Origin of the sequence: Pseudomonas sp. GM55 (assembly GCF_000282395.1) — a bacterium.
In the GTDB taxonomy this organism is placed as follows: domain Bacteria; phylum Pseudomonadota; class Gammaproteobacteria; order Pseudomonadales; family Pseudomonadaceae; genus Aquipseudomonas; species Aquipseudomonas fluorescens_CC.
In genome coordinates this window covers 1-112,075 of sequence record NZ_AKJJ01000047.1, presented here as the reverse complement: position 1 = coordinate 112,075, position 112,075 = coordinate 1, and the positions used below count along the sequence as shown (strand labels likewise).

Here is a 112,075-nt window from a genome sequence, read left to right as displayed (position 1 = left end):
AAGTACGGCAACGGTCGCTGGCTGCCGGCTGATCCGGTGGGTGCCGCGAAGGTCCAGCGCTGGTTGTCGGTGGCTGCCGGTCCGATTGCCTTCGGTCCTGCCCGGGCAAGATTGATCACCGTGTTTGGCGCGCCTTACAACGCTGAAGAAGTGATTACCTACGCCCATACCGTGCTCAAAGTGATCGATCACGAACTGGCCAATACGCCGTATCTGGCTGGCAGCGAGCCGACGGTGGCCGACGTCGCGGCCTACAGCTACATCGCCCATGCGCCTGAGGGCAATGTGTCGCTGGACGAGTACGCCAACATTCGCGCCTGGCTGGCCCGCATCGAAGCCTTGCCAGGTTTTGTCGGCATGCCGCGCACCGTCGCCGGTTTGCAAAAAACTGCCTGACGCTCGCGGCCCGGAGTTACCGGGCCGCCCCGTTCTGCGCCATGGGCGCAGGGGAGAAGCCGTATGGACCGTTCACCCTGGCATGCCGGCGAGAAACAATTGCAGGCGCATGTGGGCGTTGCCGAACGAATGGAGGTGTTCGGTCGTAAGGTGATTCGCAGCGAGATGCCGGACCAGCACCGCACGTTCTATCAGCAATTGCCGTTCATGCTGTACGGAGCGGTGGATGCCAATGGACATCCCTGGGCCAGTATCCTTGAAGGCCAGCCCGGTTTCGCACACTCGCCAGAACCGGGCCTGCTGCAATTTCGCAGCCTGCCTGCCCTTGAGGATCCTGCGCAGTTGAGCGACGGCTCGGCCATCGGCCTGTTGGGCATCGAGCTGCATACCCGCCGTCGCAACCGCATCAATGGGCATGTTCGTGCCATGACAACCGGTGGTTTCGCGGTGACGGTGGATCAGTCCTTTGGCAATTGCCCGCAGTACATTCAGTTGCGCCAGTTTCACTCGGTGCCATTGGCCGACCCTTCGACGCGTGTCGTCGAGCGTTTCAGCGAGCTGGATGACGCGGCCAAGGCCATGATCGCCGAAGCGGACACATTCTTCGTTGCCAGTTATGTGGATGTCGATGGCGAGCGCTCGGTGGATGTGTCGCACCGTGGCGGCCAGACCGGTTTCGTACAGGTGGAAGGCAATCGCCTGACCATTCCGGATTTCGCCGGCAACCTGCATTTCAACACCTTGGGCAACCTGCTGCTCAATCCTCGGGCCGGGTTATTGTTCATCGATTTCAATACCGGTGATTTGCTGCAGCTCAGCGGGCGCACCGAAATCATCCTGGAGGGCCCGCAGGTCGAGGCGTTCCAGGGTGCCGAGCGTCTGTGGACAATCGATGTCGAGCAGGTCGTACGGCGCCCGGCCGCCTTGGCGTTACGCTGGCGCTTCGACGGCGTGTCACCCACCAGTTTGCTCACCGGTACATGGGAGCAGGCCACCGCGCGTTTGCAGGCCAAGGCCCTGGGCGATCAATGGCGGCCGTTGCGGGTGGTGCGGATTGAAGCGCAAAGCCACAACATTCGCTCGATCTACCTGGAGCCCGCCGATGGGGCCGGGTTGCCACTGTTTCAGGCCGGGCAGCATTTGCCCCTGCGCTTCAACATTGACGGTGATGTGCACATTCGCACGTACAGCTTATCGAGTGCGCCATCCGATGATTTTTTCCGCATCAGCGTGAAGCGTGACGGGCGGGTGTCTACGCATTTGCATGAGCAGATTCGGGTCGGCGACCTGCTGGAGGCGCGGGCGCCGCAAGGGCATTTCACCGTGGCGCCCCATGAGCGTCGGCCATTGGTGTTGCTGGCGGCCGGGGTGGGCATCACTCCGCTGTTGTCGATGCTGCGGGAGGTGGTTTACCAGGGATTGCGCACCCGCTGTATCCGCCCGACATGGTTTATCCAGAGTTCGCGCACGTTGGCCGACCAGCCGTTTCGCCATGAACTGGATCGCTTGCTCGAAGACGCCGGTGACGCGGTGCGGGTAGTGCGTTTGCTCAGCCAACCGGAAGCCGAGGCGAAGCAAGGAGAGGACTTCGACCTCTGTGGACGCATCGACGTCGCGCTGCTCAAGGATCTGCTGACAGTTGAGGACTATGATCAGCCGGATTTTGTCGTCTGTGGCCCGGGAAGTTTTACCCAGGCGCTGTACGACGGCCTGCGCGAGTTGGACATTCGCGATTCGCGGATTCACGCCGAAACCTTCGGCCCGTCTACCTTGCGTCGGCGGCCGGACCCCGATGCGGTGATCATCGAGCAACCACCAGCCGCTACCACGTCCGTGCCGGTGGTGTTCCAGCGTTCAGCCAAGGAAGCGTGCTGGCAGCCGGAGGGCGGCAGCCTGCTGGAGTTGGCGGAAAGCCGTGGCCTGCGCCCGGAGTTCAGTTGTCGCGGCGGCTCCTGCGGCACCTGCAAGACCCGTTTACTCAGCGGTCAGGTGCATTATCCGCTGCCGCCAGCGGAGGTACCGGATGACGGACACGTGCTGATTTGCTGTGCGATTCCGGCGCAGGGAGCGCAGCCGTTGGTGCTCGATATCTGAAGGAAGATTGCAGGCGAACATTGCCCGTCGGTCGATGGCTGAGTAGGGTAGGGCAGAACGAACAAGGGCCGCACAGGCCCTTTCTGCCTTTCAGGAACAGGCGTTTCAATGGTTTTTTTCACTCGCTCGATCGCCTTGCTGATGGCGCTGGCGCTGACCACCGGTTGCGAAAGACAGGACGCACCGCCGCTGGATCAGCAACTCTACGTCTGGCAGCGGCAGTGGACGCCGGCCCACGACGCCGCCCTCAGGGACAGTCGTGCAGACTTTTCGACGTTGCGGGTGCTGGCCTTGCAGGCCTTCCCCAAGGCGGGCTGGAGCCGAGCCCGAGTGGATTGGCAGTTGCTCAAGCGCGACGGCCGGCCGGTGATTGCGGTGGTTCGCCTGGATGGGCAGCTCAAGGCGCTGGATCAGGAAGAGATCACAGCGCAAATCCACCAGGTGATCAGCGATTGGCAGGGACAAGGGTTGAACCTCGCCGGCGTGGAAATCGACCACGATGCGGGTAATGCCCGGCTACCGGCGTACCGCGAATTTCTCGCGCATTTGCGTGAAGCGTTGCCGACTTCACTGCCGCTGAGCATCACTGCATTGCCGTCCTGGCTCGACAGTCGCGAACTGCCGGCGTTGTTGTCCACAGTCGACAGCAGCGTGTTGCAGGTGCACGCGGTGAGCGATCCGCGTCGCGGCTTGTTTGATGCCGATCAGGCCCGGCAATGGACGAAGGCCTGGAGCCGCGTCACGACAAAACCTTTCTATCTGGCGCTGCCGGCCTATGGCGTGGCGTTGCTGCCGTCGGCGGGTGGCGCGCCTGTTGTGGAAAGCGAAGTGACCGTGGAGCGTGAAGGCCTGCGCCGGGAGTTACTGGCCGATCCGCAGTCATTGCGCACCCTCGGCAGCGAACTGCGCACCGATCCACCGAAGCATCTGGCGGGCCTGATCTGGTTTCGCCTGCCACTGGCCAACGACCGTCGGGCCTGGAGTTTGACCACCTTGCGCGCCGTGGCTCGCGGCGATGTCCTCGACAGTCGATTGACGCTGAAACTCTCGGCCGACAATGGCCTCTATGACATCGTCATCAGCAATCAGGGCAATCTCGACAGCACCTGGCCCGAACGCCTGACACTGGCGGCCAGTGGATGTGAGGGGGCCGATGCCCTGGCCGGTTACACATTGCAACAGCGTCCGGATCTGCTTACCTTCACCCGCCTGCGCGACGGTCGAATACCGGCCGGCGGACAGCGTGCCATCGGTTGGGCTCGCTGCGCACACATTGATCAAGGAGGTTCGAATGTTCACCCGTAACTGGCCGCGTCATTTGCTTTGCCTGAGCCTCAGCCTGCCGCTGGGTTCGGCGCTGGCCTGCGGCCCGGACTTTCCCATGCGCCTGCTGGATAACCGTGGCCAGTCGCTGGCGGAACTGCCGGAAGGCAACTTCAGCTTCGAAATCAACCGCCTCGGCCACGCCATCAAAGGATTGAAGAACGTCACCGCTGGTGCCCGCTACAGCGATGAGCCTGACCTTGTAGCGCAGCGGGATCAGGCCGAGCAGGCGGGACTTTCCGCTGAGCAACAAGTGTTGGTGAAACACTTGCGCAGCCTGACCGATGCGCGTCAGGTTGAAACCGAAGGGGCGCAACTGCCGCCCGAGCTCAGGTTGTACCTGGCAGGCGCCGTGGCATTTGGCGCGGGCGATACGGCCCTGGCCGCCGGGTATTTCAAAAAAGTGCTGGCCTTGCCCGCAGAACAACGGGCTTCGCGCAGCACCTGGGCGGCTTATTCGCTGGGGCGCGCGTTATTCGCCATGAGCGTCGAAGCCGATGCGAGTCCCGATTTGCTCGAACAATCGCGCAAGGCCTTTGAGCTAACCCGACAACTGAGCATCGACGGCTTCAGCGATCCACTGGAGCTGGGTGTCGCCAGCCTCGGCGAAGAAGCCCGGGTGGTGCGCACCGCCGGGGACTGGAACCGTGCCATCGAGTTGTACGCCACGCAAAATCTACATGGCTCCACGGTGGGTTATGACTCGCTGAAGCTATTGATGGCGGACTTGATGACGTTGCCGGATGATCAAGTGGCCGAGTTGCTCAAGGGCCAGCCCGTGCAGCAATTGGTGACCGCATCGCTGATCAGCCGGTTGGGCTGGTCGTTTGGCGATCAACCGGCCAACGAACAAAAAATGATCAAGCTGCTGCAAAACAGTACCCGAGGCAGTCTCGAAAACGCCGACCGCCTGGCGGCGATGAATTATCAACAGGGCGATTACGCCAGCGCCAAGGCTTTCCTCGAACATGCCGGCGATGGCGGTTTGGCCTGGTGGTTGCGGGCAAAACTGGCGGTGCGCGAGGGCGATAAAACCGCGGCCGCCGCAGCCTATGCCAAAGCGGCCCAGGCCTTCCCGCAGAATGAATCCTGGGGCGAGCGACGGACCCCGGACTTCGATTACGAAACGCTGCAGCCCAAATGCCGTGTCGAGGGTGAGAGTGCGATCCTGGCCCTGCAACGCGGGGATTACCTGCAAGCCTTCGATCAGTTGTATCGCAGCCAAAGCATTTACTGGTTCGACGCCGCCACCGTGGCCGAGCGCGTGTTGACCCTCGAAGAGCTCAAGCACTACGTCGACACACAAGTGCCGGCCCCACCGCCGCTTAGCCAGCAGGACCGCGACAACTACGTGCCCTTGCCAGTGGCGGCGAGCCTGCGCAATCTGCTGGGGCGGCGTTTGTTGCGCGAGGGGCATTACGAGCAAGCGCTGGCTTACTTCGACAATGACGGCTTGCGGCACAAGGCCAAGCTGTATGGCGAGCAACGTCTGGCGGCAGATTCGGCCTGGTGGCCGACCCGTCGCGCCGCTGCACTGTTCAATGCGGCCTGGACGGCACGCGAGTGGGGCATGGACATTCTGGGCTATGAAATGGCGCCGGATTACGCCACGTTCGGCGGTAACTACATGCTCGAAAACGCTGAACTCAAGGTCGGTCCTTTGGTGGCCGAGGACGAAGTGAAGCGTCAGCAGGCCAGCGCTGCCCAGCCTGATCAGCGTTATCACTATCGCTTCGTGGCCACGGCGCTGGCGAGCAGGGCGGCGGATAACTTGCCTCACACCAGCCAGGCGTTTGCGGCGGTGCTGTGCGAGGCGTCGGGGTGGAACAGCAGCCTCGAGGAGCAAAGAGCGATTTATCAGCGCTATGTCAAAGAAGGACCTTACGTGGAATGGGCCGCCGATTTCGGTCACCAGTGCCCGTACCCCGACTTCGAGAACGCTGACAAGCGCTACGTGACCCAAGTCACCGACGCTGCGCGTTCGGCCTTGCGCCCGTACAAGACGCCATTGCAGGTCGGTGGCGTACTGGCGGTCGCGGCAGCCGCGCTGTTGTTGTTCAATCGCCGCCGCAAGGCGCAGTGAGGTTCAAGCCTGTTGCACAAAGGTCAGCCGCACGGCGAAACCGATCAACAGGCTGCCGAATAACCATTGTTGCAGGCGCTGGGCTGAGGGGCTGCGTTGCAGCCAACGGCCCAGCGCTGCGCCGACCAGAGCGTAGGTGCTGTCGAACAGCAGACCGACACTGACCAGCACTACGCCCAACGTCGCGAATTGTCCGAGCACCGGCCCAGACTGTGGGTCGATGAATTGCGGCAGCAGCACCGAGCAGAACAGCAGTGCCTTGGGGTTGAGCAGGTTGGTCAGCATTCCGCGTCGGATGGCTGCGCCCCAGCGCGGTTTTTCGCCGGTTGTGTCGGCGCTGGTGAGGCTCGGCAGCATCGTGGTTCGCAGGCACTGAATGCCGATCCACAGCAAGTACGCGGCGCCTGCCAGGCGCACCACATCGAAGGTCCAGGGCGCAGCCTTGAACAGTGCCGCCAACCCCAGCGCCGCCAATGCCACATGGCAACCCCGGGCGATGCCCAACCCCACGGCCGTGGCCAGCGCGGCGCCTTTGCCCTGGTGGGCACCAGTCTGCAACAGCAGGATCATGTCTGGCCCCGGCAACAGATAGACCACCGCCAGCGCCATGAAAAACAGCCAGAACCCCTGCATGTGCACCCCCATTCGTTGTCGATTCGGTCGTGCCAGTCTATGGCTGGAGGGCGGGGCAGGTGCTTGCGTTGTCAGCTTCTATCGGGTTACGTATTGGCATAACCTGCCACTTATTCACACTTGAACCATCAGGATCTGCCAAGCCATGAAACTCGATGCCTACGACCGCAAGATTCTCGCCGCGCTGCAACGGGATGGCCGCCTGAGCAATGTGCAACTGGCAGACGAGATCGGCCTGTCTGCATCGCCTTGCTTGCGCCGGGTGCGGATGCTTGAAGAAGCGGGGGTCATTCGCGGCTACCAGGCCAATCTGGATCGCGATGAAGTGGGGTTGGGGCTGACGGTGTTTGTCGGGGTCAAGGTCGAGCGTCATAACGACGAACAAGCCGAAGCCTTTCGCCTGGCGGTGACGGCATTGCCCGAGGTCATTTCGGCGTTTCTGGTGTCAGGGGAGTCGGATTTTCTGCTGCAGGTGGTGGTACCGGACTTGCGTGCCTATGACCGGTTTCTCACCGGGCGTTTGTTGAAGCTGCCGGGTGTGAGCGACATCCGCAGCAACTTTGCGATTCACACGGTGAAGGCGCCGGGGGCGTTGCCGTTGGAACATTTGCCGCTTTAGACCGAGTTGCCTTCCTTCGCGAGCAAGCCCGCTCCCTGTAGGAGCGAGCTTGCTCGCGATGGCGATAGATCTGTCACCCAGGTCCTCCGGGTCTTACATCTGCGTCGCCATCCCCTCCACATTCATCGCCGCCTGACGCAAGGCCTCGGAGCGGGTCGGGTGGGGGTGGCAGGTCAGGGCGATGTCCTCGGCCGAGGCGCTGAATTCCATGGCCACGCAGTACTCGCCAATCATTTCGCTGACGCTGGGGCCAACCAGATGTACGCCGAGGACTTCGTCGGTGCGCTCATCGGCCAGCACTTTGGCGAAGCCTTCGGTTTCGTGGTTGATCTTCGCCCGACTGTTGGCGGTAAAGGGAAACTTGCCGACCTTGTACGCCCGGCCTTCAGCCTTGAGCTGCTCTTCGGTCTTGCCGACGCTGGCCAGCTCCGGTTTGGTGTAGACCACACTGGGGATCAGGTTGTAATTGACCTCGCCAGCCTTGCCGACCATCTGCTCGACGCAGGCCATGGCTTCGTCCTCGGCCTTGTGGGCGAGCATGGGGCCGGAGGTCACGTCACCAATCACCCAGACCCCGGCGGCTTCGGTGCGATGCCCCTTGTTGGCGAGCATGCCGCGCTTGTCCGTGGCGAGGCCGACGTTCTCCAGGCCCAGGCCCTGTGTATAAGGTCGGCGCCCGATGGCCACCAGTACGTAATCGGCTTCAAGCAATTCGGCGGCACCGCCTGCGGCAGGCTCGATGCTGAGCTGCACCCCGGTGGCGGAGGTGGTGGCGCTGGTCACTTTTGAACTCAACTTGAAACTCAAGCCTTGTTTGCTCAGGGAGCGCTGCAGGGTTTTGCCGGCTTCGATGTCCACACCGGGGCAGATCCGGTCGAGAAACTCGACCACCGTTACCTGCGCCCCAAGGCGCCGCCATACCGAACCCAGCTCCAGGCCGATCACGCCGGCGCCGATCACCACCAGATGTTTGGGCACCTCGGTCAGCGCCAGGGCGCCGGTGGAGTCGAGGATGCGTTTGTTATCGATGTCCACGCCGGGCAGGGGGGTGGGCTCGGAACCGGTGGCGATGATGATGTCCCTGGCGTTCAGTTCGGTCTTGCCGCCGGCACTATCGGTCACGGTGACTTTGCCCGGTCCGTCGATGTGGCCCCAGCCTTTGATCCAGTCGACTTTGTTTTTGCGGAAAAGAAACTCGATGCCCTTGGTCAACCCGGTAACGCTTTCATCCTTTTGCTTCATCATCTGGTTGAGGTTGAGCCCGGGTTTGACTTCGATCCCCAGATTGGCGAATTCCGCGCCCATGGCCGCGTCGTACAGTTCGGAGGCATGCAGCAACGCCTTGGATGGCATGCAGCCGACGTTCAGGCAGGTGCCGCCAAGTGTGGCGCGTCCTTCCACGCAGGCAGCTTTCAGACCCAGTTGTCCGGCGCGGATCGCCGCGTTGTAACCGCCGGGGCCACCGCCGAGTATCACGACGTCATAAGTGCTCATGAATGTACTCCTGGATCGAAAGGGAAAGAGATCGGTAAAAGTAGTTCCTGGATAAAATTACGAACGTAATATGTGCGTTCTGCAGCATTTCGGTCAAGGCTTCAGGTAAGCGACAGGTTGGGCATTTTTAGATGGCGCGCTTGAATACGGAAATTTCACCATTTTCGTTATATCGTAACGAATTGCCATGTAAACGAAGACACTCTGGGGTGGTATGCAAGTCGATCTCGATGTTGATGAAACGCCGTTAGCCGGGTTGCCGCGCTTTCAGCAGGCGTTCATTCAAGGGCGGCGTTTGCGCCAGTTCGCCATCGGTGCGGGCGTACTCGCGACGGTGGGTGTGCTGCTGGCGCTTTTTGCCGGGCTCTTTACTTCGCAAACATTGTGGCCAGCGTTGCTGCTGAACCTGAGCATGGCGTTTGTCGTGTTGATGGCGGGTGTGCAATCGGCCTGGTGGGTGGCCCAGTGGCGTGCCCGCGCCATGAATCCCGTGGTGCCGGTGGTCGTTGTCGACGAACCTGCCGTCCCTGCCGGGTGGTATGAACGCTTGCTGGACCGGATCGGCCAGCAATCTCGGCACTTGCTCGGGCAAATCGGCGCGCCGACGCTGTGGCTTGGTGGCTGGGCATTGTTGGCGGTATTGGGCGTCGAACAGGCCTGGAACCTTGCGTTACCCCCGGCAGCACTGGGCCTGGCGGCCACCGTCGGTGCCGCGTGCTCCTTGCTGTTGGCCTTCGGCCTGTTGGTGATGGAGCGTCATCTGGCGCAGGAAAACACCGCGCAATGGCCTGAAGCCGCCACGTTGGCACAATTGACTCGTGTGACGATCATCAGCCTGGTTCTCGGTGCTTTTTGTCTGTTGTTTGCCGATGAAACGTCGGTATGGCCCTTACGCCTGGCGGTGTTGATTGGCCTGCTGCCGGGGCTGGTGGCGGCAGAACTGTTGCTGCGCGCGGTGTTGTCGTTGTTCAGCCCGCGCCGCGAACGCCTTGAGCCGGAGTTGCTGGCGCGCAGTTTTGTCGCTGACATGCTGCGCTGGCCACCGCAGCCATTGCTGGCGTTGCAGCATGAATTGCATAACCGCTTCGGCATCGATCTGCGGCAGATCTGGGCTTTCACTTATATGCGTCGGGCGTTCCTGCCGGTGCTGGCGGTGGTTGCGCTGGTTGGCTGGTCGCTGACCGGTATTCACGAAATTGCACTGCAAGGACGTGGTATCTACGAGCGATTCGGCAAGCCAGTTGAGGTGTTTGGCCCAGGTTTGCATATGGGCTTGCCATGGCCATTGGGCCGGGTATTGAGCGTCGAGAATGGCGTGGTTCACGAATTGGCCACCAGTGTTGGCGAGACCTCGGCCCCTGCTCAGGCCGACCCCGCCGAAGGCCCGGCTCCAGCGATTGCCAACCGCTTGTGGGACGCCAGCCACGTGAACGACAAATCCCAGGTGATCGCCAGCAGCCGAGCCGACAAGCAGAGCTTTCAGATCGTCAACATGGACGTGCGCTTCATCTATCGCATTGGCCTCAGCGATGAGGCGGCGTTGGCCGCGACCTATAACAGTGCCGATGTGCCGATGTTGATCCGCAGCACCGCTAGCCGAATCCTGGTTCACGACTTCGCCTCGCGCACCCTCGACGGTTTGCTGGGCGAGGACAGGGTAGGGCTGGCCGAAGAAATCGGCCGCGCCGTCCAGGCTGACCTGCAAAAACTCGACAGCGGCGTGGAAATTCTCGCCACGGTGGTCGAGGCAATTCACCCGCCGGCCGGTGCAGCCAACGCCTATCACGGCGTGCAAGCAGCGCAGATTGGTGCACAAGCGTTGATCGCCCGGGAGCGCGGTGCTGCTGCCGAGGCCACCAATCAGGCGCAGTTGCAGGCCAGCATCGCCGGCGATCAGGCGACGGCCAGCGCCCGCGAAATCAATGCTGGTGCCGAGGCTGCGGACCTGAAATTCAACGCCGAGCAAAAAGCCTATGCCAGCGCCGGTCAGGCATTTGTGCTCGAACAGTATTTCAGTCAGTTGTCCCAAGGTTTGGCCAATGCCAAGTTGTTGGTTCTTGATCATCGTCTGGGCGGCAGTAGCAATGCGCCGACCATCGACCTCCGTACGTTCACGCTGCCGGTTGACCCTGCGCCGTCACGTAAAACCGCTCAGCCAGGAGCTGCCAATTGAGCCAGTCCCATACTCACGATCACGATGATCACGCCGGCCACGATCACGGCCATGGCGGGCATCACCACCACGGCCATCACCATCATCACCACGGCGATCCGCAGGAGGCTGGTCCATTCCCGTGGCGTCGCATGGGATGGGCTGCATTGCTGGTGGCGTTTGCGGTCGCTGCTGCAAGCCTGGTGCAGGTGCGATCGGGTGAGGCCACGGTGATCACACGCTTCGGCAACCCTTCACGAGTCTTGCTGGAACCGGGGCTGGGCTGGCGCTGGCCAGCACCGTTCGAGGCGGCGATCCCGGTGGATCTACGGCTGCGCACCACGTCCAGCGGTTTGCAGGATGTCGGTACCCGGGACGGTTTGCGCATCATCGTCCAGGCTTACGTGGCGTGGCAGGTACAGGGCGATCCAGACAACGTGCAACGTTTCATGCGCGCGGTGCAGAACCAGCCCGATGAAGCCGCGCGGCAGATTCGTACCTTTGTCGGCTCCGCACTGGAAACCACCGCCAGCAGTTTTGATCTCGCGAGTTTGGTGAACACCGATGCCAGCCAGGTGCGCATCGCCGATTTCGAAGCACAACTGCGCAAGCAGATCGATCAGCAACTGCTCACCACTTATGGCGTGCGCGTGTTGCAGGTCGGTATCGAACGATTGACGCTGCCTTCGGTGACGCTCACCGCGACCGTTGACCGGATGCGCGCCGAGCGTGAAACCATCGCCACTGAACGCACGGCCATCGGCAAGCGTGAAGCCGCGCAAATTCGTTCCGCCGCCGAGCGTGATGCGCGAATTGTGCAGGCCGATGCCACCGTGAAAGCGGCGGATATCGAAGCTCAATCGCGTGTCGAAGCGGCGCAGATTTATGGTCGTGCCTATGCCGGATCGCCGCAGCTCTACAACTTGCTGCGCTCACTCGATACCTTGGGCACGGTGGTGACGCCGGGAACCAAGCTGATTCTGCGCACCGACGCCGCACCGTTCCGGGTGTTGGTTGACGGTCCGCCGAGCCTCGACAACAAGTCCGGATCGCAGCCATGAGTTTGGTTCCACGTGGAACAAATGAGTTGAGCAGCCCCTGGATTCAGGCCGGGCGATTGGCGTTTATTGCCCTGTACGTGGTGACGGTGTTGGCGGCGTTGGCGTGGGCGTTTTCCAATGTGCGGCAGATCGACCCACAAAATCGCGCCGTGGTTTTGCATTTCGGCGCGCTGGATCGCATTCAGAATGCCGGGCTGTTATTGGCCTGGCCGCAACCCTTCGAACAGGTGATTTTGTTGCCTGCGGCGGATCGGGTGATCGAGCGGCGAGTGGACAGTCTGTTGCGCAGTGGTGCCGCGATGCAGGCAGATCGCGTGGCCAGTTTTGCCACGCCCATCAGCGATGCCCTCGCAGGTTCCGGCTATCTGTTAACCGGTGATGCCGGAGTGGTGCAACTCGATGTGCGGGTTTTTTACAAAGTCACCGAGCCTTATGCGTTCGTGCTTCAGGGCGAACACGTGTTGCCTGCTCTGGATCGTTTGGTGACCCGCAGCGCGGTAACGCTCACGGCCGCGCGGGATTTGGACACCATTCTGGTCGCTCGTCCGGAATTGATCGGCGCCGATAGCCAGGCGGCGGAACGACGCGAGCGCTTGCGTGGTGATCTGGTGCAGGGCATCAATCAACGGCTGGCCGAACTCACGACAACAGGACAAGGCTTGGGGATCGAAGTGGCGCGAGTGGATGTGCAATCGAGTTTGCCCAGCCCTGCGGTGAACGCTTTCAACGCGGTACTGACGGCCAGTCAGCAAGCCGATAAGGCCGTCGCCAATGCGCGCACCGAAGCCGAGAAGTTGACGCAGACCGCCAACGAGCAGGCCGACCGTACGCTGCAAGTGGCCCATGCCCAGGCGAGCGAGCGACTGGCCAAAGCCTCGGCAGATACCGCCACGGTGTTGGGCCTGGCCAAGGCGCAGCAGCAGGGGACTGATCCGCAAATGCTGCTACGCATTTATCGCGAGCGGATGCCGAAAATTCTTGGCCAGGCCGGCTCGGTCACGACCGTCGATCCCAAAGACGATTCCCGCCTGATCATTCAGGGAGCAACACAATGACTGCGCAAACCGCCACCGCGCCGAGCATGTTGTCTTCGGCAGAACAACGTAGCGCCGCGCGCCAACTGACCCTGGCCATGCTCGCCTTGGGCCTGCTTGCGCTGGGCCTGATCTGGCGATGGCTGGCGCCGGAGCAGACCGGTGTCAGTCAGTTGCTGCTGGGGTTCGCCTCGCTGCTGGTCGCCGTACCGGTCATGCGTTCGGCCTGGTACAGCCTGCGTTATCCAAGCCTGCACGGCATCACCGATCAATTGATTGCCCTGGCCATGCTGGGTGCCTGGGCCACCGGTGATCTGCTGACGGCGGCGCTGTTGCCGATCATCATGATTTTCGGCCACGTGCTGGAAGAGCGCAGCGTGATCGGCTCCCAGGAAGCGATTCACGCACTGGGCAAACTGACCCGCAGCCACGCACGCAAGATTCAAGCGGACGGCACCATCATCGAAGTCGACAATGGCACGCTCAAGGCCGGCGATCGGGTCGAGGTGCGCGCCGGGGACCGGGTGCCGGCAGATGGCCGGGTGTTATCCGGTCAGGCCAGTCTGGACACCGCCTCCATTACCGGCGAGTCGGTACCGATTGAGGCGGGCGTCGGCATGTCGGTGTTCGGTGGCGCGATCAACCTCGACGGTCTGCTGCGAATCGAAGTGACCCGCACCGGCCAGGAATCGACCCTCGGCAAAGTCATCGCCCTGATGCAAAACGCCGAGCGTTCGAAGCCGCCGATCACTCGTCTGCTGGAGCGTTATGCCGGCAGCTATATGGTGCTGGTGTTGCTGCTGGCCGCCGTGACCTGGTTCATCACCAACAACGCTCAAGCGATGCTCGCGGTGTTGGTGGCGGCCTGTCCTTGTGCGCTGGTGTTGTCGGCACCGGCTACGGCGATTGCCGGGGTAGCCGTAGCGGCACGCCACGGGATATTGATCCGCAGTTCCGCGTTCCTTGAAGAGTTGGCGGACCTCACCTCTCTGGTGGTCGATAAAACCGGGACGCTGACCTTCGGCACCTTGCGCCTGCAATCGATCGACAGTCCGCTGGAGGATCGCAGCCATGTCCTGAAGCTGGCTGCCAGCCTCGGATCGGCCAGCAGTCACCCGGTCAGCCGTGCGCTGGCGGGGTTGGTGACCCAGGAGCATTTCCTGCTGCTTTCTGACATTCACGAACGCCAGGGCCTGGGCGTGGTGGCGATGACCGGGCAGGGCGAAGCGGCACTCGGTCGGCCGGAGTTGTTCGCGCAACTGGGCATCAGCACAACGACGGTTCCCGATCACGACGGTCCGATTGCAGGGTTGGCGCTCAACGGTGAGTTCCTCGCTTGGCTGTTGCTGGCTGACAGCGTCAAACCCGAGGCGCAGTTTGCCTTGAGCGAGTTGCGTGAGCTTGGACTGGGGCGCCAGTTGTTGCTCACCGGTGACCGGCACAGCGTGGCGCAAACGCTTGCCCGGGATGTCGGGATCAGTGACGTCGAAGCGCAAGCGCTGCCCGAAGACAAACTCAACCGTGTGCTCAAGGAGATTGATAGCGGCTTCCGGCCAATGGTGGTCGGCGATGGCATCAACGACTCACTGGCCCTCAAGGCCGGTGTGGTCGGTGTGGCCATGGGCGCCGGCGGCGCAGACATCGCCCTGGCATCGGCGGACATCGTGCTGATCGGCAGTGACTTGCGCCGCCTCGGCACCTGCGTGCGCCTGAGTCGTCAGTGCCGCCAGACGTTGCAGGTGAATGTGATCATCGGGCTGGGCTGGACCCTGGCGATCGTGGCCTTCGCCGCGTTCGGCTGGCTTGGCGCTGCGGGGGCGATGATTGCGGCGTTGCTGCATAACCTCAGCACTTTGCTGGTGTTGGGCAATGCCGGTCGTTTGCTGCGGTTCCAGGAGCCACTGCTCAAACTCAAGGACGATGCCTGAACGCAAATGCTCTAGACCGGGCAATAAAGGGGTATGAATTTTTTAGAACTGTGCGCGCAGTTCGTAGTCATTGAAGATGAGGGCACATCATTTTGTGCGTTCGCGGCGGTCGGCTCTGGCGCCGCGAATCATTGAAAACGGCTATTAATTCGATAGCCAGCTATTTTTCAAAGATGGTCTACCCTCTGTTTAGACGTCTGAAACAAGGGGGATTCTCCATGCTCGCGCATCTTCCACCGGCCTTACAGAATCTGCAATTACCGCTTCGCCTGAGACTCTGGGATGGCCATGAATTCAATCTGGGGCCGACGCCCAGCGTCACGATTGTGGTCAAGGACCCACAAATGGTCACCCAGTTTACCCATCCAAGCCTGGACGCCCTTGGCGCTGCATTTGTCGAAGGCAAACTTGAGCTTGAGGGCTCGATCAGCGATGTGATCCGCGTCTGCGATGAATGGAGCCAGGCGTTGCTGGACGAAGGCGATGACAATCAGCCTGTCCGTACGGCCCACGACAAAGAGACAGATGCCAAGGCGATTTCCTACCACTACGACCTTTCCAACGCGTTCTATCAGCTGTGGCTCGACAGCGACATGGCATATTCCTGCGCCTATTTCGAGACCGGCAGCGAATCCCTGGAACAAGCCCAGCAAGCCAAGTTCCGTCATTTGTGCCGCAAGCTGCGCCTGCAGCCCGGCGAATATCTGCTGGATGTGGGTTGCGGTTGGGGTGGATTGGCGCGTTACGCGGCGCGAGAATTTGGCGCGAAAGTTTTCGGTATCACCCTCAGCAAGGAGCAGTTGGGCCTGGCCCGGGAACGCGTAAAAGCGGAGGGCCTGGAGGGCCTGGTCGAACTGCAACTGCTCGACTATCGCGATCTGCCACAGGATGGCCGTTTCGATAAAGTGGTCAGCGTCGGCATGTTCGAACACGTCGGCCACGCCAATCTTGCCGAGTACTGCAAGACCCTGTTCGGCGCGGTGAAAGACGGCGGCCTGGTGATGAACCACGGGATCACCGCCAAATACACCGATGGCCGTCCGGTGGGGCGCGGTGCCGGCGACTTCATTGGAAAATATGTGTTCCCCAATGGCGAGCTGCCGCACCTGTCGATGATCTCTGCCGAGATCAGTGAGGCCGGGCTGGAAATCGTCGACGTCGAGAGCTTGCGCCTGCACTACGCACGTACGCTCGATCACTGGAGCGAACGCCTGGAAGACAACCTCGAAGCGGCCTCCAGACTCGTACCGGAACAAGTCCTGCGCATCTGGCGGTTGTACCTGGCTGGCTGCGCTTACGCGTTCGCCCGCGGCTGGATCAACCTGCACCAAATTCTTGCCGTGAAGGCCCACGCCGATGGCAGTCATGAACTGCCATGGACCCGTGACGATATCTACCTCTAGAGAATCGGTGAAATCAGCCGTGCGACCCGCATGCCGAGCTGTTGGACACGGTGGGTCTCCCGGCCTTCTTCTTTGGCGATTTCGTGGGCGTTGGCAAAGTCATCGTTGAGCATCTGTTCCACCTCGGCGGCGAACGCGCTGTCGACGGTCAGCAACATCACTTCGAAATTCAGCCGGAACGAACGGTTGTCCAGGTTGGCGCTGCCGATGGCGCTGATTTCGCTGTCGATCAGCACCACTTTCTGGTGCAGGAACCCGGGTTCGTAACGGAATACCCGTACTCCGGCGCGCACTGCTTCGAAGGCGTAGAGGCTGGAGGCGGCGTAGACGATTCGGTGGTCTGGCCGGGACGGCAACAGCACGCGCACATCCACTCCGCGCAATACCGCCAGGCGCAACGCCGCGAATACGGCTTCGTCGGGGATGAAGTACGGGCTGGTGATCCAGACCCGCTCGGTCGCCGCGTGGATGGCCTCGACAAAGAACAATGAGCAGGTTTCGCAGGCATCGGCCGGGCCGCTGGCGAGTAACTGGCACAGCACGCCGCCTTCCGGATAAACCTCGGGCAGGATCAGCGGCGGCAGGGCACGAGCGGCCCAGAACCAGTCTTCGGCGAAAGACTCCTGCATGCACGCCACCACTGGCCCGCGCACTTGCACATGGGTATCGCGCCAAGGGGCCAGGGGCGGTTTTTCGCCCATGTATTCGTCTCCGACGTTGTGCCCGCCGACGAAGCCGAGAATGCCGTCCACCACCACGATCTTGCGGTGGTTGCGAAAGTTCACCTGAAAGCGATTGAGCCAGCCACTTCGGGTGGCGAAGGCTTTGACCTCGACCCCGCCATCACGCAAGGCCTGCACGTAGCCGTGGGGCAGGGAGTGGCTGCCGATTCGGTCATACAGCAGGTAAATCGCCACGCCTTCGGCGGCTTTCTTCAACAGCAGGGATTGCAGGCGTTGGCCGAGGCGGTCGTCGTGAACGATGAAAAACTGGATCAGCACGGCTTCCTTCGCCTGGCTGATGGCCTCGAAAATGGCTTCGAATGTCGACTGACCGTTGATCAACAGCCGCATCTCGTTATTGGCCAGGCAAGGCATGGTTCCGAGCCTGGGCATTGCTCTGAGTGAGGCGTATGCGGCAGAAGCGCGGGCGGTGAGTGCTTCTTCCACCCAGGGTCGCCAGTTGAGTTCGGAGACGGCCTTGCGCATTTCCTCGTTGGCCTGCCGCCGGGCCTTGATATAGCCATCAAAGGTGCTGCGGCCGAACACCAGGTACGGGATCAGCGTGAGGTAAGGGATGAAAAGCAGCGACAGGGCCCAGGCGATCGAGCCTTGGGCGGTACGGACGGTCAACACCGCGTGTATGGCCGCGATCATGCCCAGCGAGTGCAGCAGGGCGATGGTATAACCGAAAATATGCGGTCCGAAATAATCCATGGGGGCTGCCTTGCTCCTGAAGATTCAATGCTTAACAGACCATGTTCCGTGCAGAATGTCGCTAATTAATTGGTCCATGAACCGAAGCGCGCGGCTGACGTCTAACGGCCACTACTGATCAGGAGTTACTCGATGAACGTTCGTCTGCTGGGTTTGGCCATGGCATTTGGGTTGGCACTTCCTGTGGCGGCTCACGCGCAAATGCTGCAACCAGGATTGTGGGAGCTGACCACGAGCAACATGAAGGTCGATGAGCAGAATATGCCGGACCTGCAATTGATCCTCGGTCAGCTTCAGAGCCAGATGACCCCTGAGCAGCGCGCAATGCTGGAAAAACAGGGAATCACCATGGGGGGCAAAGGGATCCGGGCGTGCCTGACCCCGGAACAGGTCAAGACCGATAATATTCCGCTGACCGATCCGCAATCGGGCTGCAAGCAGGAAATCACCGACCGCTCCGGCAATCAGTGGAAATTCCGCTTCAGTTGCCCGAGAGCCCAGGGTGCGGGCGTGGCGACATTCGTCAGTGATCGCGAATTCACCACCAAGGTAAACGGGACGTTCAACGCCACCGGCATTCAGCAGAAAGGCAGCCTCGAATCCCGCGCCGTCTGGTTGGGGCAGGATTGCGGCACGGTGAAGCCAAGAGCCTAAAAAGCTTCGTCGGAACGCCGCCCGGAGCCGGCTCGCTCCCACGGGGGATTGGTGATCGACACACAATCAATGTGGGAGCGAGCCTGCTCGCGAAAGCGTCCCCCCAGCCTGCCTAAATCCCGGGCCGACTCAACCATTCACACGCCGCCTCGACGGCCATCCGGCCAAAATCCTCCCCCGTGCGACTGCGCACACTGACAAAGCCCCCAGCCTGTTCTTTTTCGCCAACCACCACCAGGTACGGCACGGTCTGGCTGTGCTGGCGAATCTTGTAGCCGACCTTTTCGTTACGCAGGTCGGCTTTGGCACGCACGCCCCGTTGGCGCAAGGATTCGGTCACCGCTTGTGCATAAGTCGCCTGGCGGTCATCCATGCTCACGACGACCACGGAGGGTGGAACGCGCCAGTGTTGCAGTTCCTGGTGGCTGGACCAGCATGTGCCGTAGATCCGTTGTTGCAACGTGCCGCTGATGTGATCGAGGGCAAACGCCTGCAAGACTTTGGTGGTGGGGACGTGCGGTCCATGGCTCTGGTATTCGGTGTCTCCCAGGCGGTACAGCGATATTTCTTCTTGCGGTAGCCGACGACGGATCGAGTGATTGGTCGCGGCCAGCGATTGCATGCGCGCTTCGATAAGGGGCAGGTCTGCCGGGGTCAGCGGTCGCTCGACTGTAAACTCGTAAAAGAAACCGTCACCCAATTCCTTTCCCGCGCGCATTTGCGCATGTGGGTGCAGTTGCTTGACCGCCATGGCCAGCATCAATGCACAGGAGCGGCGCAGGATCTCCAGGCCGTCCGGTTCCCGAGGGGTGACAATGCTGACCCGGGCATCTGCCTCGATCATGTATTCGCAGTCCACCAGTACACCATCGACTCGGCCCGCTACCGCCGCGCTGGCCAGTTCGGGGCCGATGCTGGCAGCCACCTCGTGCACGGACAGCGGCTGGTCGTACTCACGCAATGAACCATCGGGCAGGGTGATCTGGATCATGGTCGGCGTACTCTGGTGCTTCTAACGAGCTTTATCGCATAAACCGTAGGGGGGCTGTCATTAAGACGTTTGTCGTGCCAGGCAATTTGTTCTGACACGATGGCTGGTTTTGGCCACCCGTGCGGTGATCGGCAAAATCTGTTCCGCGACCAGTTCCAGCAACGCGGGCATTGCGAATCAGCACGCTGCTCATGGTCAGAACTCGTTTTGCAGGGCTTTGTAGCCGCGAACCAGATCGACGTTGGTGCGCGCCACGTCTTCGGAAAACTCCGAAGCACTGACGCTCACCGGCGGATATTGCGAGAGGTCGGTGTTGGGACCTATCCGTGTGGTGGAAGGCACGTAGAAGGCTGCAGGCAGGTCACGCCCATCAACCACCGAGTTGTGCCGTACCACGCAACCGTCACCGACCACGCAGTTGAACAGCACGCTGTTGAAGCCTATGAACACTCGATTGCCGACGGTGCAGGGGCCATGCACGATCGAGCGGTGGGCGATGGAACTGAATTCGCCGATGGTCACTGCCGCACCGGATTTGGAGTGGATCACCACGCCGTCCTGGATGTTCGAGTTGGCGCCGATGGTGATCGGCTGCATGTCGCCTGAGTCATCGACTTCGTCAGCGCGTATCACCGCGTAGGGGCCGACGAACACGTTCTCGCCGATCACCACTTTGCCGCAGATGATTGCCGTCTTGTCGACGTAGGCCGACTCGGCAATCAGCGGTAAATCGCCGGAAGGATTCTTGCGGATCATGGTTTGCTCAACGCGTTGTACAGGGTGTTGAGGTTGTACTCGAACAACCCGGTGAAGGTGCTGGCCGGGCCGCTCGCGGCAAGGGCATCTGAATACAGCGTGCCGCCGATCTGCGCGCCGCTTTCATCGGCGATCTGCTTGAGCAGGCGCGCGTCCTTAATGTTTTCCATGAACACCGCTTTGACCTTGGCCTGACGAATCTGGGTGATCAGTGCGGCCACCTCGGCGGCTGAAGGCTCCCGCTCGGTCGACAGTCCTTGAGGCGCCATGAACTCGATGCCGTAGGCTTGGCCGAGATAACCGAAGGCGTCATGGGACGTCACGATCTTGCGGTTGCCTGCTGGCAGTGAACCGAGTTTGGCCTTGGCTTCGGCGAGCAGGGCGTAGACCTGTTTCAGGTACGCCTGGCTGTTGCGCTCATAGTCGGCGGCATTCGCCGGGTCAGCGGCGATCAGCGCCTTGGTGATGTTGGCGATGTACAGCTCGGTGTTCGCCAGGTTATGCCAGGCATGCGGGTCGGGAACGGTTTCGCCGTCTTCATCCAGGCTACGCGGTATGACTCCGTGGCTCGCGCTGATGACTGGCGCCCGGGTCTCGGTGCTGGTCACAAGGCGATCCAGCCAGGGTTCGAAACCCAGGCCGTTCTTGATGATAAGCCTGGCTTTGAGCAGCGCTTTGGCGTCGTCCGGTGTCGGCTCGTACGTGTGGGCATCCGCGTCCGGGCCGACCATGTTGGTGATCTGGATGTGATCCTTGCCGACCTGGCGGGTCATGTCGGCAAGGATGCTGAAGCTGGTGACCACCTGAAGTTTTTCAGCAGCAGACAGCGACATCGACACCATCAAACTGAACAGCACGAGTAAAGCGCGCATCGGATAACACCTCATTGGGATGTGAGCAAAGGCGGGCGGCGCAGCAAGCCGTGCACCGGTCCGAACACCACGGACAACAGATACCCAGCGCCTGCGACCAACACGATTGCCGGGCCACTGGGTAGCGAGTAGTAGAACGAGACCAACAGACCGAGCCATACCGAGAGACTGCCGAGCAAAGCGGCGACGACGATCAGTACCGGCAAACGGCGACTCCAGAAACGCGCCGCAGCGGCAGGCAACATCATCAAGCCGACCACCATCAACGCGCCGATCGCCTGGAAACCAATGACCAGATTCAACACCACCAGTGTCAGAAACACGCCGTGGGCCAGTGGGCCGAGTCGGCTGACGGTTTGCAGAAAAAGCGGGTCGAGGGTGTCGAGCAGCAGCGGTCTGTAGATCAATGCCATGGCCATCAGACTCAGGCCCGAGACCCAAAGCATGCCGGTCAAGGTGGGGCCGTCGACCGCCAGCGCCGAGCCAAACAGCAGGTGCAACAGGTCCAGGCGTTTGCCGGCAATGCCGAGAATCAGCACGCCACTGGCCAGGGAAATCGGATAGATCGCCGCGAGGCTGGCGTCCTCTCGCAGGCCGGTGCGTCGGGTAATCCAGGCAGCGAGGCCCGCCATACTCAGACCGGCACCGAGGCCGCCGATGGTCAACGCCGGGAGGCTCAACCCGGCAAACCAGAAACCCAGAGCTGCACCGGGAAGGATGCCGTGGGCGACGGCATCGCCGATCAGGCTCATACGCCTGAGGATCAGGAACACGCCCAAGGGGGCCGTGCTGCACGCCAGGAGCAAACCACCGAGCAGCGCCCGACGCATGAAGACGAACTCGTGGAACGGTTGCCAGAGATGCGCTGCAGCGATCATCAGGCCACCTGCGATTGAGGTTGTTGGCGGATCAGTTCGTCGCTCGGGCCGAATAAACAACCGCTGCCTTTGATCAGCAATGTATGTGGGATGTGCTCGCGGACGGCGGTGAGGTCATGGCACACGACCACCAGCGTCCGGCCTTCGAGGTGCCACTGATGAATGTGTTTCCAGAGCAATGCCTGGCCGAGCTCATCGAGGGCCGCGTGGGGTTCATCGAGCAACAGCAAGGGCGCTTCGGTCAGGCTCAATCGGGCGAGCAGGGCGCGTTGCAATTCACCGCCAGAGAGGGCCATCAAGGGGCGTTCTTCCAGGCCGTTCAGGCACCAGTCTTCGAGGACGGCTTTCAGTCGTTGGCTACGGATTTCCGCTGATTGTCTGTTGCCCCAGAAACCGGCGGCGACCAATGCCTGGAGGCTGATCGGAAATTGCCTGTCCAGGTGTTGTTGCTGAGGCAGGAACGACACACCGCCCCTGCGTGGAACATCCAGCCTTACCTTTCCGGCCAAGGGTTTCTGCAGGCCAGCGATGACCTTCAACAGGCTGCTTTTCCCGGAACCGTTCGCACCGATAATGGCGGTCAGGCTGCCCTTTGGTAGTTCGAAGTCCAGCGCCGGCGTGAGTGGCTGACCCGGTGCGCCCCAACGCAAGGCGTGGCAACCAATCATGCTGCCTCCCAATTGAATCGGCTTTCGGCTACGGCGTCGTGGGCGTGCAGGCTTTCGGCGTGGATCACACGAATGTGGAAGGCGTTAATGCCCGTGGAACGTTTCAGGGCCAGATTCAAGCGGCGTGCGGCGTCTTCGCAGAACATCAGGTTCTGACCGTTGGCCAGGGCGAAGGCTTGTTCGTCGGCGCGTTTTACCGCGGTTTGAACGGCTGTGCCGAGTGCGGCTTCGGCGTCGTTGATGACGGCGATCAGCGGCAACTCATCCAGAAAATCAGCCAGCCGTACGCGTAACTTTGCGCTGCTGCGTTGGCTGTGAGGTGTGGCGACGATGCCGTTGGTGGAGCCGAGCCACGCTAAAACGTCGGCGTGTTGCAGTGACTTGTTGGCGAAATCATCGACGAATTGCTGCTGAATCAACTGTCGAGAAAGGGCCGCAGAACACGGACAGGTTGAGGAATAAGGCAGGTCGATTTTTAGTTCCACGTGGAACATCGCGTTTTTCAAACGCGCTTTGATGCTCACCGGATAACTTTTCCAGCCCGCCAATGGGCTGATCAGCGCCGGTCTTTTCAGCAGCACATCAGCGTGAATGGTTAAGTGAGCGCTGCTGGACAGCCCTTCATGGCTCTCAAGAAAGCGCTGCAAAACCCGCCGCAATAAGGCCGGCGAAAGGCTTTCCTGCTCCAATAATTCAAGTGCCAGATAGAGCCGTGACATGTGAATGCCGCGCGCATTGCCGTCGTCGAGACTCACGCCGGCATCGGCCTTTGCACTCAATCGTTGGCCATCAAACAAAACAGGAAGAGCAATGCCGCACATGCCCACCCACTCCAGTGGCAGGGCTTGGCGTGAGGCCTGCGCGGCGATATCCGGCAGAGTCAGCGCATTCATGAGCAGGTCCATCGTGGGAGTTGATTTGAGATGTTATAGTATAACAATCAAATCGACGATGCCTTTTTCATGAACACGTCTTCATCATGCATAGACGTCATTTGCCTGGCAGCAGGAGCAGAAAAACAGCTGGGCCTAACAGCCAGCGATCCGGCTGCAGGTGAACTTGGCGCTGCTGCCGCCAGAGCTGGAAAACCGGTTGATCGTGGTCCAGCCGACGCGCTGGTTGTAGCCAACCCAGGCCTCGCCATCGGAAGCGATACCGGTGAAGAACGTAAGCTGGCCGTAGCGGCTGTTGGTCTGCACCCAATAGCGTTTGCCGGCTGTTTCGAACCCCCGCAGATAGATCGTGCTCCCGGCAGTGTTGACGCTGTAGGCGTTGCCATCCGCATCCACGCAGGCCAGCAGGTTGGCGCTGCGAGTGCACCTGGCCAGGTTCGGGACCTGGGCCAGCGCGTCGGCAGCAACCAGCAGGGACAGCGTTATCAATGCAGGTTTCAGGGCGTAGCGCATGGGGTTTCTCACGAGGGGAACGCGTTCAGCATCCTGTCCTTTGCCCCGCTGAGCAATAGGGGATGGTTTATTTGCATTGTTACAGTATAACATTATATAAGCCCGACGCAGCGACCGGGCATCCCTGTGAGGAATATTCAGATGGCCAATCGACTCCCCGTGACCGTTCTCTCCGGCTTTCTTGGTGCCGGAAAAAGTACACTTCTTAATTACATACTACGTAATCGCGATGGTTTGCGGGTTGCAGTCATCGTCAACGATATGAGCGAAATCAACGTCGATGGCACCGAAGTCCAGCGCGATGTCAGCCTTAATCGGGCTGAAGAACGGTTGGTGGAAATGAGTAACGGGTGTATTTGCTGTACGTTACGTGAAGATTTGCTGGAGGAAGTGAGCCAGCTCGCCAGGGAAGGTCGCTTTGACTATCTGCTGATCGAGTCCACCGGTATTTCCGAACCGCTGCCGGTGGCGGAAACCTTCACCTTCCGCGATGAAAACGGCCAGAGCCTCAACGACATCGCACGTCTGGACACCATGGTCACGGTGGTCGATGGCATGAACTTCCTGCTCGATTACCAGGCTGCCGAAAGCCTGGCCTCCCGAGGCGAAACGCTTGGGGAAGAAGACGAGCGTTCGATTACCGACCTGCTGATTGAGCAGGTCGAGTTCGCCGATGTGATTTTGCTTAGCAAGGTCGACTTGATCAGCAGCCACGAACGTGAGGAACTGATCGCCATACTTCAACGGCTCAACGCCCAGGCGGAAATCATTCCGATGGCGATGGGCGAAATCCCTTTGAACAAGATTCTAAACACCGGTCGTTTTGACTTCGAAAAGGCGGCCGAGGCACCGGGATGGTTGCAGGAACTGCGCGGCGAGCACGTGCCGGAAACCGAAGAGTACGGCATTGCGTCCAGCGCTTACCGGGCTCGCCGGCCGTTCCATCCGCAGCGTTTCTTCAACTTCATCAACGGCTCTTGGGACAACGGCAAGCTGCTGCGCTCCAAGGGCTTTTTCTGGCTGGCGAGCAAACACATGGACGCCGGCAGCTGGTCGCAGGCCGGTGGTTTGATGCGCTATGGCATTGCCGGGCGCTGGTGGCGTTTCGTACCGAAAAGCCAATGGCCGCAGGACGCGGAAAGTAACGCCGGGATCATGAAAAACTGGTCTGCCGACAGCGGTGACTGTCGCCAGGAACTGGTATTCATCGGCCAGAACATCGATTTCACGCAGCTTACGGCCGAACTGGACGCCTGCCTGCTGACCGATGAGGAAATGGCGCTGGGCGTTGAGGGCTGGGGTTTGCTGCCAGATCCATTCGGCCCTTGGTACGAAGAGGCAGCCTGATCCTCTATGGGGGCTTCAAGGCTTGAGCCAGGTGCCATGGTTCTGGGCCTCGCAGTACGGCTGCAAATACGCCGCGTCGTTGGCAACGCCGTAATAGTGAATATCCTGGCGGTAGGGCATATTGGCGACTTGGGCGTTGCTGCAGATACCAAATGCGCCGCCGGGGCATTGATCGACATACTGCACATCGACTTTCTGCCCCGCCAGGTTCGGTTGGCAGAAACCATCGGCGAAGAGTTTTGGCGGGATGTTGCGGTTCTGCTGGCAAACCTGGACATCAAGCCGCTCGGCCTGGCTGTGAACCACACAAGCCTGGGCCAGTGCCTCGCCTGAAACGAGCGCCAGGAGCAACGACAAGCCAATCAACCGCATCCATTATCTCCTCAGAAATCATCGACCATGCTGCAGAACATCCCCACTCATGTCATTGCCGGCCCGTTGGGCGCCGGCAAGACCAGCCTGATCAAACACCTGCTGGCCCAGCGCCCGGCTGGCGAGCGCTGGGCGGTGTTGATCAACGAGTTCGGCCAGATCGGTCTCGACGCTGCGCTCCTGACCCGGGACGCCGATGGTATCGCACTGGGTGAAGTGGCCGGGGGCTGCTTGTGTTGCGTCAACGGCGCACCGTTCCAGATTGGTCTTGGGCGTTTGTTGCGCAAGGCACAGCCGGATCGGCTGTTCATCGAGCCCTCAGGGCTGGGGCATCCGGCACAGTTGCTCAGGCAGTTGAGCGAAGCGCCGTGGCAAGGCGTGTTGGCTGTTCAGCCTTGTGTGCTGGTGTTGGACGCCCAGGCGCTTGCCGCTGGTAAACCGCTGCCGCAGGCGCAACAGCAAGCGCTGAGCCATGCGGGATTGTTACTGCTGAACAAATCTGAAGGCCTCGAAGAAGAAAGTCGCCAGCGAATCGTCGCACAATTGCCGCCAGTCCCTCTGTGCTGGACGCAACAGGCGATTTTACCCTTGAGCGAGTTGCCGGGGTTGAAAGCCAAGGCAATGGAAGGTGTGGATAACTTCGTGGTGCCCAAGGGATTGGCGCAGTTGCCGGCCGTCTGGACCGATCACGCGTTGCCCATCTGCTTGAGTCAGGAGCAGGACGGAGGCTGGAGCATCGGGTGGCGCTGGCATTCGAGCCAGGTGTTTGATGCCGCCCTGGTCTGCCGCTGGCTTGAAAGCCTTGGCTGGAAGCGGGCGAAGCTGGTTATCCACAGTGTCGAAGGGTGGGTCTCGGTGAATGCGGTGGATAACTCGGTGCTGGACTGGCGGCCCAGTGAATGGCAGCAGGATTCGCGTATCGAGCTGATTTTCAGTGAGCCGCAGAATTCAGAAAAACTGCAGAGTGAGCTGGCAGCGTGTCGATCCGAACCTGGTTAATGGCTCAAGGTCGCCACTTGGTATGTTCCTGACGCCACTGGCTCAGCTCGATCACTTCAGCGCGAGGTTTCACCACCTCGACCACCGGTTCGGTTTCGTCGAATGGAACCGGGTAGGGCGCCAGCTCAATCTGTGCGCTGTGAGCGCCGAACTGGGTGATGGTGCCGTTGTGGCGGGTTTCACCGGTGACGGTGAATTCGAAGTTGTACACACGGGCCAGGCGTCGCCGACCACTGGCATCCCTGATGAACGCGATTCTTTTCAAGGCCACGTTGCCGTCCAGCAATTCGATCCCGAGTTTGCTGCAATGCTGTTTGACCCGCTCCAGCGCGCGCTCGCGCAAGCCGTGGTTGTGCCAAAGCCATGCGCCGGCAGTGGCGAAAAGCATCAGCACGAATATATTTCCAAGGGTCAGCATCAACAGGGTGCTCCAACAAGATAGTGTCAGCTTAACTGCGTCGCTGGTCTGTCGTACAGGCTGCGTTTAGTCGCATACTGCGCGGCTAGAATTTCAATCGTTTTACGGAAATCCACCGCATGAAACGTACACCGCATTTGCTCGCTATCCAGTCCCACGTGGTATTTGGTCACGCCGGCAACAGTGCCGCGGTTTTCCCGATGCAACGGGTCGGGGTGAATGTCTGGCCACTCAACACCGTGCAATTCTCCAATCACACCCAGTACGGTCAGTGGGCCGGTGAAGTGCTGGCGCCGCACCAGATTCCGGACCTGGTCGAAGGCATCGCGGCGATTGGCGAGTTGGGTAACTGCGATGCGGTGCTCTCCGGTTACCTCGGCAGTGCGGCCCAGGGCCGGGCGATCCTGACGGGGGTGGAGCGGATCAAGTCGATGAATCCCAAGGCGCTGTACCTGTGTGACCCGGTCATGGGGCATCCGGAGAAGGGTTGCAGTGTTCCGGCGGAAGTCAGTGATTTTCTGCTGGAAGAGGCCGCCGCCGTGGCGGACTTCATGTGCCCGAACCAGCTGGAGCTGGACAGCTTCTCGGGGCGCAAGCCGCAATCGCTGTTCGATTGCCTGGCCATGGCGCGTACATTGTTGGCGCGCGGCCCGAAAGCGGTGCTGGTCAAGCATCTGGACTACCCCGGTAAACCGGCAGAGGTCTTCGAAATGCTGCTGGTGACGGCCGAAGGCAGCTGGCATTTGCAGCGCCCGTTGCTGGCGTTTCCGCGTCAACCGGTTGGGGTGGGCGATCTGACGTCCGGGTTGTTCCTGGCGCGTGTGCTGTTGGGAGACAGCCTGGTCGCAGCGTTCGAGTTCGCGGCGTCGGCAGTGCATGAAGTGCTGCTGGAAACCCAGGCCTGTGCCAGCTACGAGTTGGAACTGGTTCGGGCCCAGGACCGGATTGCCCATCCGCGGGTGCGGTTCGAGGCGACCTCGATCAGCCTCTGATTCAGCGCTGCCCCCATCGCGAGCCTGCTCCGGGCGGCGATCCGACGATGGGGGCTGGCGTCACGACAGGATTCAGGCGTCGCCCTTGATTTCCTGATAGCGCTTTTCCAGTTCCTGGCGAATCTGCCGGCGCTGTTGGGCCTGCATATAGCGGCGCTTGTCTTCGCTGTTCTGCGGTTGCAGCGGTGGTACCGATACAGGTTTACGCTGGTCGTCCACCGCAACCATGGTGAAGAAGCAACTGTTGGTGTGACGCACCGAGCGCTCGCGGATGTTCTCGGTCACCACTTTGATGCCCACCTCCATGGAGGTGTTGCCGGTGTAGTTGACCGAGGCCAGAAAGGTCACCAGTTCGCCGACATGGATCGGCTCACGGAAAATGACCTGGTCCACCGACAGGGTCACCACATAGCGGCCGGCATAACGGCTGGCGCAGGCGTAGGCCACTTCGTCGAGGTATTTGAGCAGGGTACCGCCGTGAACATTGCCAGAGAAGTTGGCCATGTCAGGGGTCATCAATACCGTCATCGACAGCTGGGCGTTTCCGGGTTCCATAGCATTCTCACGGGTCAAGGCCAGGTTTGAGGGATGCACCTCTGCGGGTGCCTCAGCGGTTTTTTCAAACCAACAGTTATCGGGACGCCGGGTGCGGAGTCGCCGTCACGCCGGATCGATCTGTTTCCATATATTGCACCGCCTTTCTGCCAGAAGTCGCGGTGTTACCCTGCAAAAAAGCTCTGTCTCAAGGGCATCTCCTACGCGCAATCCAGATTTTTGTTCTGCTCGATCAGACTTTTCCTGCATCCGGGGGTCGAGCAATAGCAATGCCATCCAGGGAGTCTCACGCCATGCATGCCATCAGTTTCATTCAGGATCTGGCAGTGATCATGTTGATCGCAGGTGTGGTAACCGTGGTTTTCCATCGCCTGAAACAACCGGTGGTGTTGGGATACATCGTCGCCGGCTTCATCATTGGCCCGCACACCCCGCCATTCGGCCTGATCCATGACGAACAAACCATCAAGACCCTGGCCGAACTCGGCGTGATATTCCTGATGTTCTGCCTGGGCCTGGAGTTCAGCCTGCGCAAGTTGTTCAAGGTCGGTGCCACGGCATTCATCGCGGCGTTCCTGGAAATCGTATTGATGATCTGGATCGGCTACGAGATTGGTCGCTGGTTCGACTGGAACACCATGGATTCACTGTTCCTCGGCGCGATCCTGGCGATTTCCTCGACCACCATCATCGTCAAGGCACTCAACGACTTGAAGTTGAAGAACGAGCGATTTGCGCAGTTGATTTTCGGTGTGCTGATCGTCGAAGACATTCTGGGCATCGGCATCATCGCGCTGCTGTCCAGCATCGCCGTCAGCGGTACGGTCAGCTCAGGCGAAGTGTTTTCTACAGTCGGCAAACTGTCGCTGTTCATGATCGTTGCGTTGGTCATCGGCATTCTGATGGTGCCGCGGTTGCTGGCCTACGTGGCCAGATTCGAGAGCAACGAAATGCTGCTGATTACCGTGCTGGGCCTGTGTTTTGGTTTTTGCCTGCTGGTGGTCAAGCTTGAATACAGCATGGTTCTCGGGGCGTTCCTGATCGGCGCGATCATGGCTGAATCCCGGCAACTGCTGAAAATCGAGCGCTTGATTGAACCCGTTCGCGATCTTTTCAGTGCGATTTTCTTTGTGGCCATCGGGCTGATGCTCGATCCGGCGATCCTGCTTCAATACGCTTGGCCAATCGCCGTAATCACCGTAGCCGTGGTGCTCGGCAAGATGTTGTCCTGTGGCCTTGGTGCGTTTATCGCCGGCAATGACGGACGCACCTCGCTGCGAGTCGGGATGGGGCTTTCACAGATTGGCGAATTCTCTTTCATCATTGCGGCACTCGGCATGACGTTGCAGGTCACCAGTAACTTTTTATACCCCGTGGCTGTGGCGGTTTCGGTGATCACGACCTTGCTGACGCCTTATCTGATCCGCGCGGCGGATCCATTGTCTATCAAGCTCGCCGGCGCCATGCCGGAACGCCTGGGGCGGGTGTTGGGGATGTACGGCGAATGGCTGCGCAGCATCCAGCCTCAGGGTGAGGGCGCGTTACTGGCATCCATGATTCGGCGGATTTTGCTGCAGGTGGGAGTCAATCTGGCGCTCGTGATCGCGATCTTCTTGTCGGGTGCGTTCTTCGCCGAGCGCATGTCGGCTTACCTGCAAGGCTGGATCAGCGAGCCGAGCTGGCAGAAGGCGTTGATCTGGGGCGGGGCGCTGTTGTTGTCGCTGCCTTTTTTGATTGCGGCGTACCGCAAGCTCAAAGCACTGTCGATGTTGCTGGCGGAAATGGGCGTTAAGCCAGAGATGGCCGGGCGCCACACGCAGCGAGTGCGCCGGGTGATCGCCGAGGTGATCCCGATCCTGTCGCTGTTGGTGATCTTTTTGCTGCTGGCAGCCTTGTCGGCCAGTATTCTGCCGACCAACAAGTTGCTGGTACTGATCGCCGTGGTTGCGGCCGCCGTGGCGGCGCTGCTGTGGCGCTGGTTCATTCGTGTGCACACGCGGATGCAGGTGGCGTTGCTGGAAACCCTCGACAATCACAAAGAGTCGTCCGGGCATTGACCACCTTGCGGCATTGACTGGATCAGCTTTCCAGCCAGACGTCCCGCGCCCAGTGCCATACGGATTCCCAGGACTCTTCGGTGATCAGCTCTTCTTCGCCCGACCACAGCACTACGGTGCCGTCCTCTTCGACGCAGTAGTAGTTGTCGCCGTCCTGGCAGATAGGGATCAGATCGCGTGGTACGCCAGCGTCCCAGGCATTTGCGGCCACATCAGGCAGATAGGTATGCGATTGCGGGTCAGTGACGGTCACCGGTTCAAGGCTGCCGTAAACCACATCGCTGACAGTCAGCAGGAATTCCTTGAAAACGAATGGAATATTGATGAAGAGTTCTTCTTCGACCTCTACCAGTTGATCTTCGTCGGGTAACTCCAAGGGGACCGGTACCGGTTCGTTGGCTTCACGCAGTTGTTCGATGATTTCTTCCACGTCCGGGATCCTCTTGCTTGTATGGCGCGGTTTATATGGGGCGGTTTATACAGTAGCTCGCTATAGATGCAACCGCGAAATAGAAAACCCCAGCCGGGGCTGGGGTTTGTTTACAACAAGTGAAACGCGGAGGGTGGTCAGCCGTTCTGGCGGATACCGGCCACCAGCCAAGGCTGGTTTTCGCCCTGGGCGCGTTCCATGTTCCAGCTTTCACTGAAGACTTCGCCCTGGTCGAAACGCGAGGTTTTCGACACGCCAGTGAAAGTCAGGGTGGCAATGGTCTTGTCGGCGCGATCGTCCACACCGTCCAGTTGTACGTTGAGGTTATCAATGTAGGTGGACTGGAAACCGTCGCCCAGGTCAGCACGCTCACGCTTGAGGAAGTCCAGCATTTGCGGAGTGACGAACTCGGCGATCTTGTCCATTTCGTTGGCGTCCCAGTGTTGTTGCAGGGACTGGAAGTGATTGCGTGCCGCTTCGACGAAGTTCCTTTCGTTGAACCAGGCTGGCGCATTGATCACCGGACGAGCGGCAACGGGTGCAGCCGAACCACCGAAGATCGAACCGCCGGCCGGCTTTTGTTCGAACGCTTCACGCTGCATCGGCGCGTGGCCGGCCGGAGCGTAATGCTCCTGCTGCTTGCGACGACGGGCGGCGATAAAGCGAAAGACCAGGAACGCGATGACGGCCATGATCAGGATGTCGAAGATCTGCATGCCCTGGAAGCCGTCACCCATGAACATGGATGCCAGCAGGCCACCAGCCGCGATACCGGCCAGAGGGCCGAGCCAGCGCGAAGCGCCACCGGCCTTGGCAGCGGCGCCAGCGGCACCGGCAGCACCAGCGGTCGCCGCGGCGCCGCCCATGCCTGGAGAAGAAGGAGCCATCTGGCTGGTCTGGTGCGTCGGCGCAGCGCCTGCGCTTTTGCCACCACCGAAGCGCTTGGCGGCATTGACGTCGAGACTCATCGTCAGGCCGATGCACAACGCCATGGCGATGCTAAGAAAACGTTTCATAAAGGGAATTCCCATTTGTGGAAGGCACGCGCGCCATGTTGCACAGCTGAAGTGTTACTGGCTAGCGGCAGAGTGTTTCGGGCTTTTGCCTGACAGGTCGTGTTCAGCTTCAGTCAGCGCAATAGGGCCTTTGGACTTTGATATGTCAGATGAGTGGATAAGTTTTGTAGGGCGTTCGCCTAGCGTCGTAGCGCCAGCATGACGACCCCGGCCGTGATCAGACCGATTCCGCCCCATTGACGCAGATCGAGTTTTTCTCCCAATAGAACCACGCCCAGTATGGCGACCAGCACCACGCTGAGTTTGTCCACCGGAGCGACCAGTGAGGCCGGACCGACCTTGAGTGCACGGAAATAGCAGATCCACGATGCACCGGTGGCCAGGCCCGACAACAGCAGGAACAGGTAGCTCTTGGCTGTGATCGATCCCAATGACTGATATTGGCCCGTGGCGTACAAAATCAAGGCCAGGCTGACCAATACCACTATTGTACGTAGCAGGGTGGCGAAGTCGGAATTGACGTTTTCGATGCCGACTTTCGCGAAAATGGCAGTCATCGCCGCGAACGCCGCCGATAACAGGGCCCAGAATGTCCAGGAAGAAAAAAAGCCTGAGCCCATGTTTTAGCGCCTTTAGTCAGATCAACCCACAGAAAAGCATCCAGCGTTTCCTTAAACGGCTTCCAGCTTGGCATAACCCAGCATCAGCCACTTGCTGCCTTCGCTGAAGTTCACCTGCACCCGGGCCTGGGCCCCGGCGCCTTCGAAGTTGAGGATCACGCCGTCACCAAAGATCGAGTGGCGCACAGTCTGACCCAGGCTGAAGCCGGTCTGCGGAATCTCGCTGCCGCTGAACAGGTTGCTGCCACTCATTGACTGGTTGCCACCGAACGGACGGCTGACGCTGTTGGACAAGCGCACTTCCTGAATCAGGCCTTTCGGCACCTCGCGTACGAAGCGCGACACCTTGTTGTAGGTCTCGCTGCCGTACAGACGGCGGGTTTCGGCGTAGGTCATCACCAGATTCTGCATGGCCCGGGTGATGCCGACATAGGCCAGACGACGCTCTTCTTCAAGGCGGCCGGGTTCTTCCAGGCTCATCTTGTGCGGGAACAGACCTTCCTCCATGCCCACCAGGAACACGTAAGGGAACTCCAGGCCCTTGGCGCTGTGCAGGGTCATCAATTGAATGCTGTCTTCGTGCTCGTCGGCCTGGGTATCGCCGGCTTCCAGCGACGCATGACCGAGGAAGGCCGCGAGCGGCGTCAGGTCTTCGTCTTCTTCGCTGTTTTCGAAGTTGCGGGCGGCGCTGACCAGTTCTTCAAGGTTTTCTACCCGGGCCTGGCCTTTCTCGCCTTTTTCCGCTTCGTGATAGGCGATCAACCCCGACTGCTCGATGACGGTCTGGGTCATCAGGTGCAGCGGCATTTCCATGCACTTGGCGGCGAGGTTCTCGATCAACTCGATAAACGCGCCAAGGGCACTGGCCGCACGACCGGTCAGGCCTTTGTTGGCTACCAGTTGGCGCATCGCTTCCCACATCGACACATCGCTGTGGCGCGCATGATCGCGGATCGCTTCGACAGTTTTCTCGCCGATGCCACGGGCCGGCACGTTGATGACCCGTTCCAGTGCGGCGTCGTTGCCCCGTCCTTCGAGTAACCGCAGGTAAGCCATGGCGTTTTTGATTTCGGCGCGTTCGAAGAAGCGCTGACCGCCATAGATACGGTAGGGAATGCGCTCGCGCAGCAAGGCCTCTTCCAGAACCCGCGATTGGGCGTTGGAGCGGTACAGAATCGCAATATCGCTTCGAGACAAGCCGGTTTTCAGCGCACTTTCGATGGTTTCGACAACGTAGCGTGCCTCATCGTGTTCGTTGAAGGCGGCGTACAGGTTGATCGCTTCGCCGTCGCCGCCGTCTGTCCACAGCTCTTTGCCCAGGCGCCCGGTGTTGTTGGCGATCAAGGCGTTGGCAGCCTTCAGGATGCCGGCGGTGGAGCGATAGTTTTGCTCCAGGCGAATAGTCTCGGCGTCCGGGAAGTCTTCGGAATACTGGTAGATGTTCTCGATTTTCGCGCCGCGCCAGCCGTAGATCGACTGGTCATCGTCACCCACCACCATCAGGCTGTCGCCACCCTTGGCCAGCAGGCGCAACCAGGCGTACTGCACGGCGTTGGTGTCCTGGAATTCGTCCACCAGGATGTGCCGGAAGCGCTTTTGATAGTGAGCGAGCAGGCCTGGGTGATCGCGCCACAGATCGAGGGCGCGCAGCAGCAATTCGGAGAAGTCGATGACCCCCGCGCGCAGGCAGGCGGCCTCGTAGGCCTCATAGATGCCGCGCATGGTCGCCAGGAACAGGTCGCCGCTGGCTTGAATGTGTTGCGGACGCAGACCTTCGTCTTTCTGTCCGTTGATGAACCACTGGGCCTGACGGGCCGGCCAGCGCTGTTCGTCCAGACCGAGCTCGCGGATCACCCGCTTGACCAGCCGTTGCTGGTCGTCGCTGTCGAGAATCTGGAAAGTCTGGCTCAGCCCGGCTTCCTGCCAGTGCGCCCGCAACAAGCGGTGCGCCAGGCCGTGGAATGTGCCGACCCACATGCCGGCCGGGTTGATGCCCATCAACTGCTCGATGCGCTGGCGCATCTCGGCAGCAGCCTTGTTGGTGAAGGTCACCGACAGGATGGAGTGGGGCGAGGCGTTTTCGACCTGGATCAGCCAGGCGATACGGTGCACCAGCACTCGGGTTTTACCGGAACCAGCACCGGCCAGGACCAACTGACGACCCACGGGGGCCGCTACGGCCTGGCGTTGGGCATCGTTGAGGGAGTTCAGCAGAAGGGAGAGATCATCGCGCATCAGGGCATTCTAGGGGGCCGCGACACACCGGGCAAACTCCGCTTCGCTTTAGCCGATGAAAGTTAAGCGAAGGACGACCGGTCGGTCATCGGCTGCAGGCGTTGGCGGGGCGTGTCTTCAGCGTTTTTCGGGGCTTCGGCGGCTGAAAAATTTGGCGATTTATTGATCAGCAGCAGTTTGGTCCGGGCAATTGCTTGTGTATGCTCCGAGCAGTTTCGGGCTCATGCTCATCATTATAAGAACAAGAACATCGCCTATGACCCTCAGCATCGACCTGTCGGGCCCCACTGTGGAACCCCGGGAGATTCGTAAACAGTACGCCATGGAAATGGCGGTCGAACGCACGCGCCTGTTGTATCAGGGCTCGCTGCTGCCCACGTTGTTCATGCTGATCAACGGCTTGGTCTGCGCCGGTTTGCTCTGGAGTCCGCAACGCTATTTTCTGGTCAGTATCTGGCTGGTGTGGTTGTTGTCTCTGGTGGCATTGCGGGTGATTCAGGTCGCAGCCTTCGATTCGGCCATTCCCAATCGTCAGGCCCATCCCATTTGGCGACGGATGTTTTGGCTGGGCTCGGGCCTCACCGGCCTGACCCTGGCCGGTGCCGGCATCGCCCTGGCTCCCGCCGACAACTTCATTCAGCAAGCCTGGGTCTTCGGCCTCATCGGTGCCGCAGCGCTCTCGGCCAGCGTGGCTTATGCGGTCAGTTTGCCGGCCTTTCTGTCTTTTACCTTGCCCTGCCTGTTGCCGGCCATCGCCTATATGTTTTTTGGGGGGGACGAACAGCAGCAAGGTTGGGGCTGGTTCGGGCTGATTCTGCTCGGTGCATTGAGCGTGGTTGCCTGGCAGGTCAATCGATTGATCGATCGCGGCTTGATGCGACGCTTTCAGAACCAGGCCCTGATCGAGCATTTGCAGCAGGCGCAAAGCTGCAGTGATCAGCTTAATCAGAAGCTGGCCAAGGAAATAGAACAGCGCCGACGCGCCGAGGACGAGTTGCGGGAGATTCAGATCGACCTGGAAAACCGTGTCGCTCAGCGCAGCCTGGAACTGGACGCCGCCAACCAGGCGCTGAGCAAGAGTGAAGCACGTCTGGCGTTGGCATTGAAGGCCAGCGAGTTGGGATTGTGGGACTGGAATCTGCATACCGACGAAGTCCATCACACGCAGATTCAGGAATTGTTCGGCCTGGAGCCGGACCAGGTCACGGCACTACTGCGGCACCTCAAGCCGCGCCTTCATCCCGAGGACCTTCCTGCGCTGAAAAGGGCGCTGGTCGAGCATTTGAAGGGCCGCACCGAGGACTATCAAATCGAGTATCGCGTACGGCATGGCGACGGCCACTGGGTCTGGATCGAGGACCGTGGGCGGGCGGTCGAGCGTGCCGAGAACGGCCGGGTGATTCGCATGGTCGGCACTCGCCGCGACATCAGTGTCAGCAAAGGCCTGGAAGAGCAGCGGCAACTGGCGGCGACCGTTTTCGAAGCGGCCAGTGAAGGGATCGTGATTTTCGATCCGAACTACGCCCTGATCGCGGTCAATCAAGCCTTCAGTCGAGTGACCGGCTATGACATCGAAGACATGATCGGCCGCAATGTCGTTGAGTTGCCATGCAGTCGCGATGCGCGTCGGCATTACGCTGCAATACATCAGGCGCTTGAACAGCAAGGCAGCTGGCAGGGCGAATTGGTGGAAACCCGCAAGAACGGCGAGATGTATCCGCAATGGCTGCAACTGAATGCTGTGCGCGATACCCGAGGTAATGTCAGCCATATTGTCGGCTTCTTCGCTGATCTCTCCGCCCGCCGGGAATCCGAAGAGCGAATGCGCTATCTGACCCATTACGACGAGCTTACCGGTCTGGCCAACCGCTCGATGTTCCGCGAACGCCTCAGCGAGGCTCATCAACGAGTGCGACAGGGCGGTTATCGCAGCCTGGCATTGCTGCACATCAATCTCGATCGGTTCAAGCAACTCAACGACAGCCTTGGGCATGAAGTCGCCGACCAGTTATTACAGAAAATGGCCCGGCGGCTGGTGAATGCATTGCCTGAGGCGGACACCATCGCGCGCCTGTCCGGTGATGAGTTTGCCGTGCTGTTCAACTCCTACGGCAACCTTTCGAGTCTGGCCCGGGTGGCGACTCGTCTGGCGAGCAAGTTGCGTTTACCCGTCACCATCGAAGGCCATGAACTGGTGGTCAGCGCATCGATGGGCATCAGCTTGTTGCCGGACAGCGCCCGGGAAATATCGGCATTGGTCAGTCAGTCGAACATGGCCATGCAGCACGCCAAACACTTGGGCGGTAATAATTTCCAGTTTTACACCGATAGCCTGCAAGCCAGCACGCTGGAGCGTTTGCAGCTGGAAAACCATTTGCGCAGGGCCGTCGAAGAGCAACAGCTGAAGGTGTTTTACCAACCCAAGCTGTGCCTTGCCACGGGCAAGTTGAATGCCGCCGAAGCCTTGGTGCGCTGGGATCATCCAACCATGGGGCGCGTGCCGCCGGGGGACTTCATCGGCCTGGCTGAGGAGACTGGATTAATCGGCCCGATCGGCGAATTCGTGTTGCGTCAGGCCTGCTGGCAAGCTTGTGAGTGGCAGCGACAGGGGCTCGAAGCGATTCGGGTGTCGGTCAATCTGTCGGTGCATCAATTGCGACAGGGAAAATTGGTCAGCCTGGTGCGCCAAGTGCTGGAGGAAACCGGGCTGGAGCCACGCTACCTGGAGTTGGAGCTCACCGAAAGCCAGTTGCTGGACAGCGTCGAACACATCATCGCAACCTTTCAGCAGTTGCGTGATCTCGGGGTGAAACTGGCCATCGATGATTTTGGTACAGGTTATTCATCCCTAAGCTATCTCAAGCGCATCCCCGTGGATTACGTGAAGATTGATCAGGCGTTTATCCGTGGCCTGGGTGAGGCCAGCGAAGACGCGGCGATTACCCGGGCCATCATTGCCATGGCTCACGGCCTGAAGCTGAAGGTCGTGGCAGAAGGGGTGGAGCGCGCAGAGCAGCTTGAATTCCTGAAAGCCGAGCGCTGCGATGAAGTACAGGGCTATTTGATCAGCCGCCCGGTCGAGGCCGAGACGTTGGCGGGTTTGCTGCACGCGCAAGCTGCAAGCTGACCAGGAAGCTATTTATGTTCCTGGTCGTTCCATTTAATGCCTCAAGGTGCTTTTGACCTTTAAAACGCGCAGCCGGCGCATATGGACATGCACCAGAAGTGCTACATGAAGCGCGGGCACGTGAAATCGAGGGATCCGGTTACGCATTGAGCAGGCAAAAAGCCAATTCATGTAGTATAACTACAAGCGTGCTACATCCCCGGCACCTGCCAATAACAAAGAGTCCAGCCCTTTGAATCTGCTGCAACACATCGCCCAGTCTCGCCACCTGTTACGCAAGTCGGAGCTCAAGGTCGCCGACCACGTGCTGCTTGATCCTGCGGCCGTGATGCACAGCTCCATGGCTGACCTGGCCCACAGCGTGGGCATCAGTGAGCCGACCATCGTGCGTTTTTGCCGTGCCATCGGTTGTTCCGGCTTTCAGGACCTGAAGCTGAAGCTGGCCCAGAGCCTGGCGGCAGGTGCGAGCTTCGGTCAGTTTGCGATCCATGAAGATGATTCGGTCGCCGACTACAGCCTGAAAATCTTCGACACCACCCTGCATACGCTGATGGAGGTTCGCGAGAAACTCGATCCGCTGGAATTGCAGAGGGCCGTGACCCTCATGTCCCAGGCCCAGCGTGTCGAGTTCTATGGCTTCGGCGCCTCGGGTGCGGTCGCGGCGGACGCCCAGCACAAGTTCTTCCGCTTGCTGCTGACGGCAGCGGCGTATTCCGACCCGCACATGCAGGCGATGTCGGCCGTGACGCTCAAGCCAACCGACGTGGCGATCTGCATTTCCCAGTCCGGGCGCTCCAAGGACCTGCTGATCACCGCCAACCTGGTGCGCGAAAGCGGTGCTTCGCTGATCACCTTGTGCCCAAGCCAGACACCATTGGCCGAGCTGTCTACGGTCAATCTGGCGATCGATGTGCATGAAGACACTGAAATCTATACACCGCTGACATCGCGTATCGCCCACCTGGTGGTGATCGACGTGCTGGCGATGGGCGTGGCCATGGCCCGTGGCCCGAGCCTGGTCAACCACCTCAAGAGCGTCAAGCGCAGCCTGCGCAGCTTGCGATTGTCGCCCAAGTCGGTGAAAGCGCTGGACGACTGATGTCGTCGCAAGGTCGTTCCGACCTTATTCGCGAGCAGGCTCGCTCCCACATTTGCAATGCATTCCAATGTGGGAGCGAGCCTGCTCGCGAAGATGTCTTTGAATACGCCACATGTTTCATCAGTCTGTAATGCCCAAGCCGCCAAACCGTCATCCCCGGCGCCTATCTTGAAACTCCCGTACTCGCCTTGGGAGACTCGAAATGGCCATGCCTTACGAAGAACGCAACAGCGCTGTCAAAACCCGTCGCCAGCAAGAAGATCAGCGCCGCATGGAATTCCGCCGCGCCATTGAAGATCGCTGCGAACGCCGTCAGCTTCTGGCCGAAATTGGCGATTTTCCGGAGTTGGAGCTCAACTTCTGGCAGGCAACTCCCTCGACTTCCCGTCGAAACGCTCAACCAGCGCGCTGATTTGAATCCGTTCGCTACGGATAAACGCCAGGAAGGCGTGAGCCACCGGTGACAGGCGTTTCGCCTTGGCCTGCACCAGGCACCAACTGCGAAACAGTGGCAGCTCTTCGACGGGTAGCTCGATCAGCCCACCGGTTGCCAGCTCAAGGTTCAGGGCGTGGCGCGTCAACAGCGCAACGCCCAAGCCTGCCAGTACACATTCACGCTGGGCTTCGGCAGACGAGACTTCCTGAGTCTGGTTGAAGTGCACGCGTTTCTCTTTGAAGTATTCTTCGCACGCAAGTCGCGTCCCGGAGCCTGGCTCACGCAGCAGCAGTGTGTAGGGCTCGAGATCCTGCAAGCGCAGCGGCCCCATATGGCACAGCGGGTGGTCCGGTGGCGCCACGGCGACGATCGGGTTGTTCAGGAACGGCAGGAATTCCAGGCCCATGTCCTGAGGCACCATGGACATGATCACCAGATCGTCGCGGTTGTCCGACAAGCGCCGAATGACCTGGCCGCGATTGACCACCGTTAATTGCAGGTTCACCTCCGGGTGCTGGCGTTTGAAGGCGGCAAACAGGTGCGGCACGAAATACTTGGCGCTGGATTCCACCGCCAGTTTCAGTTGCCCCTGCAGCGAGCCCTGCATGTCCGACAGCTGCATGTCGAGGTTTTCCAGGCGTCCGAAAATATCCCGGCTGGCCCGCTGTAACGCTTCAGCCGCTTCGGTCATGTAGAGTTTTTTGCCGACGTAATCGAACAAAGGCTGGCCAATCAGCTCTTCAAGTTGACGAATCTGCAGGCTGACGGCAGGTTGTGTGAGCGACATTTCCTCAGCCGCGCGGCTGTAGGATCGCAAATCACAGACCTCGTTGAAGATCTGCAATTGCCGTAAAGTCATACGCATCAATGACTTACGCATTATCTGGTCACTCTCGTCGCTGGCTGGTGAATCAACTATAAGTCTTTACTTATGCGCGACCCAATAATTATTCATTTTTGTTAATCCCTTGTGGGCGCTAGTGTGGACCTGCGACCAAATTGAAACATTTGGTCACGCGTCGACCTGGTCTAGCAGGTCGTGGGTACCACCGGCTCAAGGGAATTTCCAAGTGATAACAAAGATCCTGATCGCCAACCGTGGTGAGATTGCCGTACGAATCGTGCGTGCCTGCGCCGAAATGGGCATTCGCTCGGTCGCGATCTATTCCGACGCCGACCGCCATGCCTTGCATGTGAAGCGTGCGGACGAGGCCCACAGCATTGGTGCCGAGCCGCTGGCCGGTTACCTGAACCCGCGCAAGCTGGTGAACCTGGCCGTGGAAACCGGCTGCGATGCGTTGCACCCCGGCTACGGTTTCCTTTCGGAAAACGCCGAACTGGCAGAGATCTGCGCCGAACGCGGAATCAAATTCATCGGTCCATCGGCTGAAGTCATTCGCCGCATGGGCGACAAGACTGAAGCGCGCCGCAGCATGATCAAGGCCGGCGTGCCGGTCACTCCGGGCACCGAAGGCAACGTGTCGGGCATCGAAGAGGCCCTGACCGAAGGCGACCGCATCGGTTACCCGGTGATGCTCAAGGCCACTTCCGGTGGTGGCGGTCGCGGCATTCGTCGCTGCAACAGCCGCGAAGAGCTCGAACAGGCATTCCCGCGGGTCATTTCCGAAGCCACCAAGGCATTTGGTTCGGCGGAAGTGTTCCTGGAAAAATGCATCGTCAATCCGAAACACATCGAAGCGCAGATTCTCGGCGACAGCTTCGGCAACGTGGTGCACCTGTTCGAACGTGACTGCTCGATCCAGCGCCGCAACCAGAAGCTGATCGAGATCGCCCCGAGCCCGCAACTGACCCCGGAACAGCGCGCCTACATCGGCGACCTGTCGGTGCGTGCAGCCAAGGCCGTGGGTTATGAGAACGCCGGTACCGTGGAGTTCCTGCTCGCCGAGGGCGAGGTGTACTTCATGGAGATGAACACCCGGGTGCAGGTGGAACACACCATCACCGAAGAAATCACCGGCATCGACATTGTCCGTGAACAGATTCGCATCGCCTCCGGTCTGCCGCTTTCGGTGAAACAGGAAGACATCCAGCACCGTGGTTTCGCCCTGCAATTCCGGATCAACGCCGAAGACCCGAAAAACAACTTCCTGCCGAGCTTCGGCAAGATCACCCGTTATTACGCGCCCGGCGGTCCTGGCGTGCGTACCGACACGGCGATCTACACCGGTTACACCATTCCACCGTTCTACGATTCCATGTGCCTGAAACTGGTGGTGTGGGCGCTGACCTGGGAAGAAGCGATGGACCGTGGCCTACGCGCCCTCGACGACATGCGTCTGCAAGGGGTCAAGACCACCGCCGCGTATTACCAGGAAATCCTGCGCAATCCGGAATTCCGTAGCGGCCAGTTCAACACCAGCTTCGTTGAAAGCCACCCTGAACTGACCAACTACTCGATCAAGCGCAAACCCGAAGAGCTGGCCCTGGCCATCGCCGCCGCCATCGCCGCCCACGCAGGCCTGTGAGGAATAGAACAATGAGCAAACAAATCCACGTTACCGACACAATCCTGCGCGACGCCCACCAATCGCTGCTCGCGACCCGCATGCGCACCGAAGACATGCTGCCGATCTGCGACAAGCTCGACAAAGTCGGCTACTGGTCGCTGGAGTGCTGGGGCGGCGCGACGTTCGACGCCTGCGTACGCTTCCTGAAAGAAGATCCGTGGGAGCGTCTGCGTCAACTGCGCGCCGCGCTGCCTAACACCCGTCTGCAAATGCTCCTGCGTGGCCAGAACCTGTTGGGCTACCGCCACTACAGCGACGACGTGGTCAAAGCCTTCGTTGCCAAGGCTGCAGTCAACGGCATCGACGTGTTCCGTATTTTCGACGCCATGAACGACGTGCGTAACCTGCGCGTGGCCATCGAAGCGGTGAAAGCCGCCGGTAAACACGCCCAGGGCACCATCGCCTACACCACCAGCCCGGTGCACACCATCGAGGCCTTCGTGAACCAGGCCAAGCAAATGGAAGCCATGGGTTGCGACTCGGTGGCAATCAAGGACATGGCCGGCCTGCTGACCCCGTACGCCACAGGCGAACTGGTCAAGGCACTGAAAGCCGAGCAGTCGCTGCCAGTGTTCATTCACTCGCACGACACCGCTGGCCTGGCTGCGATGTGCCAGATGAAGGCCATCGAAAACGGCGCTGACCATATCGACACCGCGATCTCCAGCTTCGCCTGGGGTACCAGCCATCCGGGTACCGAGTCGATGGTCGCGGCCCTCAAGGGCAGCGAGTTCGACACTGGCCTGAATCTGGAGCTGCTGCAAGAGATCGGCCTGTACTTCTACGCCGTGCGCAAGAAGTACCACCAGTTTGAAAGCGAATTCACTGCCGTCGACACCCGTGTGCAGGTCAACCAGGTGCCGGGCGGCATGATCTCCAACCTGGCCAACCAGTTGAAAGAGCAGGGCGCACTGAATCGCATGAGCGAAGTGCTGGCCGAAATCCCGCGGGTTCGCGAAGACCTCGGCTTCCCGCCGCTGGTGACCCCGACTTCGCAGATCGTCGGCACCCAGGCGTTCTTCAACGTGCTGGCCGGTGAGCGCTACAAGACCATCACCAACGAAGTGAAGCTTTACCTGCAAGGCGGCTACGGCAAAGCGCCGGGCACCGTGAACGAGCAACTGCGTCGCCAGGCCATCGGCAGCGAAGAGGTTATCGACGTTCGTCCGGCCGACTTGCTCAAGCCGGAAATGGCCAAGTTGCGCGCCGATATCGGAGCACTGGCCAAGTCTGAAGAAGACGTGCTGACCTACGCCATGTTCCCGGACATCGGTCGCAAGTTCCTCGAAGAGCGTGCGGCTGGAACCCTGACACCTGAAGTGCTGTTGCCGATTCCGGAAGCCGGAAAGGTGGCTTCGGTGGGCGGCGAAGGCGTGCCGACCGAGTTCGTCATCGACGTTCACGGCGAGACCTACCGCGTCGATATCACCGGCGTGGGCGTCAAGTCCGAAGGCAAGCGTCACTTCTACCTGTCCATCGACGGCATGCCGGAAGAAGTGGTGTTCGAGCCGCTCAACGAGTTCGTCGGCGGCGGCAGCAGCAAGCGCAAGCAGGCCAGCGCGCCGGGCCATGTCAGCACCACCATGCCGGGCAACATCGTCGATGTGCTGGTCAAGGAAGGCGACACCGTCAAGGCAGGCCAGGCCGTGCTGATCACCGAAGCGATGAAAATGGAAACCGAAGTCCAGGCTGCCATCGCCGGTAAAGTCACCGCCATTCACGTGGCCAAGGGCGACCGGGTGAACCCGGGCGAAATCCTGATCGAGATCGAAGGCTGAGTTAACAGCCTCGATTCAACGCTTTAAACCTCGGGGGGGCATGTGCTCCCCTTTTTTTGCACTGAAGAAACGCTGGATCAATGTGGGAGCGAGCCTGCTCGCGAAGACGTCCGTATAGCCGCTGATGATTACCCGCGACATTCCGCCAACGTCTTCACCTGCCCCGAATCGCTCTGGTTCTCATCGCTCAACCAGCGCTCAAACCCCGCACCAATCGCCGGCCATTCCGAATCCAGAATCGAGTACCACGCGGTATCACGGTTCTGGCCCTTGACCACCATGTGCTGACGGAACACCCCTTCAAAACTGAAGCCCAGTCGCTCAGCCGCGTATTTGGATCGGGCGTTGGCGTTGTTGCACTTCCATTCCAGGCGACGGTAGCCCAGGGCAAAGGATTCCCTGGCCAGCAGGTAAACCGCTTCGGTGCTCTTTGGCGAGCGCTGCATCGGGGCGCCGAAGGTGACGTGGCCGATTTCGATGCGGCCCTGGACCGGGACGATGGACATCAGGCTGAGAATGCCCTGGACCTCGCCGCTGGCGCGGTCGATCACACTGAAGAAATACGGGTCGCTGCTGGCCGCGTGGTTGTTCAGCCAGTCGTTGAAGACGCTGCGCTCCGGGAAGGGGCCGTAAGGCAGGTAGTCCCAGAGTTTCGGATCGGCACCGGGGCCTTGCAGGGCTTTGAACAAATCATCGCCATGGCGTGCAGGGTCGAGTTTTTCCAGGCGGATGAAACGCCCTTCGATGGTTTGCACCGTGGGGGCCGGGACGCCTTTCCAGTCGGCGAGTGAAATCGACATGCTGTTCTCCTTGAACCTAGATGGCTTTGCGAAACTGGATGAAACCAGGGCGTTCGGCGATGCGCTCGTAGAGCTGGATCGCGGTGGCATTGGTTTCGTGGGTCAGCCAGTGGACCTTGTTGCAGCCGTCGGCCTTGGCCGTGGTGTAGACGAACTCGATCAACTGGCGGCCGACGCCGGTGCCACGGGTTTCCGGGACCACCAGCAAGTCTTGCAGGTAGCAGGAGTTTTCGATGGCCCAGTTCGATCGATGGTAGATGAAATGCACCATGCCCACCGCTTTGCCATCGGCCCAGGCGAGGGCAGCGTGGGTCGGTTCGTTCGGCTCGAGCATGCGCTGCCAGGTGCTTTGGGTAACGGCATCCGGCAGTTCGGTTTTGTAGAAGCGCAGGTAGGCTTGCCACAGCGGCAACCAGGCCGCGTGATCGCCGGCGCTGACCTGGCGAATGTCGATTTGACTCATGGTGACTTCCTTAGCGCATCAATTGGGCGAGGGTTTGGTCGTTGACGTCGGGGCTGGCGGCCAGGCCTTTGCGCACGCCGTCGATGTCGGCGGGGCTGCGGTTCTGGCTGAGCTTGCGCTTGCCCTCCAGACGGTCGATGGGAATGGCGAAACCGACGATGGCCTTGAGCATGCCGTCGATGTAATCGGCGGGGGCATCGGCCACTGACCACGGTTGGGCGCGGCCAGCTTCATGACGATCGGTGAGGGTGCTGACGATGTCGAGCAGCCGCCCGCCATCTCTGAAGGTTTCGGCTCGGCCATAGGCGTGTACGGCGACGTAGTTCCAGGTTGGCACGACTTTGCCGTGTTCGGCCTTGCTCGGGTAGAAGCCGGGGCTGACGTAAGCGTCGGCACCGGCAAAAATCAGCAGGGCTTCGGCGCCGTCGCGCAGGTCTTTCCACTGTGGATTGGCTTTGGCCAGATGCCCGTACAGCGTGCCGTTCGAGCCTTGTTCGCAATGCAGCAGCACCGGTACGTGGCTGGCTTGCAGGCCACTTTCACCGTGAGTCACCAATATGGCGAGACGGGTGGCGAGGATCAGTTCATGCAGTTGGGACAACTCGTCGATGGCAAAAGCACGTGGCGTGTACATGGCGATATTTTCCTTGGCGAATGTCTGCATCCTAGGCACGCTATTGGTCTGTTGTAAGAGCCATTAATGACCAATTTCATAGGTCCATTGTGATGACTAGCGAACCACTGTCCTTGACCTTCAACCCGGCGGGTATCGAGCTTGATCGTCGCCAGGGGCTGAGTCGGCAGCTCTATCAGGCATTGCGGATGCGGGTGCTCGACGGGCGACTGGCCAGCGGCACGCGTCTGCCGGCCAGTCGGGATCTGGCGGCCGCGCTGGAGATTTCCCGCAACAGTGTAGTGCGCGCCTACGATCAGCTTTACGCTGAAGGGTTTATCGAGGGGCGGGTAGGCGACGGGACTTACGTCGCGCAATTACCCCAGGCAACCTTGCCGGCAAAAAAACTATCCACAAAAGTATCCACAGGGTTTTCAACAGGCTTACCCACAGCTTTATCCACAAATTGGCATGATTTGCCTGTGGATTCATCCAGCAAAGTTACCCACAGGGACGCCTTGACCCGCGTTGAAAAGAACCATTTACCCATGCCGCCCAGTGGTCCGCCCAGGGCATTTCGGGTCGGTGTTCCGGCGTTCGATCTGTTTCCGTTCGAGGTCTGGGCCAAGCTGAATGCGGCTTTCTGGCGTAAACCGGATTTCCAGCAGTTGTGCTACGGCGACCCGGCAGGCGATGCGCGCTTGCGGGGGATGATCGCGGCGTATCTACGCAGCTCGCGGGGTATGCAGTGCACGGCTGAACAAATTGTGATCACCAGTGGCGCGCAGCAGGGCATCAGCCTTTGTGCACAGCTGCTGGTGGAACCGGGCGACGGTGTGGCGATTGAAAACCCGGGGTATCGGGCGGCAGGGCATGCGTTCGCCGTGGCGGGGGCGCGACTGCACGGGGTGTCAGTGGACAGCGAGGGCATCAATTGCAGCGAACTGACAGGGCTCGATGATTGTCGGCTGACCTATGTCACACCGTCACATCAGTACCCCACCGGCGTGGTCATGAGCCTGGCGCGGCGCCTGGAGTTGCTGGCCTGGGCCGAGCGCACCCAAGGCTGGATCGTCGAGGATGACTATGATGGCGAGTACCGATACAGCGGCGCGCCATTGGCACCTTTGGCTGCGCTCGATCGTCACGGGCGGGTGTTGTATGTCGGTACGTTCGGCAAGGTCGCGTTTCCGGCGTTGCGTCTTGGTTATCTGGTGCTGCCGCCGGGGCTGGTGCAGGCCTTTGCGCAACGACGCGCGGTTGACGTACGGCATTCTGAAGTCAGCACCCAGGCGGTCATGGCCGAGTTCATGGCGGCCGGGCATTTCCAGCGTCACATCCGGCGTATGCGGCGTGCGGCGCTGAGTCGGCGCAATGCGTTGCTCAATGGTTGGCCTGCGGATATTCCAGGCATCGGCAAGTTGCCCACTGTTGCCGCGGGGTTGCACATGACAGTACGGGTCGACAGCGTGGCACGTGAACGTGAGTTGATTGAGTTGGCGGGCAGTGTCGATGTCGAGGTCAACGGCTTGAGCAGTTACTGGCTGCCGGAGTCCGCAACCCCGATGGATCAACGCGCCGGTCTGGTGCTGGGTTTTGCCGCGGTGCCCGAAAAGGCGATCGAGGTGGCATTGCAACGGTTACGGGCGGTGTGGCGTGCTGGCTGAAGCGCGCTGATCTCGCTGGGATAGATTGCAATTCAGTGACGGGCAGGACGGCATTGGCGGTAAATAAATATTGCGGGCAAAAAAGACCTGCGTAAACGCAGGTCTTGATAACGATGGGGGCAGCGGATCGCCGGGTCGACCAATTCCGTGGCGTCCTTTTTGGGGTCAGGTAATCCACCACGTCGTAGCCAGGCTACATGGTTAAACGTCGAAGTTGTAGGTGTAACAAAGTTATATGAAACACTTTCAGTATTGACCGGGCGCATCAATGCGCATAAATAATTAGTGCGTAACGGAGGAAGTGCGTGCGATAGTGAAATCGATAATTGCTGTCGTGTATTCTTATTGCCGTTTATAAATTTATTTATCATTCGACCCTATGGAGTCATGACCTGAATCCGGGCATTTGTTTGCTTGGACTCATCAAGGAATATTCTATGAAGCATTTACACGCAAAGTGCCTGGAAGCAGCGCTGGAAGCAACGAGGTGCCAAGGCCCGCGGCAGGTAACGGACGACTACTTTACTGCATCGATTGATGGTGTTGCCTTTACCGCCGACGACGTTCATGGTTTTATCAGTTTTGGTGTAAAAATTGTGGTGGGGGTCATTAATGAGGGAAATAGTCGGCGATATATATCTGTGGCGGCCGATGATGATCTTGGTGACGGAGAGCATGATGTCAGTCTCGATGGAAAAGTCACCATTGGTTATATAATGGAAAACGCCGGGGAGCCGACTCTGGAATATCCTGCGGAGTCTGGTCGAGCTCATATTTGTTGTGAAGGTAATCGACAGGAGTTCTCTGGTTCTTTCAAGGTGACATTGATCGAAGAATCGCCTTACAAAGAAATTGAAGCAACTTTCAAGGTGGAAAATTTGCATCGCCTGGCCTGAGTTCGAAAAATAAAACCTCCTGCCAACAACGGCAGGAGGTTTTTTGATCTCAAGTCCCGGACTTGATCTTGGTCCAGGCACGGGTCCGCGCACGTTCGGCATCGCGCGGCAGCGGTTGCAGGGTATAGAGCGTGCCCATCGCCGCTTCGGTCGGGTACAGGTTCGGGTTGGTGCGGATCGCCGGGTCGACCAGTTCCGTGGCGTCCTTGTTCGGGTTCGGGTAACCGACGAAGTCGCTGACTGGCGCGATCACCTGGGGTTGCAGCAAGTAGTTGATGAAGGTGTAGGCGTCCTCCGGGTTCTTCGCACCTTTGGGGATAGCGAGCATGTCGAACCAGATAGGCGCGCCTTCCTTGGGCAGGCGCATGTCGACGACCACGCCGTTCTTGGCTTCCTTGGCGCGGTTGGCGGCCTGGGAGAAGCTGCCGGAGTAACCGACCGCCACGCAGATATCGCCATTGGCGATGTCGGCCATGTACTTGGATGAGTGGAAGTAGGTGACGTACGGGCGGATCTTCATCAACAGCGCTTCAGCCTTGTCGTAGTCCGCAGGCTTTTTGCTGTTGGGGTCCAGGCCCAGGTGTTGCAGGGCCAGCGGCAGGATCTCCGACGGCGAGTCGAGCAGGGCCACGCCGCACTGCTTGAGCTTGCTGATGTTCTCTTCCTTGAAGATCAGGTCCCAGCTGTCCACCGGCGCGTTGTCGCCGAGCACCGCCTTGACCTTGGCCGGGTTGAAGCCGATCAGGATGGTGCCGTACATGTAGGGCACGGCAAATTTGTTGCCTGGATCGTTGGCCTCAATGAGCTTCATCAGCTTCGGATCGAGGTGATTCCAGTTCGGCAACTTGCTGCGATCCAGTGGCTGGAACACGCCGGCTTCGATCTGCTTGGCGAGGAACACGTTGGACGGCACCACCACGTCGTAGCCGGAGTTGCCGGTCAACAGCTTGGCTTCGAGGGCTTCGTTGGTATCGAAGATGTCGTAGACCAGTTTGGTCTGAGCATTCTGCGCCTTGAAATCTTCCAGGGCCTTGGGAGTGATGTAGTCGAACCAGTTGTAGACGCGCAGCGTGCGTTCTTCAGCGTGCACGGCACCACCGAGCAGCGTGGCGCACAGCGCGGGAGCGATAAAGCGCTTGAGTCTGTTCATTGTTGTTTTCCTCACTGAGCGCTTTCAAAGCCTTCAAGTACGTTCACAGCGTTGATGCCGATTTCTTCCACCGCATAACCGCCTTCCATCACGAACAGCGTCGGTTTGCTCAAGGCCGCGATGCGCTTGCCCATGGCCAGGTAATCCGGGCTGTCGAGTTTGAATTGCGAGATCGGATCATCCTTGAAGGTGTCAACGCCTAGGGACACGACGATGATGTCGGCACCGTAGTTGTCGATCTCTTTGCAGGCTTGTTCCAGCGCCGCGCTCCAGGTGTCCCAGCCCGAGCCTGCGGCCAGTGGATAGTTGAAGTTGAAGCCTTCGCCGGCGCCTTCGCCCAACTCGTCTTCATAGCCGAGGAAGAACGGGAACTCGGCTTCCGGGTGACCGTGGATCGAGGTGAACAGCACATCGCTGCGCTCGTAGAAAATCGACTGGGTGCCGTTGCCGTGGTGATAGTCGACGTCGAGGATCGCCACTTTTTTATGGCCCTGATCGAGGAACGCCTGGGCGGCGATGGCGGCGTTGTTGAGGTAGCAATAACCGCCCATCAAGTCACTGGCGGCGTGGTGTCCCGGCGGACGGCACAGGGCGAAAGCAGAACGGGCGCCGCGCTGGATTTCCGCCTGGGCGGTCAGCGCCACTTGCGCTGCGCTGTACGCTGCCTGCCAGGTGCCGGCGGTGATCGGGGCGCCACCATCGAAGCTGTAGTAACCGAGTTGGCCATGCAGGCTGGTGGGCTTTACGCGACGCAGGGTGCGGGCTGGCCAGGTGTAGGGCAGCAGGTCGCCGTCGGTGTTGAATTCGGTCCAGCGTGCCCAGGCACCTTTGAAAAAATCGAGGAAGTCACGGCTGTGGATGCGCTCGATGGGCCCGAGGCCGAAATCCTTCGGCGTTTCGACAGGGCCGAGGTTCTGTTTTTGCACCCGTGCCAGTACATGGTCGGCACGCGAAGGCATCTCGAAGCAGGGCTTGAGCTGGCCATCGATCAATTCACAACGGCCGTGGTGCAGGTGGTGATCATCCGAGTAGATCGTCAGCATTTCTTGTTCTCCGCAGGCTGATTCGGTTGCACACAGTCTTGCGGCGCGCAGGGTTTAGGAGAACGGCAGGAAAGGCCAAAAGGGGATCGATGTGGCCAAAATATTTGACCGAAATTCGCCCCTGTTTTAGCGCATGGAATGCATTACCTGTAGGAGCTGGCTTGCCAGCGAAGGCGGTAATTCAGCCGATATGGATGTGTTGGATGTGCTGGCCAATTCGCTGGCAAGCCAGCTCCTACGAGGGTTATCCGTGTGGGCGGAACTGACTCGGCGCGACACCGCTCCAGCGCACAAAAGCATGGCGAAAACTGGCGGTCTCGCTGAAGCCCAGGGCCTCGGCGATTTGATAGATCGGCAGTTGATCCTCACACAGCATTTGCTTGGCCTGCTCAAAACGCAGTTCGTCGAGCAGCTCCTGATAGCTGCAACCCATGTCCTTGAGATGCCGGCGCAAGGTCCGCGCCGAGCAATTCATCTGCTCGGCCAGGCCCTCCAGCCCCGGCGCCGCATTCAATTGCGCGCTGAGCAATTGGCGAATCCGCCCGAGCCAGGCCTGGCGCCCGGTGAACTCGATGTTCTGTTTGCGGCAGCGTTCGGCCATGGCCTGATGGGTGATCACATCGGCCAGCGGCAACGGCTGGTCGAGCCAGCGCTTGTCAAAGGCGAAGGCATTGTTGCGCGCGCCAAAGTGCAAAGGGCAATCGAAGTGTTCGGCGTAGCTTGACTCGTAGTCGGGCGCGGCATGTTCGAAGCGTGCGCCGAGCAAGGGCAGAGGATGGCCGAGCAGGTCGTCGCAGGTGACTTTCAGCGACACCAGGCAGAACTCGGCGTTGAACACCGCCATGGCCGGGCTTTCGCGGTAATCGGCGGCGGCGAACCAGATGCGCTCGCCATCGTCTTCCAGGCTCAGTTCGAAAAGTGTTCCCAGCAGCGCCGGATAGCGCATGGCCAAACGTAAAGCGTCACCGAAGGTGGCACTGGTGAGCAGGGCGTAACCGAGGATGCCGTAGCAGGAAACATGCATCCGCCGGCCCAGTTCCAGGCCGATGTCACGCTTGAGGGCGACGGCATTGGCACAGACCTGCATTTCCTGATTGGTGGTGATGCGCGTGTCGGCACGGTTCAGATCCGCCGCACTGATGCCGCTTCCGGCCAGCAGTGCCTCACTGGACAAGCCGTCGGCCTTGAAGGCGTCGAGCACCAGGGAGACGGCGTTGAGTGTGGTGAGGTGGGAATGGAGCATAAGGGCTTCCAGCCTTGGGATGGCTGGAGCGCAGCAAGTTACATGCCGAGCGAGGAACCTGTAGGAGCGAGCTTGCTCGCGAAAAACCTGAGAGCGCCGCGGGGTGCCAGGCTTCCAGCGTTATCGTTAACGACCATCGCGAGCAAGCTCGCTCCTACAGGGATTTGTACTGTGTCAGCTCAATTCGCCGCAGAGGTCGAGTTCAACGTGACGGCGAACCTCGGCAGTTTCGAGTCCGGCTCCCAGCAAGCCATGCAACTTGCCAAACGCTGCCTCACGGGTCATGCCGCCACCGGACAGCACGCCAACTCCGCGCAACCGGCTGCCTGCCTCGTAGACATCCAGCTCCACACCGCCTTCATGGCATTGGGTAACGGCCACCACCACCACGCCGTTGTCCCGCGCACGGCCAAGACTGGCGAGAAACCCGGGGTTGTCGCTCGGGCCGGTGCCGCTGCCGTAGCACTCCAGCACCAGGCCCTGAATGCCGCTGTCGAGCAAACCATCCAGCACCTCGGCGCCGATGCCGGGAAACAGCGGCAATACCGCGACCTTCGCCAACTGCTTCGGCTGGTTGTAGTTCAATTGCGCCGGTATCGAGGCTGCTTTCACGCCGCCACCCTGACGTTCCAGTCGTTTGAAAGGATGACGACCAAAACTGCGTACCTTGGCGCAACGGGTCGGGTCCAGCAGTTCGCCATGGAAGTACAGATGCACGCCCGGCGCGAGGCCCTGGCCCAGTGCAACCAGCGCACCGCCAAGGTTTTCCCAGGCGTCGCTATCGGTGACGCCGGCCGGTAGCATGGAACCGGTGAAGCACACGCGGGCATGCAGGCCGAGCAACTGGAAGCTCATGGCGGCGGCACTGTAGGCCAGAGTGTCGGTGCCATGCAGGATCAGCACGCTGTCGCAGCCCTGAACATCCACCGCATCGACCACCGCTTCACGCAACTGCTGCCAGTACGTCGGGGTCATGTTGGCGCTGTCGATCAGCGGCGACATCTCGCGAAAGCGCCACTGTGGCACCACCAGCTCGGGTTGGCTGTGCAGATACTCTCGCATCCGCGCTTCGAAACCGGATGCCGGGGCCAGGCCATGGGCGCTGGCCTGCATGCCGATGGTGCCGCCGGTGTAGAGCACCATGACGTGCTGGGCGGCAGGGTAGGTCGAGGAATTCATGGAGACTCTCCGAGAATAATGACGTCCCCTGTGGGAGCGAGCAGGCTCGCCCCCACAGGGGATGGCGCACTTTAACCGATCAGCGTTGCGCTGCGGGTACGCCTTGTGGCTCAGTTTCAACCTTTGGAGAAACCGCTGGCGGGTTGGCCGGCCAGGCTTTCAGGTCCAGATCCAGATCCGGGAATTTGCTCGAATCGAATACCGGAGTGGTGATGCCCGCGGCGCGCTGGTCATCGTAGTCACGCAGGATGCGCATGCCGACCTTGAACAGCAGGAACAGCGCGATCAGGTTGACGAACGCGAGCATGGTCATGGTGATGTCGGCGAAGGCGAACACCGTGCCGAGGTTTTCGATGGCGCCCCAGAAAATCAGGACCAGTACCAGTGCACGATAACCCATCAGTGCCTTGCGGTTTTCACCGATCAAAAAGCGCAGGTTGCTCTCGCCCAGGTAGTAGTTGTAGAGGATCGAGGTGAATACGAACAACGCCAAAGCCACGGAGATGAACATCCGGCCCCAGTCACCGACCACGGCGGCCAGCGAGTTCTGGGTCAGGGCAATGCCGTCGCCTTCGAAGCCCGGGGTGTAGAAACCCGAGAGCAGGATCAGCAGCGCGGTGCAGGTGCAGATCACGAAGGTGTCGAGGAACACGCTGAACGCCTGCACCACACCTTGTGCCACCGGGTGCTCGACCGACGCAACCGCCGCCACGTTCGGCGCACTGCCAAGGCCCGCTTCGTTGGCAAACACGCCACGCTTCACACCCATGATAATCGCGCTGCCAATCAGCCCGCCGAAAGCCTGGTCGAGGCCGAAGGCACTTTTGACGATGGTCATCAGCATGCCCGGCACCTGATCGAACTGCAGCACGATCACATAGATGGTCACACCGATGTACACCAGGGTTTTCACGGGTACCAGCAGGTCAGCGACCTTGGCAATGCGCTTGATCCCGCCGATGAACACCAGGCCCAGCAGTACGGCCAGGCCGATGCCGGTGTAGGTCGTGTCCAGACCGAACGCGTTGTTCAGCGAGTGCGTTACGGCGTGGGATTGCAGGCCGTTGAAAGCAAAGCCAAAGGTGATCAGCAGCAGGAACGCCATGATCATCCCCAGCCAGCGTTTTTGCAGGCCGTGCTGGATGTAGTAGGACGGGCCGCCACGGAACGTGCCGTCCGAATCGGTGCGTTTGTAAAGCTGGCCGAGGGAACATTCGAAGAAGCTGCTGGACATGCCGACCAGTGCGGTCACCCACATCCAGAACACCGCCCCCGGCCCACCGAGAGTCACGGCGATGCCGACACCGGCAATGTTGCCCGCACCGACGCGGCCGGCGAGGCTGAGCATCAGGGCCTGGAACGAACTGAGTTGCCCGGCGCTGCTTTTGAGGCTGTCGCGGAACACCGCGAACATGTGGAAGAAGTGACGCAGTTGAACGAAACGCGAGCGGATCGTGAAGTAGCTACCGAGCCCGACAATGAGCGCGATCAGTACTTTCCCTGAGAGGAAGTCGTTAATGACTTCGAGCATGGATTATTCCTCGCTGTTTTTTGTGTAGGCAAATGCTGGCCGGATAGACACATCGAGTTACACCCCTTGGCACACGGCACAATGGGCGGTTCGAAGTTCGTCCCGGTTTCATATTGCGGGTTTGTTATTAGTTCGGGTTTCGCATGGGTTGTGGTCTCGCTACCGACGACCGCTCACGCGAAGAGGGGCGGCACTATACCGATGACAGTGCCGTCCGTCTGCACGGTTGTGGTGCATTCAGTGAAGCGAAGCCTTTGAAACACCTGACATTTTTGCTGTCAGGCTATGTGGGAGCTGCTCTGGGTGGGAGCGGGCTTGCTCGCGAAAGCGGTGTATCAGATACGTCATTGTTGAATGTGCCGCCGCCTTCGCGAGCAAGCCCGCTCCCACACTGGTCAGTCCCCAGATATACGGTTTTCACCGGCAAACAGTTGAAAAAAAGGGCCTGGAGATTGATCTCCAGGCCCTCAAAAGGTGAGAGGTGTCTAGTCCCTCGACCTGGTGAGCGGTGCTACAGGTAACGCGTCGGGTTATGCCTTCAGAGGCACCAGACGCGGAGCAATCATGTTTTCCGGGCGCAGGATGTCGGCGAGCATGGCTTCGTCGAGCAGACCTTCTTCGCGCACCAGTTCCAGCACGCCGCGGCCGCTTTCAAGGGCTATACGGGCGATGCGGGTGGCGTTTTTGTAGCCGATGTACGGGTTCAGTGCGGTGACCAGACCGATCGAGTGTTCGACCAGTTCACGGCAGCGCGCTTCGTTGGCGGTGATGCCGACGATGCAGTGCTCGCGCAACATGTCCATGGCGCGTTGCAGCAGACGGATCGAGTCGAGGATCTTGAAAGCGATCAGCGGCTCCATCACGTTCAGTTGCAGTTGGCCGCCTTCGGCTGCCATGGTCAGCGCCAGATCGTTACCGATGACCTGGAACGCTACCTGGTTCACGGCTTCCGGGATCACAGGGTTGACCTTGCCTGGCATGATCGAGCTGCCTGGCTGACGCGCTGGCAGGTTGATTTCGTTGATGCCGGTGCGTGGGCCGCTGGACAGCAGGCGCAGGTCGTTGCAGATCTTCGACAGCTTGACCGCGGTGCGCTTGAGCATGCCGGAGAACAGCACGAAGGCACCCATGTCGGAGGTGGCTTCGATCAGGTCGGCGGCTGGAACGAGCGGTTGACCGCTGATCAGGGCCAGACGCTGTACGGCCAGGGCTTGATAGCGCGGGTCGGCGTTGATGCCGGTGCCGATCGCGGTGCCGCCCAGGTTCACTTCGGTCAGCAGTTCCGGAGCCAGCGTCTTCAGACGGGCCAGGTCTTCGCCCATCGTGGTGGCGAAAGCGCGGAACTCTTGACCCAGGGTCATCGGAACGGCGTCTTGCAGCTGGGTACGACCCATCTTCAGGACGTGGTTGAATTCTTCACCCTTGGCTGCGAATGCCTGAATCAGGCTGTCGAGGCTGGCGAGCAGGGCGTCGTGACCGAGCAGCAGGCCCAGGCGGATCGCCGTCGGGTAGGCGTCGTTGGTCGACTGCGCCATGTTCACGTCGTCGTTCGGGTGCAGGTACTGGTACTCGCCTTTCTGGTGACCCATGGCCTCCAGCGCGATGTTGGCGATCACTTCGTTGGCATTCATGTTGGTTGAAGTGCCAGCGCCGCCTTGAATCATGTCCACCACGAACTCTTCGTGGAAGTCGCCGCGGATCAGACGTGCACAGGCTTCGCTGATGGCAGCGTGCTTGGCTTCGCTCAGGTGACCCAGCTCGCGGTTGGCGTCAGCGGCGGCCTGTTTGACCATGGCCAGACCGACAACCAATTTTGGGTAGTGCGAAATCGGAACGCCCGAAAGGCGGAAGTTATTCACCGCTCGCAGGGTCTGGATACCGTAATACGCTTGAGCCGGTACTTCGAGAGCGCCAAGCAGGTCATTTTCTGTGCGGAATGATGCAGCGGAGGACATGATAGAAATCATCTCAATATGGACCCGGTCTGTGCCGGAACGCTGTGAATGCTAGGCTTGTGCGAAATTTTGGGCCAATGCTGTTAAACACTAGCCTATGCACATTCGGCATAATGCCCGTGTGACGCCGCGTTGACGGCAAGCGTGTGACCTAAATTGGTGCGTGTCCGGGAGGACGTGATGAATCTGGAAAGCAAATGGCTGGAGGACTTTAGTGCCCTGGCCGCCACCCGCAGTTTCTCCCAGGCAGCCGAGCGGCGTTTCGTGACGCAGCCTGCGTTCAGTCGACGGATTCGCAGCCTTGAGGCCGCGCTGGGGCTGACCCTGGTCAACCGTTCGCGCACACCGGTGGAATTGACAGCGGCGGGACAATTGTTCCTCGTCACCGCGCGCACCGTGGTCGAACAACTGGGCGAAGTGTTGCGTCATCTTCATCATCTGGAGGGCGGACAGGGTGAAGTGATGCAAGTCGCTGCCGCGCACTCACTGGCACTCGGGTTTTTCCCGCGCTGGATCGCCCAGTTGCGCAACGAAGGCTTGAACATCGCTACGCGCCTGGTCGCGACCAACGTGGGCGATGCGGTGCATGCGTTGCGCGAAGGCGGCTGCGATCTGATGCTGGCGTTCTACGATCCGGATGCGGCGATGCAGATGGACCCGGAAATCTTCCCGTCACTGCACCTGGGGCACACTGAAATGCTGCCGGTGTGTGCGGCGGATGCCGATGGCAAGCCGCTGTTCGATCTGGAAGGTGAAGCCAGTGTGCCGCTGTTGGCCTACAGCGCCGGTGCGTTCCTCGGCCGCTCGGTGAACATGCTGCTGCGCCAACGGGCGCTGCGCTTCACCACCATCTACGAAACCGCCATGGCCGACAGCCTGAAAAGCATGGCTCTGGAAGGCCTTGGTATCGCCTGGGTGCCGCAACTCAGTGTGCGCGCCGAATTGGCGCGCGGTGAACTGGTGGTCTGTGGCGGTCCGCAATGGCATGTACCGCTGGAGATTCGTTTGTATCGTTGTGCGTTGGTGCGCAAGGCGAACGTGCGGTTGTTGTGGCGCAAACTTGAAGGCGGCGCGGCACAAGGCACAACCGCTTCTTGAACACGATGAAAACCCCTGTAGGAGCGAGCTCGCTCGCGATGAACCTGAGAGCGCCTCGGGCTGTCAGGCTGCCAGCGTCATCGTTAACGACCATCGCGAGCGAGCTCGCTCCTACAGGGGGATTTGTGTGGTTCGCTGGCTGACCCTCAGGTCAATAAAACCGGGACTTTGCGCCGTATGACAGATGGTCGCACGGGGGGCTGTTTATCTGTCTCATTGCGGTATACTGCGCGGCCTTCGGCCGGTTACGACCGGCCATAATTCGTACAATCAAGCCACGCATCCTGCGTGGCTTGTTGTTTTTTGACGCGCCTGCGGGCGCCCAGAGAGAAGAGGCACGACGATGAGTGCACTGGTTGGCGTGATCATGGGCTCCAAGTCCGATTGGTCCACCCTTAGCCACACCGCCGATATGCTGGAAAAGCTCGGCATCCCTTACGAGGTGAAAGTGGTCTCTGCCCACCGCACCCCGGACCTGCTGTTCCAGTACGCTGAAGAAGCCGAGGCGCGTGGCATCGAGGTGATCATTGCCGGTGCCGGTGGCGCGGCCCACTTGCCTGGCATGTGTGCGGCCAAGACCCACCTGCCGGTGCTGGGTGTGCCGGTGCAGTCGGCGATGCTCTCGGGCGTCGATTCGCTGCTTTCCATCGTGCAGATGCCCGCGGGCATTCCGGTTGCCACCCTGGCCATCGGCAAGGCCGGCGCGATCAACGCCGCGCTGCTGTCGGCGAGTATCCTTGGCGCCAAGCACCCGCAGTTCCACGCGGTGCTGAAAACTTTCCGTGCTGAGCAGACAGACAGCGTCCTGGAAAATCCAGACCCACGCATCGCCTGAGGTTGTTGACGATGAAGATCGGTGTAATCGGTGGCGGCCAGCTCGGTCGCATGTTGGCGCTGGCGGGCACTCCGCTGGGCATGAACTTCGCTTTTCTGGACCCGGCGCCGGATGCTTGCGCAGCCGCGTTGGGCGAACACCTGCGGGCCGATTACGGCGATCAGGATCACCTGCGCCAGCTGGCCGATGAAGTCGATCTGGTAACTTTCGAGTTCGAAAGCGTCCCGGCGGAAACCGTCGCGTTCCTCTCGCAATTCGTCCCGGTCTACCCGAGCGCCGAAGCCCTGCGCATCGCCCGCGATCGCTGGTTTGAGAAGAGCATGTTCAAGGACCTGGGGATTCCTACCCCGGCGTTCGCCGACATTCAGTCCCAGGCCGACCTGGACGCTGCTGTGGCTTCCATCGGTCTGCCGGCGGTGCTGAAAACCCGTACCCTGGGTTACGACGGCAAGGGTCAGAAGGTCCTGCGCACTGCAGAAGATGTGGTCGGCACCTTCGCCGAGCTGGGCAGCGTGGCCTGCCTGCTGGAAGGCTTCGTGCCGTTCACCGGCGAAGTCTCGCTGATCGCCGTACGTGCCCGCGACGGAGAAACCCGCTTCTATCCGCTGGTACACAACACCCACGACAGCGGCATCCTCAAGCTGTCCGTGGCCAGCACCGATCACCCGCTGCAAGCCTTGGCCGAAGACTACTCCAGCCGTGTGCTCAAGCAGCTGGATTACGTCGGCGTGATGGCGTTCGAGTTCTTTGAAGTCGACGGTGGCCTCAAGGCCAACGAAATTGCCCCGCGCGTGCACAACTCAGGGCACTGGACCACCGAAGGTGCCGAGTGCAGCCAGTTCGAGAACCACCTGCGAGCCGTTGCCGGCCTGCCGTTGGGTTCCACCGCCAAAGTTGGTGAAAGCGCGATGGTCAACTTCATCGGCAAAGTGCCGGAGACCGAAAAAGTCCTGGCTATCGCCGATTGCCATCTGCATCACTACGGCAAGGCGTTCAAGGTCGGCCGCAAGGTCGGTCATGCCAACCTTCGTTGTGCAGACCGCGAGACGCTGACGGCCCAGATTCTCAAGGTTGAGGCACTGATCGCCGAATAGTTTCATGTGGCAGCGATGGAACCATTGCGGTTGCACCGTTCTCTCATGGCAGGATGCCAAAGTCTGTCTAGGCTTTGGCATAACCACTCCATATTGAGGGAAATGCCATGGGAATTATCGGAACCATCTTTATCGGCTTGATCGTCGGCCTGCTGGCGCGGTTCCTGAAACCGGGCGATGACAGCATGGGCTGGATCATGACGATCCTGCTCGGTATCGGCGGTTCGCTGGCGGCCACCTACGGCGGCCAGGCCCTGGGTATCTATCAGGCCGGTCAAGGTGCAGGCTTTATCGGCGCACTGGTCGGCGCCGTGATCCTGCTGGTGATCTACGGACTGGTTAAAAAGAACTGATTCAGGCGACAAAGCCCTCTCCGCCAAACCGGCCGGGAGGGCTAGAATGCTCGGCGTTTCCTGTTCTTCCCATTACCGAGCACCTTCATGCGCCGTCTTTTGCTGACTCTTGTTTTACTGGGTTCGGGCCTTGCCCATGCCGGCGAACTGCCGGAAACCGACTGGCTCGAATTGATGCCAAAGTCGGACCAGAAGGCCCTTGAGGCCATGCCTGAAATCGACCACAACTCCCCTGAAGCCAATGGCACTTTCACCGACAAGGGTGGGATGAAACAGGCCAAAGGCTTGCCGGCGGTGATGTACTCGACCAAGACCGTTGCGTCGATGAATGACAAGAACATCCGCATCGGCGGTTATCCAGTGCCACTGGAGTCCGACGCCAAGGGCCGCAGTACGTTGTTCTTCCTGGTGCCGTACCCGGGCGCCTGCATCCACGTGCCACCACCGCCGCCCAACCAACTGGTACTGGTGCGCTATCCCAAAGGCCTGAAGCTGAACGACATCTACACGCCGCTGTGGGTGACCGGCACGCTGAAGATCGAGAAGGTCAGCAATGACCTGGCCGATGCAGCGTACGCGCTGGATGCGCAGACGGTGCGAGTGGTGAAAGAGTCGGATTTGTAACGCGCCGCCAGAAAGCCGGGCACAAAAAACTGTGGGAGCGAGCTTGCTCGCGATGGCGGCTTCACAGCCAACAAAGATGTTGGATGTTATTGCCTCATCGCGAGCAAGCTCGCTCCCACAGGGGTTTATGGTGTTAGAGCGATTGGCTACCGACGCTCACGCCCAGCGTATGGCTGGCACCCGGTGCCAGGTTCACCACATCGCCCATCACGTTCGCCGTCTCGATGCACAGCATGCGCTGCCAGCCGTCGTCGGCCATGTCGCTGAACGCAGCGGCGCGGTCGATCCATGGGTTCCAGATCACCGCCGTGCGCGATCCACTGCTGGTCAGTACGATGCGTCGCTCCCAGGCCGGATCGACGATGCTCAACTGCGGTGGAGCGTCGAGGTAGATGCGGTCGGTCTCGCCGGTAAAACGCAGGTCACCGGTCTGGGTGACGGTTTTCCAGTTGTCCAGGGTTTCGATGTAGTTGAGGCCGTCCACGCCTTCGACATGCACTTCGCGCACATCGCTGACGGCAAAATAACTGTGCAGCGCCTGGCTGATGCTGACAGCCTCGGCACCCCGGTTGTGGCTGGTCAGATGGATGTGCAATTGCTCGTCGAGGCGAATGCTCAGCGTCAAATCCACCTGGTGCGGCCAGCCGGGAAAGCCGCCTTCGGGGTAGGGCAGGAGGAATTCGACTTTCAGGCTTTCGCCTTCGGCTTCGATGCCGCCCAGTTCCCAATCCATCGCTCGCACGAAGCCGTGAGCCGCCGGTGCTTCCTTGCTGACGCGCATCGCCTGAACGTTTTGCGGATTGCGGTCAAAGACGCCAAACCACGGCCAGCACACCGGCACGCCGGCACGGATGCTCTTGCCGGTCTTGAACACGGCCTCGTCGTTGAGCCAGATCAGCGGCGGCTGGCCGGCCAGTTGATAGCTGAGGATGTGCGCGCCTTGCTGGGCTACCAGTAATTCGGCCTGACCGTGGCGGATGCGCCAGCAGTTCAGTTCATCCAGCTTAACGGCTTCAACATTGGGCGTGCTCATGGGACAGCTCTCGATCAGTAACGTGGACGACTATCGACCGCAAAACGGCTACCAGGTTTAAAAGCTCTTATCGAGCCCTGGGTGGAACCGAACGGGTGCGACCGCTGCCGTCGATGGCAACGAACACAAACACCGCTTCCGTTACTTTACGCCACTCACTGGACAGTGGATCGTCGCTCCAGACCTCGACCATCATCTTGATCGAGCTGCGACCGATTTCCAGCGCCTGGGTATAGAAGGAGAGCTGCGCGCCCACCGCCACCGGAACCAGAAACGCCATGCGGTCGATCGCAACGGTGGCAACGCGGCCGCCGGCGACCTTGCTGGCCATCGCGGTGCCTGCCAAATCCATCTGCGCCACCAGCCAGCCGCCGAAAATATCGCCAAAGCCGTTGGTTTCGCGAGGGAGCGCGGTGATTTGCAGGGCCAGGTCGCCTTGCGGGATCGGATCTTCTTGTTCGAGCTCTATCATGCCGGGGGTGCCTCTGACCCGTGACTCTTCGTTGGTACTGCTGGTGGTAGCCGTCTTCGGGAAAAACGATTCACCACCGAACATACTACGTTCGTCACGTTTTCCATAAGGCGCCTAAAGGGAAACTCTGCGAAATCGCCTATGAACCTGACAGGCGTTTTCGCACAGCAACCCCTCAAAAACCGGAGCAAGGCTGCGAGTATATCGGTCGATAGACTCCACGACGACCGTCCGGTTCTCATTTTGACCGTCAAAAATGCCCCTCCATGTGCTTTTTCGAACAATTTGCTATCGTGCCGGACCTGCCCAAACCTCCGCCAGCGTTGTTGAGGTTGCAGATCCGACTATAAGAGAAGCCCTTGCCATGACCACAGCGCCCTCGAGCATCGCGCAGCCAGACCAACCCGCACGTCCGCTGACCCGCAGCGACTACAAGACTCTTTCGCTATCTGCCTTGGGCGGTGCACTGGAGTTCTACGACTTCATCATCTTCGTGTTCTTTGCCACGGTGGTGGGCAAGCTGTTCTTCCCGGCGGACATGCCCGAGTGGCTACGCCTGATGCAGACCTTCGGCATCTTCGCCGCCGGCTACCTGGCACGGCCGCTGGGCGGCATCGTGATGGCGCACTTCGGCGACCTGCTGGGCCGCAAGAAAATGTTCACCCTGAGCATTTTCATGATGGCCGTGCCGACGTTGATCATGGGCTTGTTGCCGACCTATGCGCAGATCGGCCTGTGGGCACCCATCCTGTTGCTGTTGATGCGGGTGATCCAGGGCGCCGCCATTGGCGGTGAAGTGCCGGGAGCGTGGGTCTTCGTTTCCGAACACGTTCCGCAGCGGTATGTCGGCTACGCCTGTGGCACGCTGACCAGCGGTCTGACGGCGGGCATTTTGCTCGGCTCGCTGGTCGCCACGGCGATCAACAGCCTCTATACCCCGGTGGAAGTGTCGGATTACGCCTGGCGGATCCCGTTCCTGCTTGGCGGCGTGTTCGGTCTGTTCGCGGTTTACCTGCGTCGCTGGCTGCACGAAACCCCGGTGTTCGCCGAGCTGCAACAACGCAAGGCCCTGGCCGAAGAGGTGCCGCTGCGGGCAGTGCTGCGTGACCATCGCGGTGCCATCGCCATTTCGATGCTGCTGACCTGGCTGCTGTCTGCCGCCATCGTGGTGCTGATCCTGATGACCCCGACCGTGTTGCAGACGGTCTACCACTTCTCGCCGACCACCTCCCTGCAGGCCAACAGTGTGGCGATCGTTTTCCTGAGCTTCGGCTGCATCATTGCCGGTGCGCTGGCGGATCGCTTCGGCGCCGGGCGGGTCTTCGTGTTCGGTTGTGCGGCGCTGCTGGCCAGCTCGTGGACCTTCTATCACAGCCTGGCCGATCATCCCGACTGGCTGTTCCCGATGTATGCCCTGACCGGTCTGCTGGTCGGCACCATCGGCGCGGTGCCCTACGTGATGGTCAAGGCCTTCCCGCCCGTGGTGCGCTTCAGCGGCCTGTCGTTCTCCTACAACGTGGCTTACGCCATCTTCGGCGGTCTGACGCCGATGATCGTCAGCCTGTTGCTCAAGGAAAGTGCGATGGGGCCTGCTTACTATGTGGCGGTGTTGTGTGGGGTCGGGATTCTGGTAGGGGTGTATCTCTGGAAGAAAGGGCGTTGATCGACCTTTTGTATCGACTGTACTGACGTCTTCGTCGGATCGCCGCCCGGAGCAAGCCCGCTCCTGCATGGGTTCTGTGTTCACCGCAGATCCCCTGTGGGAGCGGGCTTGCTCGCGAAGAACGATAACGCGGTATCCCTTCAAAACATCGAATAATGGCCTTTCATCCAATTGTCATATTTCAGCCATAGAGTGTTCACACGGCCTGCTGATACTTGGCCCCGACTTAACACACCCTATCTGCTAGGAGTAAGGCATGAAACTGAAGCGTTTGATGGCGGCAATGACTTTTGTCGCTGCTGGCGTTGCGACTGCCAACGCGGTTGCCGCTGTTGACCCTGCTATCCCGAGCTACACCAAGACCACTGGTGTGTCGGGCAACCTGTCCAGCGTCGGCTCCGATACCCTGGCCAACCTCATGACCCTCTGGGCTGAGAACTACAAAAAAGAATACCCGAACGTAAACATCCAGATTCAGGCCGCTGGCTCCGCCACTGCGCCACCTGCGCTGACTGAAGGCACCTCCAACCTGGGCCCGATGAGCCGCAAGATGAAGGACACCGAACTGGCTGCCTTCGAGCAGAAGTACGGCTACAAGCCGACCGCTATCCCGGTTGCCGTGGACGCCCTGGCTGTATTCGTACACAAGGACAACCCGATCCAGCACCTGACCATGGAGCAAGTTGACGCGATCTTCTCGTCCACTCGTCTGTGCGGCGCTAAAACCGAAGTCAAAACCTGGGGCGACCTGGGTGTGACCGGCGACCTGGCCAACAAGCCGGTTCAACTGTTCGGTCGTAACTCGGTATCCGGCACCTACGGCTACTTCAAGGAAGAAGCCCTGTGCAAAGGCGACTACAAGCCTAACGTGAACGAACAACCAGGTTCGGCTTCGGTCGTCCAGTCGATCAGCTCCTCGCTGAACGGCATCGGTTACTCGGGCATCGGCTACAAAACCGCTAGCGTGAAAACTGTTGCTCTGTCCAAGAAAGGCAGCACCGAGTTCGTCGAAGACACCGAAGAAAACGCCCTGAACGGCAAGTACCCGCTGTCCCGCTTCCTGTACGTTTACGTGAACAAAGCCCCGAACAAGCCTCTGGCCCCGCTGGAAGCCGAGTTCGTGAAACTGGTTCTGTCGAAACAGGGCCAGGAAGTTGTAGTGAAAGACGGTTACATCCCACTGCCGGCCAAAGTAGCTGCCAAAGCTCTGGCTGACCTGGGGCTGGCGGAAGGCGGCGCTGAAGTCGCAAAAAAGTAACAAATTGAGTCCAGAGTGAACCCCTCTGGACTCATGTGGGGGGTGGCAGGAGCCGCCCCCATACACTTCAAATCCTCAATCCACTGCTGGCTATCGCTAGCGGCGGATTTGTCGCGTCACTGTGCTGTCATCTTTCTGTCATACAGGATCGCTAGGGTGTGCGAATGAATGATCTGGCCAATTCCAACATGACTACTAATCCCCCCAAGCGAATTGATTTCAATACGCCTGAGCTACAACGCAAGCGCCGCATGCGCGCGCTCAAAGATCGCCTGACCCGCTGGTACGTCCTCGTTGGCGGCCTCGCTGTACTGGGTGCGATCACCTTGATCTTCTTCTTCCTTGCCTACGTCGTCGCGCCCCTGTTCCAGGGTGCCAGCCTGACCGCCAAGGACGCCATCACGCCTGCCTGGATGCAAGACGCCGGCAAGCCTTTGATGATCTCCCTTGAAGAGCAGAACCAGGTGGCCATGCGGGTTTCCGACAAGGGCCAGGCACTGTTTTTCGATATCGACAGTGGCGCTGAACTCAAGCGCGTCGATTTGCCGATTCCGGTCGGTACCACCGTGACCTCTATCGGAGAAGACCAGCCAGGTCACCCGCTGGTTGCCGTGGGTCTGTCCAACGGTCAGGCATTGGTGTTCCGTCACACCTATAAAGTCAGCTACCCGGAAGGCAAGAAGACCATCTCGCCAGCGGTCGAATACCCATACGGTGAAACACCAATCGCGGTGAACGAAGCGGGCGGTGCACTGGAGCACGTCAGCCTCAACGCCAACGATTCGACTCTGATGCTGGTTGGCGCCACCGGTTCGCAACTCAATGTTCTGTCGCTGACCAGCGAAGAGAACATGATGACCGGCGAAGTCACCAACGAGCAGAAACGCATCGACCTGCCGCAGATGAACGAGCCGGTGAAGAACATCTTCGTCGACCCGCGCCAGCAGTGGCTGTACGTGATCAACGGGCGTGCCCAGGCCGACGTGTTCAGCCTGCGCGACAAGAGCCTCAATGGTCGCTACAAACTGCTTGAAGACGGTGAAGCGCAAGTCACCGCCAGCACCCAGCTTGTGGGCGGTATCTCGCTGATCGTCGGTGACTCCAAAGGTGGTCTGGCCCAGTGGTTCATGGCCCGCGATCCGGATGGCGAACAGCGCCTGAAGCAGATCCGCACCTTCCAGATGGGCACCACGCCGATTGTTGAAATCACCGCCGAAGAACGCCGCAAGGGCTTCGTTGCCCTCGACGCTTCCGGCAAGCTTGGCGTGTTCCACAGCACTGCCCACCGCACCTTGCTGGTGGAGCCGGTTGCAGAGGGCCAGGGCATTTTCGGTCTGTCGCCACGGGCCAACCGCGTGATCGTGGAAGCCGGCGGCAAGTTGCAGCCGCTGCTGCTCGACAACCCGCACCCGGAAGTGTCGTGGAGCGCACTGTGGAGCAAGGTCTGGTACGAGAACTACGACGAGCCTAAATACGTTTGGCAATCGACCGCCGCCAACACCGACTTTGAACCCAAGCTGAGCCTGTCGCCGCTGACCTTCGGTACCCTGAAAGCCGCGTTCTACGCCATGCTGCTGGCCGCTCCACTGGCCGTTGCCGCTGCGATCTACACCGCGTATTTCATGGCCCCTGGCATGCGCCGCAAGGTCAAGCCGGTGATCGAGTTGATGGAAGCGATGCCGACGGTGATCCTCGGGTTCTTCGCCGGTCTGTTCCTCGCGCCTTATGTGGAAGGGCATTTGCCGGGCATCTTCAGCCTGCTGATGCTGCTGCCGATCGGCATCCTGGTTGCCGGTTTCACCTTCAGCCGCCTGCCTGAGTCGATCCGCCTGAAAGTCCCGGATGGCTGGGAAAGTGCGCTGCTGATTCCGGTGATCCTGTTTGTGGGCTGGCTCTCGCTGTACATGAGCCCGTTCATGGAGAATTGGTTCTTCGGTGGCGACATGCGCATGTGGATCTCCCACGACCTGGGCATCACCTACGACCAGCGCAACGCCCTGGTGGTCGGTCTGGCCATGGGTTTCGCGGTCATCCCGAACATCTATTCCATCGCCGAAGACGCCGTGTTCAGCGTGCCTCGCGGCCTGACCCTGGGCTCCCTGGCCCTCGGTGCCACACCGTGGCAGACCATGACCCGCGTGGTGATCCTCACCGCCAGCCCGGGCATCTTCTCGGCGCTGATGATCGGCATGGGCCGTGCGGTCGGTGAAACCATGATCGTGTTGATGGCCACCGGTAACACCCCGGTCATGGAAATGAACCTGTTCGAAGGCCTGCGCACCCTGGCCGCCAACGTCGCGGTGGAAATGCCTGAATCGGAAGTCGGCGGCAGCCACTACCGCGTGCTGTTCCTCTCGGCGCTGGTGCTGCTGTTGTTCACCTTCGTCATGAACACCCTCGCAGAACTGATCCGTCAGCGTCTGCGCAAGAAATACTCGTCGCTTTAAGAAAGGTAGAAGTCTGTGAAACAGAACTCCCTGAATGGATGGTTCAAGAGCGGCGCCCCCGGCGTCTGGATCAGCGGTGGCGCGGTGTCCATCGCGGTCATCATGACCATTGGCCTGCTGGCAGTGATTGCCGTGCGCGGCCTGGGTCACTTCTGGCCGGCGGATCTGATCCACGCCAGCTACGACGTACCGGGCCAGGGCCAGCACCTGGTCATTGGTGAAGTGGTACAGAAGGAAGAAGTACCTCGTGCCCGCTTGAAGAGCGCCGGCCTGCCGGTGCCTGACGAAGGCCCGGAGTTCATGACCCGCGAGCTGATCAAGGTCGGCAACCGTGACCTGAACGGCAACGACTTCACCTGGACCGTCGGCGAGTGGCTGACCAACCAGACGACACCGCCAGAGTTGATGGCGATCGAGCGTCGTGAGTGGGGCAACTTCTACGGTTACCTGGTCAACGTCAAACAGGATGGCAAAGTCATCGCTGAAGGCGAAGCCGCATGGCCTGAGTTACAGGCCCGTGTCGACCGTGTGAACAAGCTGGCTGCACAGCTCAAGAACCTGGAAAAAACCGACATCGGCGCGATCAACGCCGGTCTCGAGCGCATCCGCTTGCACGGTCGCAAGCTTGAGCTGGAAGGCAAACTCGACGCCACCGCACAAGCGGACATGGAATCCGAGCGCGCCGAACTCAATGCTCGCTATCAGGATGTTGAAGCGCGCCTGAGCGACCTGCACGCACAGTTCAACCGCGACAGCCTGACCGCCCGCGATGCGAACGGTAAGGAAGTTGAAATCGGCATCGGCAAAGTGGTTCACGCCTACCAGCCGAACGCCATGAGCACGACCACCAAGATCGGTTTCTACTTCAGCAAGGTCTGGGAGTTCCTGAGCGATGACCCGCGTGAAGCGAACACCGAAGGCGGGATCTTCCCGGCCATCTTCGGCACCGTGATGATGACCCTGATCATGGCGATGATCGTGACCCCGTTCGGCGTGCTGGCGGCGGTATACCTGCGTGAATACGCCAAGCAGAACACGCTGACCCGGGTGATCCGCATCGCGGTGAACAACCTGGCAGGTGTACCGGCCATCGTTTACGGCGTGTTCGGTCTGGGCTTCTTCGTCTACGTGCTGGGCGGTTCGCTCGACCGTCTGTTCTTCCCGGAAGCCTTGCCGGCGCCGACCTTCGGCACACCGGGTCTGCTCTGGGCCTCGCTGACCTTGGCGCTGCTGGCGGTGCCGGTGGTGATCGTGGCCACCGAAGAAGGTCTGGCGCGGATCCCTCGCACCGTACGTGAAGGCTCGTTGGCCCTCGGCGCGACCAAGGCGGAAACCTTGTGGAAGATCGTGCTGCCGATGGCCAGCCCGGCGATGATGACCGGCATGATCCTCGCCGTGGCCCGCGCCGCGGGTGAAGTGGCGCCACTGATGCTGGTGGGTGTGGTGAAACTGGCGCCGTCGCTGCCGGTGGACGGTAACTACCCGTACCTGCATCTGGACCAGAAGATCATGCACCTGGGCTTCCACATCTATGACGTCGGCTTCCAGAGCCCGAACGTCGAAGCCGCGCGGCCGCTGGTGTACGCCACGGCGCTGCTGCTGGTGCTGGTGATCGCCACGTTGAACCTGTCGGCCGTCTATATCCGTAACCACCTGCGCGAGAAGTACAAAGCGCTGGATAGCTAATCAACACCGAACTGTAGGAGCCGGCTTGCTGGCGAAGGCATCACCGCGGTGAACCTGCGGGACCGAGTCGCCAGTATCGCCAGCAAGCCGGCTCCTACAAAAAGAATTGCGTAACCGCAGGCTTGGCCTGCGGCCCCGAACCGAATTTGTTAGCACAGGGAGCCTCCCATGCAGCACGAAGCACATACCCACGGCATCAACATGTCGGCCTTGGGGCGCGACAAACAGAGCCTGAATCTCGAGCAGGAAACCGTGGCCATCGAAGTGCCGGGCCTGAGCCTGTTCTACGGAGAAAAACAAGCGCTGTACGACGTCAGCATGAACATCCCGAAACAGCGCGTGACCGCCTTCATCGGCCCGTCCGGCTGTGGCAAGTCGACGCTGCTGCGTACCTTCAACCGCATGAACGACCTGGTTGACGGCTGCCGTGTCGAGGGCGCGATCAACCTGTACGGCAGCAACATCTACCGCAAGGGCGAAGACGTGGCCGAGTTGCGTCGTCGCGTCGGCATGGTGTTCCAGAAGCCGAACCCGTTTCCGAAAACCATTTACGAAAACGTGGTCTACGGCCTGCGCATCCAGGGCATCAACAAGAAGCGCGTCCTCGACGAAGCCGTTGAGTGGGCGTTGAAAGGCGCGGCGCTGTGGGATGAGGTCAAGGACCGTCTGCACGAGTCGGCACTGGGCCTGTCCGGTGGTCAGCAGCAACGTCTGGTGATCGCCCGCACCATCGCCGTTGAGCCGGAAGTGCTGTTGCTCGACGAACCGTGCTCGGCACTCGACCCGATCTCCACGCTGAAAGTCGAAGAGCTGATCTACGAACTGAAATCCAAGTTCACCATCGTGATCGTGACCCACAACATGCAACAGGCGGCGCGGGTTTCTGACTACACCGCGTTCATGTACATGGGCAAACTGGTGGAATTCGGCGACACCGATACCCTGTTCACCAACCCGGCGAAGAAGCAGACCGAAGACTACATCACGGGGCGCTATGGCTAGTTGAGGCAGCTACAAGCCGCAAGCTTCAAGCGGCAAGTTAGAAGCTATGCGGTTTTGAGTTCACCACAACACAGCTTGCAGCTTGTAGCTTGCAGCTCTTGGTTAAACGCTTTTGCGGAGCGAACACAATGATTTCTAAGGAAGGCCTTACACATCACATCTCCCAGCAGTTCAACGCCGAACTGGAGGAAGTGCGCAGCCACCTCCTGGCCATGGGCGGGCTGGTCGAGAAGCAGGTCAACGACGCGGTGACCGCGCTGATCGAGGCCGACTCCGGCCTGGCCCAGCAGGTGCGCGAGATCGATGACCAGATCAACCAGATGGAACGCAACATCGACGAGGAATGCCTGCGCATTCTGGCCCGTCGCCAGCCAGCGGCATCCGACCTGCGCCTGATCATCAGCATTTCCAAATCGGTGATCGACCTGGAGCGCATCGGTGACGAAGCGACCAAGATCGCCCGTCGCGCTATCCAGCTGTGCGAAGAAGGCGAAGCGCCGCGCGGTTACGTCGAAGTGCGCCACATCGGTGACCAGGTGCGCAACATGGTCCGCGACGCACTGGACGCCTTTGCCCGTTTCGACGCCGAACTGGCCTTGTCGGTGGCGCAGTACGACAAGATCATCGACCGCGAATACAAGACCGCCCTGCGTGAGCTGGCGACCTACATGATGGAAGATCCGCGTTCTATCTCGCGGGTTCTGAGCATTATCTGGGTGCTGCGTTCGCTGGAGCGTATCGGCGACCACGCGCGCAATATCTCGGAGCTGGTGATCTACCTGGTACGCGGCACCGACGTGCGGCACCTGGGCCTCAAGCGCATGAAGGAAGAAGTTGAAGGAACCAGTGGCGAAACCGCTAATGTTCCGGGCAAAACTGACGATAAGTAAGGTTGCCCAAGTAAAGCGCCCGGCCTGTTGGCCGGGCGTTTTTGTTTGCGGCACACGAATTCGAAAAGCAGCACCCGCGAACGAAAAGTCCGGCGTGCCTGAAGGTTTTTGGCAAAGTGCCATCAGTAAAGCGGTATGCTGACCGGGATTTTTTAAAGGGGTGGTGGATGAGTAAGGTCAGTGTGTTGGTCGTGGACGACGCATCGTTCATTCGTGACCTGGTGAAAAAGTGCCTGCGCAATTATTTCCCAGGCATGCGTATCGAAGACGCGATCAATGGCAGAAAGGCCCAAGCCATGCTGGCCAAAGAAGCATTCGACCTGGTCCTGTGCGACTGGGAAATGCCGGAAATGTCTGGCCTGGAACTGCTGACCTGGTGCCGCGAGCAAGACAACCTCAAAGGCATGCCCTTCGTGATGGTGACCAGCCGTGGCGACAAGGAGAACGTCGTCCAGGCGATCCAGGCCGGGGTATCCGGTTACGTCAGCAAGCCGTTCACCAACGAGCAACTGATCACCAAGGTCAAGCAAGCGTTGCACAAGGTCGGCAAACTCGATGCCTTGATAAACGTAGCTGCGACGAAAACCAGCCCTGCGTTCGCTAACGACTCCCTCGCCGCCTTGACCGGTGGCAAGGCACCGGTTGCCACGCCAACAGCCGCACCGGCACCTGCACCTGCACCGCCCAAAGGCTTGCTCAACAATCCGCCGGTCAAGGCGCCTGCGGTCTCTTCGGCACTGACCAGCGGCCGTGGCCAGGGTCAACTGCGTTTGCCGAACGGCATCGCGCAATGCGTGATCAAGGCCTTGAGCCTCAAGGAGGCGCTGTTGGTGGTCAAGCGCACCGAGAGCCTGCCGCAGATCCTCGACAGCGCGGTGCTGGACCTGGAGCAGGGCGACAATGCCGAAATCGCCCGCCTCAACGGCTATCTGCACGCCGTCGTGGCCCACGAACCGAAGCCCGACAGCGACTGGCTCCAACTGACCTTCCGCTTTGTCGATCAGGATGCGCAGAAGCTCGATTACATCTCCCGCCTGATTGCGCGTGGTACGGCGCAGAAGCACTTTATTCCTGGCGCTTGAGACGCGTCGCCTGACAGTCCGCCATCGCGAGCAAGCTCGCTTCCACAGGTCCGGCGTGAATCCTGTGGGAGCGGGCTTGCCCGCGATAGGGCCATCAGGTCTACCGCACATCTGCTGAACACCTTTTCTGAAACATCTGTCGACTACTCGGGTCCATTGCAGCTGCTAGGCTCAATCCCAAATCCCCCTCGACAGAATCCTTGCCCATGTTCACGCGCCTGCTGTTTTTATGTGGCCTGTTCATGGTCGCCACCTCGGCCGTGGCTATGACCATCTACAAGTCCAAAGACGCCTATGGCGTGGTTTCCTACAGCGACCGCCCCAGCAAAGGTGCCCACGTGTTCGTTTTTCGCGATGGCATGGTCGAGCACCTCGAGCGTCAGGTGCGCCTCATCATCATGAAGAAGAACGGCGTGCACAGCGTGTACGTGCGCAATGACCTGTATGCGCCGGTAGAGGTCGAATTGAGTTTTGCCGGGGTGAAGAATGCCAACGGTGTGCCGGGCGGGACGATTCGGCGGGTGATACCGCTACGCAGCAGCGTTCGCCTGGCGCAGCTCACGGCGACTACTAAAGGTGGAAAGCCCCTCGCGTACATCCCGAAGTTCAAATACTCCCTGGGCGACCCATCAGGGCCCACAGTGGGCTATCGGTATCCGTTGCCCTGGCGTGGTGGGCCGTTCCGGATCAGTCAGGGGGCCAATGGGCCCTACAGCCACTTTGGGCCCAAGAGTCGTTACGCCATAGACATTGCGATGCCCGAAGGCACGCCGATCATTGCCGCTCGAGACGGCGTGGTGGTGAAAACCGAAAATCGCCAGAGCGGCCGCGGCACCGATGCATCCGGCAATTTCGTGCGGGTGCTGCACGATGACGGGACCATGGGTGTTTACCTGCACCTGAAGAAAGGTTCGGTCTGCGTTCGGGAAGGTCAGCGGGTAAAGGTAGGCAGTGCATTGGCATTGTCCGGCAACACCGGCAACAGCACCGGACCGCATTTGCACTTCGTGGTGCAGCGCAATACCGGGCTGGGGCTGGTGTCGATTCCGTACCAGTTCAACCAGCCGGTCAGCGCGCTGCCCAACTTTGCGTTGGGCAGTAGGAGCCGGCTTGCTGGCGATGAACGATAACGCGGTATAACCGACACCGCAGCGCTCCTGATTGCCAGCAAACCGGCTCCTGCAAGGTCATGGCTCAGTCGAGCATCAACACCTTGGCCAGAACAATCTTCGGCCCTTTCATCTTCTTGATGATGATCCTCAGGCCTTCGACTTCCAGTACTTCTTCCTCTTCCGGAACTCGCTTCAGGCTCTCATAGACCAGCCCGGCAAGGGTTTCGGCTTCGACGTGGTCAAGGTCGATGCCCAGCAGCCTTTCGACCTTGAACAGCGGCGTATCGCCCCGCACCAGCAGCTTGCCCGGCTGATACGCGAGGATCCCGCGCTCGGCTTTGCGGTGTTCGTCCTGGATGTCGCCCACCAGCACTTCCAGCACGTCTTCCATGGTCAGGTAGCCGATGATGTTGCCGTCGGCCTCTTCGACCACGGCGAAGTGCGAGCCGCCCTTGCGGAACTGCTCAAGCAGCTGCGACAGCGGCATGTGCCGCGACACGCGTTCCAGCGGGCGAGTCAGTTCGGCCAGGTTGAACGATTCGGGAATGTGGTCCAGCGCCGCCAGTTCCAGCAGCAGATCCTTGATGTGCAGCAGGCCGACGAACTCCTGGCGTTCGCTGTCGTACACCGGATAGCGGCTGAATTTGTGGCGACGGAACAACGCCAGGATTTCCTTGAGCGGTGCGTTGAACTCAAGGGTGACCAGGTCTTCCCGTGAGTTGGCCCAGTCGACCACTTCCAGTTCGCCCATTTCCACCGCCGAGGCCAGTACGCGCATGCCTTGGTCGCTCGGGTCCTGGCCACGGCTGGAGTGCAGAATCAGTTTCAGTTCTTCACGGCTGTAATGGTGCTCGTGGTGCGGGCCGGGTTCACCTTGCCCGGCGATGCGCAGGATCTGGTTGGCGCTGGCGTTGAGCAGGTAGATGGCCGGGTACATGGCCCAATAGAACAGGTACAGCGGCACGGCGGTCCACAGCGACAGCAACTCGGGTTTGCGGATCGCCCAGGATTTCGGGGCCAGCTCGCCGACCACGATGTGCAGGTACGAAATGATGAAGAACGCCGTGAAGAACGAAACCGCCTTGACCACTTCAGCGGAATCTACGCCCACGGCACTCAGTACAGGCGCCAGCAGGTGCGCGAACGCCGGTTCACCGACCCAGCCCAGGCCGAGAGAGGCGAGGGTGATACCCAATTGGCACGCCGACAGGTAAGCATCGAGCTGACTGTGCACGGTGCGCAGGATGTGCCCGCGCCAGCCGTGCTGTTCGGCGATGGCTTCGACCCGGGTCGAGCGCAGTTTGACCATGGCAAATTCTGCCGCAACGAAGAATCCGTTGAGCAAAACCAGGATCAGAGCAAAAAGAATCATGCCGAAGTCGGCGAAAATTGTAGCGAGGGTCAAACCAGGGGAAGGGTCCATGATGGAGTTTTGCGGGTTCCGTGTATTCGAAAGGGAAGTAGAAATCGCGCCTGAAAAGGCAGGCACAAGTCAGCCAATGTAGCGGCTGACTGAGTGATTGCCTAGGGGGTATCAGTCGGCGGTACTGATAACCCGTGATTGGGTGACCTGGGCCGGGGCAAAGTGGCAGGTAAAAGTACTGCCGTGGCCGGGTACGCTGCTGATTTCCATTCGGGCCCGATGTCGTAACAAAACGTGTTTGACGATCGCCAGCCCGAGGCCGGTGCCCCCGGTGTTGGAGTTGCGGCTGGAGTCGACGCGATAGAAGCGTTCAGTCAGGCGCGGCAGGTGTTTGGCATCGATGCCGATCCCGGAATCCTGCACGCTCAGGTGCGCGCCTTGGTCATCGCCCCACCAGCGAATGCGGATGTTGCCTTCGGCCGGGGTGTATTTCACCGCGTTGAACACCAGGTTGGAAAACGCGCTGCGTAACTCCGCCTCGCTGCCCTTGAGCAGAATCGTCGGATCGGCCTCCAGGGTGATTTTCTGGTTTTTCTGACCGGACAACTGCTGCGCGTCGCTCTTGATCGACTGCAGCAGGCCGTCGATCGGCACCGGCTGGTTGTCCGACGGGTAATCGGTGGCTTCCAGCTTGGCCAGCAGCAACAGGTCGTTGAGCAAGGTCTGCATGCGTCCGCCTTGTTGCTGCATCTGCTGCAAGGCACGGCCCCAGCGCGGGTTTACCTCGTCGACGTTATCGAGCAAGGTTTCCAGGTAACCGCAGATCACCGTCAATGGTGTGCGCAGTTCATGGGAAACGTTGGCGATGAAGTCTTTGCGCATCTGTTCCAGCTGATGGATGCGTGTCACATCGCGCACCAGCATCAAGTGCTCATTGTTGCCGTAGCGGGTGATGTACAGCTGGATGCGCACACGGTCGTTGGTTGGCGAAGGGATTTCCAACGGCTCGGTGTAACTCTCTTGCTCGAAATATTCCTTGAAGCGCGGATGACGCACCAGGTTGGTCACCGGTTGGCCGCTGTCCTGTGGCGTCTTGAGGCCCAACAGGGTTTCGGCGGCGCGGTTCCACCACTCCAGGTTGCCGTCGGTGTCGAGCATGATCACCGCGTCTTTCAGCGCGGCGGTGGATTCCTGAACCCGGTCGATAACCGCTTGCAGGCGTCCGCGTACCCGTTGGTCGCGGCGTTGCAGGTGGTAGATGCTGTCGAACACCTCGCCCCACAGGCCGTAGCCGTCGGGTGGTGCTTCATCGGGTTTGTGCAGGCGCAGCCACTCGTGCAATCGCAGTAACTGCTTGAGGGTCCAGGCCAGGTAAAGACCCAGGCCTGCGGCAAGGCTCCAGCCGTAATAGCCGGTGATCAGGCCGATCACCAGGCAGGCGGTGACCAGCAGCAGCATGTGGCGAATCAGGGTGCCATGCCAGTTTTGGTTCACTTGACGCGCGTCCTTGTCAGCTTGTCGGGCGGTAAAGGTCCGGGTCAGGCTTTGGTAGAAAAGCGGTAACCGGTGCCGCGCACGGTTTGTACCAGATTTTCATAAGCGTCGCCGAGGGCTTTGCGCAAGCGTCGAATGTGCACGTCGACGGTACGCTCTTCGACATAGACGTTGCCGCCCCAGACCTGATCCAGCAACTGGCCACGCGTGTAGGCACGTTCCTGGTGGGTCATAAAGAATTGCAGCAGACGGTATTCGGTCGGGCCCATCTCGGCAGGGCGGCCGTCGATGGTCACGCGGTGGCTGATCGGGTCCAGCAGCAGGCCGCCGACTTCGATCGGCGCTTCGCCATCGGTCGGACCGGCACGGCGCAGCACGGCTTTCAGGCGCGCTACCAGCTCACGGGGGGAAAACGGTTTGGTGATGTAGTCGTCAGCGCCGACTTCCAGGCCCTGGATCTTGTTGTCCTCTTCGCCCTTGGCGGTGAGCATGATGATCGGGATATCCCCGGTCAGTTCATCACGCTTGAGACGACGGGCCAGCTCGATACCGGACGTGCCGGGCAGCATCCAGTCGAGCAGGATCAGGTCCGGTTTGCGGTCGACGATAATGGCGTGGGCCTGCTGGGAGTTTTCAGCCTCCAGGCAGTCATAGCCGGCCATTTCCAACGCAACGGCGATCATTTCGCGAATAGGCGCTTCGTCGTCGACGATCAGAATGCTCCTGCCAACCATGCCCTTAATCCTCTTGTCATTTAACTGTCTTGCGCCGCATTAGATAACGGAATTATTGCAGTCGTGTGACAGTATTTTAGTCGGCCGGTGATTGTCGCGAACCTGAACTAAGCTCTAAGTTCGAATCCTGACAACCACAAAAGGAAGGTTTCCATGAAACACATTGCTCAAACCTGGAAGGCTCTGCTGGTCACGGCAGCGCTAACGCTGCCGACACTGGCCTTCGCCGACGAGCCGGCGATGATGAAAGACGGGATGATGGTCGATCACAAGGGCATGACAGTGTACACATACGACAAGGACTCAGGCGGTAAGTCGATGTGCAACGGCGAGTGCGCTGAATATTGGCCGCCAATGATGGCGCCGGCGGGCGCCAAGCCCGAAGGCAAGTGGAGCACGATCAAGCGTGACGACGGTAAGATGCAGTGGGCCTATGACGGCAAGCCGCTTTACACGTTCATGAAGGACAAAAAACCCGGTGACATGGCAGGCGACAATATGAAGAACGTCTGGCACGTCATGCACGAGCATAAATAAGCGATTGGCCTGCGCCGTAAACAGTTCGCAGCCTGCGGTCGCTCCATCCCCTGTTTGGAGCTGGCGCAGGCTGTGATCTTTGCCTGCGGTCAATGCAGCGCGTAATCCAGCACGATCCCGACGAAAATCGCCAACCCCGCCCAGTGGTTGTGCAAGAACGCCTTGAAGCAGCGCATGCGGTCCCTGTCGCGGGTGTACCAGAACTCCCAGGCAAAACAGCCGGCGGCCACCAGCAAGCCAAGGTGAAACCACATCCCCAACTCGAATTTCGACGCCGCCAGCAACAGGCAACCCAGTGCCAACCCTTGCAAGGTCAGGATGATCACCCTGTCGGCCTCGCCAAACAGGATTGCCGTGGATTTCACGCCGATTTTCAGGTCGTCATCGCGGTCAGTCATCGCGTAATACGTGTCGTAGCCCACGGTCCACATCAGGTTGGCGATCCACAGCAGCCACGCGACAGCCGGCAATTCACCGGTTTCTGCGGTGAACGCCATCGGCATCCCCCACGAAAATGCGGCACCCAGCACCACTTGCGGGTAATAGGTGTAGCGCTTCATGAAGGGATAACTGAATGCCAGCGCCAAACCGCCCAATGACAGCCAGACCGTCGCGGCATTGGTGCACAGCACCAGCAGGAAACTCACGCCCATCAGCAGTGCGAAGAACACCAGCGCCTCTTTGGAGCTGATCTTGCCGCTGACCAGTGGCCGTTGCTCGGTACGCTTCACATGGCCATCGACCTTGCGGTCCGCCCAGTCGTTGATCACGCAGCCGCCGGCGCGGGTCAGCACCACGCCAAGGACGAAGATCACGATATTGGCCAGGGACGGTGAGCCCTTGCCGGCAATCCACAGCGCCCACAGCGTCGGCCACAGCAGCAGGTAAATGCCGATCGGCTTGTCCATGCGGGTCAGCTGAATGAAGTCCCAGGCCCGAGGGTTCAAGCGGTTCAATGACTTGAGCAGGCTTTGGTACATCAGCGGCTCTCCGGTTGGGCACGGGCGGCCTTCCACAGGGTCGGCAGGAAAATTTCGGCCACCAGAACGCTCAAGGCGCCGCGATCGAAGCGTGAACGGCGGCCCCACAGCTCAGGCGACTGCGCCTCGGCGGGCAGCCACGCTTGCGGATAATGGCAAACCTCGATGGCCCGGCGCTGGAAGGCATGATCGCAAAACAGCAATTCGCCCAGCGAGCGGCTACCCAGCTCGTCCATGTGCAAACCGTCGCCTTGCAATGCACTGCGTGACGCTACGCTGCGCGCAAACACCCACGCCTCGCCATGACCGCGCAAATACACTTCACGCACCCAGCCCTCACTGCCTTCGGCCAGGTCCAGCGCCGCGCATTCGTCGGCGCGCAAAGGCTGCCAGCCTTCGAACATTGGCGAGACGCTGAAGGCATCATTCGACAGATGAATCAGACGTCTGGTCAGCGAGCCTTCGTCGAACAGCCAGTCGAGGGTAGAAGCATCGGGGAGGGGCGCCAGTTCACTGCGGGAGAGCCAGAGCGGAGCTGGAGAGGGGGATTCTGTGTGATGCACAATGAGTCATTATTGGCAGCAAATGAGGCGGCGAGCTTAACATGTCAGCCGCCGATATCGATTGAAATGGCCTGCCGTTGCGCCGAACAGGCTTGCATCCGACGGCCCCGATCAGTACAAAACGCGCTGAGTTGGACGGCCGTGCTGCAACCATCGACCGTCCGGCCGGCAAAACGCCTGAACCCTGAGGAAGTACTTGATGAAAAAGTGGCAATGTATTGTCTGCGGCCTGATCTACAACGAAGCCGACGGTTGGCCGGATGACGGCATTGCGCCGGGCACCCGTTGGGAAGACGTCCCGGCAGACTGGCTGTGCCCGGACTGTGGTGTGGGCAAGATGGATTTTGAAATGATCGAAATCGCTGCCTGAATAATTGAGGAGTAAGGAATGAACGCACCTGTCGTAATCATTGGCACCGGCCTGGCTGGCTACAACGTGGCCCGCGAGTTTCGCAAACTCGATAGCGAAACCCCGCTGCTGCTGATTACCGCCGATGACGGGCGCTCCTACTCCAAGCCGATGCTCTCCACCGGTTTCGGCAAAAACAAGGATGCCGACGGCCTGAGCATGGCCGAACCTGGCACCATGGCCGAGCAACTCAAGGCCGAAATACGCACCCACACGCGCATCAGCGGCATCGACCCGGGCCACAAACGCCTGTGGATCGGTGAAGAAGCGGTGATCTACCGCGACCTGATCCTGGCCTGGGGCGCCGAAACCGTGCGCGTACCCATTGAAGGCGACGCGGCGGATTGCGTATTCCCGATCAACGACCTGGAAGATTACGCACGCTTCCGTGCAGCGGCCGCTGGCAAGCGCCGTGTGCTGCTGCTCGGCGCCGGCCTGATCGGCTGCGAGTTCGCCAACGACCTGACCCTGGGCGGCTACGAAGTGCAACTGGTTGCACCGTGCGAACAAGTCATGCCGACCCTGCTGCACCCGGCGGCCGCCGCTGCGGTGCAGGCTGGCCTCGAAAGCCTCGGCGCGCGTTTCCACCTCGGGCCGGTGCTCAACCGCCTGCAACGCGTGGCAGATGGTCTGGAAGCGCACCTCTCCGATGGCCAAGTGATCCCGTGCGACGTGGTGGTCTCGGCCATTGGCCTGCGCCCGCGCGTCGACCTGGCGGCAGCGGCCGGTTTGCAGGTCAACCGCGGCGTCATGGTCGACCGGCACCTGAAGACCTCCCACGCCAACATCTACGCCCTGGGCGACTGCGCCGAGGTCGATGGGTTGAACCTGCTGTACGTCATGCCCCTGATGAGCTGTGCGCGAGCGCTGGCGCAAACCCTGGCCGGCAACCCGACCGCCGTCACCTATGGCCCGATGCCGATCACCGTCAAAACCCCGGTGTGCCCGTTGGTGGTGTCCCCGCCACCACGGGGCGCAGAAGGCATCTGGACAGTCGAAGGGCAGGGCGCCGACATCAAGGTTTTATGCCGCGATGCTGCGGGCAAACTGCTCGGTTATGCCCTCACCGGTGCCGCCGTGATGGAAAAACTGGCCCTGAACAAAGAGCTTCCGGCCCTGCTGGCATAAATACTGGACGTTCTGTCGGAATCACCCCCCTTTTGCCCTAACAAAGGCCGCGCCGATACTGGCGCGGGGCCTCACTGCGTGCCATCCTCACTCCCGTCTGCCGCAGAGTAGAGCACCTGCGGCGCTTTTGGCGCTGCTCCGCAGAGGGCAGCACGGACATAACAACAACAAACCGTCAAAGGGGCTTCACTCATATGCGTAAACCAGAACTAGCTGCAGCCATTGCTGAAAAAGCAGACCTCACCAAAGAACAAGCCAACCGCGTTCTCAACGCCGTTCTTGAAGAAATCACTGGTGCCCTGCACCGCAAAGACAGCGTGACGCTCGTGGGCTTCGGCACCTTCCTGCAACGCCATCGCGGTGCCCGCACCGGCAAAAACCCGCAAACCGGTGAACCCGTCAAAATCAAGGCCAGCAACACCGTTGCTTTCAAGCCTGGGAAATCGTTGAAAGATAGCGTTAATCCGTAATCCTTTTCCCCCAACCCGCGTAGCGGGGAGCGGAATAAAAAATGGGCACGCCAACCAGGGTTGGGTGCCCATTTTTTGTGGGTGGCGAATCAGCCGGGTCCGCTTTGTTGCTTGGCGAGAATCGCCGCCCTCGAAAAACACTCAACTACGAAACGCCCGCTGAACGATTCAGTCAATCTGTTGCGTCGACCGGTTGAATCCACAGCCAAAAGCAGTCGCTCAATGCGTGAGCGAGAACCTTCTGGCTCAACAAAAAATGGCATTACTATGAATGCCAACATGAGGGCGCTGATCTTGTGTGTTCTCGCATGAGCTCTGGGGAGGTGGCGGAGAACATCTCCCCAATGCCGGCATTTATCCTCGCTCAAAAAAAATCTAGGTGCTATTGAAATGCCATCATCGGCATGATTCAATCATTTTTTTGAACTAAAGGTCATGCAGCTGCGGGCTCATTAATCATTTTTATAATACTAGGCCGTACCGCTAAATCGCGGCGCTAGCGCTTTGGCAGATGCGTTTAGTGGCTTTCATTTGACGTGTATACCGTAGTGCATTCCATGTCCGATTCAAGCTAGTGGCATGCTCAAGTTCAATTGAGATTCGCTTCAAAAAAACACTGAACGCGGTGTGAAATTTCAAAGGGAGTGGTAAATGAAAGGTAAGGTTCTCGAGTTTGATTCAACGAGCCGTAGTGGTGTCATCTCAGGTGATGATGGTAACCGTTACACATTTTCCGTCGCGCAGTGGAAAAGCACAATTCTACCTAAAGCGGGTAGCCGTGTGGACTTCTCCGCTAATAACGGAGCGGCTGAGGCGATCTATCTGGAGAGTGTGTCGCTGACCGGAAACTCTAAAAAGATACCCGCTTTGTTGCTCGCATTCTTTCTCGGCGCATTTGGAGCCCACAAGTTCTATCTGGGCTACACCAAGCAGGCAATGATCATGCTGCTGGTCTTCCTGTTTGGATGGATTTTGCTCGGCATTCCTTCCTTCATTATCGGGATCATCGCATTTGTTGAATTTATTATTTATCTGACTAAGTCCGAAGAGGACTTTGAGCAAACTTATGTTGTCGGAAAAAAAGGCTGGTTCTAATCCGTGAGATAACACTTGCATGAAAATGCTAGTTCATGGAACAAACTCAGTTCGCATAATGAACACCCGCCTTGGCGGGTGTTTTTTTTCAGGTTTTTTGCCACTTTATCTACAAAGAAAGGCCTTTTATTTTCGGGATATTTCCTGTTTGTTTTTCAAAGCCAAAGCTACCTTTTTCGGAAAGCAGTAAAGGGCAAAAAAATCACCAGAACTAGCGCATGCAACAACGGGTAGCGTGATCTGAATCACCTTGGTTTTCGTAGACTGATTTGAACGCCAGCAATGGGTCGATTGATGCCGGTAGAAGCATCCTGCCGGGAGCGACTACATCACTCTACTTGTTCCGTGACTTGGTAGTCATCAGCGCCAAAAATCACATCATCTCCCTCTAACGATACGCAACAGTGGCGTTCTCGTTCGAAGCAGTTACACTGCCCCGGCCGTTCATTTTTCTTCTGAGGCTTACGCATGAAATTTCGTTTTCTGCTGTGGATGCTGGGTTTGTTGATGGGTAAGGCCAGCCGGACCAATCCGGCGTTTCAGCAGCAGTTGGGTGACAAGGACCTGGTGTTTCAGTTGCAGACCCTGGACGGGAAAGTGGCGCGGCATTTCCGTGTGAAGGACCAGCGTATTACCAGCCAATCGGGTGTGCATGCCGAGCCTGCGTTTGCGATTGCCTTTAAAGACGCCGCGTACGGCTTTGCCACGATGCAGGCGAAGAACAAGCAACTGGCGTTCATGACCGGGATTCAGGACAAGTCGATTCAGATCAAGGGCAACCCGGCGCTGGTGATCTGGTTCCAGGGGCTGACCAAGTATTTGAAGCCGAAGAAGGCCAAACCCAAGGCTTGAGGTTTTTCAGTTAGACCGAGGTGTATTCATCGCGGGCAAGCCCGCTCCCACAGGGATCGCTTAAATTCTGTGGGAGCGGGCTTGCCCCGGGCGGCGTTCCGACGATGCTTTTCAGCCTTGAGTGAACTGCGAAGCCAGTTCACGCAGCAGCACTTCTGCCTCAAGCACTTTGCTGACGACGTCTTCGGCCTTGGCACGGCTCAGGCCCAAGCGTTCGAGCAGGGCGTCCGGGATGTCCTCGTCGGGACCTGAGCCGATGCCACGGCTGCGCAGCAGGCGCACCGACAGGCAGACCAGGTTCGGGTATTCGGCGTAGGCGCCGTCGTAGGCCGGGTCGTGCTGGAAGCGCAGGGCGGTGGCCAGCTCTTCGGGCATGTCCCAGTAGCGCATCAGCCATGAGCCGATCTGTTCGCGGCTGATGCCCAGCAGGTGTTGTTCCACAAAGCTGTGGCACAGGTGCGGGTTGACCTCCAGGTGGCGGCAGATCAGCGAGAAGTGCGGCGGGAACACGTGTGCCAGCAGCAGGTAGCCGAAGTTGTGCAGCAGGCCGGCCAGGTAGGTCAGGCCGGCTTCCGGGCGCTGGGCGCGCGGCATAGCGCGGGTCAGGCCTTCGATGACGGCGGCGGTGTAGATCGATTGCTGCCAGTACGGCGTGGAGTGTTGCGGATGGTCCTTGGGCAGACTCAGGGTTTTACCCAGGGCCAGGCCCAGCGCCAGGTTGATCACCAGGTCGAAGCCCAGAACGCGCACGATGGCGTCTTCCACCGAACGGATCTTGCCCGGTGAAGCGTAGTACGGCGATCCCGCCCAGCTCACCACTTGTGCGGCCAGCGCCGGGTCGGTTTCGACCACGCCGGTGATGTCGTCGATGGTGGCGTTGGGGTCGACGCGCAGTTTGATGATTTTTTGTGCGGTTTCGGCCAACGGCGGAATCTCGATGGTCGCTTCCAGACGTTGCTGGATGCGCCGCGCGGTGAACGCCTGGACGGCCTGGGTGATTTCCTCGCGGTCGTCATCGGGGCGGTCGAGGTTGGGGCGAATGCTGGTCAGGTTTTCGCCGAAGTTGGCGGCGCTGGCCTTGGTCAGCATGGTCGTCTTGAAGTCTTCGCTGGAGATTTCCAGCAGCACGCCCGGCTCACCAGAGTTGATCAGCAACTTCGGCTCGCGCAGCAGGCTTTCGTCATACAGGCATGGTGAACTGGTCAGCGCCGGCAGACCCGGCAGCAAGCTGAGGTTGTGCTTGCCGAGCATTTTTGTCAGGCGTTCGGTGGGTACGGCGGTGAGGCGGCGACCGGTGAGTTCGGTCAGGCGATTGAGGTCCAGCAATTGGCTTTGCGCAAACAGCACCATCAACGCGCCGACACTGTCATCCAGCAGAACGGCCTGCACTTTGCGCGCGGCATTGAGGCCGTGATGATCCAGCACTTCTTCGTAGGCAATGCCCAGCTTGCCCAGCATCAGCCGAATAACCGACGGAGCGTGCGGGGTGTCGGGTGCGAAGGCAACTTCGGTCATGGTCTGTATCCGTACTAAAACAATTGCAGGAGTATAACCAGCTTGATTGGGGCCACGCCTCAGAATCCGTGACGGTTGTCACACTTGGCCGTATTGTTGGCCATGACGCAGCCATCGATCGAGTAGCGGGCTGACGTGGGTCGGCCAGCGCTCGAGCAATGCCTGGGCGGCATCCCGCACGGCGGGCAGCAAATCGGCGTCGCGCATCAGGTCGGCGACCTTGAATTGAAGCAGGCCGGTTTGCCGTGTGCCGAGCATTTCACCGGGGCCGCGCAGTTCGAGATCTTTTTCGGCGATGACAAAGCCGTCGTTTGTTTCGCGCATGATGCCCAGCCGTTGACGGCCGATCTGCGACAGCGGTGGATGGTAGAGCAGCACGCAATGGCTGACGGCGCTGCCCCGGCCAACGCGGCCGCGTAACTGGTGCAGTTGTGCCAGGCCCAGGCGCTCGGGGTTCTCGATGATCATCAGGCTGGCGTTGGGCACGTCGACGCCCACTTCGATCACCGTGGTCGCGACCAGCAGTTGCAGGTTGCCGGCCTTGAATTCGGCCATCACTGCGGCTTTTTCCGCAGGCTTCATACGGCCGTGGATCAGCCCGACCTTCAACTCGCCGAGGGCGGCGGTGAGGTCCTCGAAGGTGGTTTCGGCGGCCTGGCAGGTCAACTCTTCCGACTCTTCGATCAGGGTGCAAACCCAATAGGCCTGACGCCCTTCGGCGCAAGCGCTGCGTACCCGCTCGATGACTTCGACTCGCCGGGTGTCGGTGATCAGCACGGTGTTTACCGGTGTTCGGCCGGGGGGCAATTCGTCGAGGATCGAGGTGTCGAGATCGGCGTAGGCGCTCATGGCCAGCGTGCGCGGAATCGGCGTGGCGGTCATGATCAGCTGGTGCGGGCACATGCGCCCGCCAACACCCTTCTGTCGCAAGGCCAGACGCTGCTGCACCCCGAAGCGGTGCTGTTCGTCGATGATCACCAGCGCCAGGTTCTGGAATTGCACTTCATCCTGGAACAGCGCGTGAGTACCAACCACCATCGGCGTGCCGTTGGCGATTTGCTCCAGCGCGGCCGTACGGTTCTTGCCCTTGAGCTTGCCGGCGAGCCACGCGACTTCGATGCCCAGCGGTTCGAGCCAGCGCTTGAAGGTGATGAAGTGCTGTTCGGCGAGAATCTCGGTGGGCGCCATCAGGGCCACCTGATGACCGGCCTCCAGCGCTTGCAGCGCGGCGAGGGCGGCGACCACGGTTTTACCGGCGCCGACGTCACCCTGGATCAGCCGCAGCATCGGTTCGTGCTGGCTGAGGTCGTAAGCGATTTCGTTGCCGACCCGTTGCTGGGCACCGGTCGGGTTGAAGCCGAGGTTGGCCAGGTATTTGGCTGGCAGCTTGGTTGCCTTGGGCATTGCTGGTGCACGCAGGGCACGCATGCTTTCACGCAGGCGCTGTTGCGACAGTTGATGGGTCAGCAGTTCTTCGAAGGCCAGGCGGTGCTGTGCCCAGTGGTGACCGAGGGCCAGTTCATCGACGTCGGCATCGGCGGGCGGGTTGTGCAGGTAGCGAATCGCATCGGCCAGCGGCGCCAGTTGGTAGTCCCGGGCCAGTTCGTTCGGCAGCCAGTCGGGCAGGCTGCTGGGGCCGAGCAGGGTGAGGGTCTGCATGCACAACTGGCGCAAGCGCTGTTGGGTCAGGCCTTCGGTGAGCGGGTACACCGGGGTCAGGGTTTCATCCACGGGCGGCGGCTCGTCGCCGGTGATGGCGCGGTATTCCGGGTGGTAGATCTCCAGCCCCGAAGCACCGGGCCGCGCCTCGCCGTAACAGCGAACCCGCGTGCCGCGCTTGAGGCCTTCTTTCTGCGCGTTACTGAAATGGTAGAAGCGCAGGCTCAAGCCCCCGGTACCATCCTGCAACCGAACCACGAGGCTGCGCCGCCGCCCCATGACCACATCAGCACCGCTGACAGTGCCTTCAATGACGGCGTCCTGACCGGGTCGCAACGCGCCGATCGGGACCACGCGGGTGCGATCCTGATAGCGCAGGGGCAGGTGAAACAATACGTCCTGGAGGTTTTCCAGGCCGACCTTGGCCAGTTTCTCGGCCATGGCTTCACCGACACCCTTGAGTGCCGTCACCGACACTTGCGACAACTCGCTCATGACCGTTGCTTAGCCTACAGCGACTTGCGCCGCTGGCTTGGCCACCGAGCACAGGCGAATGGAGTCGGCGAGGATTTCAATCGCTTTCGGGCGCGGGAAGCTGGCGCGCCAGGCAATGGCCACGGTGCGGAACGGTACGGGCGCCGACAACGGACGCACTTCGATCACGCCGGGGGCGTAGTGATGGCTGTCTACCGCGGACAACGGCAGGATCGAAATGCCCAGGCCGGACGCGACCATGTGGCGAATGGTTTCCAGGGAGCTGGATTCCACCGTGGTGTGCTTGGCGCCGTCGTTGCCTTTGGTCAGGGTCGGGCAGGCTTCCAGCACCTGGTCGCGGAAGCAGTGACCTTCACCGAGCAGCAGCAGGCTCTTGTCGTTGAGCAGGCTGGCGTCGATGGATTCTTTTTGCGTCCACGGGTGCTGGGCCGGCATCAGCACGTAGAACGGCTCGTCGTAGAGTTGCAGGGTCAGCACGTCGGCTTCGCTGAACGGCAGGGCGATGATGATCGCGTCGAGTTCGCCGTTGCGCAGTTTGTCGCGCAGCACGTGGGTGAAGTTTTCTTCGATGTACAGCGGCATCTGCGGGGCTACCCGGTGCAGTTGCGGAATCAGGTGCGGGAACAGGTATGGCCCGACGGTATAGATCGCGCCGACTTTCAGCGGGGCGGTCAGCTGGTTCTTGCCAGCCTGGGCCAGTTCGCGGATGCCCTGGGCCTGTTCCAGTACCTTTTGAGCCTGGGCCACGATGCCTTCGCCGACCGGCGTCAGGCGCACGGCGCTTTTGCTGCGCTCGAAAATCAGCACACCGAGTTCGTCTTCAAGCTTTTTCACGCCCACCGAAAGGGTCGGCTGACTGACGTGGCAACGCTCGGCCGCGTGGCCGAAGTGCTGCTCTTGGGCGAGGGTAACGATGTAGCGTAATTCTGTGAGGGTCATAGCAAGCGTCCATGAAGTTGCGGGCCAAGCATACCGGCTGCAATCGATAGACGCACGTTATCAGACTGAGAGTGTCGCGTGACACCGGGTAATACCGGTTTGCCGCTGGCAGATAAGCGAAAGGCACCTTTCGGTGCCTTTTGCGCAGATGGCTCAATCATTGTAGGACCTGGCTTGCCAGCGATAGCGGTGTATCAGCCAACTACGATGTTGGATGTGTGTGCCTCATCGCTAGCAAGCCAGCTCCTACAGCTCAGCCGTTACCGCCGGCGTTTTTCCAGCGAGTAAACAAAGGGTGCAACAATTTCGATCGAGCCGTTGGTCAGCATGTCGGCCGGTGGCTTGGGCAGCGGTTGTGCGCGTCGGATCATTTCCAGGGTGGCCCGGTCCAGATCGGCGGTGCCGGAAGCGCCCACCAGTTCGAACGACAACACGTTGCCTTCGCCGTCCACCACGAAGCGCAGACGGTTCATGCCTTCCTTGCCCCGCGCCTGAGCACTGGCAGGGTACTTTTTGTACTTCTGCAGGTGTGCCAGCAACGTGCCTTGCCAACTGGCCTTCGCCGCTAACTGCGCTGGCGATGGGCCCGGTGCAGGCTGGGCGGATTTTTCCGTCGGTGCCTGAGTCGGCTGCGTGTCGGCAGGCTTCTCTTCGGACGGTTTTTCCTTTGGCGGATCAGGTTTCTTTTCTACCGGTTTGGGCGGCTGCGGCTTGGGCTTGGGTTTGACCGGCTTGGGCACGGCAATTTCAGCTTTCGGCGCTTCAGCGAGCTTGGGTATCGGCAGTTCTTCAACCGGAGCCGGTGGCTGCGGGGGGGGGACGACCTTCGGCGGAGCAGGCGGTGGCGGGGCAGGAACCGGTGCCAGTTCGACCAGCATTGCCTGGGGTGGCAATTCGATGGGCGGGCGGGCGGACCAGTTCAGCGCCAGCGCGATGGCCAGCGCGTGAACGCCCAGCACCACGGCCAGGCTACCGCTGTAACGCGTCAGTTTATGGCGCGTCGTGATCATTTCTTGACTGCCGACTCGAGACCGACCAGACCGACCTTCAGGTAACCCGCCGAGCGCAGGTTATCCATCACGCTCATCAGGTCGCCGTAATCCACGCCTTTGTCGGCCTGGAAGAAGATCGTCGTGTCTTTCTTGCCCTGGGTTTTGGCGTCGAGCGTGGCGCCGAGTGCTTCGGCCTTCACTTCGTCTTCACCGAGGAACAGGCGCTGGTCCGCCTTGACGCTGAGGAATACCGGTTTCTCTGGCCGCGGCGCCGGTTTGGCGGTGGAGGCGGGCAGGTCGACCTTGATGTCCACGGTGGCCAGCGGGGCTGCCACCATGAAGATGATCAACAGCACCAGCATCACGTCGATAAACGGCGTGACGTTGATTTCGTGGTTTTCGGACAGATCGTCGTCTGCCCCTTCTTTCAAATGCAGGCCCATGGCCGATTACCCCACTTTCACCATGTGCGGTTGCGAGCTGCGCTCAGGCTGGTGATCGAGGTCGCGGCTGACCAGCAGCAGGACTTGCGCCGAAGCGTCGGACACCTGCGCCTTGTAGCCGGCGATGGAGCGGGCAAACACGTTGTAGATCACCACCGCCGGAATCGCTGCAACCAGGCCCAGCGCGGTCGCCAGCAGGGCTTCGGCGATGCCGGGAGCCACGACGGCGAGGTTGGTGGTCTGGGTTTTGGCGATGCCGATGAAGCTGTTCATGATGCCCCACACGGTACCGAACAGGCCGACGAACGGCGCGGTGGAACCGATGGTTGCGAGTACGCCGGTGCCGCTGCTCATGTTGCGACCGCAGGCCGCGACCAAGCGCTCAAGGCGGAAGCTGACGCGTTCCTTGATGCCTTCTTTCTCGCGGCTGTTGACCGACAGGCGCATCTCTTCGAGAGCATCATGGACCAGCAGGTTGGCCAGAGTGCCTTCCTTTGCCGCAGTGGCGCTGGCTGCCTTGAGGGAGGCGGATTTTTTCAGCTGGGCGATTTCATCGCGCAGACGACGCTTGGCGCCCATCAACTCAAGACCCTTGGCGATCCAGATGGTCCAGGTGATGATCGAGGCGATGGCCAGGCCGATCATCACGATTTTCACGATGATGTCGGCATTCTTGTACATGCCCCACGGCGACAGGTCATGGGCCATGCCCAGCGTGTTGTCGGCTTCGAGGACTTCAGGAGCGTCTTCGCCAAGGGTGTCCGCAGCCTGAGCCGGGTCGGTGGCGGCAGGCGCCACGGCTGCGTGATCGGCAGGAGCAGCGGCTGCGGCAGCTGGAGTGGCAGGCGCCTGGGCGTCAGCGAAAGCGGCAACCGGTGCCAGCATCAGGCTGAGGAGCAGGGCGGCCACCGCGCTCCAGGCGCGAGGTCGTTTGGTTGGCGAAGCGGGGAATTGATTGCGTGTCATGCTGGCCGGACCTGAGAGAATAAACGGATGATGTTCTTCCAGGCCTCGAAAGGCCGAGAACAAAAGTGGGACGCATTATTGCAAGTAATTCTTGTTAACAAAAGTAATAGCGTCTCTTTTTTTCCTGCATTGCTAGCCGCCTGTCTATTGCCGGCGCTAGTCTGTGGCTTTCCGATGGGAGTTTTCTGATGTCTGCGCCTACTGTTTTGATCGCCGGCTGCGGTGATGTCGGCAGCCGCCTGGCCACGCAATTGCTGGCGGCAGGGTGGGAGGTCCATGGCCTGCGACGGGACGTTTCACGTCTGCCCGAGGGCGTCATCGGCGTTGCCGGTGACTTGTTCAACAAAGACTGCCCGGCCACTTGGCCAGTCGGTGCCGTGGATTACCTGGTGTATTGCGCGGCGGCCACCGATCACGATGAGGCCGGTTACCGTGCGGCCTATGTCCAGGGCCTGGAGCATGTGCTGGAGTGGCTGAACGACTATGGACAGGTGCCCAACCGCCTGCTGTTCGTTTCCAGCAGCAGTGTTTACGGTCAGCAGGATGGCGAATGGATCGACGAGGCTTCACCGGCCGTGGCGGCGGGCTATTCCGGACGTGTGATGCTCGAGGCCGAGCAACTTGCTCTTAAAAGCGGCATACCGGCCAGTATCGTGCGCCTGACCGGCATTTACGGCCCCGGCCGTGAATGGCTGCTGACGCAGGTGCGCCGGGGTTATCGCGTGGCGGTCGAGCCACCGTTGTATGCCAATCGGATTCATGCGGACGATGCCGCAGGGTTGATGGCATGCCTGCTTGAGGCGGATCGGCGTGGAGTGGCGCTGGATGATGTTTATATCGGCGTCGATGACGAGCCGGCAGCGCTGGCCGATGTGGTGAACTGGTTGCGCGGGTATCTGGGCGTGACCGAGTGGGACGACGACGCCAGCGTACGTCGCACCGGCAGCAAGCGTTGCACTAATGCGCGGGCCAAAGCCTTGGGCTGGGCGCCGAAGTATCCGAGCTTCCGCGAGGGGTATGCGGCGATTCTTGAGGGGCGCTGCTAACTTTCAATCACCATAAAACTGTAGGAGCCGGCTTGCCGGCGATAGGACCGTCACATCCAACATCAACGTTGATTGTTACGCCGCTATCGCCGGCAAGCCGGCTCCTACATAGGTATTGCGTTGTTTTTTAGGGGCGGGTTACTGCTTCTCGAGCAACCACTTGCGCTCGCCCGGGGTGAACGAGGGCATCTCGTCCGCCTGCGCCGTGTTCACGGCCTGGAAAATTTCCAGCTCCTTGCCCTTGCGCGCAAAGATCCAGGCGTTGCCCTGGCCGTTGAGTTGCAGCCACATGTTGTCATTGCCGCCGCTCATGGATGCGCAATCGCCGGCCAGGCACAACGCATAACGATCGCTGCCTGGCAGGCCGCTCACCTGGCCGTCGGCCTGGAATTGAACCGTGCTGCCTTCGCCGGGGCCGCTGACGATTGTCCAGCCACCGCCCATGTAGGCTGAATACAGCGCGCGCTCGAAACTGGCGCCGATCGGAGCGCCGTCCGGTACCTGAATCTGGGCGCGATCGAAAACCTGCTCGGGCTCGTTGTCGCTGGCAGACTGGCTCAGTTGCTTGCCGTCACGCTTCAGTTCGCTGGCCGAACTGCCATAAAAGTCGACTTTCCAGGCGCCGGATTCTTCACCCAGCAGTTTGCCTTCGACGTTTTCAAAACCGTTGGTGTAGCGGGCCTGGCTGGCCTTGGTGTTGATGTCCCATTCCAGGTTCGGGCCATAGGCCTGGAGCGCTTCACGCAGGGGGACGCCTTTGGCGGCAGCATCGATCGCCACCTGGTTGATCCAGGTGCCGCTGATATCACGATCGGCAGGGTTGCTGGCACATCCGCCCAGGAACAGGGCGAGCAGCGAGAGAGCAAGCGCGTTGCGCATGGTGGAATCCTTTCAAGCTTTCTTTACAGCAGAGCAGTCGGCGCAGCCCGGGGCTGCGCCGCACGGATTACTCGATGACCAGGATGGCATCCATTTCAACCTGCGAACCCTTTGGCAGGGCTGCTACGCCGATGGCGGCGCGGGCAGGGTAAGGCTGGTCGAAGTACTTGCCCATGATCTCGTTGACCTTGGCGAAGTGGCTCAGGTCGGTGAGGAAAATGTTCAGTTTGACGATGTCCTTGAACGAACCGCCAGCGGCTTCAGCCACGGCCTTGAGGTTTTCGAACACCTGGACGGTCTGGGCTTCGAAGCCTTCGACCAGTTCCATGGTTTTTGGGTCCAGAGGAATCTGACCCGACATGTAAACGGTATTGCCAGCCTTGATCGCCTGGGAGTAAGTACCGATGGCGGCCGGGGCCTTGTCGCTGGTGATAACGGTCTTGGTCATGTATGACTCCTTGTAATGGGGGGGCTTAGGCACGCATGCGGGTGATGCGAGTCACCCCGGTCAGGGCGCGCAGTTTTTTGATCACGCGGGCCAGGTGCACGCGGTCGTGCACGCTGACCACCAACTGGACCACGCTGATGCGACCATCGCGCTCGTCCATGCTGATTTTTTCGATGTTGCCGTCGGCCGCGTTAACGCTGCTGGCCAGCAGGGCGATCAGGCCGCGCTGGTGCTCCAGCTCGACGCGCAGCTCGACGTTGAATTCACCGGTGACATCCTTGGCCCACGAGAGCTGGATGCATTTTTCCGGGTTGTGGCGGATTTCGCTGATGTTGCGGCAGTTGTCCAGGTGCACGACCATGCCTTTGCCCGCGGACAGGTGGCCGACAATCGGGTCGCCCGGGATCGGCGTGCAGCACTTGGCGTAGCTGAGCACCAGGCCTTCGGTACCACGAATGGCCAGCGGGCCTTCCGGGCTTGGCAACTGTTCGCCTTCGCCCAGCAGTCGGCGGGCCACCACATAGGCCATGCGATTGCCCAGGCCGATGTCTTCCAGCAAATCTTCGATCAGTTCGAGACGGTACTCGACGAGCATGGCCTTGACGCGTTCGGCCGGGATTTTTTCCAGCGCGCTGTCAAAACCGTTGAGGACCTTGTTCAGCAGGCGTTCGCCCAAGCTGATGGATTCGGAACGGCGTTGCAGTTTCAGTGCATGGCGAATGTGCGTGCGGGCCTTGCCGGTGACCACGAAGTTGAGCCAGGCCGGGTTCGGCCGCGCGCCGGGAGCGCTGACGATCTCGACCGTGGAGCCGCTTTGCAGCGGTTCGGACAGCGGCGCGAGGCGACGATTGATCCGGCAGGCAATGCAGCTGTTGCCGACGTCGGTGTGTACCGCGTAAGCGAAGTCGACCGCCGTGGAACCCTTGGGCAGCTCCATGATCCGGCCTTTGGGCGTAAACACGTAGACCTCGTCCGGGAACAGGTCGATCTTCACGCTTTCGATGAACTCCAGCGAGTTGCCGGCGCGTTGCTGCATTTCCAGCACGCCCTTGACCCACTGGCGCGCGCGGGCATGGGTGCCTTTGGGCTGCTCGTCGCCGCTGGATTTGTACAGCCAATGGGCGGCGATGCCGTTGTTGGCCATCTCTTCCATTTCGCGGGTGCGGATCTGGATCTCGATCGGCACGCCGTGCATGCCGAACAGCGTGGTGTGCAGCGACTGATAGCCGTTGGCCTTGGGGATCGCGATGTAATCCTTGAAGCGTCCCGGCAGTGGTTTATATAAGTTATGTACAGCACCCAGCACGCGGTAGCAGGTATCGACCTTGTCGACGATGATCCGGAACGCATAGACGTCCATGATCTCGTTGAAGGCCCGACGCTTGCCGCGCATTTTCTTGTAGATGCCGTAGAGGTGTTTCTGGCGACCGCTGACCTCGCCCTGGATGCCATCGATGGCCAGGCAGTGACTGAGGGATTCTTCGATTTTGTTGACGATTTCCTTGCGGTTGCCCCGGGCGCGTTTGACGGCCTGGTAGATCCGTGCGGAACGCATCGGGTGCATGGCCTTGAAGCCGAGGTCTTCGAATTCGATGCGGATGGCGTGCATGCCCAGCCGGTTGGCGATGGGCGCATAGATTTCCAGGGTTTCCTTGGCGATGCGCCGGCGCTTTTCGCCGGACAGCACTTCCAGGGTGCGCATGTTGTGCAGGCGGTCGGCCAGTTTGACCAGGATCACGCGAATGTCGCGGGCCATGGCCATGGCCATTTTCTGGAAGTTTTCGGCCTGGGCTTCGGCCTTGGTCTCGAAGTTCATCTGGGTCAGCTTGCTGACCCCGTCGACCAGTTCGGCCACGGTTTCGCCGAATTGCGCTTGCAGCGCCTCTTTGGCAATACCGGTGTCTTCGATCACGTCATGCAGCATCGCAGCCATCAGGCTCTGATGGTCCATGTGCATGTCGGCAAGAATATTCGCAACCGCGAGTGGGTGCGTGACGTACGCTTCGCCGCTGCGGCGGCGTTGGCCGTCGTGGGCTTGTTCAGCGTAGAAATACGCTCGGCGGACCAGGTTGACCTGGTCCTTGCCGAGGTAGGCCGATAAGCGATCGGCGAGGGCGTCTATGCTCGGCATGATGTCTCCTGCCAAAAGCTGTGATCCCGCGCCGTGCTACGTCGACCAGGCATAGGCTTAGACGGCCTCGTTGGACTCGTCCTCGAATGCAGCAAAAAGCGGTTCATCTTCAACGATTTCGGCTTCGGCGATAGCTGCGTAGTCGATCAGGCCTTCAGCGATTTCGCGCAGGGCGACGACGGTAGGCTTGTCGTTTTCCCATGCTACTTTCGGCTCTTTGCCGCCGGTGGCCAGTTGACGGGCACGCTTGGTAGAGAGCATGACCAGCTCAAAGCGGTTATCCACGTGTTCTAGGCAGTCTTCAACGGTTACGCGGGCCATGGTCTTCCTCGTAGCAAATGCAATATGCGCGCTGCCCGGATGGGCGAGCGGACTCAACAGTTTAAAAAATCACCAGCGATTAGGGAAGCGCTGATTTTTTGACCAAGCCCTTCAACGCGCTGCAAGTGCCAATGTAAAGCCCTTGCAACGGTTTTGGGAAGAGCTGATTAACCGAGCAATTCGGCCAGCAGTTTGCCGAAACGCACCTGTTGGCGTTTCTGCTGCAGCTGATTGGCGCGGAAAATCGCTTTCAGATCGTCCAGCGCGTGGGCGAAATCGTCGTTGATGATCAGGTAATCGTATTCGACGTAATGGCTCATCTCGCTGACGGCTTCACGCATCCGGCCGTCGATGATCTCGTCGCTGTCCTGGCCGCGGTTGGTCAGGCGCTGGTGCAGGGCCTGGAGCGACGGCGGCAGAATGAAAATCGAGCGTGCCTGCGGCATCAGCTTGCGCACTTGCTCGGCGCCTTGCCAGTCGATTTCAAGGATCAGGTCGTGACCTTCGTCCAGTGTCTGCTGCAGGCGGCTTTGCGAGGTGCCGTAAAAGTTGCCGAAGACTTCCGCGCGTTCGAGGAAGTCACCGTGCTCGCCCATCTTTACGAATTCTTCGCGGGTCACGAAGTGATAGTTCACGCCGTCCACTTCACCCGGACGCATGGCACGGGTGGTGTGGGAGATCGATACGCGAATCTCCGGATTGGCGTCGGTCAGGGCCTTGACCAGGCTGCTCTTGCCCGCGCCCGAAGGGGCGGAAATGATGTACAGGGTGCCGGTGCTGTGGGTCATGTCGGGGTAGCCTTACTCAATGTTCTGCACTTGTTCGCGCATCTGCTCGATCAACACCTTGAGGTTGACCGCAGCCTGGGTGCTGCGCGGGTCGAAGGCTTTGGAGCCCAGTGTGTTGGCTTCGCGGTTGAGTTCCTGCATCAGGAAGTCCAGGCGCCGACCGGCAGCGCCGCCGGATTTGAGCACCCGGCGAACTTCGATGATGTGAGTGCTCAGGCGATCCAGTTCTTCGGCGACGTCGCTTTTTTGCGCGAGCATGACCATTTCCTGTTCCAGGCGCTGCGGATCCATCTCGGCCTTCATGTCGGCGAAGCGGTCGAGGACTTTCTGGCGCTGGGTGGCGAGCATTTGCGGGACCAGTTCGCGCAAGGTCACCACGTCTTCTTCGATGGAGCTCAGGCGCTCGTTGATCAGCCGCGCCAGCTCCGCGCCTTCGCGCTCGCGGCCGGCCTTCAGTTCTTTGAGACCCTGATTGAACAGTGCCAGCGCTTCGGCGTTCAAGGCTTGCGGGTCGGTGGCGTCGCCAACCAGTACGCCGGGCCAGGCCAGGACTTCCAGCGGGTTCAGCGCTGCCGGGTTTTTGATCAGGCCGGCGACAGTCTCGGCGGCAGCGACCAGTTGCGCGGCGCGCTCCTGATCGACTTGCAGCGCTTTACCGGTGTTTTCTTCGGTGAAGCGCAGGGTGCATTCGAGCTTGCCTCGCGATACACCCTGGCGCAGGGCTTCACGAACAGCGCCCTCGAGGTCGCGAAAGGACTCCGGCAGGCGCAGGTGGGGTTCCAGGTAGCGGCTGTTGACCGACCGCAGTTCCCAGCTCAGGGTGCCCTGGACGCCGGCTTTTTCGACGCGGGCGAAGGCGGTCATGCTGTGCACCATGGCGGTACCTCACAATGCAAATCGGCACAGAACCGAGGTTCCGGGAGTCCGATATCAATGAATTAAAGCCGACTGGCAGCAAAGGCGCAGGATTGTAGCGCAGTGGCGCGGATGCGCCCAAACACAGGGTGTGACAAAGAGCGGAAGGCCTTCGCCGACACGCGGTACAGAGCCATCGGTCGTCGGCGGATTTTTTTAGAAGTGCCCAGTGGCGGCCGTCGGCTCTATAATGCTCCGCAGTTTTCCGTCCCCAGTACAGGTATTCCCTATGATACGTCCAAGTGGTCGCGCTGCCGATCAGCTCCGCTCGATCCGCATCACTCGCAACTACACCAAACACGCCGAGGGTTCTGTGCTGGTCGAGTTCGGTGATACCAAGGTCATCTGCACCGTCAGCGTTGAACCGGGCGTACCGCGTTTCCTGAAAGGCCAGGGCCAGGGTTGGCTGACTGCCGAGTACGGCATGCTGCCGCGTGCTACCGGCGAGCGTAACCAGCGCGAAGCCAGCCGTGGCAAGCAGGGCGGCCGCACCCTGGAAATCCAGCGTCTGATCGGTCGCTCCCTGCGCGCCGCGCTGGACATGTCCAAACTGGGCGACATCACCCTGTACGTCGACTGCGATGTGATCCAGGCTGATGGCGGTACCCGCACTGCTTCGATCACCGGCTCCATGGTTGCGCTGATCGATGCCTTGAAGGTCATCAAGAAGCGTGGCGGCCTGAAGGGCGGCGACCCGGTCAAACAAATGATCGCCGCAGTATCCGTGGGCATGTACAAGGGGGAGCCGGTGCTCGACCTCGACTATCTGGAAGATTCGGCCGCCGAGACTGACCTGAACGTGGTGATGACCAGCACTGGCGGTTTCATCGAAGTCCAGGGCACTGCCGAAGGCGCGCCGTTCCAGCCTGAAGAGCTGAACGCCATGCTGGAGCTGGCCAGGAAAGGCATGAACGAGATTTTCGAACTGCAAAAGGCCGCACTGGCCGACTGACCGAACCGCTCCAGGCAAGGAGGACACCATGAGTGACGAGCAACTACCGCTGCCCACGCCGAGCCAAGAGGTGCGTCAGTGGGCGATGTTTTGTCACTTGTCCGCCTTGCTGGGGATCTGGATTCCGTTCGGCACGATCATCGGCCCGCTGATTCTCTGGCAGATGAAGCGCGAGATGGACCCGTTCATCGATGCCCAGGGCAAGGAGGCGTTGAATTTTCAGATCACCGTCGCCATTGCCTCGGCCATTTGCTTCCTGCTGATGGTGGTGATTATCGGGTTCTTCCTGTTTGGCCTGATCGCGATCGGTGCGCTGGTGCTGACGATCATTGCCGGAGTTAAGGCCAATGAAGGGTTGCCTTATCGTTACCCGTTCACCTGGCGGTTGATCAAGTAAGCCAGGGCGCTGATGCTGTTTATTTGCCGTCCAATACAAATGCCCCGACATGTCGGGGCATTTTTTTGCAATCAGATTAATCTCTAATGTTGTGTACTTGTTCGCTCGCCATTCAAATGAAGTTCATTCGGGCAAATAATATTTCCTACACGTTTAGTCACAAACTGCGAAGCTCAGTACGGCTTGTAGGCTTGGCAATGAGACTTGGCGGTTGATAAGGTTGCCCCAAGTAATATTTTTCAAGAAATATTTCGATATATTCGGACCATTGACGGCCTCTGAATCCAATACCAATCAGTATTGAGACCAATCAATCTGTTCAAGAGGCGTGTCCAGGTAAAAAGTTCGCCCCTGAATATATAAACAAGAATATCCAGAATGCTTCAGCTTGATTTTTACGGAACACTTGTCGCCGCCTCTTTAGTGCTTTTGCTGGGGCGCGCGCTTGTCACACGTGTCGGTTTTTTACGTACTTATAATATCCCTGAGCCTGTAGCAGGCGGCCTGGTAGTTGCCTTGTGTCTTCTGGCGTTAAGGGCCCTCGATATTGAAGTTCGCTTTGACACCTCGCTGCAAACGCCCTTGATGTTGGCGTTTTTTGCCACCATCGGCTTGAGTGCAGACTTCGCCAGCCTGAAGAAGGGCGGGCGCGTCGTGGGGATATTTCTGCTGGCGGTGGTCGGGCTCCTGGTGATCCAGAATGCCATGGGCATCGGGCTCGCAACGGCGTTGGGGCTCGATCCTTTGATGGGCTTGCTGACTGGCTCGATTACGTTGGCAGGGGGCCACGGTACTGGTGCTGCATGGGGGGCGACGTTCAGCGAAAAGTTCGGTCTGGCGTCTGCCTCTGAACTGGCCATGGCCTCCGCGACGTTTGGCCTGGTGCTGGGCGGTTTGATTGGTGGTCCTGTTGCCCGCCTGCTCATCAGTCGTGTCCAGACCCCCGGCTGCGAGCAAGGAAAGCCACGGTTACCCAGGGGCTTTGAACAGCCGAACAAAGAACGCTCGATCACATCATTTTCGCTTGTCGAGACACTGGCTCTGATCGCTGTCAGTCTGCTGGCGGGCTCACTCCTGAATGGGTGGCTGCAAGGCACCTCATTCGAGTTGCCGACATTCGTTTGCGTGTTGTTCGTGGGGGTACTTTTGCGAAACGGGCTTTCAGCGCTTGGCGTGTATCAGGTATTTGAGCGTGAAGTCTCCGTGTTGGGGAATGTCAGTTTGTCGCTGTTTCTGGCGATCGCTCTGATGTCACTCAAACTGTGGGATCTGGCTGCACTGGCTTTGCCGATCTTCATCATCCTGGCTGCACAAACGTTGGTCATGGCACTGTTTGCGATTTTTGTGACGTTCAGGATGATGGGGAGTAACTACGATGCGGCTGTGCTGGCGGCAGGGCATTGCGGTTTTGGGCTGGGTGCCACGCCAACGGCCATCGCTAACATGCAAGCGGTGACACAACGCTACGGGCCTTCGCAGATAGCATTTTTGGTGGTGCCAATGGTGGGCGCTTTCTTTATCGACATTGTTAATGTCATCGTAATCAAGTTGTACCTTGCATTGCCGTTTTTCTCCGCGGCTTGAAGTTCAGGTCACTTGAGTGCAGCTCATAAAAAATGCCCGTATCTTGCGATACGGGCATTTTCTTGTCTGAGCAATGTCGGCTTTTTTGTCAGTGCAAACAAACCTAGATCGTCAGCGTCCAGTCGTAGTCCACGATCAGCGGTGCGTGTTGCGAGAACCGCGGCTGGCGTGGCAGGCGTGCGCTGCGTACGAAGCGGCGCAGGCCCGGGGTCAGCAGTTGATAGTCGAAGCGCCAACCGAGGTTGAGCATCTCCGCCTGTTCGTTGTCCGGCCACCAGCTGTACTGGTCACCTTCACGGCTGACTTCCCGCAGGGCGTCGACATAACCCATGTTGCCGACAATCTCGTCCATCCAGGCACGTTCAGGTGCCAGGAAGCCCGGAGATTGCTGGCTGTCACGCCAGTTTTTAATATCCAGTTTCTGTTGCGCCACGTACAGCGAGCCACAATAAATGTACTCGCGACGTTTGCGCCGCTGTTTATCCAGATAACGGGCGAAGTCGTCCATTAGCTTGAACTTCTGGTTCAAGTCTTCATCGCCGTTCTGCCCCGAAGGGAGCAGCAAGGTCGCGATGCTGACCTTGTCGAAATCTGCTTGCAGGTAGCGCCCGTAGCGGTCGGCCGTCTCGAAACCGAGACCGCTGATGACAGCCTTCGGTTGCAACCGCGAATACAAAGCCACACCGCCTTGGGCAGGGACTTCAGCATCGCAGGCATAAAGGAAGTAGCCATCCAGTTGGAAGGCTGGGTCATCCAGTTCAAAGGCGGAGGCACGGGTGTCCTGCAGGCAGATGACGTCGGCATTCTGTGCTTGCAGCCAACTGAGCAAACCACGCTCGACTGCAGCCTGAATACCATTGACGTTCACACTGATGATCCGCATAAATGGCCCCAAAAATCGCGTGCGTGTATGATACACGGCGTCAAGCTAATTAGCTAAATCCGTGGTATTTGGGGTTTTTTTCATGCAAGCGTATCAGCGCGATTTCATCCGTTTTGCCATCGATCGCGGCGTTTTGCGCTTCGGTGAGTTCACCCTGAAGTCCGGGCGCACCAGTCCTTACTTCTTCAACGCGGGCTTGTTCAACTCGGGTTCGGCCCTGGCGCAGCTGGGTCGTTTCTACGCCGCTGCCATTGCCGAGAGCGGCATTGCGTTCGACGTGCTGTTTGGCCCTGCGTACAAAGGCATTCCGCTGGCGGCGACCACCGCTGTTGCGCTGGCCGAGCACCACAACCGTGACCTGCCATGGTGCTTCAACCGCAAGGAAGCCAAGGCCCACGGCGAAGGCGGCAGCCTGGTTGGCGCACCGCTGACCGGTGAAGTGCTGATCATCGACGACGTGATCACTGCCGGCACCGCCATCCGTGAAGTGATGCAGATCATCGCCTCCCAGGACGGCGCCAAGGCGGCAGGCGTGCTGATCGCCCTGAACCGTCAGGAGCGCGGCAACGGCGAGTTGTCGGCGATCCAGGAAGTCGAGCGTGACTTCGGCATCCCGGTGATCAGCATCGTTTCGCTGAACCAGGTGCTGGAATTCCTGGCAGACGATCCGCAGCTCAAGCAGCATCTGCCAGCCGTCGAAGCCTACCGCGCCCAGTTCGGCGTCTGATCTGAAGATGGCCTTGCCCGTTTAATCGCTATCGCTGGCAAGCCAGCTCCTACAGAATCGGTGATATCCCTGTAGGAGCTGGCTTGCCAGCGATTGAAGCACCGCGGTTTATCAGGTGAGCATCCGTGCAAAAAAGCCCCGCTCAGCCAGGCTGAGCGGGGCTTTTTTGTGTGCGCTATCGCTTAGTGACGCTTGCGATTGCTGATCAGGGTGCCCACGCCGGTATCGGTGAAGATTTCCAGCAGGATCGCGTTTGGCACGCGGCCGTCGATGATCAACGAGCTGCCCACACCGCCCTGGACCGCTTCCAGCGCGCAACGGATCTTCGGCAGCATGCCGCCGTAGATGGTGCCGTCGGCGATCAGCTCGTCGACCTGTGCAGTGCTCAGGCCGGTCAGGACCTTGCCCGACTTGTCCATCAGGCCGGCGATGTTGGTCAGCAGCATCAGCTTCTCGGCCTTCAACGCTTCGGCGACTTTACCGGCCACCAGGTCAGCGTTGATGTTGTACGACTCGCCATTGGCGCCGACACCGATGGGCGCGATCACCGGAATGAAGTCGCCCTTGACCAGCAGGTTCAGCAGGTCGGTGTTGATCCCGACCACTTCGCCCACATGGCCGATGTCGATGATTTCCGGGGTGGTCATCTCCGGGGTCTGGCGGGTGACGGTGAGCTTCTTCGCACGAATCAGCTCGGCGTCCTTGCCGGTCAGGCCGATGGCGCTGCCGCCATGACGGTTGATCAGGTTGACGATGTCCTTGTTGACCTGGCCGCCGAGGACCATTTCCACCACGTCCATGGTCGCGGCGTCGGTGACGCGCATGCCGTCGACAAAGTGACTCTCGATCGACAGTCGCTTGAGCAGGTCACCGATTTGCGGACCGCCGCCGTGAACCACCACCGGGTTGATACCCACGGCCTTCATCAGCACGATGTCGCGGGCGAAGCCGGTTTTCAGCTCCTCGCTTTCCATCGCGTTGCCGCCGTATTTGATCACCAGTGTCTTGCCGACATAACGGCGGATGTAAGGTAACGCTTCGGACAGGACCTTGGCGGTGTTGGCGGCGGCTTCGCGTTCGAGGGTCATTCAGGGCTCCGGGTGAATCAGAACGGTAGTTGGAGATCAGGTGCAACGCGCTTGAGCTGGATGCGGAACACATCCTTGATGCGTTGCAGTTCAGCCTCGTCATCGGCCTCGAAACGCAGCACCAGCACCGGTGTGGTGTTGGATGCGCGTACCAGGCCCCAGCCTTTGGCATAGTCGACTCGCACGCCGTCAATGGTGGTCAGGTCGGCGCCTGCGCCCCACTGCGCATCGTGCAATGCATCAATGATGCTGAATTTGCTCTCTTCGGTCACATGGATATTGATTTCCGGCGTAGAAATATCGTTCGGGAAGGTAGCGAACAACTCTTCGGCCGAGGATTTTTCCTTGCTGAGGATCTCCAGCAACCGCGCGGCGCTGTAAATGCCGTCGTCGAAACCGAACCAGCGCTCCTTGAAGAAGATGTGCCCGCTCATTTCGCCGGCCAACAGGGCGCCGGATTGTTTCATTTTCTTTTTGATCAACGAGTGACCGGTCTTCCACATTAGCGAGCGGCCGCCGTATTCCTTGATCAGCGGGATCAGGCGGCGGGTGCATTTGACGTCGAAGATGATCTCGGCGCCAGGGTTGCGCGCCACGACGTCGCGGGCGAACAGCATCAGCAGGCGGTCCGGGTAGACGATGCTGCCGGTGTTGGTTACCACGCCGACGCGGTCGCCATCACCATCGAAGGCCAGGCCGATGTCAGCCTTGGTTTCCTTGACCTTGTTGATCAGGTCCACGAGGTTTTCAGGCTTGCCCGGGTCCGGGTGGTGGTTCGGGAAGTTGCCATCCACTTCGCAGAACAGCGGGATGACTTCGCAGTTCAGCGCTTCGATCAGTTGCGGGGCGATCACGCCGGCCGCGCCGTTGCCGCAATCGACGACCACTTTCAGACGACGGGCCAGCTTGATGTCCTGGACGATTTCAGTGGTGTAGCGGTCGAGAATCTCGACCTGGGTGATGCTGCCCTGGCCACTGCTCAGGTTGTTGGTCTTGAGGCGGTCGTGCAGGGCCTGGATCTGTTCGTTGGCCAGGGTGTCGCCGGCGATGACGATCTTGAAGCCGTTGTAGTTCGACGGGTTGTGGCTGCCGGTGAGCATTACACCGGATTTGCCGGCGAGCACGTTGGCGGCGTAGTAGAGCGCCGGAGTCGGGACCAGGCCGACATCGCTGACGTGGCAGCCGCTGTCGGCGATGCCTTTGATCAGTTGCGCGACCAACTCCGGGCCGGACAAGCGGCCATCGCGACCGACGGACACGTTCGGTTCGCCCTGGGCCAGGCTCTGGGAGCCGACGGCGCGGCCGATCCAGTAAGCGGTCTCAGCGTTCAGGAACTCCGGAACGGTGCCGCGAATGTCATAGGCGCGGAAAATGCTGTCAGGGAACTTGGGTGCGATGTTGGCCGGGGTGTTCATCTGTGGAAATGCTCCATCTCGAAAGTGGCTGGACAGGCCGCCGAGTCATTCGACGGCAGGTTCAAACTGAAGGGTATGACGGCGTTTTCCACAGAGAGTTCGTGGTATGAAAGGGCCATGACGCCCCTGACGGCAAGGGTTTGGCCCGGTAATGCCTTGATTTTCGGTGCTAAACCTTGCAGATGACAATTTGAATTTTGTGGCGAGGGAGCTTGATCCGCCGCCACGGAAGAGCGTGACCGGATCAACGGGTACCGGTATGGCCGAAACCGCCAGTGCCGCGCTCGGTTTCAACAAACTCTTCAACCATCTCGAAATGAGCCTGCACCACCGGCACCAGCACCAGTTGCGCCAGGCGCTCGCCAACCGGCATGGTGAATTCGGTCTGGCCGCGGTTCCAGCAGGAGACCATCAATGGGCCCTGGTAGTCGGAGTCGATCAGCCCCACCAGGTTGCCCAGCACGATGCCGTGCTTATGGCCCATCCCCGAGCGCGGCAGAATCAGCGCCGCCAGGTTCGGGTCACCGATGTAGACCGACAGACCAGTGGGGATCAGCACGGTTTCACCCGGCTTGATCACGGTGTCCTGTTCCAGCATGGCGCGCAGGTCGAGGCCGGCGGAGCCTGGTGTGGCGTATTGCGGCAGCGGGAATTCGGTGCCGATGCGGGGGTCGAGGATCTTGGCTTGCAAAGCGTGCATGTAAATTAAACCTGGTTCAGACGTTCGGCGATAAAAGTGATCAGCTGGCGAGCAATCTTGCTCTTGCTGGTCTGGGCGAAGAGTGTGGCGTGAAGCTCACGGTCGATGACGCTGCAGGCGTTTTCTTCGCTGTTGAAGCCAATGCTCGGGTTGGCGACGTCGTTGGCGACGATCAAATCGAGATTCTTGTCTTTCAACTTGCGAGCAGCGTAATCGAGCAGGTGCTCGGTCTCGGCGGCGAAACCGACACTGAACGGGCGGTCAGGACGGGTGGCGATGGTGGCCAGAATGTCCGGGTTGCGCACCATCTGCAGCAGCAAGCCGTCGCCGTTCGTAGGATCTTTCTTGAGTTTCTGTGGGGCGACGACTTCCGGGCGGTAATCTGCGACTGCTGCCGAGGCGATGAACAGGTCGCAAGGGATCGCCGCTTCGCAGGCGGCCAACATGTCGCGGGCGCTGACCACGTCGATGCGGGTGACGCGATCCGGGGTCGGCAGGTGCACCGGACCGGTGATCAGGGTCACGCGTGCACCCGCTTCCACGGCCGCTTCGGCCAGGGCAAAGCCCATTTTCCCGGAGCTGTGGTTGGTGATGTAACGCACCGGGTCGATGTTTTCCTGGGTCGGGCCGGCGGTGATCAGCACGTGTTTACCGGTCAGTGCCTGACGCTGGAAGCAGTCGGCGGCGCATTGGGCCAGTTCAAGGGCTTCGAGCATGCGCCCCAGGCCGACGTCGCCACAGGCCTGGCTGCCGGAGGCCGGGCCGAAGACCTTGATGTTGCGGCTTTCGAGGGTTTGCAGGTTGGCCTGGGTCGCCGGATCGCGCCACATGGCCTGGTTCATGGCCGGCGCAACGGCGACCACCGCGTCGGTGGCCAGTACCAGCGTGGTCAGCAGGTCATCGGCGATGCCTTGGGCGAGGCGGGCGATCAGGTCCGCCGTGGCGGGGGCGATCAGCACCAGGTCGGCCCATTTGGCCAGTTCGATGTGGCCCATGGCCGCTTCGGCCGCCGGGTCCAGCAGGTCCAGGTGGACCGGGTGCCCGGATAGAGCCTGCATGGTCAACGGTGTGATGAACTCTGCGCCGCCTCGGGTCATGACCACGCGCACTTCGGCGCCCTGATCGATCAGGCGGCGAACCAGGTCGGCGCTCTTGTAGGCAGCGATGCCGCCGCCGACGCCCAGAACAATGCGTTTCCGATACAGCCGCTGCATAGGCCTGCCTTTCAATTCGTTGGTGACATACGTGGCGAAACCCCCTCCCCAGGGTGAATTCGCCCGCAAAAAAGATGGGCTACGATATCACAGCGACCGCTACGGAACAGCGGTGCCCACAGACAGGGAGGTGCTATGAGTATTCGCGATTGGCCAGCGGCGGAACGGCCACGGGAGAGGTTGCTCGAACAGGGCTCGGGAAGTCTTTCGGACGCCGAACTGCTGGCGATATTTTTACGGACAGGCGTGGTGGGTAAAAGCGCAGTAGATCTGGCGCGACACCTGTTGAATCAGTTTGGCAGCCTGCGTTCGCTGCTTGAAGCCGATCAGGAAACGTTCAGCAAGCAGTTGGGGCTTGGGCCGGCGAAATTTGCTCAATTGCAAGCTGCTCAAGAAATGAGCAGGCGTCATTTGGCCGAGCGTGCGCGCCAAAAATCGGCACTGGAGAATCCGCAGGCGGTTCGCGAGTACCTGAAATCGATGCTGCGTCACGAGCCACACGAGGTGTTTGGTTGCCTGTTTCTCGATTCCAAGCATCAGGTGCTGGGGTTTGAGACGCTGTTTCGCGGCTCCATCGACAACACCAGCGTGCATCCGCGAGAGGTGGTCAAGCGCGCCTTGGCCAACAACGCAGCGGCATTGATCCTCTGTCACAACCACCCGTCGGGTAACTCCGACCCCAGTCAGGCCGACCGAGTGCTCACCAAGCGCCTGCAAAAGGCGTTGGAGCTGATTGATGTGCGGGTGCTCGACCACTTCATCATCGGTGATGGCGACCCACTGTCGATGGCGGAGTATGGGTGGATGTAACGGGATGCACGCGGACATTGTAGGAGCCGGCTTGCTGGCGATGGGGCCAGCAGATCCAGCATGGGTGCTGAGCGTGCCGACGCTATCGCCAGCAAGCCGGCTCCTACAGGGTTCTGTGTTGAGGCGGATTACTTGACGTTCACCTTCGAGTAATCCTGCCGACCGAACGGGCTGACCGAGTACCCCTCGACATCCTTGCGTGTCAGCGCAAAGGCCGTCGGGTGGGCCAGGGGTAGCCACAGCGCCTGCTGCTGGATCTGCGTCTGGGCCTGTTCGTAGAGCTTGCTGCGCACACCTTGCTCGCCGGTGGTCTTGCCGGCGCTGATCAGCTTGTCCAGGTCCTGGTTGCAGTAGCGGGCGAAGTTGGTGCCGGATTTGACGGCGGCGCAGGAAAACTGCGGCGTGAGGAAGTTGTCCGGGTCGCCGTTATCGCCAGCCCAGCCCATGAACAGCAAGTCGTGTTCACCGGCCTTGGCGCGGCGAATCAGTTCGCCCCATTCGATCACGCGGATCTCGGCCTGAATGCCGATTTCCGCGAGGTCGGACTGCAGCAGTTGAGCGCCGAGGCTTGGGTTGGGGTTGAGCAGGCTGCCGGAGGGGCGGGTCCAGATGGTGGTCTGGAAGCCATCCTTGAGCCCGGCCTTGACCATCAGCGCCTTGGCCTTCTGGATGTCGTGAGGGTAACCCGGAAGGTTTTTCGCGTAGCTCCAGGTATTGGGCGGATACGGGCCGTTGGCCGCCTCGGCGGTGTCTTCGAACACGGCTTTGACATAGTTGGCCTTGTCGAAGGCAAGGTTGATGGCCTGACGGACTTCAGGTTTGTCCAGTGGTGGATGCTGGCTGTTGATGCCGACGAATGCGGTCATGAACGCGTCAGTCTTTTCGACTTTCAGGGTCGGCTCTTTCAGCGCTTCCTGTACGTCCAGAGGCTTGGGTGACAGGGCGATCTGGCATTCGTTACGGCGCAATTTCTGCAGGCGCACGTTGGCGTCCGGCGTGATGGCAAAGATCAGCGGATCTACAGAGGGTTTGCCACCGAAGTAATCAGGGTTGGCTTTGTAGCGAACCGAGGCGTCCTTCTGGAAGCGGGTGAACACGAACGGCCCCGTGCCAATTGGCTGGCTGTTGAACTTCTCGGGCGTGCCTGCCTTCATCAGTTTGTCGGCGTACTCGGCTGAATAGATCGAGGCGAAGCCCATGCTCAGGGTCGCCAGGAAGGTCGAGTCCGGGTGGTCGAGGGTGAAACGCACGGTCTGCGGATCGAGGGCGTCGATCTTCTTGATCAGTGCAGGCAACTGCATCGATTGCGCATGCGGGAAGCCGCTCTGGGCGACTTTGTGCCACGCATTGGCCGGGTCGAGCATGCGGTCGAAGCTGAAAATCACGTCTTCGGCATTCAGGTCGCGCGTCGGGGTGAAGTACTCGGTGCGATGGAATTTCACTTGCGGGTGCAATTTGAACACGTAGGTCAGGCCGTCGGGGCTGACGTCCCAGCTGTCGGCGAGGCTGGCGACCACTTTGCCACTGGCCGTGTCGAAGTCCACCAGGCGATTCATCAACACATCGGCCGAGGCGTTGGTGGTGGTCAGCGAGTTGTACTGCACCACGTCGAACCCTTCGGGGCTGGCCTCGGTGCAGACGCTCAGGGCGGCGGCAAAGGCCTGTGGGCTCAGCAGAAGCGGGGCGAGCAGCAGCGGTAGGGCAGCGAGGCGCATGGTCGGTTCCTTTACAGATCGAAGGCCCATCTGCAAGTGCAGTCTGGAAAAGGCTTACCCTAGTAGGCTCTTTTGCAAATGACTATCCCCTTTTTCATTTTGAGGTGACTATAGGCGCCTGATTTTGCTGTGCCCGCTTGGGAAACCCGCGATTGAGGTGTCTGGCAGATTTTCTGCGACGAGCGGTCGCAAGCGCCGACAGCCTTTATCCAAAGCGCTTGAGGCAGGAAAAAACGGGTTTTTATCAGTTCAAGGCACAGCGAATGTTGTTGCTCTCCAGTCTTTCTGGTATAAAGCAGCGCTCTTTTCTAGGGGCCCGGTTCCTTCACTGTAGGTGTAGCCGGTAAGACCTCTAAAGAATCGCGGCGCCTGGCGCCACAATGACTAGAGATTAAGCGGCCAACCCATGCCGGGTTGGGCATGTGGTTTTAGAGGGCTGAGGCATGTCTAGAGTATGTCAAGTTACCGGTAAGGGTCCGGTGACTGGGAATAACATTTCCCACGCAAACAACAAAACCCGTCGTCGTTTCCTGCCGAACCTGCAGCATCACCGCTTCTGGGTTGAAGAAGAGAAACGTTTTGTGCGTCTGCGCGTATCTGCCAAAGGCATGCGCATCATCGACAAGCGTGGCATCAGTGTCGTGCTGGCCGAACTTCGTCGCGATGGCAAGGTTTAAGGGAGCTAATCATGCGTGAATTGATTCGTTTGATTTCGAGCGCCGGTACTGGTCACTTCTACACTACCGACAAGAACAAGCGTACTACTCCGGACAAAATCGAGATCAAGAAATATGATCCGGTTGTTCGCAAGCACGTGATCTACAAAGAAGGCAAAATCAAGTAATTGATTTTTCTCTCTTACGAAAAAGGCCCGTATCGCGAGATACGGGCCTTTTTTGTTGCCTTCTGGTTATGCGTCGTCTGTCAGGGCCTCATCGCGGGCAAGCCACGCTCCCACAGGTTTTGGGATCGACGTAGATCCCTGTGGGAGCGGGCTTGCCCGCGATGGGGCGGCCGATTCAGCGCAAAATTCAAGCCTTCTGTTCAAACGCCACATAGATCTTGCGGCATGGCTCCAGCACTTCCCAGGTGCCGCGAAAGCCTGCCGGGATCACGAAGCGATCACCCACGCGCAGCGTCTTGGCATTGCCATCAAGGTCGCGCAGTACGGAAACCCCCTGCACGATTTCGCAGTATTCATGTTCGGTGAAGTTCACCGTCCACTGGCCGACAGCCCCTTCCCACACGCCGGCGTTCAATTGGCCGCAAGGGCTGTTGTAGTGGTTGTACACCGCTTGCTCGGGATCGCCCTTCAGCACTTTGGTCGGATCCGGGCGATAGCGCTCGGCGGCGGTGGTGGCCTGGCTGAAGTCGACGATATTCTGGATGCTCATTGTTGTATTCCCCCGTGAATGCGACGCGAGTGGTTGGTAGAAGCAAAGTCTATGTTTATTAAAATGAACATCGCAAGGCCGTTTGCCGGCGTTATGTCAAATATATTGAAACTTCACCTGCCGCTGGTTTAGGGTGGTGGTTGCCTTGGGCCGACAAGCAGGCTGGCCGGGCAGAATTCCTGACAGCGCCCGCGAAGAACGCGGGTGTCGTATCAATAAGAGGAGGACACTCGCATGACCACCCTGACCCGTGCCGACTGGGAACAACGTGCCCGCGACCTGAAAATCGAAGGCCGCGCTTATATCAATGGCGAATACACCGACGCCGTTTCCGGCGAGACCTTCGAGTGCATCAGCCCGGTCGATGGCCGTCTGCTGGGCAAGATTGCCAGCTGTGACGCCGCCGATGCCCAGCGCGCTGTGGAAAACGCCCGTGCCACGTTCAATTCCGGTGTCTGGTCGCGCCTGGCGCCGACCAAGCGCAAATCCACCATGATCCGTTTCGCCGGCCTGCTCAAACAGCACGCCGAAGAGCTGGCCCTGCTTGAAACCCTGGACATGGGCAAGCCGATCAGCGATTCCCTGTACATCGACGTTCCCGGCGCGGCACAAGCCCTGAGCTGGAGCGGCGAAGCCATCGACAAGATCTACGACGAAGTAGCGGCCACCCCGCACGATCAACTGGGCCTGGTGACCCGTGAGCCGGTGGGTGTTGTTGGCGCCATCGTGCCGTGGAACTTCCCGCTGATGATGGCGTGCTGGAAACTGGGTCCGGCGCTGTCCACCGGTAACTCGGTGATCCTCAAACCGTCCGAAAAATCCCCGTTGACCGCCATCCGTATCGCTGAACTGGCTGTCGAAGCCGGCATCCCGAAAGGCGTGCTGAACGTATTGCCGGGTTACGGTCATACCGTCGGCAAGGCCCTGGCCCTGCATAACGACGTCGACACCCTGGTGTTCACCGGCTCGACCAAAATCGCCAAGCAACTGTTGATCTACTCCGGCGAGTCGAACATGAAGCGCGTCTGGCTCGAAGCCGGTGGCAAGAGCCCGAACATCGTGTTCGCCGATGCGCCGAACCTGCAGGATGCAGCCGAAGCCGCTGCTGGCGCCATCGCCTTCAACCAGGGCGAAGTCTGCACCGCCGGTTCGCGCCTGCTGGTGGAGCGTTCGATCAAGGACAAATTCCTGCCGCTGGTGATCGAGGCGCTGAAAGCCTGGAAGCCGGGTAACCCGCTGGACCCGGCGACCAATGTTGGCGCGCTGGTCGATACCCAACAGATGAACACCGTACTGTCCTACATCGAGTCCGGTCATGCCGACGGCGCCAGGTTGGTGGTCGGTGGCAAGCGTACGCTCCAGGAAACTGGCGGTACTTACGTTGAGCCGACCATTTTCGATGGTGTGAGCAATGCGATGAAAATCGCCCAGGAAGAAATTTTCGGCCCGGTACTGTCGGTCATCGAATTCGACAGCGCCGAAGAAGCCATCGCGATCGCCAACGACACGCCGTACGGCCTGGCCGCTGCGGTCTGGACTGGCGACATTTCCAAGGCGCACCTCACCGCCCGCGCACTGCGTGCCGGTAGCGTGTGGGTCAACCAGTACGATGGCGGCGACATGACCGCTCCGTTCGGTGGCTTCAAGCAGTCCGGCAACGGTCGCGACAAGTCCCTGCACGCGTTCGACAAATACACCGAGTTGAAGGCGACCTGGATCAAGTTGTAAGCCGTTAAGGGAGGTCTGTTATAGAGCAGGCCTCCCGAACGACACAGATCCCTTGTGGGAGCGAGCTTGCTCGCGATAGCGGTGTAACAGTCGACTTCAATGTTGAATGTTGTTCCGTCATCGCGAGCAAGCTCGCTCCCACAATGTTTTGTGTTGTACATAAAAATATCCACAGGAGCGTGGAGTATGCGTTGGGCGACTTATTTCGCCGTTTTGGCATCTGTCTTAAGTGTCGGCCTGGCCCTGGGTGTCAGCATGCCGCTGGTGTCGTTTCGCCTGGAGAGCTGGGGCTACGGCTCGTTTGCCATTGGCGTTATGGCTGCGATGCCGGCCATCGGCGTCCTGTTGGGGGCGAAAATCTCCAGCCATCTGGCGGCACGATTCGGCACGGCCAATCTGATGCGCCTGTGTCTGTGGGGTGGGGCGGTTTCGATCGGCTTGCTCGCACTGTTGCCGAGCTATCCGATCTGGTTGGTACTGAGGCTGATGATCGGGGTGATCCTGACCCTTGTATTCATCATCGGTGAAAGCTGGATCAATCAACTGGTGGTCGAGCAATGGCGCGGGCGACTGGTGGCGTTGTATGGCAGCAGCTATGCACTGAGTCAGCTGGCAGGGCCAGTGTTGCTGGGCTTCCTCGGTACGGGGCACGATTATGGCTTTTGGGTGGGTGTCGGCTTGTTGATGGCGGCTCCATTCCTGTTGTTGGGGCGCAGTGGTGCGCCGAGCAGCGAGGCCAGCAGCGTGACCTTGAATGATTTGCTCGGTTTCTGTCGTGGCTTGCCGGCGATTGCCTGGGCGGTGTCATTGTTCGCCGCGTTCGAGGCGATGATTCTGACGCTGTTGCCGGTCTATTGCCTGCGCCAGGGCTTCACCACGGAGATCGCCCTGGCGATGGTCAGTACGGTAGTGGTCGGCGATGCGGTGCTGCAATTGCCGATTGGTGCGTTGGCCGATCGCTTGTCGCGACGCGCGTTGTTCACCGGTTGTGCAGTGGTTTTGCTGATGTCGAGCCTGGCGATTCCGATGCTGATCGATACGCTGCTGATCTGGCCATTGTGGGTGCTGTTCGGCGCCAGCGCCGGTGGGTTGTTCACCTTGTCACTGATCCTGATCGGCGAGCGTTATCGCGACGACGCACTGGTACGCGCCAACGCGCATATTGCCCAGCTGTGGGGGATTGGTTGTCTGATCGGGCCGTTGCTGGCGGGCGCCGGCAGCCAGTGG

General features: G+C 60.0%; 103 protein-coding genes and 1 pseudogene (1 of these 104 cut by a window edge). 51 read left to right on the top strand and 53 right to left on the bottom strand.

Annotated elements, in window-relative coordinates:
• The 4 genes from PMI31_RS12370 to PMI31_RS12355 all read left to right on the top strand — a co-directional run.
• A protein-coding gene (locus tag PMI31_RS12370) for a glutathione S-transferase family protein (RefSeq protein ID WP_008018350.1) crosses the window boundary here: on the top strand, positions 1 to 396 show its 3' portion. 231 nt of this gene lie to the left of the window's left edge; the window shows 396 of its 627 coding nt (coding positions 232-627); its start codon lies off the left edge, out of view; it ends in the stop codon at positions 394 to 396.
• Positions 397 to 459: 63 nt separating this feature from the next.
• The gene (locus PMI31_RS12365) at positions 460 to 2,490 is read left to right on the top strand and encodes a pyridoxamine 5'-phosphate oxidase family protein (protein WP_008018349.1); all 2,031 of its coding nucleotides are present in this window, start codon (positions 460 to 462) and stop codon (positions 2,488 to 2,490) included.
• Between the two features lie 108 nt (positions 2,491 to 2,598).
• Entirely contained in the window at positions 2,599 to 3,795 is a 1,197-nt protein-coding gene (locus tag PMI31_RS12360; RefSeq protein ID WP_008018348.1) for a DUF3142 domain-containing protein, read from the top strand.
• Positions 3,782 to 5,896 (top strand): hypothetical protein, encoded by a 2,115-nt coding sequence (locus tag PMI31_RS12355; protein WP_008018347.1) that lies wholly within the window; start codon positions 3,782 to 3,784, stop codon positions 5,894 to 5,896. Before PMI31_RS12360 ends, PMI31_RS12355 begins: the two co-directional genes overlap by 14 nt.
• Positions 5,897 to 5,899: 3 nt before the next feature.
• Here the strand turns inward: PMI31_RS12355 and PMI31_RS12350 are convergent, their stop codons facing one another.
• Positions 5,900 to 6,529, bottom strand: a complete 630-nt coding sequence (locus tag PMI31_RS12350) for a LysE family translocator (protein ID WP_008018346.1) — start codon at positions 6,527 to 6,529, stop codon at positions 5,900 to 5,902.
• 145 nt (positions 6,530 to 6,674) lie between these two features.
• Between PMI31_RS12350 and PMI31_RS12345 the strand changes: the two genes are divergently transcribed.
• The gene (locus PMI31_RS12345; RefSeq protein WP_007969928.1) at positions 6,675 to 7,148 is read left to right on the top strand and encodes an Lrp/AsnC family transcriptional regulator; all 474 of its coding nucleotides are present in this window, start codon (positions 6,675 to 6,677) and stop codon (positions 7,146 to 7,148) included.
• A gap of 93 nt (positions 7,149 to 7,241) precedes the next feature.
• Here PMI31_RS12345 and lpdA read toward each other — a convergent pair whose 3' ends face one another.
• Positions 7,242 to 8,642: a dihydrolipoyl dehydrogenase gene (gene lpdA / locus PMI31_RS12340; RefSeq protein ID WP_008018344.1), complete on the bottom strand. Its 1,401-nt coding sequence runs from the start codon at positions 8,640 to 8,642 to the stop codon at positions 7,242 to 7,244.
• A gap of 214 nt (positions 8,643 to 8,856) precedes the next feature.
• Between lpdA and hflK (PMI31_RS12335) the strand changes: the two genes are divergently transcribed.
• The 5 genes from hflK (PMI31_RS12335) (at position 8,857) to cfaB (ending at position 16,220) form a co-directional block, all read left to right on the top strand.
• Complete coding sequence (gene hflK, locus PMI31_RS12335; protein WP_008018343.1) at positions 8,857 to 10,815, top strand: protease modulator HflK; 1,959 nt, start codon at positions 8,857 to 8,859, stop codon at positions 10,813 to 10,815.
• A complete protein-coding gene (hflC, locus tag PMI31_RS12330; protein ID WP_008018342.1) occupies positions 10,812 to 11,855 on the top strand; it encodes a protease modulator HflC in 1,044 nt (347 codons plus the stop codon). The genes hflK (PMI31_RS12335) and hflC overlap by 4 nt, the downstream gene beginning before the upstream one ends.
• The gene (gene hflK / locus PMI31_RS12325) at positions 11,852 to 12,910 is read left to right on the top strand and encodes a protease modulator HflK (RefSeq protein ID WP_008018341.1); all 1,059 of its coding nucleotides are present in this window, start codon (positions 11,852 to 11,854) and stop codon (positions 12,908 to 12,910) included. The genes hflC and hflK (PMI31_RS12325) overlap by 4 nt, the downstream gene beginning before the upstream one ends.
• Positions 12,907 to 14,817 carry a cation-translocating P-type ATPase gene (locus tag PMI31_RS12320; RefSeq protein ID WP_008018340.1) on the top strand — a complete coding sequence of 637 codons (1,911 nt, stop codon included), beginning with the start codon at positions 12,907 to 12,909 and terminating at the stop codon, positions 14,815 to 14,817. The genes hflK (PMI31_RS12325) and PMI31_RS12320 overlap by 4 nt, the downstream gene beginning before the upstream one ends.
• A 218-nt stretch (positions 14,818 to 15,035) precedes the next feature.
• A complete protein-coding gene (cfaB, locus tag PMI31_RS12315; RefSeq protein WP_008018339.1) occupies positions 15,036 to 16,220 on the top strand; it encodes a C17 cyclopropane fatty acid synthase CfaB in 1,185 nt (394 codons plus the stop codon).
• On the opposite strand, the gene cls is transcribed toward cfaB, so the two are convergent.
• Positions 16,217 to 17,656 (bottom strand): cardiolipin synthase, encoded by a 1,440-nt coding sequence (gene cls / locus PMI31_RS12310; RefSeq protein ID WP_008018338.1) that lies wholly within the window; start codon positions 17,654 to 17,656, stop codon positions 16,217 to 16,219. The genes cfaB and cls overlap by 4 nt on opposite strands.
• 132 nt (positions 17,657 to 17,788) lie before the next feature.
• On the opposite strand from cls, the gene PMI31_RS12305 reads away from it, so the two are divergent.
• Positions 17,789 to 18,310 carry a DUF3617 domain-containing protein gene (locus PMI31_RS12305; RefSeq protein ID WP_008018337.1) on the top strand — a complete coding sequence of 174 codons (522 nt, stop codon included), beginning with the start codon at positions 17,789 to 17,791 and terminating at the stop codon, positions 18,308 to 18,310.
• 112 nt (positions 18,311 to 18,422) lie between these two features.
• Here the strand turns inward: PMI31_RS12305 and PMI31_RS12300 are convergent, their stop codons facing one another.
• The 7 genes from PMI31_RS12300 to PMI31_RS12270 all read right to left on the bottom strand — a co-directional run bounded on the left by PMI31_RS12300 (position 18,423) and on the right by PMI31_RS12270 (position 23,881).
• Complete coding sequence (locus tag PMI31_RS12300) at positions 18,423 to 19,301, bottom strand: His/Gly/Thr/Pro-type tRNA ligase C-terminal domain-containing protein (RefSeq protein WP_008018336.1); 879 nt, start codon at positions 19,299 to 19,301, stop codon at positions 18,423 to 18,425.
• A 195-nt stretch (positions 19,302 to 19,496) separates the two neighbouring features.
• Positions 19,497 to 20,057, bottom strand: coding sequence for a gamma carbonic anhydrase family protein (locus tag PMI31_RS12295; RefSeq protein ID WP_008018335.1), 561 nt, complete (start codon positions 20,055 to 20,057; stop codon positions 19,497 to 19,499).
• Positions 20,054 to 20,929, bottom strand: coding sequence for a metal ABC transporter substrate-binding protein (locus tag PMI31_RS12290; protein ID WP_008018334.1), 876 nt, complete (start codon positions 20,927 to 20,929; stop codon positions 20,054 to 20,056). Before PMI31_RS12290 ends, PMI31_RS12295 begins: the two co-directional genes overlap by 4 nt.
• Positions 20,930 to 20,940: 11 nt before the next feature.
• The gene (locus tag PMI31_RS12285; RefSeq protein ID WP_008018333.1) at positions 20,941 to 21,807 is read right to left on the bottom strand and encodes a metal ABC transporter permease; all 867 of its coding nucleotides are present in this window, start codon (positions 21,805 to 21,807) and stop codon (positions 20,941 to 20,943) included.
• The gene (locus tag PMI31_RS12280; RefSeq protein WP_008018332.1) at positions 21,807 to 22,475 is read right to left on the bottom strand and encodes a metal ABC transporter ATP-binding protein; all 669 of its coding nucleotides are present in this window, start codon (positions 22,473 to 22,475) and stop codon (positions 21,807 to 21,809) included. Before PMI31_RS12280 ends, PMI31_RS12285 begins: the two co-directional genes overlap by 1 nt.
• The gene (gene folE2, locus PMI31_RS12275) at positions 22,472 to 23,368 is read right to left on the bottom strand and encodes a GTP cyclohydrolase FolE2 (protein ID WP_008018331.1); all 897 of its coding nucleotides are present in this window, start codon (positions 23,366 to 23,368) and stop codon (positions 22,472 to 22,474) included. The genes PMI31_RS12280 and folE2 overlap by 4 nt, the downstream gene beginning before the upstream one ends.
• Before the next feature lie 135 nt (positions 23,369 to 23,503).
• Positions 23,504 to 23,881 (bottom strand): hypothetical protein, encoded by a 378-nt coding sequence (locus PMI31_RS12270; protein ID WP_008018330.1) that lies wholly within the window; start codon positions 23,879 to 23,881, stop codon positions 23,504 to 23,506.
• A 141-nt stretch (positions 23,882 to 24,022) separates the two neighbouring features.
• On the opposite strand from PMI31_RS12270, the gene zigA reads away from it, so the two are divergent.
• Positions 24,023 to 25,228: a zinc metallochaperone GTPase ZigA gene (gene zigA / locus PMI31_RS12265; RefSeq protein WP_008018329.1), complete on the top strand. Its 1,206-nt coding sequence runs from the start codon at positions 24,023 to 24,025 to the stop codon at positions 25,226 to 25,228.
• Positions 25,229 to 25,243: 15 nt separating this feature from the next.
• On the opposite strand, the gene PMI31_RS12260 is transcribed toward zigA, so the two are convergent.
• Entirely contained in the window at positions 25,244 to 25,600 is a 357-nt protein-coding gene (locus tag PMI31_RS12260) for a hypothetical protein (protein ID WP_008018327.1), read from the bottom strand.
• 27 nt (positions 25,601 to 25,627) lie between these two features.
• Between PMI31_RS12260 and PMI31_RS12255 the strand changes: the two genes are divergently transcribed.
• Complete coding sequence (locus PMI31_RS12255) at positions 25,628 to 26,599, top strand: CobW family GTP-binding protein (RefSeq protein ID WP_008018326.1); 972 nt, start codon at positions 25,628 to 25,630, stop codon at positions 26,597 to 26,599.
• Between the two features lie 4 nt (positions 26,600 to 26,603).
• Here PMI31_RS12255 and PMI31_RS12250 read toward each other — a convergent pair whose 3' ends face one another.
• Complete coding sequence (locus PMI31_RS12250) at positions 26,604 to 27,017, bottom strand: DUF3301 domain-containing protein (RefSeq protein WP_008018325.1); 414 nt, start codon at positions 27,015 to 27,017, stop codon at positions 26,604 to 26,606.
• 119 nt (positions 27,018 to 27,136) lie between these two features.
• Here PMI31_RS12250 and pdxY point away from each other — a divergent pair, with 119 nt between their 5' ends.
• Positions 27,137 to 28,009, top strand: a complete 873-nt coding sequence (gene pdxY, locus PMI31_RS12245; RefSeq protein WP_008018324.1) for a pyridoxal kinase PdxY — start codon at positions 27,137 to 27,139, stop codon at positions 28,007 to 28,009.
• A gap of 72 nt (positions 28,010 to 28,081) precedes the next feature.
• Here pdxY and PMI31_RS12240 read toward each other — a convergent pair whose 3' ends face one another.
• Positions 28,082 to 28,564 carry an acyl-CoA thioesterase gene (locus PMI31_RS12240; RefSeq protein WP_008018323.1) on the bottom strand — a complete coding sequence of 161 codons (483 nt, stop codon included), beginning with the start codon at positions 28,562 to 28,564 and terminating at the stop codon, positions 28,082 to 28,084.
• A 293-nt stretch (positions 28,565 to 28,857) separates the two neighbouring features.
• Between PMI31_RS12240 and PMI31_RS12235 the strand changes: the two genes are divergently transcribed.
• Positions 28,858 to 30,621, top strand: a complete 1,764-nt coding sequence (locus tag PMI31_RS12235; RefSeq protein ID WP_008018322.1) for a cation:proton antiporter — start codon at positions 28,858 to 28,860, stop codon at positions 30,619 to 30,621.
• 22 nt (positions 30,622 to 30,643) lie between these two features.
• Here PMI31_RS12235 and PMI31_RS12230 read toward each other — a convergent pair whose 3' ends face one another.
• The 4 genes from PMI31_RS12230 to uvrD form a co-directional block, all read right to left on the bottom strand.
• A complete protein-coding gene (locus PMI31_RS12230) occupies positions 30,644 to 31,051 on the bottom strand; it encodes an SMI1/KNR4 family protein (RefSeq protein ID WP_007995855.1) in 408 nt (135 codons plus the stop codon).
• A 137-nt stretch (positions 31,052 to 31,188) separates the two neighbouring features.
• The gene (locus PMI31_RS12225) at positions 31,189 to 32,067 is read right to left on the bottom strand and encodes a Tim44 domain-containing protein (RefSeq protein WP_008018320.1); all 879 of its coding nucleotides are present in this window, start codon (positions 32,065 to 32,067) and stop codon (positions 31,189 to 31,191) included.
• Between the two features lie 179 nt (positions 32,068 to 32,246).
• Complete coding sequence (locus PMI31_RS12220) at positions 32,247 to 32,687, bottom strand: EamA family transporter (RefSeq protein WP_008018319.1); 441 nt, start codon at positions 32,685 to 32,687, stop codon at positions 32,247 to 32,249.
• A gap of 51 nt (positions 32,688 to 32,738) precedes the next feature.
• On the bottom strand, positions 32,739 to 34,922 hold the full coding sequence (gene uvrD / locus PMI31_RS12215) for a DNA helicase II (protein ID WP_008018318.1): 2,184 nt from the start codon (positions 34,920 to 34,922) through the stop codon (positions 32,739 to 32,741).
• A 256-nt stretch (positions 34,923 to 35,178) separates the two neighbouring features.
• Here uvrD and PMI31_RS12210 point away from each other — a divergent pair, with 256 nt between their 5' ends.
• From PMI31_RS12210 to PMI31_RS29915, 3 genes are all read left to right on the top strand, one after another.
• Entirely contained in the window at positions 35,179 to 38,049 is a 2,871-nt protein-coding gene (locus PMI31_RS12210; protein WP_008018317.1) for a putative bifunctional diguanylate cyclase/phosphodiesterase, read from the top strand.
• A 232-nt stretch (positions 38,050 to 38,281) separates the two neighbouring features.
• Complete coding sequence (hexR, locus tag PMI31_RS12205) at positions 38,282 to 39,148, top strand: transcriptional regulator HexR (protein WP_007954250.1); 867 nt, start codon at positions 38,282 to 38,284, stop codon at positions 39,146 to 39,148.
• A gap of 202 nt (positions 39,149 to 39,350) precedes the next feature.
• The gene (locus PMI31_RS29915) at positions 39,351 to 39,560 is read left to right on the top strand and encodes a PA3496 family putative envelope integrity protein (protein WP_008018316.1); all 210 of its coding nucleotides are present in this window, start codon (positions 39,351 to 39,353) and stop codon (positions 39,558 to 39,560) included.
• Here PMI31_RS29915 and PMI31_RS12200 read toward each other — a convergent pair.
• Entirely contained in the window at positions 39,502 to 40,464 is a 963-nt protein-coding gene (locus PMI31_RS12200; RefSeq protein WP_008018315.1) for a LysR family transcriptional regulator, read from the bottom strand. The two genes, PMI31_RS29915 and PMI31_RS12200, sit on opposite strands and share 59 nt — an antisense overlap.
• Positions 40,465 to 40,654: 190 nt before the next feature.
• On the opposite strand from PMI31_RS12200, the gene PMI31_RS12195 reads away from it, so the two are divergent.
• Together PMI31_RS12195 and oadA are read left to right on the top strand one after the other, a co-directional pair.
• Entirely contained in the window at positions 40,655 to 42,070 is a 1,416-nt protein-coding gene (locus tag PMI31_RS12195) for an acetyl-CoA carboxylase biotin carboxylase subunit (protein WP_007971702.1), read from the top strand.
• An 11-nt stretch (positions 42,071 to 42,081) separates the two neighbouring features.
• Entirely contained in the window at positions 42,082 to 43,890 is a 1,809-nt protein-coding gene (gene oadA, locus PMI31_RS12190; RefSeq protein WP_008018313.1) for a sodium-extruding oxaloacetate decarboxylase subunit alpha, read from the top strand.
• Between the two features lie 128 nt (positions 43,891 to 44,018).
• On the opposite strand, the gene PMI31_RS12185 is transcribed toward oadA, so the two are convergent.
• From PMI31_RS12185 to PMI31_RS12175, 3 genes are read right to left on the bottom strand one after another with little or no spacing between them, the layout of a single operon-like run.
• Complete coding sequence (locus PMI31_RS12185) at positions 44,019 to 44,690, bottom strand: GNAT family N-acetyltransferase (protein WP_008018312.1); 672 nt, start codon at positions 44,688 to 44,690, stop codon at positions 44,019 to 44,021.
• Between the two features lie 16 nt (positions 44,691 to 44,706).
• Positions 44,707 to 45,153: a GNAT family N-acetyltransferase gene (locus PMI31_RS12180; RefSeq protein ID WP_008018311.1), complete on the bottom strand. Its 447-nt coding sequence runs from the start codon at positions 45,151 to 45,153 to the stop codon at positions 44,707 to 44,709.
• 10 nt (positions 45,154 to 45,163) lie between these two features.
• Complete coding sequence (locus tag PMI31_RS12175) at positions 45,164 to 45,787, bottom strand: FMN-binding negative transcriptional regulator (protein ID WP_008018310.1); 624 nt, start codon at positions 45,785 to 45,787, stop codon at positions 45,164 to 45,166.
• A 92-nt stretch (positions 45,788 to 45,879) separates the two neighbouring features.
• Here PMI31_RS12175 and pdxR point away from each other — a divergent pair, with 92 nt between their 5' ends.
• Positions 45,880 to 47,433, top strand: coding sequence for a MocR-like pyridoxine biosynthesis transcription factor PdxR (gene pdxR / locus PMI31_RS12170; RefSeq protein ID WP_008018309.1), 1,554 nt, complete (start codon positions 45,880 to 45,882; stop codon positions 47,431 to 47,433).
• 437 nt (positions 47,434 to 47,870) lie between these two features.
• On the top strand, positions 47,871 to 48,329 hold the full coding sequence (locus tag PMI31_RS12165) for a hypothetical protein (RefSeq protein ID WP_043302355.1): 459 nt from the start codon (positions 47,871 to 47,873) through the stop codon (positions 48,327 to 48,329).
• Positions 48,330 to 48,378: 49 nt separating this feature from the next.
• Here the strand turns inward: PMI31_RS12165 and PMI31_RS12160 are convergent, their stop codons facing one another.
• The 6 genes from PMI31_RS12160 to aspA all read right to left on the bottom strand — a co-directional run bounded on the left by PMI31_RS12160 (position 48,379) and on the right by aspA (position 56,430).
• Positions 48,379 to 49,479: a polyamine ABC transporter substrate-binding protein gene (locus tag PMI31_RS12160; RefSeq protein ID WP_008018307.1), complete on the bottom strand. Its 1,101-nt coding sequence runs from the start codon at positions 49,477 to 49,479 to the stop codon at positions 48,379 to 48,381.
• 11 nt (positions 49,480 to 49,490) lie between these two features.
• Positions 49,491 to 50,522 carry a histone deacetylase family protein gene (locus tag PMI31_RS12155; RefSeq protein WP_008018306.1) on the bottom strand — a complete coding sequence of 344 codons (1,032 nt, stop codon included), beginning with the start codon at positions 50,520 to 50,522 and terminating at the stop codon, positions 49,491 to 49,493.
• A 244-nt stretch (positions 50,523 to 50,766) separates the two neighbouring features.
• A complete protein-coding gene (locus PMI31_RS12150) occupies positions 50,767 to 51,765 on the bottom strand; it encodes an AraC family transcriptional regulator (protein WP_008018305.1) in 999 nt (332 codons plus the stop codon).
• A gap of 174 nt (positions 51,766 to 51,939) precedes the next feature.
• Positions 51,940 to 52,944, bottom strand: a complete 1,005-nt coding sequence (locus tag PMI31_RS12145; protein WP_008018303.1) for an asparaginase — start codon at positions 52,942 to 52,944, stop codon at positions 51,940 to 51,942.
• Positions 52,945 to 53,023: 79 nt separating this feature from the next.
• Positions 53,024 to 54,475 (bottom strand): alanine/glycine:cation symporter family protein, encoded by a 1,452-nt coding sequence (locus PMI31_RS12140; RefSeq protein WP_008018302.1) that lies wholly within the window; start codon positions 54,473 to 54,475, stop codon positions 53,024 to 53,026.
• 530 nt (positions 54,476 to 55,005) lie between these two features.
• Positions 55,006 to 56,430, bottom strand: a complete 1,425-nt coding sequence (gene aspA / locus PMI31_RS12135; RefSeq protein ID WP_003229645.1) for an aspartate ammonia-lyase — start codon at positions 56,428 to 56,430, stop codon at positions 55,006 to 55,008.
• A gap of 180 nt (positions 56,431 to 56,610) precedes the next feature.
• Between aspA and PMI31_RS12130 the strand changes: the two genes are divergently transcribed.
• From PMI31_RS12130 to PMI31_RS12110, 5 genes are all read left to right on the top strand, one after another.
• Positions 56,611 to 57,528: a LysR substrate-binding domain-containing protein gene (locus PMI31_RS12130; RefSeq protein WP_008018301.1), complete on the top strand. Its 918-nt coding sequence runs from the start codon at positions 56,611 to 56,613 to the stop codon at positions 57,526 to 57,528.
• 343 nt (positions 57,529 to 57,871) lie between these two features.
• Positions 57,872 to 58,363 carry a 5-(carboxyamino)imidazole ribonucleotide mutase gene (gene purE, locus PMI31_RS12125; RefSeq protein WP_007971731.1) on the top strand — a complete coding sequence of 164 codons (492 nt, stop codon included), beginning with the start codon at positions 57,872 to 57,874 and terminating at the stop codon, positions 58,361 to 58,363.
• Between the two features lie 11 nt (positions 58,364 to 58,374).
• Positions 58,375 to 59,457 (top strand): 5-(carboxyamino)imidazole ribonucleotide synthase, encoded by a 1,083-nt coding sequence (locus tag PMI31_RS12120; protein ID WP_008018300.1) that lies wholly within the window; start codon positions 58,375 to 58,377, stop codon positions 59,455 to 59,457.
• 107 nt (positions 59,458 to 59,564) lie between these two features.
• On the top strand, positions 59,565 to 59,810 hold the full coding sequence (locus PMI31_RS12115) for a GlsB/YeaQ/YmgE family stress response membrane protein (RefSeq protein WP_008018299.1): 246 nt from the start codon (positions 59,565 to 59,567) through the stop codon (positions 59,808 to 59,810).
• A gap of 87 nt (positions 59,811 to 59,897) precedes the next feature.
• Positions 59,898 to 60,434, top strand: a complete 537-nt coding sequence (locus PMI31_RS12110; protein WP_008018298.1) for a DUF3299 domain-containing protein — start codon at positions 59,898 to 59,900, stop codon at positions 60,432 to 60,434.
• A gap of 133 nt (positions 60,435 to 60,567) precedes the next feature.
• Here PMI31_RS12110 and PMI31_RS12105 read toward each other — a convergent pair whose 3' ends face one another.
• Both PMI31_RS12105 and PMI31_RS12100 read right to left on the bottom strand, forming a co-directional pair.
• On the bottom strand, positions 60,568 to 61,467 hold the full coding sequence (locus PMI31_RS12105; protein ID WP_008018297.1) for a D-hexose-6-phosphate mutarotase: 900 nt from the start codon (positions 61,465 to 61,467) through the stop codon (positions 60,568 to 60,570).
• A 67-nt stretch (positions 61,468 to 61,534) separates the two neighbouring features.
• Entirely contained in the window at positions 61,535 to 61,939 is a 405-nt protein-coding gene (locus PMI31_RS12100) for an acyl-CoA thioesterase (protein ID WP_007942704.1), read from the bottom strand.
• A 364-nt stretch (positions 61,940 to 62,303) separates the two neighbouring features.
• Between PMI31_RS12100 and PMI31_RS12095 the strand changes: the two genes are divergently transcribed.
• The 8 genes from PMI31_RS12095 to PMI31_RS12060 all read left to right on the top strand — a co-directional run bounded on the left by PMI31_RS12095 (position 62,304) and on the right by PMI31_RS12060 (position 73,097).
• Complete coding sequence (locus PMI31_RS12095; protein WP_008018296.1) at positions 62,304 to 63,602, top strand: MFS transporter; 1,299 nt, start codon at positions 62,304 to 62,306, stop codon at positions 63,600 to 63,602.
• 256 nt (positions 63,603 to 63,858) lie between these two features.
• Positions 63,859 to 64,860, top strand: coding sequence for a phosphate ABC transporter substrate-binding protein PstS (locus tag PMI31_RS12090; RefSeq protein ID WP_008018295.1), 1,002 nt, complete (start codon positions 63,859 to 63,861; stop codon positions 64,858 to 64,860).
• Between the two features lie 164 nt (positions 64,861 to 65,024).
• Positions 65,025 to 67,307, top strand: coding sequence for an ABC transporter permease subunit (locus tag PMI31_RS12085; protein WP_008018293.1), 2,283 nt, complete (start codon positions 65,025 to 65,027; stop codon positions 67,305 to 67,307).
• 15 nt (positions 67,308 to 67,322) lie between these two features.
• Positions 67,323 to 68,993 (top strand): phosphate ABC transporter permease PstA, encoded by a 1,671-nt coding sequence (gene pstA, locus PMI31_RS12080; RefSeq protein ID WP_008018292.1) that lies wholly within the window; start codon positions 67,323 to 67,325, stop codon positions 68,991 to 68,993.
• A gap of 168 nt (positions 68,994 to 69,161) precedes the next feature.
• Complete coding sequence (gene pstB / locus PMI31_RS12075; protein ID WP_008018291.1) at positions 69,162 to 69,995, top strand: phosphate ABC transporter ATP-binding protein PstB; 834 nt, start codon at positions 69,162 to 69,164, stop codon at positions 69,993 to 69,995.
• Positions 69,996 to 70,123: 128 nt separating this feature from the next.
• The gene (gene phoU / locus PMI31_RS12070; protein ID WP_007992846.1) at positions 70,124 to 70,885 is read left to right on the top strand and encodes a phosphate signaling complex protein PhoU; all 762 of its coding nucleotides are present in this window, start codon (positions 70,124 to 70,126) and stop codon (positions 70,883 to 70,885) included.
• 167 nt (positions 70,886 to 71,052) lie between these two features.
• A complete protein-coding gene (locus PMI31_RS12065; RefSeq protein WP_008018290.1) occupies positions 71,053 to 71,967 on the top strand; it encodes a response regulator in 915 nt (304 codons plus the stop codon).
• A gap of 206 nt (positions 71,968 to 72,173) precedes the next feature.
• Entirely contained in the window at positions 72,174 to 73,097 is a 924-nt protein-coding gene (locus PMI31_RS12060; protein ID WP_008018289.1) for a peptidoglycan DD-metalloendopeptidase family protein, read from the top strand.
• 64 nt (positions 73,098 to 73,161) lie between these two features.
• On the opposite strand, the gene PMI31_RS12055 is transcribed toward PMI31_RS12060, so the two are convergent.
• From PMI31_RS12055 to phoB, 3 genes are all read right to left on the bottom strand, one after another.
• Positions 73,162 to 74,502: a hemolysin family protein gene (locus tag PMI31_RS12055; RefSeq protein ID WP_008018288.1), complete on the bottom strand. Its 1,341-nt coding sequence runs from the start codon at positions 74,500 to 74,502 to the stop codon at positions 73,162 to 73,164.
• A 111-nt stretch (positions 74,503 to 74,613) separates the two neighbouring features.
• A complete protein-coding gene (phoR, locus tag PMI31_RS12050) occupies positions 74,614 to 75,900 on the bottom strand; it encodes a phosphate regulon sensor histidine kinase PhoR (protein WP_238539286.1) in 1,287 nt (428 codons plus the stop codon).
• A gap of 80 nt (positions 75,901 to 75,980) precedes the next feature.
• Entirely contained in the window at positions 75,981 to 76,670 is a 690-nt protein-coding gene (gene phoB / locus PMI31_RS12045; protein ID WP_003229608.1) for a phosphate regulon transcriptional regulator PhoB, read from the bottom strand.
• A gap of 153 nt (positions 76,671 to 76,823) precedes the next feature.
• Here phoB and PMI31_RS12040 point away from each other — a divergent pair, with 153 nt between their 5' ends.
• The gene (locus PMI31_RS12040) at positions 76,824 to 77,207 is read left to right on the top strand and encodes a COG4315 family predicted lipoprotein (RefSeq protein ID WP_008018286.1); all 384 of its coding nucleotides are present in this window, start codon (positions 76,824 to 76,826) and stop codon (positions 77,205 to 77,207) included.
• Positions 77,208 to 77,296: 89 nt separating this feature from the next.
• Here the strand turns inward: PMI31_RS12040 and ubiA are convergent, their stop codons facing one another.
• Together ubiA and PMI31_RS12030 are read right to left on the bottom strand one after the other, a co-directional pair.
• A complete protein-coding gene (gene ubiA, locus PMI31_RS12035) occupies positions 77,297 to 78,187 on the bottom strand; it encodes a 4-hydroxybenzoate octaprenyltransferase (protein WP_008018285.1) in 891 nt (296 codons plus the stop codon).
• Positions 78,187 to 78,750, bottom strand: coding sequence for a chorismate--pyruvate lyase family protein (locus tag PMI31_RS12030; protein WP_008018284.1), 564 nt, complete (start codon positions 78,748 to 78,750; stop codon positions 78,187 to 78,189). Before PMI31_RS12030 ends, ubiA begins: the two co-directional genes overlap by 1 nt.
• 199 nt (positions 78,751 to 78,949) lie before the next feature.
• Here PMI31_RS12030 and PMI31_RS12025 point away from each other — a divergent pair, with 199 nt between their 5' ends.
• From PMI31_RS12025 to PMI31_RS12005, 5 genes are all read left to right on the top strand, one after another.
• Positions 78,950 to 79,120 (top strand): rubredoxin, encoded by a 171-nt coding sequence (locus PMI31_RS12025; protein WP_007995385.1) that lies wholly within the window; start codon positions 78,950 to 78,952, stop codon positions 79,118 to 79,120.
• Between the two features lie 18 nt (positions 79,121 to 79,138).
• Complete coding sequence (locus PMI31_RS12020) at positions 79,139 to 80,287, top strand: NAD(P)/FAD-dependent oxidoreductase (RefSeq protein ID WP_008018283.1); 1,149 nt, start codon at positions 79,139 to 79,141, stop codon at positions 80,285 to 80,287.
• 194 nt (positions 80,288 to 80,481) lie between these two features.
• The gene (locus PMI31_RS12015; RefSeq protein ID WP_003213368.1) at positions 80,482 to 80,757 is read left to right on the top strand and encodes an HU family DNA-binding protein; all 276 of its coding nucleotides are present in this window, start codon (positions 80,482 to 80,484) and stop codon (positions 80,755 to 80,757) included.
• A 651-nt stretch (positions 80,758 to 81,408) separates the two neighbouring features.
• Entirely contained in the window at positions 81,409 to 81,852 is a 444-nt protein-coding gene (locus tag PMI31_RS12010; RefSeq protein WP_008018282.1) for a TM2 domain-containing protein, read from the top strand.
• A gap of 468 nt (positions 81,853 to 82,320) precedes the next feature.
• On the top strand, positions 82,321 to 82,704 hold the full coding sequence (locus PMI31_RS12005; protein ID WP_008018281.1) for a hypothetical protein: 384 nt from the start codon (positions 82,321 to 82,323) through the stop codon (positions 82,702 to 82,704).
• A 111-nt stretch (positions 82,705 to 82,815) separates the two neighbouring features.
• Here PMI31_RS12005 and PMI31_RS12000 read toward each other — a convergent pair whose 3' ends face one another.
• The 6 genes from PMI31_RS12000 to exbB all read right to left on the bottom strand — a co-directional run bounded on the left by PMI31_RS12000 (position 82,816) and on the right by exbB (position 89,713).
• Positions 82,816 to 84,219 (bottom strand): aminoacyl-tRNA deacylase and HDOD domain-containing protein, encoded by a 1,404-nt coding sequence (locus PMI31_RS12000; RefSeq protein WP_008018280.1) that lies wholly within the window; start codon positions 84,217 to 84,219, stop codon positions 82,816 to 82,818.
• 78 nt (positions 84,220 to 84,297) lie between these two features.
• Positions 84,298 to 86,373: an ATP-dependent DNA helicase RecG gene (gene recG, locus PMI31_RS11995; RefSeq protein WP_008018279.1), complete on the bottom strand. Its 2,076-nt coding sequence runs from the start codon at positions 86,371 to 86,373 to the stop codon at positions 84,298 to 84,300.
• Between the two features lie 9 nt (positions 86,374 to 86,382).
• Complete coding sequence (locus PMI31_RS11990) at positions 86,383 to 87,312, bottom strand: hydrogen peroxide-inducible genes activator (RefSeq protein ID WP_008018277.1); 930 nt, start codon at positions 87,310 to 87,312, stop codon at positions 86,383 to 86,385.
• 260 nt (positions 87,313 to 87,572) lie between these two features.
• The gene (locus tag PMI31_RS11985) at positions 87,573 to 88,322 is read right to left on the bottom strand and encodes a TonB family protein (RefSeq protein ID WP_008018276.1); all 750 of its coding nucleotides are present in this window, start codon (positions 88,320 to 88,322) and stop codon (positions 87,573 to 87,575) included.
• Positions 88,319 to 88,747 carry a TonB system transport protein ExbD gene (gene exbD, locus PMI31_RS11980; RefSeq protein ID WP_008018275.1) on the bottom strand — a complete coding sequence of 143 codons (429 nt, stop codon included), beginning with the start codon at positions 88,745 to 88,747 and terminating at the stop codon, positions 88,319 to 88,321. Before exbD ends, PMI31_RS11985 begins: the two co-directional genes overlap by 4 nt.
• A 6-nt stretch (positions 88,748 to 88,753) precedes the next feature.
• Entirely contained in the window at positions 88,754 to 89,713 is a 960-nt protein-coding gene (gene exbB / locus PMI31_RS11975; RefSeq protein WP_008018273.1) for a tonB-system energizer ExbB, read from the bottom strand.
• 188 nt (positions 89,714 to 89,901) lie between these two features.
• Here exbB and PMI31_RS11970 point away from each other — a divergent pair, with 188 nt between their 5' ends.
• Positions 89,902 to 90,759, top strand: coding sequence for an SDR family oxidoreductase (locus PMI31_RS11970; protein WP_008018272.1), 858 nt, complete (start codon positions 89,902 to 89,904; stop codon positions 90,757 to 90,759).
• Between the two features lie 138 nt (positions 90,760 to 90,897).
• Here the strand turns inward: PMI31_RS11970 and PMI31_RS11965 are convergent, their stop codons facing one another.
• The 6 genes from PMI31_RS11965 to PMI31_RS11940 form a co-directional block, all read right to left on the bottom strand.
• Positions 90,898 to 91,638 carry a hypothetical protein gene (locus tag PMI31_RS11965; protein WP_008018271.1) on the bottom strand — a complete coding sequence of 247 codons (741 nt, stop codon included), beginning with the start codon at positions 91,636 to 91,638 and terminating at the stop codon, positions 90,898 to 90,900.
• 67 nt (positions 91,639 to 91,705) lie between these two features.
• Positions 91,706 to 92,086, bottom strand: coding sequence for a RidA family protein (locus tag PMI31_RS11960; RefSeq protein ID WP_003229509.1), 381 nt, complete (start codon positions 92,084 to 92,086; stop codon positions 91,706 to 91,708).
• Between the two features lie 25 nt (positions 92,087 to 92,111).
• Positions 92,112 to 94,217, bottom strand: a complete 2,106-nt coding sequence (gene spoT, locus PMI31_RS11955) for a bifunctional GTP diphosphokinase/guanosine-3',5'-bis pyrophosphate 3'-pyrophosphohydrolase (protein ID WP_008018270.1) — start codon at positions 94,215 to 94,217, stop codon at positions 92,112 to 92,114.
• 57 nt (positions 94,218 to 94,274) lie between these two features.
• Positions 94,275 to 94,538 (bottom strand): DNA-directed RNA polymerase subunit omega, encoded by a 264-nt coding sequence (gene rpoZ / locus PMI31_RS11950; RefSeq protein WP_007921129.1) that lies wholly within the window; start codon positions 94,536 to 94,538, stop codon positions 94,275 to 94,277.
• 167 nt (positions 94,539 to 94,705) lie between these two features.
• On the bottom strand, positions 94,706 to 95,326 hold the full coding sequence (gmk, locus tag PMI31_RS11945; protein ID WP_003229498.1) for a guanylate kinase: 621 nt from the start codon (positions 95,324 to 95,326) through the stop codon (positions 94,706 to 94,708).
• 12 nt (positions 95,327 to 95,338) lie between these two features.
• Complete coding sequence (locus tag PMI31_RS11940; RefSeq protein WP_008018269.1) at positions 95,339 to 96,202, bottom strand: YicC/YloC family endoribonuclease; 864 nt, start codon at positions 96,200 to 96,202, stop codon at positions 95,339 to 95,341.
• A gap of 268 nt (positions 96,203 to 96,470) precedes the next feature.
• Between PMI31_RS11940 and rph the strand changes: the two genes are divergently transcribed.
• The 3 genes from rph (at position 96,471) to gltS (ending at position 99,174) form a co-directional block, all read left to right on the top strand.
• A complete protein-coding gene (gene rph / locus PMI31_RS11935; protein ID WP_008018268.1) occupies positions 96,471 to 97,193 on the top strand; it encodes a ribonuclease PH in 723 nt (240 codons plus the stop codon).
• A 28-nt stretch (positions 97,194 to 97,221) separates the two neighbouring features.
• The gene (locus PMI31_RS11930; protein ID WP_008018267.1) at positions 97,222 to 97,590 is read left to right on the top strand and encodes a DUF4870 domain-containing protein; all 369 of its coding nucleotides are present in this window, start codon (positions 97,222 to 97,224) and stop codon (positions 97,588 to 97,590) included.
• 378 nt (positions 97,591 to 97,968) lie between these two features.
• Positions 97,969 to 99,174 carry a sodium/glutamate symporter gene (gene gltS, locus PMI31_RS11925; RefSeq protein ID WP_008018266.1) on the top strand — a complete coding sequence of 402 codons (1,206 nt, stop codon included), beginning with the start codon at positions 97,969 to 97,971 and terminating at the stop codon, positions 99,172 to 99,174.
• A gap of 103 nt (positions 99,175 to 99,277) precedes the next feature.
• Here gltS and PMI31_RS11920 read toward each other — a convergent pair whose 3' ends face one another.
• Positions 99,278 to 100,057 (bottom strand): exodeoxyribonuclease III, encoded by a 780-nt coding sequence (locus PMI31_RS11920; protein WP_003176915.1) that lies wholly within the window; start codon positions 100,055 to 100,057, stop codon positions 99,278 to 99,280.
• Between the two features lie 82 nt (positions 100,058 to 100,139).
• Between PMI31_RS11920 and pyrE the strand changes: the two genes are divergently transcribed.
• Positions 100,140 to 100,784 (top strand): orotate phosphoribosyltransferase, encoded by a 645-nt coding sequence (gene pyrE / locus PMI31_RS11915; RefSeq protein ID WP_007975175.1) that lies wholly within the window; start codon positions 100,140 to 100,142, stop codon positions 100,782 to 100,784.
• A 182-nt stretch (positions 100,785 to 100,966) separates the two neighbouring features.
• On the opposite strand, the gene argB is transcribed toward pyrE, so the two are convergent.
• The 4 genes and pseudogenes from argB to coaBC all read right to left on the bottom strand — a co-directional run bounded on the left by argB (position 100,967) and on the right by coaBC (position 105,201).
• Positions 100,967 to 101,872, bottom strand: coding sequence for an acetylglutamate kinase (gene argB, locus PMI31_RS11910; RefSeq protein WP_007996521.1), 906 nt, complete (start codon positions 101,870 to 101,872; stop codon positions 100,967 to 100,969).
• Positions 101,873 to 101,889: 17 nt separating this feature from the next.
• Positions 101,890 to 103,266, bottom strand: a pseudogene (locus PMI31_RS11905) (phosphomannomutase/phosphoglucomutase); the annotation flags it as partial.
• Between the two features lie 265 nt (positions 103,267 to 103,531).
• Positions 103,532 to 103,987 carry a dUTP diphosphatase gene (gene dut / locus PMI31_RS11900; RefSeq protein WP_007975171.1) on the bottom strand — a complete coding sequence of 152 codons (456 nt, stop codon included), beginning with the start codon at positions 103,985 to 103,987 and terminating at the stop codon, positions 103,532 to 103,534.
• A gap of 5 nt (positions 103,988 to 103,992) precedes the next feature.
• Positions 103,993 to 105,201: a bifunctional phosphopantothenoylcysteine decarboxylase/phosphopantothenate--cysteine ligase CoaBC gene (coaBC, locus tag PMI31_RS11895; RefSeq protein WP_008018262.1), complete on the bottom strand. Its 1,209-nt coding sequence runs from the start codon at positions 105,199 to 105,201 to the stop codon at positions 103,993 to 103,995.
• 135 nt (positions 105,202 to 105,336) lie between these two features.
• On the opposite strand from coaBC, the gene radC reads away from it, so the two are divergent.
• Complete coding sequence (gene radC, locus PMI31_RS11890; protein ID WP_008018261.1) at positions 105,337 to 106,011, top strand: RadC family protein; 675 nt, start codon at positions 105,337 to 105,339, stop codon at positions 106,009 to 106,011.
• A 128-nt stretch (positions 106,012 to 106,139) separates the two neighbouring features.
• On the opposite strand, the gene PMI31_RS11885 is transcribed toward radC, so the two are convergent.
• Positions 106,140 to 107,726: an ABC transporter substrate-binding protein gene (locus PMI31_RS11885; protein WP_008018259.1), complete on the bottom strand. Its 1,587-nt coding sequence runs from the start codon at positions 107,724 to 107,726 to the stop codon at positions 106,140 to 106,142.
• Between the two features lie 443 nt (positions 107,727 to 108,169).
• Between PMI31_RS11885 and rpmB the strand changes: the two genes are divergently transcribed.
• On the top strand, positions 108,170 to 108,403 hold the full coding sequence (gene rpmB, locus PMI31_RS11880; protein WP_003177273.1) for a 50S ribosomal protein L28: 234 nt from the start codon (positions 108,170 to 108,172) through the stop codon (positions 108,401 to 108,403).
• 11 nt (positions 108,404 to 108,414) lie between these two features.
• The gene (gene rpmG / locus PMI31_RS11875) at positions 108,415 to 108,570 is read left to right on the top strand and encodes a 50S ribosomal protein L33 (RefSeq protein ID WP_003177274.1); all 156 of its coding nucleotides are present in this window, start codon (positions 108,415 to 108,417) and stop codon (positions 108,568 to 108,570) included.
• A 187-nt stretch (positions 108,571 to 108,757) separates the two neighbouring features.
• Here rpmG and PMI31_RS11870 read toward each other — a convergent pair whose 3' ends face one another.
• On the bottom strand, positions 108,758 to 109,120 hold the full coding sequence (locus tag PMI31_RS11870) for a cupin domain-containing protein (protein WP_008018258.1): 363 nt from the start codon (positions 109,118 to 109,120) through the stop codon (positions 108,758 to 108,760).
• 234 nt (positions 109,121 to 109,354) lie between these two features.
• Between PMI31_RS11870 and PMI31_RS11865 the strand changes: the two genes are divergently transcribed.
• On the top strand, positions 109,355 to 110,848 hold the full coding sequence (locus PMI31_RS11865) for an aldehyde dehydrogenase (protein ID WP_008018257.1): 1,494 nt from the start codon (positions 109,355 to 109,357) through the stop codon (positions 110,846 to 110,848).
• Between the two features lie 186 nt (positions 110,849 to 111,034).
• On the top strand, positions 111,035 to 112,075 hold a 1,041-nt coding region (locus PMI31_RS11860; RefSeq protein ID WP_008018256.1), incomplete at its 3' end, for an MFS transporter.

What these genes read in the sequence shown, in the direction of transcription:
- PMI31_RS12365 (WP_008018349.1), top strand. Translation starts at nt 460, where the DNA reads ATGGACCGTTCACCCTGGCATGCCGGCGAGAAACAATTGCAGGCGCAT.
- PMI31_RS12360 (WP_008018348.1), top strand. Translation starts at nt 2,599, where the DNA reads ATGGTTTTTTTCACTCGCTCGATCGCCTTGCTGATGGCGCTGGCGCTG.
- PMI31_RS12355 (WP_008018347.1), top strand. Translation starts at nt 3,782, where the DNA reads ATGTTCACCCGTAACTGGCCGCGTCATTTGCTTTGCCTGAGCCTCAGC.
- PMI31_RS12350 (WP_008018346.1), bottom strand. Translation starts at nt 6,529, where the DNA reads ATGCAGGGGTTCTGGCTGTTTTTCATGGCGCTGGCGGTGGTCTATCTG.
- PMI31_RS12345 (WP_007969928.1), top strand. Translation starts at nt 6,675, where the DNA reads ATGAAACTCGATGCCTACGACCGCAAGATTCTCGCCGCGCTGCAACGG.
- lpdA (WP_008018344.1), bottom strand. Translation starts at nt 8,642, where the DNA reads ATGAGCACTTATGACGTCGTGATACTCGGCGGTGGCCCCGGCGGTTAC.
- hflK (WP_008018343.1), top strand. Translation starts at nt 8,857, where the DNA reads ATGCAAGTCGATCTCGATGTTGATGAAACGCCGTTAGCCGGGTTGCCG.
- hflK (WP_008018341.1), top strand. Translation starts at nt 11,852, where the DNA reads ATGAGTTTGGTTCCACGTGGAACAAATGAGTTGAGCAGCCCCTGGATT.
- PMI31_RS12320 (WP_008018340.1), top strand. Translation starts at nt 12,907, where the DNA reads ATGACTGCGCAAACCGCCACCGCGCCGAGCATGTTGTCTTCGGCAGAA.
- cfaB (WP_008018339.1), top strand. Translation starts at nt 15,036, where the DNA reads ATGCTCGCGCATCTTCCACCGGCCTTACAGAATCTGCAATTACCGCTT.
- cls (WP_008018338.1), bottom strand. Translation starts at nt 17,656, where the DNA reads ATGGATTATTTCGGACCGCATATTTTCGGTTATACCATCGCCCTGCTG.
- PMI31_RS12305 (WP_008018337.1), top strand. Translation starts at nt 17,789, where the DNA reads ATGAACGTTCGTCTGCTGGGTTTGGCCATGGCATTTGGGTTGGCACTT.
- PMI31_RS12300 (WP_008018336.1), bottom strand. Translation starts at nt 19,301, where the DNA reads ATGATCCAGATCACCCTGCCCGATGGTTCATTGCGTGAGTACGACCAG.
- PMI31_RS12295 (WP_008018335.1), bottom strand. Translation starts at nt 20,057, where the DNA reads ATGATCCGCAAGAATCCTTCCGGCGATTTACCGCTGATTGCCGAGTCG.
- PMI31_RS12290 (WP_008018334.1), bottom strand. Translation starts at nt 20,929, where the DNA reads ATGCGCGCTTTACTCGTGCTGTTCAGTTTGATGGTGTCGATGTCGCTG.
- PMI31_RS12285 (WP_008018333.1), bottom strand. Translation starts at nt 21,807, where the DNA reads ATGATCGCTGCAGCGCATCTCTGGCAACCGTTCCACGAGTTCGTCTTC.
- PMI31_RS12280 (WP_008018332.1), bottom strand. Translation starts at nt 22,475, where the DNA reads ATGATTGGTTGCCACGCCTTGCGTTGGGGCGCACCGGGTCAGCCACTC.
- folE2 (WP_008018331.1), bottom strand. Translation starts at nt 23,368, where the DNA reads ATGAATGCGCTGACTCTGCCGGATATCGCCGCGCAGGCCTCACGCCAA.
- PMI31_RS12270 (WP_008018330.1), bottom strand. Translation starts at nt 23,881, where the DNA reads ATGCGCTACGCCCTGAAACCTGCATTGATAACGCTGTCCCTGCTGGTT.
- zigA (WP_008018329.1), top strand. Translation starts at nt 24,023, where the DNA reads ATGGCCAATCGACTCCCCGTGACCGTTCTCTCCGGCTTTCTTGGTGCC.
- PMI31_RS12260 (WP_008018327.1), bottom strand. Translation starts at nt 25,600, where the DNA reads ATGCGGTTGATTGGCTTGTCGTTGCTCCTGGCGCTCGTTTCAGGCGAG.
- PMI31_RS12255 (WP_008018326.1), top strand. Translation starts at nt 25,628, where the DNA reads ATGCTGCAGAACATCCCCACTCATGTCATTGCCGGCCCGTTGGGCGCC.
- PMI31_RS12250 (WP_008018325.1), bottom strand. Translation starts at nt 27,017, where the DNA reads ATGCTGACCCTTGGAAATATATTCGTGCTGATGCTTTTCGCCACTGCC.
- pdxY (WP_008018324.1), top strand. Translation starts at nt 27,137, where the DNA reads ATGAAACGTACACCGCATTTGCTCGCTATCCAGTCCCACGTGGTATTT.
- PMI31_RS12240 (WP_008018323.1), bottom strand. Translation starts at nt 28,564, where the DNA reads ATGGAACCCGGAAACGCCCAGCTGTCGATGACGGTATTGATGACCCCT.
- PMI31_RS12235 (WP_008018322.1), top strand. Translation starts at nt 28,858, where the DNA reads ATGCATGCCATCAGTTTCATTCAGGATCTGGCAGTGATCATGTTGATC.
- PMI31_RS12225 (WP_008018320.1), bottom strand. Translation starts at nt 32,067, where the DNA reads ATGAAACGTTTTCTTAGCATCGCCATGGCGTTGTGCATCGGCCTGACG.
- PMI31_RS12220 (WP_008018319.1), bottom strand. Translation starts at nt 32,687, where the DNA reads ATGGGCTCAGGCTTTTTTTCTTCCTGGACATTCTGGGCCCTGTTATCG.
- uvrD (WP_008018318.1), bottom strand. Translation starts at nt 34,922, where the DNA reads ATGCGCGATGATCTCTCCCTTCTGCTGAACTCCCTCAACGATGCCCAA.
- PMI31_RS12210 (WP_008018317.1), top strand. Translation starts at nt 35,179, where the DNA reads ATGACCCTCAGCATCGACCTGTCGGGCCCCACTGTGGAACCCCGGGAG.
- PMI31_RS29915 (WP_008018316.1), top strand. Translation starts at nt 39,351, where the DNA reads ATGGCCATGCCTTACGAAGAACGCAACAGCGCTGTCAAAACCCGTCGC.
- PMI31_RS12200 (WP_008018315.1), bottom strand. Translation starts at nt 40,464, where the DNA reads ATGCGTAAGTCATTGATGCGTATGACTTTACGGCAATTGCAGATCTTC.
- oadA (WP_008018313.1), top strand. Translation starts at nt 42,082, where the DNA reads ATGAGCAAACAAATCCACGTTACCGACACAATCCTGCGCGACGCCCAC.
- PMI31_RS12185 (WP_008018312.1), bottom strand. Translation starts at nt 44,690, where the DNA reads ATGTCGATTTCACTCGCCGACTGGAAAGGCGTCCCGGCCCCCACGGTG.
- PMI31_RS12180 (WP_008018311.1), bottom strand. Translation starts at nt 45,153, where the DNA reads ATGAGTCAAATCGACATTCGCCAGGTCAGCGCCGGCGATCACGCGGCC.
- PMI31_RS12175 (WP_008018310.1), bottom strand. Translation starts at nt 45,787, where the DNA reads ATGTACACGCCACGTGCTTTTGCCATCGACGAGTTGTCCCAACTGCAT.
- pdxR (WP_008018309.1), top strand. Translation starts at nt 45,880, where the DNA reads ATGACTAGCGAACCACTGTCCTTGACCTTCAACCCGGCGGGTATCGAG.
- PMI31_RS12165 (WP_043302355.1), top strand. Translation starts at nt 47,871, where the DNA reads ATGAAGCATTTACACGCAAAGTGCCTGGAAGCAGCGCTGGAAGCAACG.
- PMI31_RS12160 (WP_008018307.1), bottom strand. Translation starts at nt 49,479, where the DNA reads ATGAACAGACTCAAGCGCTTTATCGCTCCCGCGCTGTGCGCCACGCTG.
- PMI31_RS12155 (WP_008018306.1), bottom strand. Translation starts at nt 50,522, where the DNA reads ATGCTGACGATCTACTCGGATGATCACCACCTGCACCACGGCCGTTGT.
- PMI31_RS12150 (WP_008018305.1), bottom strand. Translation starts at nt 51,765, where the DNA reads ATGCTCCATTCCCACCTCACCACACTCAACGCCGTCTCCCTGGTGCTC.
- PMI31_RS12145 (WP_008018303.1), bottom strand. Translation starts at nt 52,944, where the DNA reads ATGAATTCCTCGACCTACCCTGCCGCCCAGCACGTCATGGTGCTCTAC.
- PMI31_RS12140 (WP_008018302.1), bottom strand. Translation starts at nt 54,475, where the DNA reads ATGCTCGAAGTCATTAACGACTTCCTCTCAGGGAAAGTACTGATCGCG.
- aspA (WP_003229645.1), bottom strand. Translation starts at nt 56,430, where the DNA reads ATGTCCTCCGCTGCATCATTCCGCACAGAAAATGACCTGCTTGGCGCT.
- PMI31_RS12130 (WP_008018301.1), top strand. Translation starts at nt 56,611, where the DNA reads ATGAATCTGGAAAGCAAATGGCTGGAGGACTTTAGTGCCCTGGCCGCC.
- purE (WP_007971731.1), top strand. Translation starts at nt 57,872, where the DNA reads ATGAGTGCACTGGTTGGCGTGATCATGGGCTCCAAGTCCGATTGGTCC.
- PMI31_RS12120 (WP_008018300.1), top strand. Translation starts at nt 58,375, where the DNA reads ATGAAGATCGGTGTAATCGGTGGCGGCCAGCTCGGTCGCATGTTGGCG.
- PMI31_RS12115 (WP_008018299.1), top strand. Translation starts at nt 59,565, where the DNA reads ATGGGAATTATCGGAACCATCTTTATCGGCTTGATCGTCGGCCTGCTG.
- PMI31_RS12110 (WP_008018298.1), top strand. Translation starts at nt 59,898, where the DNA reads ATGCGCCGTCTTTTGCTGACTCTTGTTTTACTGGGTTCGGGCCTTGCC.
- PMI31_RS12105 (WP_008018297.1), bottom strand. Translation starts at nt 61,467, where the DNA reads ATGAGCACGCCCAATGTTGAAGCCGTTAAGCTGGATGAACTGAACTGC.
- PMI31_RS12100 (WP_007942704.1), bottom strand. Translation starts at nt 61,939, where the DNA reads ATGATAGAGCTCGAACAAGAAGATCCGATCCCGCAAGGCGACCTGGCC.
- PMI31_RS12095 (WP_008018296.1), top strand. Translation starts at nt 62,304, where the DNA reads ATGACCACAGCGCCCTCGAGCATCGCGCAGCCAGACCAACCCGCACGT.
- PMI31_RS12090 (WP_008018295.1), top strand. Translation starts at nt 63,859, where the DNA reads ATGAAACTGAAGCGTTTGATGGCGGCAATGACTTTTGTCGCTGCTGGC.
- PMI31_RS12085 (WP_008018293.1), top strand. Translation starts at nt 65,025, where the DNA reads ATGAATGATCTGGCCAATTCCAACATGACTACTAATCCCCCCAAGCGA.
- pstB (WP_008018291.1), top strand. Translation starts at nt 69,162, where the DNA reads ATGCAGCACGAAGCACATACCCACGGCATCAACATGTCGGCCTTGGGG.
- phoU (WP_007992846.1), top strand. Translation starts at nt 70,124, where the DNA reads ATGATTTCTAAGGAAGGCCTTACACATCACATCTCCCAGCAGTTCAAC.
- PMI31_RS12065 (WP_008018290.1), top strand. Translation starts at nt 71,053, where the DNA reads ATGAGTAAGGTCAGTGTGTTGGTCGTGGACGACGCATCGTTCATTCGT.
- PMI31_RS12060 (WP_008018289.1), top strand. Translation starts at nt 72,174, where the DNA reads ATGTTCACGCGCCTGCTGTTTTTATGTGGCCTGTTCATGGTCGCCACC.
- PMI31_RS12055 (WP_008018288.1), bottom strand. Translation starts at nt 74,502, where the DNA reads ATGGACCCTTCCCCTGGTTTGACCCTCGCTACAATTTTCGCCGACTTC.
- phoR (WP_238539286.1), bottom strand. Translation starts at nt 75,900, where the DNA reads ATGCTGCTGCTGGTCACCGCCTGCCTGGTGATCGGCCTGATCACCGGC.
- phoB (WP_003229608.1), bottom strand. Translation starts at nt 76,670, where the DNA reads ATGGTTGGCAGGAGCATTCTGATCGTCGACGACGAAGCGCCTATTCGC.
- PMI31_RS12040 (WP_008018286.1), top strand. Translation starts at nt 76,824, where the DNA reads ATGAAACACATTGCTCAAACCTGGAAGGCTCTGCTGGTCACGGCAGCG.
- ubiA (WP_008018285.1), bottom strand. Translation starts at nt 78,187, where the DNA reads ATGTACCAAAGCCTGCTCAAGTCATTGAACCGCTTGAACCCTCGGGCC.
- PMI31_RS12025 (WP_007995385.1), top strand. Translation starts at nt 78,950, where the DNA reads ATGAAAAAGTGGCAATGTATTGTCTGCGGCCTGATCTACAACGAAGCC.
- PMI31_RS12020 (WP_008018283.1), top strand. Translation starts at nt 79,139, where the DNA reads ATGAACGCACCTGTCGTAATCATTGGCACCGGCCTGGCTGGCTACAAC.
- PMI31_RS12015 (WP_003213368.1), top strand. Translation starts at nt 80,482, where the DNA reads ATGCGTAAACCAGAACTAGCTGCAGCCATTGCTGAAAAAGCAGACCTC.
- PMI31_RS12010 (WP_008018282.1), top strand. Translation starts at nt 81,409, where the DNA reads ATGAAAGGTAAGGTTCTCGAGTTTGATTCAACGAGCCGTAGTGGTGTC.
- PMI31_RS12005 (WP_008018281.1), top strand. Translation starts at nt 82,321, where the DNA reads ATGAAATTTCGTTTTCTGCTGTGGATGCTGGGTTTGTTGATGGGTAAG.
- PMI31_RS12000 (WP_008018280.1), bottom strand. Translation starts at nt 84,219, where the DNA reads ATGACCGAAGTTGCCTTCGCACCCGACACCCCGCACGCTCCGTCGGTT.
- recG (WP_008018279.1), bottom strand. Translation starts at nt 86,373, where the DNA reads ATGAGCGAGTTGTCGCAAGTGTCGGTGACGGCACTCAAGGGTGTCGGT.
- PMI31_RS11990 (WP_008018277.1), bottom strand. Translation starts at nt 87,312, where the DNA reads ATGACCCTCACAGAATTACGCTACATCGTTACCCTCGCCCAAGAGCAG.
- PMI31_RS11985 (WP_008018276.1), bottom strand. Translation starts at nt 88,322, where the DNA reads ATGATCACGACGCGCCATAAACTGACGCGTTACAGCGGTAGCCTGGCC.
- exbD (WP_008018275.1), bottom strand. Translation starts at nt 88,747, where the DNA reads ATGGGCCTGCATTTGAAAGAAGGGGCAGACGACGATCTGTCCGAAAAC.
- exbB (WP_008018273.1), bottom strand. Translation starts at nt 89,713, where the DNA reads ATGACACGCAATCAATTCCCCGCTTCGCCAACCAAACGACCTCGCGCC.
- PMI31_RS11970 (WP_008018272.1), top strand. Translation starts at nt 89,902, where the DNA reads ATGTCTGCGCCTACTGTTTTGATCGCCGGCTGCGGTGATGTCGGCAGC.
- PMI31_RS11965 (WP_008018271.1), bottom strand. Translation starts at nt 91,638, where the DNA reads ATGCGCAACGCGCTTGCTCTCTCGCTGCTCGCCCTGTTCCTGGGCGGA.
- PMI31_RS11960 (WP_003229509.1), bottom strand. Translation starts at nt 92,086, where the DNA reads ATGACCAAGACCGTTATCACCAGCGACAAGGCCCCGGCCGCCATCGGT.
- spoT (WP_008018270.1), bottom strand. Translation starts at nt 94,217, where the DNA reads ATGCCGAGCATAGACGCCCTCGCCGATCGCTTATCGGCCTACCTCGGC.
- rpoZ (WP_007921129.1), bottom strand. Translation starts at nt 94,538, where the DNA reads ATGGCCCGCGTAACCGTTGAAGACTGCCTAGAACACGTGGATAACCGC.
- gmk (WP_003229498.1), bottom strand. Translation starts at nt 95,326, where the DNA reads ATGACCCACAGCACCGGCACCCTGTACATCATTTCCGCCCCTTCGGGC.
- PMI31_RS11940 (WP_008018269.1), bottom strand. Translation starts at nt 96,202, where the DNA reads ATGGTGCACAGCATGACCGCCTTCGCCCGCGTCGAAAAAGCCGGCGTC.
- rph (WP_008018268.1), top strand. Translation starts at nt 96,471, where the DNA reads ATGATACGTCCAAGTGGTCGCGCTGCCGATCAGCTCCGCTCGATCCGC.
- PMI31_RS11930 (WP_008018267.1), top strand. Translation starts at nt 97,222, where the DNA reads ATGAGTGACGAGCAACTACCGCTGCCCACGCCGAGCCAAGAGGTGCGT.
- gltS (WP_008018266.1), top strand. Translation starts at nt 97,969, where the DNA reads ATGCTTCAGCTTGATTTTTACGGAACACTTGTCGCCGCCTCTTTAGTG.
- PMI31_RS11920 (WP_003176915.1), bottom strand. Translation starts at nt 100,057, where the DNA reads ATGCGGATCATCAGTGTGAACGTCAATGGTATTCAGGCTGCAGTCGAG.
- pyrE (WP_007975175.1), top strand. Translation starts at nt 100,140, where the DNA reads ATGCAAGCGTATCAGCGCGATTTCATCCGTTTTGCCATCGATCGCGGC.
- argB (WP_007996521.1), bottom strand. Translation starts at nt 101,872, where the DNA reads ATGACCCTCGAACGCGAAGCCGCCGCCAACACCGCCAAGGTCCTGTCC.
- dut (WP_007975171.1), bottom strand. Translation starts at nt 103,987, where the DNA reads ATGCACGCTTTGCAAGCCAAGATCCTCGACCCCCGCATCGGCACCGAA.
- coaBC (WP_008018262.1), bottom strand. Translation starts at nt 105,201, where the DNA reads ATGCAGCGGCTGTATCGGAAACGCATTGTTCTGGGCGTCGGCGGCGGC.
- radC (WP_008018261.1), top strand. Translation starts at nt 105,337, where the DNA reads ATGAGTATTCGCGATTGGCCAGCGGCGGAACGGCCACGGGAGAGGTTG.
- PMI31_RS11885 (WP_008018259.1), bottom strand. Translation starts at nt 107,726, where the DNA reads ATGCGCCTCGCTGCCCTACCGCTGCTGCTCGCCCCGCTTCTGCTGAGC.
- rpmB (WP_003177273.1), top strand. Translation starts at nt 108,170, where the DNA reads ATGTCTAGAGTATGTCAAGTTACCGGTAAGGGTCCGGTGACTGGGAAT.
- rpmG (WP_003177274.1), top strand. Translation starts at nt 108,415, where the DNA reads ATGCGTGAATTGATTCGTTTGATTTCGAGCGCCGGTACTGGTCACTTC.
- PMI31_RS11870 (WP_008018258.1), bottom strand. Translation starts at nt 109,120, where the DNA reads ATGAGCATCCAGAATATCGTCGACTTCAGCCAGGCCACCACCGCCGCC.
- PMI31_RS11865 (WP_008018257.1), top strand. Translation starts at nt 109,355, where the DNA reads ATGACCACCCTGACCCGTGCCGACTGGGAACAACGTGCCCGCGACCTG.